This is a genomic window from Pseudomonas sp. WOUb67, assembly GCF_050058005.1.
Lineage (GTDB): Bacteria > Pseudomonadota > Gammaproteobacteria > Pseudomonadales > Pseudomonadaceae > Aquipseudomonas > Aquipseudomonas putida_R.
This window is the reverse complement of record NZ_CP170112.1, coordinates 3,481,556-3,596,115: the sequence shown is the minus strand read 5'-3', so window position 1 is coordinate 3,596,115 and position 114,560 is coordinate 3,481,556. Positions and strand designations below refer to the sequence as shown.

Annotated in this window: 100 protein-coding genes and 1 pseudogene (1 of these 101 cut by a window edge); 43 read left to right on the top strand and 58 right to left on the bottom strand. The window is 62.4% G+C overall.

The genetic code is table 11. From position 1 onward, the window contains the following. Window positions 1-157: 157 nt before the first annotated feature. From pnuC to ABOC32_RS16035, 10 genes are all read left to right on the top strand, one after another. On the top strand, window positions 158-724 hold the full coding sequence (gene pnuC / locus ABOC32_RS16080; protein WP_426807923.1) for a nicotinamide riboside transporter PnuC: 567 nt from the start codon (window positions 158-160) through the stop codon (window positions 722-724). Further along, complete coding sequence (locus ABOC32_RS16075) at window positions 721-1,290, top strand: AAA family ATPase (protein ID WP_426807922.1); 570 nt, start codon at window positions 721-723, stop codon at window positions 1,288-1,290. The genes pnuC and ABOC32_RS16075 overlap by 4 nt, the downstream gene beginning before the upstream one ends. 297 nt (window positions 1,291-1,587) lie before the next feature. Further along, a complete protein-coding gene (locus tag ABOC32_RS16070; protein WP_426807921.1) occupies window positions 1,588-2,028 on the top strand; it encodes a hypothetical protein in 441 nt (146 codons plus the stop codon). A gap of 1 nt (window position 2,029) precedes the next feature. Further along, complete coding sequence (locus ABOC32_RS16065; protein WP_426807920.1) at window positions 2,030-2,608, top strand: adhesin; 579 nt, start codon at window positions 2,030-2,032, stop codon at window positions 2,606-2,608. Window positions 2,609-2,658: 50 nt separating this feature from the next. Then, window positions 2,659-4,110: a heme utilization protein gene (locus ABOC32_RS16060; protein ID WP_426807919.1), complete on the top strand. Its 1,452-nt coding sequence runs from the start codon at window positions 2,659-2,661 to the stop codon at window positions 4,108-4,110. A 61-nt stretch (window positions 4,111-4,171) separates the two neighbouring features. Continuing rightward, window positions 4,172-4,852 carry a C39 family peptidase gene (locus tag ABOC32_RS16055; protein ID WP_426807918.1) on the top strand — a complete coding sequence of 227 codons (681 nt, stop codon included), beginning with the start codon at window positions 4,172-4,174 and terminating at the stop codon, window positions 4,850-4,852. 45 nt (window positions 4,853-4,897) lie between these two features. Then, a complete protein-coding gene (locus ABOC32_RS16050) occupies window positions 4,898-5,650 on the top strand; it encodes a hypothetical protein (protein WP_426807917.1) in 753 nt (250 codons plus the stop codon). A gap of 46 nt (window positions 5,651-5,696) precedes the next feature. Next, window positions 5,697-6,977 carry a hypothetical protein gene (locus ABOC32_RS16045; protein WP_426807916.1) on the top strand — a complete coding sequence of 427 codons (1,281 nt, stop codon included), beginning with the start codon at window positions 5,697-5,699 and terminating at the stop codon, window positions 6,975-6,977. Window positions 6,978-7,113: 136 nt separating this feature from the next. Next, a complete protein-coding gene (locus tag ABOC32_RS16040; RefSeq protein ID WP_426807915.1) occupies window positions 7,114-9,315 on the top strand; it encodes an LTA synthase family protein in 2,202 nt (733 codons plus the stop codon). A gap of 95 nt (window positions 9,316-9,410) precedes the next feature. Next, the gene (locus ABOC32_RS16035; protein ID WP_426807914.1) at window positions 9,411-10,139 is read left to right on the top strand and encodes a DUF899 domain-containing protein; all 729 of its coding nucleotides are present in this window, start codon (window positions 9,411-9,413) and stop codon (window positions 10,137-10,139) included. A gap of 145 nt (window positions 10,140-10,284) precedes the next feature. Here ABOC32_RS16035 and ureG read toward each other — a convergent pair whose 3' ends face one another. The 17 genes from ureG to ABOC32_RS15950 form a co-directional block, all read right to left on the bottom strand. Next, window positions 10,285-10,908: an urease accessory protein UreG gene (gene ureG / locus ABOC32_RS16030; protein WP_325975869.1), complete on the bottom strand. Its 624-nt coding sequence runs from the start codon at window positions 10,906-10,908 to the stop codon at window positions 10,285-10,287. Between the two features lie 11 nt (window positions 10,909-10,919). Beyond that, a complete protein-coding gene (locus ABOC32_RS16025; protein ID WP_426807913.1) occupies window positions 10,920-11,594 on the bottom strand; it encodes an urease accessory protein UreF in 675 nt (224 codons plus the stop codon). Next, window positions 11,594-12,139, bottom strand: a complete 546-nt coding sequence (locus tag ABOC32_RS16020; RefSeq protein WP_426807912.1) for a HupE/UreJ family protein — start codon at window positions 12,137-12,139, stop codon at window positions 11,594-11,596. The genes ABOC32_RS16025 and ABOC32_RS16020 overlap by 1 nt, the downstream gene beginning before the upstream one ends. A gap of 18 nt (window positions 12,140-12,157) precedes the next feature. Continuing rightward, on the bottom strand, window positions 12,158-12,655 hold the full coding sequence (ureE, locus tag ABOC32_RS16015) for an urease accessory protein UreE (RefSeq protein WP_086979837.1): 498 nt from the start codon (window positions 12,653-12,655) through the stop codon (window positions 12,158-12,160). A 10-nt stretch (window positions 12,656-12,665) separates the two neighbouring features. Beyond that, a complete protein-coding gene (ureC, locus tag ABOC32_RS16010) occupies window positions 12,666-14,369 on the bottom strand; it encodes an urease subunit alpha (protein WP_426807911.1) in 1,704 nt (567 codons plus the stop codon). Continuing rightward, window positions 14,366-14,683 carry an urease subunit beta gene (locus ABOC32_RS16005; RefSeq protein ID WP_063423948.1) on the bottom strand — a complete coding sequence of 106 codons (318 nt, stop codon included), beginning with the start codon at window positions 14,681-14,683 and terminating at the stop codon, window positions 14,366-14,368. Before ABOC32_RS16005 ends, ureC begins: the two co-directional genes overlap by 4 nt. Before the next feature lie 19 nt (window positions 14,684-14,702). Continuing rightward, on the bottom strand, window positions 14,703-15,005 hold the full coding sequence (locus ABOC32_RS16000) for an urease subunit gamma (protein ID WP_234225177.1): 303 nt from the start codon (window positions 15,003-15,005) through the stop codon (window positions 14,703-14,705). Between the two features lie 9 nt (window positions 15,006-15,014). Beyond that, on the bottom strand, window positions 15,015-15,848 hold the full coding sequence (locus tag ABOC32_RS15995) for an urease accessory protein UreD (RefSeq protein ID WP_426807910.1): 834 nt from the start codon (window positions 15,846-15,848) through the stop codon (window positions 15,015-15,017). A 278-nt stretch (window positions 15,849-16,126) separates the two neighbouring features. Next, window positions 16,127-17,041, bottom strand: a complete 915-nt coding sequence (locus ABOC32_RS15990) for a site-specific integrase (RefSeq protein ID WP_426807909.1) — start codon at window positions 17,039-17,041, stop codon at window positions 16,127-16,129. A 243-nt stretch (window positions 17,042-17,284) separates the two neighbouring features. Then, complete coding sequence (locus ABOC32_RS15985; RefSeq protein ID WP_426807908.1) at window positions 17,285-19,546, bottom strand: helicase C-terminal domain-containing protein; 2,262 nt, start codon at window positions 19,544-19,546, stop codon at window positions 17,285-17,287. Further along, window positions 19,543-21,192 (bottom strand): VRR-NUC domain-containing protein, encoded by a 1,650-nt coding sequence (locus tag ABOC32_RS15980; RefSeq protein WP_426807907.1) that lies wholly within the window; start codon window positions 21,190-21,192, stop codon window positions 19,543-19,545. Before ABOC32_RS15980 ends, ABOC32_RS15985 begins: the two co-directional genes overlap by 4 nt. A gap of 229 nt (window positions 21,193-21,421) precedes the next feature. Next, on the bottom strand, window positions 21,422-22,723 hold the full coding sequence (locus tag ABOC32_RS15975; protein ID WP_426811614.1) for an MFS transporter: 1,302 nt from the start codon (window positions 22,721-22,723) through the stop codon (window positions 21,422-21,424). 99 nt (window positions 22,724-22,822) lie between these two features. Continuing rightward, window positions 22,823-24,040: a fumarylacetoacetate hydrolase family protein gene (locus tag ABOC32_RS15970; RefSeq protein ID WP_426807906.1), complete on the bottom strand. Its 1,218-nt coding sequence runs from the start codon at window positions 24,038-24,040 to the stop codon at window positions 22,823-22,825. A gap of 20 nt (window positions 24,041-24,060) precedes the next feature. Next, complete coding sequence (locus ABOC32_RS15965) at window positions 24,061-25,119, bottom strand: Ldh family oxidoreductase (RefSeq protein ID WP_426807905.1); 1,059 nt, start codon at window positions 25,117-25,119, stop codon at window positions 24,061-24,063. 35 nt (window positions 25,120-25,154) lie between these two features. Continuing rightward, complete coding sequence (locus tag ABOC32_RS15960) at window positions 25,155-26,696, bottom strand: UxaA family hydrolase (RefSeq protein ID WP_426807904.1); 1,542 nt, start codon at window positions 26,694-26,696, stop codon at window positions 25,155-25,157. A gap of 287 nt (window positions 26,697-26,983) precedes the next feature. Then, a complete protein-coding gene (locus ABOC32_RS15955) occupies window positions 26,984-27,961 on the bottom strand; it encodes a LysR family transcriptional regulator (protein WP_426807903.1) in 978 nt (325 codons plus the stop codon). A gap of 34 nt (window positions 27,962-27,995) precedes the next feature. Beyond that, window positions 27,996-28,943, bottom strand: coding sequence for a LysR family transcriptional regulator (locus ABOC32_RS15950; protein ID WP_426807902.1), 948 nt, complete (start codon window positions 28,941-28,943; stop codon window positions 27,996-27,998). 101 nt (window positions 28,944-29,044) lie between these two features. Here ABOC32_RS15950 and ABOC32_RS15945 point away from each other — a divergent pair, with 101 nt between their 5' ends. Next, window positions 29,045-30,358: an L-fuconate dehydratase gene (locus tag ABOC32_RS15945; protein ID WP_426807901.1), complete on the top strand. Its 1,314-nt coding sequence runs from the start codon at window positions 29,045-29,047 to the stop codon at window positions 30,356-30,358. 65 nt (window positions 30,359-30,423) lie between these two features. Then, window positions 30,424-31,734, top strand: coding sequence for an MFS transporter (locus ABOC32_RS15940; RefSeq protein WP_426807900.1), 1,311 nt, complete (start codon window positions 30,424-30,426; stop codon window positions 31,732-31,734). Here the strand turns inward: ABOC32_RS15940 and ABOC32_RS15935 are convergent. The 3 genes from ABOC32_RS15935 to ABOC32_RS15925 all read right to left on the bottom strand — a co-directional run bounded on the left by ABOC32_RS15935 (window position 31,726) and on the right by ABOC32_RS15925 (window position 36,005). Continuing rightward, complete coding sequence (locus ABOC32_RS15935) at window positions 31,726-33,081, bottom strand: aminotransferase class I/II-fold pyridoxal phosphate-dependent enzyme (protein WP_426807899.1); 1,356 nt, start codon at window positions 33,079-33,081, stop codon at window positions 31,726-31,728. The genes ABOC32_RS15940 and ABOC32_RS15935 overlap by 9 nt on opposite strands. Beyond that, window positions 33,081-34,466 (bottom strand): hypothetical protein, encoded by a 1,386-nt coding sequence (locus tag ABOC32_RS15930; protein ID WP_426807898.1) that lies wholly within the window; start codon window positions 34,464-34,466, stop codon window positions 33,081-33,083. The genes ABOC32_RS15935 and ABOC32_RS15930 overlap by 1 nt, the downstream gene beginning before the upstream one ends. Before the next feature lie 516 nt (window positions 34,467-34,982). Beyond that, entirely contained in the window at window positions 34,983-36,005 is a 1,023-nt protein-coding gene (locus ABOC32_RS15925) for a zinc-dependent alcohol dehydrogenase family protein (protein ID WP_086979868.1), read from the bottom strand. A gap of 206 nt (window positions 36,006-36,211) precedes the next feature. Here ABOC32_RS15925 and ABOC32_RS15920 point away from each other — a divergent pair, with 206 nt between their 5' ends. After that, window positions 36,212-37,126 (top strand): LysR family transcriptional regulator, encoded by a 915-nt coding sequence (locus tag ABOC32_RS15920; protein WP_016500054.1) that lies wholly within the window; start codon window positions 36,212-36,214, stop codon window positions 37,124-37,126. Window positions 37,127-37,152: 26 nt separating this feature from the next. Here the strand turns inward: ABOC32_RS15920 and ABOC32_RS15915 are convergent, their stop codons facing one another. Further along, window positions 37,153-38,448: a DUF1254 domain-containing protein gene (locus tag ABOC32_RS15915; protein WP_426807897.1), complete on the bottom strand. Its 1,296-nt coding sequence runs from the start codon at window positions 38,446-38,448 to the stop codon at window positions 37,153-37,155. 51 nt (window positions 38,449-38,499) lie between these two features. After that, window positions 38,500-39,990 carry a DUF1254 domain-containing protein gene (locus ABOC32_RS15910; protein WP_426807896.1) on the bottom strand — a complete coding sequence of 497 codons (1,491 nt, stop codon included), beginning with the start codon at window positions 39,988-39,990 and terminating at the stop codon, window positions 38,500-38,502. Between the two features lie 221 nt (window positions 39,991-40,211). Here ABOC32_RS15910 and aspT point away from each other — a divergent pair, with 221 nt between their 5' ends. From aspT to ABOC32_RS15890, 4 genes are all read left to right on the top strand, one after another. After that, window positions 40,212-41,894, top strand: coding sequence for an aspartate-alanine antiporter (aspT, locus tag ABOC32_RS15905; protein ID WP_426807895.1), 1,683 nt, complete (start codon window positions 40,212-40,214; stop codon window positions 41,892-41,894). Between the two features lie 247 nt (window positions 41,895-42,141). Continuing rightward, window positions 42,142-43,398, top strand: coding sequence for an OmpP1/FadL family transporter (locus ABOC32_RS15900; RefSeq protein ID WP_426811613.1), 1,257 nt, complete (start codon window positions 42,142-42,144; stop codon window positions 43,396-43,398). A gap of 48 nt (window positions 43,399-43,446) precedes the next feature. Further along, window positions 43,447-44,115, top strand: coding sequence for a DUF3313 domain-containing protein (locus ABOC32_RS15895; protein ID WP_426807894.1), 669 nt, complete (start codon window positions 43,447-43,449; stop codon window positions 44,113-44,115). A 79-nt stretch (window positions 44,116-44,194) separates the two neighbouring features. Next, window positions 44,195-45,208 carry an AraC family transcriptional regulator ligand-binding domain-containing protein gene (locus tag ABOC32_RS15890; protein ID WP_426807893.1) on the top strand — a complete coding sequence of 338 codons (1,014 nt, stop codon included), beginning with the start codon at window positions 44,195-44,197 and terminating at the stop codon, window positions 45,206-45,208. A gap of 7 nt (window positions 45,209-45,215) precedes the next feature. Here the strand turns inward: ABOC32_RS15890 and ABOC32_RS15885 are convergent, their stop codons facing one another. The 12 genes from ABOC32_RS15885 to ABOC32_RS15830 all read right to left on the bottom strand — a co-directional run bounded on the left by ABOC32_RS15885 (window position 45,216) and on the right by ABOC32_RS15830 (window position 62,613). Further along, window positions 45,216-46,844: a mechanosensitive ion channel family protein gene (locus ABOC32_RS15885; protein ID WP_426807892.1), complete on the bottom strand. Its 1,629-nt coding sequence runs from the start codon at window positions 46,842-46,844 to the stop codon at window positions 45,216-45,218. A 43-nt stretch (window positions 46,845-46,887) separates the two neighbouring features. Beyond that, on the bottom strand, window positions 46,888-49,416 hold the full coding sequence (locus ABOC32_RS15880; RefSeq protein ID WP_426807891.1) for a fused MFS/spermidine synthase: 2,529 nt from the start codon (window positions 49,414-49,416) through the stop codon (window positions 46,888-46,890). An 80-nt stretch (window positions 49,417-49,496) separates the two neighbouring features. Continuing rightward, the gene (locus ABOC32_RS15875) at window positions 49,497-51,065 is read right to left on the bottom strand and encodes an arylsulfatase (RefSeq protein ID WP_426807890.1); all 1,569 of its coding nucleotides are present in this window, start codon (window positions 51,063-51,065) and stop codon (window positions 49,497-49,499) included. Between the two features lie 83 nt (window positions 51,066-51,148). Continuing rightward, window positions 51,149-52,159 (bottom strand): HAD family hydrolase, encoded by a 1,011-nt coding sequence (locus tag ABOC32_RS15870; RefSeq protein ID WP_426807889.1) that lies wholly within the window; start codon window positions 52,157-52,159, stop codon window positions 51,149-51,151. A gap of 43 nt (window positions 52,160-52,202) precedes the next feature. Further along, complete coding sequence (locus ABOC32_RS15865; protein ID WP_426807888.1) at window positions 52,203-53,519, bottom strand: hypothetical protein; 1,317 nt, start codon at window positions 53,517-53,519, stop codon at window positions 52,203-52,205. Next, the gene (locus tag ABOC32_RS15860; RefSeq protein WP_426807887.1) at window positions 53,516-55,114 is read right to left on the bottom strand and encodes a VWA domain-containing protein; all 1,599 of its coding nucleotides are present in this window, start codon (window positions 55,112-55,114) and stop codon (window positions 53,516-53,518) included. Before ABOC32_RS15860 ends, ABOC32_RS15865 begins: the two co-directional genes overlap by 4 nt. Continuing rightward, on the bottom strand, window positions 55,111-56,085 hold the full coding sequence (locus tag ABOC32_RS15855) for a vWA domain-containing protein (RefSeq protein ID WP_426807886.1): 975 nt from the start codon (window positions 56,083-56,085) through the stop codon (window positions 55,111-55,113). Before ABOC32_RS15855 ends, ABOC32_RS15860 begins: the two co-directional genes overlap by 4 nt. Further along, window positions 56,072-56,569: a DUF4381 domain-containing protein gene (locus tag ABOC32_RS15850; RefSeq protein WP_426807885.1), complete on the bottom strand. Its 498-nt coding sequence runs from the start codon at window positions 56,567-56,569 to the stop codon at window positions 56,072-56,074. Before ABOC32_RS15850 ends, ABOC32_RS15855 begins: the two co-directional genes overlap by 14 nt. Further along, entirely contained in the window at window positions 56,566-57,516 is a 951-nt protein-coding gene (locus tag ABOC32_RS15845) for a DUF58 domain-containing protein (protein WP_426807884.1), read from the bottom strand. The genes ABOC32_RS15850 and ABOC32_RS15845 overlap by 4 nt, the downstream gene beginning before the upstream one ends. 11 nt (window positions 57,517-57,527) lie before the next feature. Next, complete coding sequence (locus ABOC32_RS15840) at window positions 57,528-58,499, bottom strand: AAA family ATPase (protein ID WP_426807883.1); 972 nt, start codon at window positions 58,497-58,499, stop codon at window positions 57,528-57,530. 93 nt (window positions 58,500-58,592) lie between these two features. Then, entirely contained in the window at window positions 58,593-60,905 is a 2,313-nt protein-coding gene (locus ABOC32_RS15835) for a tetratricopeptide repeat protein (RefSeq protein WP_426807882.1), read from the bottom strand. 1,192 nt (window positions 60,906-62,097) lie between these two features. After that, window positions 62,098-62,613: a cupin domain-containing protein gene (locus tag ABOC32_RS15830; protein WP_426807881.1), complete on the bottom strand. Its 516-nt coding sequence runs from the start codon at window positions 62,611-62,613 to the stop codon at window positions 62,098-62,100. Window positions 62,614-62,759: 146 nt separating this feature from the next. On the opposite strand from ABOC32_RS15830, the gene ABOC32_RS15825 reads away from it, so the two are divergent. Further along, entirely contained in the window at window positions 62,760-64,547 is a 1,788-nt protein-coding gene (locus ABOC32_RS15825) for a thiamine pyrophosphate-requiring protein (RefSeq protein WP_426807880.1), read from the top strand. A 69-nt stretch (window positions 64,548-64,616) separates the two neighbouring features. Here ABOC32_RS15825 and ABOC32_RS15820 read toward each other — a convergent pair whose 3' ends face one another. Together ABOC32_RS15820 and ABOC32_RS15815 are read right to left on the bottom strand one after the other, a co-directional pair. Continuing rightward, entirely contained in the window at window positions 64,617-64,889 is a 273-nt protein-coding gene (locus tag ABOC32_RS15820) for a PepSY domain-containing protein (RefSeq protein ID WP_426807879.1), read from the bottom strand. Between the two features lie 80 nt (window positions 64,890-64,969). Next, a complete protein-coding gene (locus tag ABOC32_RS15815; protein WP_426807878.1) occupies window positions 64,970-65,203 on the bottom strand; it encodes a hypothetical protein in 234 nt (77 codons plus the stop codon). A gap of 878 nt (window positions 65,204-66,081) precedes the next feature. Here ABOC32_RS15815 and ABOC32_RS15810 point away from each other — a divergent pair. From ABOC32_RS15810 to ABOC32_RS15785, 6 genes and pseudogenes are all read left to right on the top strand, one after another. Then, the gene (locus ABOC32_RS15810; RefSeq protein ID WP_426807877.1) at window positions 66,082-66,612 is read left to right on the top strand and encodes a (2Fe-2S)-binding protein; all 531 of its coding nucleotides are present in this window, start codon (window positions 66,082-66,084) and stop codon (window positions 66,610-66,612) included. Beyond that, window positions 66,609-67,610, top strand: coding sequence for an FAD binding domain-containing protein (locus ABOC32_RS15805; RefSeq protein WP_426807876.1), 1,002 nt, complete (start codon window positions 66,609-66,611; stop codon window positions 67,608-67,610). The genes ABOC32_RS15810 and ABOC32_RS15805 overlap by 4 nt, the downstream gene beginning before the upstream one ends. Then, window positions 67,607-69,805 carry a xanthine dehydrogenase family protein molybdopterin-binding subunit gene (locus tag ABOC32_RS15800; RefSeq protein WP_426807875.1) on the top strand — a complete coding sequence of 733 codons (2,199 nt, stop codon included), beginning with the start codon at window positions 67,607-67,609 and terminating at the stop codon, window positions 69,803-69,805. The genes ABOC32_RS15805 and ABOC32_RS15800 overlap by 4 nt, the downstream gene beginning before the upstream one ends. Before the next feature lie 258 nt (window positions 69,806-70,063). Next, on the top strand, window positions 70,064-71,266 hold the full coding sequence (locus tag ABOC32_RS15795) for a zinc-dependent alcohol dehydrogenase (protein ID WP_426807874.1): 1,203 nt from the start codon (window positions 70,064-70,066) through the stop codon (window positions 71,264-71,266). 51 nt (window positions 71,267-71,317) lie between these two features. Then, window positions 71,318-71,566: pseudogene (locus ABOC32_RS15790) on the top strand (SDR family oxidoreductase); the annotation flags it as partial. A 181-nt stretch (window positions 71,567-71,747) separates the two neighbouring features. After that, entirely contained in the window at window positions 71,748-72,287 is a 540-nt protein-coding gene (locus tag ABOC32_RS15785) for a type 1 glutamine amidotransferase domain-containing protein (protein ID WP_426807873.1), read from the top strand. Window positions 72,288-72,343: 56 nt separating this feature from the next. Here the strand turns inward: ABOC32_RS15785 and ABOC32_RS15780 are convergent, their stop codons facing one another. Continuing rightward, complete coding sequence (locus ABOC32_RS15780) at window positions 72,344-72,868, bottom strand: hypothetical protein (RefSeq protein ID WP_426807872.1); 525 nt, start codon at window positions 72,866-72,868, stop codon at window positions 72,344-72,346. 196 nt (window positions 72,869-73,064) lie between these two features. Here ABOC32_RS15780 and ABOC32_RS15775 point away from each other — a divergent pair, with 196 nt between their 5' ends. Continuing rightward, window positions 73,065-73,922: an SDR family oxidoreductase gene (locus tag ABOC32_RS15775; RefSeq protein WP_426807871.1), complete on the top strand. Its 858-nt coding sequence runs from the start codon at window positions 73,065-73,067 to the stop codon at window positions 73,920-73,922. Window positions 73,923-73,952: 30 nt separating this feature from the next. Here ABOC32_RS15775 and ABOC32_RS15770 read toward each other — a convergent pair whose 3' ends face one another. Further along, complete coding sequence (locus tag ABOC32_RS15770) at window positions 73,953-74,117, bottom strand: hypothetical protein (RefSeq protein WP_426807870.1); 165 nt, start codon at window positions 74,115-74,117, stop codon at window positions 73,953-73,955. A 300-nt stretch (window positions 74,118-74,417) separates the two neighbouring features. Between ABOC32_RS15770 and ABOC32_RS15765 the strand changes: the two genes are divergently transcribed. The 4 genes from ABOC32_RS15765 to ABOC32_RS15750 all read left to right on the top strand — a co-directional run bounded on the left by ABOC32_RS15765 (window position 74,418) and on the right by ABOC32_RS15750 (window position 76,583). Continuing rightward, a complete protein-coding gene (locus ABOC32_RS15765; protein WP_426807869.1) occupies window positions 74,418-74,882 on the top strand; it encodes a hemerythrin domain-containing protein in 465 nt (154 codons plus the stop codon). Then, window positions 74,879-75,109 carry a hypothetical protein gene (locus ABOC32_RS15760; protein WP_426811672.1) on the top strand — a complete coding sequence of 77 codons (231 nt, stop codon included), beginning with the start codon at window positions 74,879-74,881 and terminating at the stop codon, window positions 75,107-75,109. The genes ABOC32_RS15765 and ABOC32_RS15760 overlap by 4 nt, the downstream gene beginning before the upstream one ends. Then, entirely contained in the window at window positions 75,003-75,230 is a 228-nt protein-coding gene (locus ABOC32_RS15755; RefSeq protein WP_426811612.1) for a hypothetical protein, read from the top strand. Before ABOC32_RS15760 ends, ABOC32_RS15755 begins: the two co-directional genes overlap by 107 nt. Window positions 75,231-75,377: 147 nt before the next feature. Next, window positions 75,378-76,583 carry a GAF domain-containing sensor histidine kinase gene (locus ABOC32_RS15750; protein ID WP_426807868.1) on the top strand — a complete coding sequence of 402 codons (1,206 nt, stop codon included), beginning with the start codon at window positions 75,378-75,380 and terminating at the stop codon, window positions 76,581-76,583. Window positions 76,584-76,629: 46 nt separating this feature from the next. Here the strand turns inward: ABOC32_RS15750 and ABOC32_RS15745 are convergent, their stop codons facing one another. Both ABOC32_RS15745 and ABOC32_RS15740 read right to left on the bottom strand, forming a co-directional pair. Further along, complete coding sequence (locus ABOC32_RS15745; protein WP_426807867.1) at window positions 76,630-77,040, bottom strand: YybH family protein; 411 nt, start codon at window positions 77,038-77,040, stop codon at window positions 76,630-76,632. A gap of 117 nt (window positions 77,041-77,157) precedes the next feature. Next, window positions 77,158-77,823: a response regulator transcription factor gene (locus ABOC32_RS15740; RefSeq protein ID WP_426807866.1), complete on the bottom strand. Its 666-nt coding sequence runs from the start codon at window positions 77,821-77,823 to the stop codon at window positions 77,158-77,160. 414 nt (window positions 77,824-78,237) lie between these two features. Between ABOC32_RS15740 and ABOC32_RS15735 the strand changes: the two genes are divergently transcribed. Next, window positions 78,238-80,619, top strand: coding sequence for an ATP-binding protein (locus ABOC32_RS15735; protein WP_426807865.1), 2,382 nt, complete (start codon window positions 78,238-78,240; stop codon window positions 80,617-80,619). A gap of 74 nt (window positions 80,620-80,693) precedes the next feature. On the opposite strand, the gene ABOC32_RS15730 is transcribed toward ABOC32_RS15735, so the two are convergent. From ABOC32_RS15730 to ABOC32_RS15685, 10 genes are all read right to left on the bottom strand, one after another. Continuing rightward, window positions 80,694-82,400 carry a carboxylesterase/lipase family protein gene (locus ABOC32_RS15730; RefSeq protein ID WP_426807864.1) on the bottom strand — a complete coding sequence of 569 codons (1,707 nt, stop codon included), beginning with the start codon at window positions 82,398-82,400 and terminating at the stop codon, window positions 80,694-80,696. Window positions 82,401-82,470: 70 nt separating this feature from the next. Then, window positions 82,471-82,734, bottom strand: a complete 264-nt coding sequence (locus ABOC32_RS15725; RefSeq protein WP_426807863.1) for a hypothetical protein — start codon at window positions 82,732-82,734, stop codon at window positions 82,471-82,473. A 362-nt stretch (window positions 82,735-83,096) separates the two neighbouring features. After that, window positions 83,097-84,440 (bottom strand): cation:proton antiporter, encoded by a 1,344-nt coding sequence (locus tag ABOC32_RS15720; RefSeq protein WP_426807862.1) that lies wholly within the window; start codon window positions 84,438-84,440, stop codon window positions 83,097-83,099. Between the two features lie 110 nt (window positions 84,441-84,550). Then, window positions 84,551-86,497: a response regulator gene (locus tag ABOC32_RS15715; RefSeq protein ID WP_426807861.1), complete on the bottom strand. Its 1,947-nt coding sequence runs from the start codon at window positions 86,495-86,497 to the stop codon at window positions 84,551-84,553. Continuing rightward, entirely contained in the window at window positions 86,487-87,359 is an 873-nt protein-coding gene (locus tag ABOC32_RS15710) for a sensor histidine kinase (protein WP_063425952.1), read from the bottom strand. Before ABOC32_RS15710 ends, ABOC32_RS15715 begins: the two co-directional genes overlap by 11 nt. Then, window positions 87,352-88,368 carry an ATP-binding protein gene (locus ABOC32_RS15705; protein ID WP_426807860.1) on the bottom strand — a complete coding sequence of 339 codons (1,017 nt, stop codon included), beginning with the start codon at window positions 88,366-88,368 and terminating at the stop codon, window positions 87,352-87,354. Before ABOC32_RS15705 ends, ABOC32_RS15710 begins: the two co-directional genes overlap by 8 nt. Beyond that, on the bottom strand, window positions 88,359-88,763 hold the full coding sequence (locus ABOC32_RS15700; RefSeq protein WP_086977270.1) for an anti-sigma regulatory factor: 405 nt from the start codon (window positions 88,761-88,763) through the stop codon (window positions 88,359-88,361). The genes ABOC32_RS15705 and ABOC32_RS15700 overlap by 10 nt, the downstream gene beginning before the upstream one ends. Further along, on the bottom strand, window positions 88,760-89,122 hold the full coding sequence (locus ABOC32_RS15695) for an STAS domain-containing protein (protein WP_043196515.1): 363 nt from the start codon (window positions 89,120-89,122) through the stop codon (window positions 88,760-88,762). Before ABOC32_RS15695 ends, ABOC32_RS15700 begins: the two co-directional genes overlap by 4 nt. A gap of 4 nt (window positions 89,123-89,126) precedes the next feature. Further along, a complete protein-coding gene (locus tag ABOC32_RS15690) occupies window positions 89,127-89,978 on the bottom strand; it encodes an STAS domain-containing protein (protein ID WP_234225251.1) in 852 nt (283 codons plus the stop codon). A gap of 282 nt (window positions 89,979-90,260) precedes the next feature. Continuing rightward, entirely contained in the window at window positions 90,261-92,447 is a 2,187-nt protein-coding gene (locus ABOC32_RS15685) for a TonB-dependent receptor (protein WP_426807859.1), read from the bottom strand. A gap of 377 nt (window positions 92,448-92,824) precedes the next feature. Between ABOC32_RS15685 and ABOC32_RS15680 the strand changes: the two genes are divergently transcribed. The 7 genes from ABOC32_RS15680 (at window position 92,825) to ABOC32_RS15650 (ending at window position 100,468) form a co-directional block, all read left to right on the top strand. Further along, window positions 92,825-93,334 (top strand): RNA polymerase sigma factor, encoded by a 510-nt coding sequence (locus ABOC32_RS15680; RefSeq protein WP_426807858.1) that lies wholly within the window; start codon window positions 92,825-92,827, stop codon window positions 93,332-93,334. An 11-nt stretch (window positions 93,335-93,345) separates the two neighbouring features. After that, the gene (locus ABOC32_RS15675; protein ID WP_426807857.1) at window positions 93,346-94,191 is read left to right on the top strand and encodes a FecR family protein; all 846 of its coding nucleotides are present in this window, start codon (window positions 93,346-93,348) and stop codon (window positions 94,189-94,191) included. Between the two features lie 76 nt (window positions 94,192-94,267). Beyond that, window positions 94,268-96,718 carry a TonB-dependent siderophore receptor gene (locus ABOC32_RS15670; RefSeq protein ID WP_426807856.1) on the top strand — a complete coding sequence of 817 codons (2,451 nt, stop codon included), beginning with the start codon at window positions 94,268-94,270 and terminating at the stop codon, window positions 96,716-96,718. A 204-nt stretch (window positions 96,719-96,922) separates the two neighbouring features. Next, window positions 96,923-97,339 carry a low affinity iron permease family protein gene (locus ABOC32_RS15665; RefSeq protein WP_426807855.1) on the top strand — a complete coding sequence of 139 codons (417 nt, stop codon included), beginning with the start codon at window positions 96,923-96,925 and terminating at the stop codon, window positions 97,337-97,339. 200 nt (window positions 97,340-97,539) lie between these two features. Next, window positions 97,540-98,313 carry an endonuclease/exonuclease/phosphatase family protein gene (locus tag ABOC32_RS15660; RefSeq protein ID WP_426807854.1) on the top strand — a complete coding sequence of 258 codons (774 nt, stop codon included), beginning with the start codon at window positions 97,540-97,542 and terminating at the stop codon, window positions 98,311-98,313. Then, window positions 98,310-99,509 carry a cardiolipin synthase ClsB gene (gene clsB / locus ABOC32_RS15655; protein ID WP_426807853.1) on the top strand — a complete coding sequence of 400 codons (1,200 nt, stop codon included), beginning with the start codon at window positions 98,310-98,312 and terminating at the stop codon, window positions 99,507-99,509. The genes ABOC32_RS15660 and clsB overlap by 4 nt, the downstream gene beginning before the upstream one ends. Continuing rightward, a complete protein-coding gene (locus ABOC32_RS15650) occupies window positions 99,509-100,468 on the top strand; it encodes a lysylphosphatidylglycerol synthase domain-containing protein (protein WP_426807852.1) in 960 nt (319 codons plus the stop codon). The genes clsB and ABOC32_RS15650 overlap by 1 nt, the downstream gene beginning before the upstream one ends. Window positions 100,469-100,540: 72 nt before the next feature. Here ABOC32_RS15650 and ABOC32_RS15645 read toward each other — a convergent pair whose 3' ends face one another. The 6 genes from ABOC32_RS15645 to ABOC32_RS15620 all read right to left on the bottom strand — a co-directional run bounded on the left by ABOC32_RS15645 (window position 100,541) and on the right by ABOC32_RS15620 (window position 107,477). Further along, window positions 100,541-101,002: a phosphotransferase system, HPr-related protein gene (locus ABOC32_RS15645; RefSeq protein ID WP_426807851.1), complete on the bottom strand. Its 462-nt coding sequence runs from the start codon at window positions 101,000-101,002 to the stop codon at window positions 100,541-100,543. A gap of 89 nt (window positions 101,003-101,091) precedes the next feature. Beyond that, window positions 101,092-101,853 (bottom strand): energy transducer TonB, encoded by a 762-nt coding sequence (locus ABOC32_RS15640; RefSeq protein WP_426807850.1) that lies wholly within the window; start codon window positions 101,851-101,853, stop codon window positions 101,092-101,094. A 2-nt stretch (window positions 101,854-101,855) separates the two neighbouring features. After that, window positions 101,856-102,299, bottom strand: coding sequence for a protein TolR (tolR, locus tag ABOC32_RS15635; protein WP_426807849.1), 444 nt, complete (start codon window positions 102,297-102,299; stop codon window positions 101,856-101,858). Window positions 102,300-102,312: 13 nt separating this feature from the next. Beyond that, window positions 102,313-103,023 (bottom strand): protein TolQ, encoded by a 711-nt coding sequence (gene tolQ, locus ABOC32_RS15630; protein ID WP_426807848.1) that lies wholly within the window; start codon window positions 103,021-103,023, stop codon window positions 102,313-102,315. 67 nt (window positions 103,024-103,090) lie between these two features. Next, a complete protein-coding gene (locus ABOC32_RS15625; RefSeq protein WP_426811611.1) occupies window positions 103,091-104,977 on the bottom strand; it encodes a phytase in 1,887 nt (628 codons plus the stop codon). Between the two features lie 34 nt (window positions 104,978-105,011). Further along, a complete protein-coding gene (locus ABOC32_RS15620; RefSeq protein WP_426807847.1) occupies window positions 105,012-107,477 on the bottom strand; it encodes a TonB-dependent receptor in 2,466 nt (821 codons plus the stop codon). A gap of 370 nt (window positions 107,478-107,847) precedes the next feature. Between ABOC32_RS15620 and ABOC32_RS15615 the strand changes: the two genes are divergently transcribed. The 3 genes from ABOC32_RS15615 to ABOC32_RS15605 all read left to right on the top strand — a co-directional run bounded on the left by ABOC32_RS15615 (window position 107,848) and on the right by ABOC32_RS15605 (window position 111,285). Continuing rightward, window positions 107,848-109,248, top strand: coding sequence for a metallophosphoesterase (locus ABOC32_RS15615; RefSeq protein WP_426807846.1), 1,401 nt, complete (start codon window positions 107,848-107,850; stop codon window positions 109,246-109,248). Window positions 109,249-109,339: 91 nt separating this feature from the next. After that, window positions 109,340-110,269 (top strand): GGDEF domain-containing protein, encoded by a 930-nt coding sequence (locus ABOC32_RS15610; RefSeq protein WP_426807845.1) that lies wholly within the window; start codon window positions 109,340-109,342, stop codon window positions 110,267-110,269. Further along, window positions 110,266-111,285: an AraC family transcriptional regulator gene (locus ABOC32_RS15605; RefSeq protein WP_234225269.1), complete on the top strand. Its 1,020-nt coding sequence runs from the start codon at window positions 110,266-110,268 to the stop codon at window positions 111,283-111,285. The genes ABOC32_RS15610 and ABOC32_RS15605 overlap by 4 nt, the downstream gene beginning before the upstream one ends. Before the next feature lie 23 nt (window positions 111,286-111,308). On the opposite strand, the gene ABOC32_RS15600 is transcribed toward ABOC32_RS15605, so the two are convergent. Both ABOC32_RS15600 and ABOC32_RS15595 read right to left on the bottom strand, forming a co-directional pair. After that, window positions 111,309-111,950: a DUF1109 domain-containing protein gene (locus tag ABOC32_RS15600; RefSeq protein ID WP_426807844.1), complete on the bottom strand. Its 642-nt coding sequence runs from the start codon at window positions 111,948-111,950 to the stop codon at window positions 111,309-111,311. Further along, complete coding sequence (locus ABOC32_RS15595) at window positions 111,937-112,524, bottom strand: sigma-70 family RNA polymerase sigma factor (protein ID WP_426807843.1); 588 nt, start codon at window positions 112,522-112,524, stop codon at window positions 111,937-111,939. The genes ABOC32_RS15600 and ABOC32_RS15595 overlap by 14 nt, the downstream gene beginning before the upstream one ends. A 184-nt stretch (window positions 112,525-112,708) precedes the next feature. Between ABOC32_RS15595 and ABOC32_RS15590 the strand changes: the two genes are divergently transcribed. The 3 genes in view from ABOC32_RS15590 to ABOC32_RS15580 are tightly spaced (at most 16 nt apart) and all read left to right on the top strand, a layout consistent with a single transcriptional unit that may run on beyond the window. Next, the gene (locus tag ABOC32_RS15590) at window positions 112,709-112,996 is read left to right on the top strand and encodes a BufA1 family periplasmic bufferin-type metallophore (protein ID WP_086977301.1); all 288 of its coding nucleotides are present in this window, start codon (window positions 112,709-112,711) and stop codon (window positions 112,994-112,996) included. 16 nt (window positions 112,997-113,012) lie between these two features. Beyond that, the gene (locus tag ABOC32_RS15585) at window positions 113,013-113,846 is read left to right on the top strand and encodes a DUF692 domain-containing protein (RefSeq protein WP_426807842.1); all 834 of its coding nucleotides are present in this window, start codon (window positions 113,013-113,015) and stop codon (window positions 113,844-113,846) included. Continuing rightward, a protein-coding gene (locus ABOC32_RS15580) for a DNA-binding domain-containing protein (RefSeq protein ID WP_426807841.1) crosses the window boundary here: on the top strand, window positions 113,843-114,560 show its 5' portion. The gene runs 38 nt beyond the window's last position; the window shows 718 of its 756 coding nt (coding positions 1-718); it begins with the start codon at window positions 113,843-113,845; the stop codon falls past the right edge of the window. Before ABOC32_RS15585 ends, ABOC32_RS15580 begins: the two co-directional genes overlap by 4 nt.

Sequence of the window (114,560 nt, the reverse complement as noted above, 5' to 3'; positions counted from 1 at the left end):
AGTAAGGCCAGCAGATCTCCATTTGCCTTACTGGCCTCTTCGCAGCACAAGGCTGCTCCTACAGGAGTTCGCCAGCAAACTTTCAAGTACCTACACCTTGCCTGTCTGACCCGCTACAATCGCGCCCTTCCCTCGATAGACTCTCCAAGGATCGCCGATGTCCGGCCTTGAACTCATCGCCGCCGTCCTCGGCGTTACCGCTGTCTGGCTTACGGTCAAGCAGAACGCCTGGTGCTGGCCGATCGGCCTGGTCATGGTGCTGATCTATGGCTGGCTGTTCTACGAGGTAAAGCTGTATTCGGGCATGTTGCTTCAACTGGCCTACGCCATCCTGCAACTGTACGGCTGGTGGCAATGGAAGCGCCCCGGCCACGCTGAAGACGCCCGCCAGGTTTCCCGCCTGCAACGCCCGGCACTGCTTGGCGGCCTGGCTGCCGGGCTGCTGCTGAGCGCGGCCCTGGGCGCGGCCATGGCCAACTGGACCGATGCCGCCCTGCCCTGGCTGGACGCCACCCTCACCGGCTTCAGCCTGGTAGCGCAACTGTGGATGGCCCAGAAGCGCCTGCAATGCTGGCCGCTGTGGGTAGTGGTAGACATCGTCTATGTAGGCCAGTACCTGCACCAGCAGCTGTACTTCACTGCAGGCTTCTTCGCCGTGCTTACCCTGATTGCCGTGCGCGGCTGGCTGGAATGGCGGCGCGACCCGGCGTTGGTGCAGCCATGAGCGCAGAACAGGCCATGAAGGTACTGGTGCTGTGCGGCCCCGAATCCAGCGGCAAGAGCTGGCTCAGTGGCGTGATCCAGGCGCATTTCGGCGGCGTGGTGGTGGGCGAGTACGTTCGCCACTTCATCGACCAGGAGTGCCGCGATACCTGCTACGCCGATATCCCCACCATCGCCCGGGGCCAATTGGCCTGGGAGGACCGGGCCCGCGAGCAGGCCCCACCGCTACTGATCCTCGACACCCACCTGCTGAGCAACATGCTCTGGAGCCACGCCTTGTTCAACGACTGCCCGCCCTGGCTGGAACAGGCATTGCTTGCAAGACGTTACGACCTGCACCTGCTGCTCAGCCCGCAAGGCGTGGACTGGGTTGCCGACGGCCAGCGCAGCCAGCCCGACCTCAACGACCGCCAGCGCTTTTTCGACGACAGCCTGGCCTGGTTGCAGCGGCATGATCAGGCGCACCAGATACTTGAGGGCAATTGGCCACAGCGCCAATTACTGGCCCTGCAGGCGGTTGCTACGCTGCTTAATATTGATACGCCAGCATGCCCGACCGAGTGTTAAGCCACTGAGACACACCGGTGGGGCAAAGCCCCCGAAATTGCGGGGCTTTCCCCCGCATCGGCGTCAGTGTCAAGCCAATGAAACACCCCTGCAAAAACCCTTCCAGTCAAAGCCACTGCTGGTTTAGCCAGCAATACCCCCGGCTACCTGTATCAACCCTGAGACAGAATACGCCGCAGATTCTCATCCCTTTGCCTTAACCCGTTGATCTGCAAACGATTCTCAAAAGCGGCACACCTTCTGCTCTGTTGTTCGCATCGCTGAACAGGGCCAGCGCTCAAAGAAGGAGTTGCCGTCGTGAGGAAAAGTGCCAAACACCTCTATCACCTCGTAATGGTGGGTTGTGTATTGGGGTCACTGAGCCTGACGGCCCAGGCGGACAACGGGATCATCATCATCAAACGCGACGTGCAGGTGCGCAACGCGACAGTCCCCCCCCTGATCCCTGACCCAAGTCCCACCACGGTCAACGCCAACCCTTCTGCCTACGTGCTCAAACAGACCAACGAGCTGAGCGATGGCGACTTCGCCAGCATCAGCAGTGGCTCCGGCATCAGCAACATGATCACCCAGCAGACCAACAACCTGGGCGGCAACCTCGGCAACCAGAACCAACTACCCAACCTGTCGAGTGGTCGGGGCACTGGGGGATCGGGCAACGGGATCTCGAACATGGTCAACTCAAGTGTTCAGCGCGGGCTCGCTCCGTTGCAGATCCTGACTGGCGGGGGCAAGTGAGATGAAGCATATGCTGCTGATTCTGGCCACCCTGTGCAGTGTGCCAGCCCTCGCCGACTCGCTTGTTCCCGTTATCAATAACGCCAATATCGACAACTCTGGCAGCCGCTATCAGGGCAACCTCTCTGTCAACCAGGCTGCAGGTGACAAGCAGCAACAGGTCAATGCGCGTGCCATCGCCGTGGGGCCTGAAGCGAACGCCAGCACGCAGATCCGCCAGCGGCTGAACACGCCGGCCGACAGCGCGATGGATGCCCGCTCGACCATTCAGGGCAACGCCTTCAGCAACGGCAGTGGCGCACTGGGCGTCAATCAGAGCGCCGGTGCCAATACCCAGCAAGCCAACGCCCTGAGCATCACCCTCAGTGCGCAACCGCAAAGCATCGACGACAGCGTCCTCATGCAACAGAACGTGGCGCTGATCAACAACTCCGGAGCAACTGACATTCCAGCCGGCTATCGCCAGGTCACCACCAGTGACCAGGCCTTCACCGGTAGCCGTGGGGTGATCCAGTTGAACCAGAGTGCCGGGGTGGGAAACCGCATGGCCAACACCTTGAGCATCCGGGTCGCGGATTGACCCAATCAGTTAAGAACAACACTTAACCTAATAAAGTACGGAGAATCACCATGAAACCCTCGATGGCAATCAAGCCTCTGGTTTTCGCAATTGCTGCGGTCATGGCTGTTGCTGTACAAGCTGGGCAAAACGATCGGCGTAATGACCACCATAACGGCCACCATAATAATGGTCAGCATACGCCTCCACCCACCAAAATCCCTGTGTATGCAACGGCCGATGCTATAGACACCCAAAGCAGCACCCGTAACACCATCACCAACCAAGGCACCATCAACGAAGCCGAGATGAGCGACTCGGGCCAAGGTTCCAGCGGTAACGTGGGTGTCAACGTGGCGGCCGGTAACGGCAACCAGCAGGACAACGCCGCTGCCATTGCCAACGCTGGCGCCGATTCGAGCCTGGACAACAGCTTCGTGTTCGGTATGGCCAACGCGACTGCAGACGTTCAGCAAACCAGCAGGAACAACCGAGTCGACAACTGGTCGACCCAGTCGTCGGCTGTGATGAGCGGCTCGGCCAGTGGGGCTGAAGGCAATATCGGCATCAACGTTGCCGGTGGTGACCTCAACCAACAGAAAAACACCATGGCAATCGCCAACTCCAATGCACCATTGGGTAATGCCACTGCCACCGCCTCTGCCAATCAGGATGGTCCTGGCCTGACCGTGAACAACGGTGCTGACCGCACCTATCGCGTCGACACGATCACCATCACCACCTCGGCAAGCGGTTCGGCATCGCGTGATGGCACGTTCAACTCGACTGACGACCGCAGCTCGTCGTCGAGCTTCAGCGTGGCTGGCTCGCAAAGCGCCAGCAACAGTGGTTCGAGCGGCTGGAACTCCAGCGGTTCGAGCAGCTCGAACGCCAGCGGCTCCAACAGTTCCAGCGCAAGTGGCTCCAACAGCTGGGGCCTGAGCGGCTCAGCCAGCGGCAGCAACAGCTCGTCGAGCAGCGCCAACCTGACGGCCTCGCTGGACGCCGCAGCCAACGCTACGCGTACCCTGACCACTGATGATGGCCGTCGCGAACGCACCCGCTCCAGCACCTTCGACGGTTCGCTCAATGCATCGCTGGATGTATCGGTCGACAAGTCGCACGAAAGTGCCTACGACTCGTCGTTCGAGAAGGCCTTCGACTCCAACTACGACAAGTCGCATCAATCGTCGTACGACAAGTCGAAAGACTCTTCCTACACCAAGTCTCACGACTCTTCGTATGAGAATGCTTCGGCGTCTGACTTCTCGAAGTCTGGCGAGAAATCGAAACAATCCTCGAACGACGTTTCGAAGAGCTACAGCGAAAGCAGCGCTTACGACTTGAGCAATACTGTGTCCTTCCAAGTGCTGACCCCGACCGGCTGGGCCAACCCTGTTACCAATACTGCAACCCTTAGCGGTTCGGTAAATGGTGGCAGCGGCAACCTGGGCGTGAACGTGGCAGCCGGTGTGGGCAACCAGCAGAGCAACTCGCTGGCCATCTCCAACACCTCGTTCTAAACGTTGCGCTTGAGGCCCCCTTCGGGGGGCCTTTCTTCAACACACCGGAAGGCACCCGATCATGCGTATTTTCGCCTTGGCGTTTTTGCTGTGCCTGGCCAGCGTGAGCGAAGCTGCACAAATGCCGCTGTCCGTCCTGCCGGGCGGCGCCGTCGTGTTCAAACCGATCCAGAGCGTGCGCGAACGCAAGTTTGCCGACCTGGTGCAACAGAAAACCGACTTCAGCTGCGGCGCCGCCGCGCTGGCCACCATCCTGCGCCAGGCCTACTGGCTGGATGTGGACGAACATCAGATCATCGAAGGCATGCTGGCCCACGCCGACCAGGACCTGGTGCGCACGCAGGGTTTCTCGATGCTCGACATGAAACGCTACGTCGAAAGCCTGGGGATGCGTGCCCGCGGTTACCGGGTGGCGCCCGACACCCTGCACAGCGTGCGTATCCCGGTCGTGGTGCTGATGGATGTGCGTGGCTACAAGCACTTCGTGGTCATGCAGAAAATCGACAAAGGCTGGGTATACGTCGGTGACCCGGTGCTGGGCCATAGGCGCTACAAAGTCGAAGACTTCCTCAAGGGCTGGAACGGCATCATTTTCGCCGTGATCGGTCAGGGTTACGACAAGAACAATATCCTGCTCGACCCGCCCCTGCCGCTGACCGCCAAGGGCCGGGTGGACAACTTCACCCCAGTGAAGGACAACGAGCTGCTGGACTTCGGCTTCATAAAAAGCGACTTCTTCTAACGACTGTTCTATTGACAAGGAGCATGATGCTCCAGGGAGCATTTCATGAAGTCTTCATTGTGGCTGGCCATCGCCTGCCTGGCTGCCAGCCTGCCAAGCCACGCCGAGCCGTTGAAACCCATCGAGCTGAAGGACCAGGAACTGGCGAACCTGCGTGGCCGCTATGTGATGCCGGGACGGATCGTAAGCTTCGGCATCGTCATGAGCAGCACCTGGCAAAACGCCAAGGGCGACGTGATCGGGGCGACGTCCACGCTGCAGGTTCAGCAAGCGACCATCAAGCCCCAGTTCTATGTGTCGATGATCGATGAAAAAGGCACAGGCACAGCTCCGAACAATGCGCCCTCTGCCGGGACGGGTGTGGTCACGGGCGGTAACGGCCTTGGCACGACCGAGGGGGTGACCCAGGTGGTCCGTGCGGCCGGTGACAATAACGCGGCCTACAACAACGTCGATATCAACGTCACCAAGGCCAACCAGGCCCCCGCCGTGCAGCAGCAAGGTCAGGTGCTGGCCGCTGGCCAGACGCTGGTCGGGGAAAACGGTGCCGGCGCGCTCAGCGTGTCTTCCAGCGGTGTAGGCGTGCAGCTCAACATCAATGCCAGCAATAACCAGGGCAGCAGTATGCAACGTCTGGCCCAAGGAGGGCTGATGCAGAACTCGACCCTGCTTGGCAACGGCAACATGGTCAAAAACGTGACATCCCTGAATGTCGTCATGCGCGAGAACGTGCCGACAGCGGCTTCGCTCAACGGTAGCCTTGACCAGCTCAAAGGTCTTCGCACTTTCGGATACTGATCTACGCTCAGTCTCATCACAAGTAGTTGGAAGGGACGGCAACTCCATGTACCGATCTTTTACGCTTCGCGCTTTTGTCTGTTTGACTACCCTGGCCCCCGCCACAGCACTCTACGCAGCCGCCGACCCCCAGGTCGAAGCGCTGAAACAGGAACTGATAGAACTCAAACGCCGCTACGAGGCCCAGCAACAGGCGCTGATGGTACTGGAGCAGCGCGTGCGCCAGGTCGAGGAGGCCCCGGCAGCGGCGCCGCCCAAACGCCTGGTCAAGTCCCCCGCCGAGGGGGTCAAAGGTGCGCAAACCGTCGCCTCAGGCGCGCCGGGCACCACAGGCAGCTCTTATGGCCAGGCGCTGACCGCCGATTCCGAGCCGGCGCAAAGCGTTTCCAACCTGTACGACGAAGCCAGCGGGTTCTTTGGCGGTGGCAAGTTCAGCTTCGAAACCGGTGTCACCTACACCCATTACGATACCCGTGCGCTGACACTCAACGGCTTCCTGGCGCTGGATTCGATCTTCCTTGGCAGTATCAACCTTGACCGGATCAAGGCCGACAACTGGACCCTGGACATGACCGCGCGCTACAACCTGGCGCAGCGCTGGCAGTTCGACATCAACGTTCCCGTGGTGTACCGCGAGTCCACTTATTCTTCCGGCGGAGCGGGAGGTGCCGGGGCCACCACGTCCGATGCAACCGTCACCCGCGACCCGGAAATCGGCGACATCAACGTTGGCGTGGCCTATAAATTCATCGACGAGGACGAGAACTGGCCTGACGCTGTTGCCACCCTGCGGGTCAAGGCGCCTACCGGCAAAGATCCGTATGGCATCAAGCTGCGCGAGGTTGACGGCAACAATAACCTGGCAGTGCCGGACAGCCTGCCGACCGGCAACGGCGTGTGGTCGATCACACCGGGCATCTCGCTGGTCAAGACCTTCGACCCGGCCGTGCTGTTCGGCAGCCTGTCCTACACGTACAACATGCAGGACTCGTTCAGCGATATCAGCCCGCAGGTCAACAGCAAGGTGCCGGGTGACGTGAAGCTTGGCGATTCCTGGCAAATTGGCGGCGGTATCGCCTTTGCCCTGAACGAAAAGATGAGCATGTCGTTCTCGGTGTCTGACCAGTTCGCCCGCAAAAGCAAGATCAAACCCGATGGCGGCGACTGGCAATCGATCTCCAACAGTGATTACAACGCCGCCAACTTCAACGTCGGCCTGACCTTCGCCGCTACCAACAACCTGACCATCGTACCCAACCTGTCCATTGGACTGACCGATGATGCGCCAGACTTTTCCTTCAGCCTGAAATTCCCCTACTACTTCTGACACTTGCCCTCGGCCGGGCCCGCTTGCGCGGGCCCGGCTTTTGGTTACCAGCCTTGTAGCAAACCGCTTTCCCTTCCCCGGCCTGTTATCATCCAGCACAGATGCATGACGATTTAATGGCAAAAGGGAAGTTTTTGTGAAGAACCTGTCAGACCACCCACGTACCCGGCTTGCCGCGTTGGCAACCCTGGTGCTGGTGATCCCACTGGGTACGCGCGCCATGCTGGGCTGGTCCAACCCGCTCGGTTACCTGTCCGACCTCGCCCTCGGCAGCCTGCTGATAGTGCTGCTGCACCGTCGGCCATGGTGGCTGGCCCTGCCCGTGCTGCTGGCCTGGGCAGCCCTGTGGGTGGCTTCCGCCGAATTGGTAAGCGCCGTGGGCCGGTTGCCCACCAGCGCCGACCTGACGTACCTGTTCGACCCGCAATTCATGGAGAATTCGACCGGTGGCGGCCTGGCCCACGCCTGGCTGCCCTTGACCATGGGTGCCGGCCTGCTGGCCTGGCTGGCCACGGCCTGGCGCAGCCGTAGCCAACGCAGCATGCCCCTGCCCCGCACGGCCTGGGCCATTCCAGTATTGCTCTTTGGTTCCCACTGGGGAAGTCAGCAGCTGGCACCTACCGACGCCGACCAGTGGCGCCAATACAACCTCACCCACCAACTGATGTCGGCCGGTGTCGGCAGCCTGGAGCGCACGGTCGAAGGCTGGATGGGCCACACGCAAACCTTCACGCCGCTGGCCAGCAGTGGCCTTACCCAATCCGACCTGCACGGGCAGCGGCTGCTGGCCGGGCCAGGCAACGCTCGCAACCTGCTGGTCATCACGGTGGAAGGCATCCCCGGCGCCTACCTGCGGCCCAACCGTCAGGCCCTGCACAGCCGCTTCGACGAAGACCTGATGCCCAAGGTCAGCCAATGGGCCGAGCGTGGCATGAACACCCCTGACTATGTGCTGCATACCCACCAGACCATCCGCGGCCTCTATGCGATGCTGTGCGGCGATTATGACAAGCTGGCCAATGGCACGCCAAAGGGCGTCGAGCTGCTGACCCAGAACGAACGCAACCAGGCCTGCCTGCCAGCGCAACTGCGCCAGGCCGGCTTTACCACCCACTACCTGCAAGGTGCCGGCCTGCGCTTCATGGCCAAGGACCGCATCATGCCGCATATCGGCTTCGACTCGGTGCATGGCCTGGAGTGGTTCCGCAACAAGAACTACCTGGACTTCCCTTGGGGCAAGGATGACCGGGCCTTCTTCGAAGGTGCCCTGGACTACGTCGGCCAGCTGCAGAAACAGGACAAGCCGTGGATGCTGACCCTGCTCACCGTGGGTACCCACCAGCCGTACTCCGCGCCAGCCGAATACCTGGAGCGCTATGACACGCCAAAACAGGCAGCGGTCGCCTACCTGGACGACGCGCTCGGGGCCTTCCTCGACAACCTCGAACGCCAGGGCGTGCTCAAGGACACCCTGGTGGTGGTGACCTCCGACGAGTCCCATGGTATCGATGGCGTGCGCCTGGCCTCGTCCTGGGGCTTCAACCTCACCCTGGCGCCGGAGCAGGCGCAGCTGCCGCATATCAAACGCGGCACCTATGGCCATATCGACCTGGCCACCTCCGTGCTCGACTACTTTGCACTGCCCATTCCCATGGCGCTTGGCGGTCGCTCGCTATACCGTGACTACGACACCGGCCGCGAGATGATTTCTTACACCAACGGCATGCTGCGCTACCACAACGGCCAGGGCGTCTTCACCGAGTGTGACTTCCAGCAACGCTGCCGACGTTACGCCAGCGAAGGTTTCATTGCCGATCAGGCCCGCTACCTGGGCCCGGGCGACAGCCTGCTCGGCCAGCAGATCGGCGCCCTGGCCGGGGTGCTCGACCAGTCACTGCTGCAAACCCCGCTCAACTTGCGTTACCAGTTTGGCGGCCCTTCGCCCATCAAGTTGCGCAAGCGCATCCACGATGACTGGGCCGACAACCTGATCGGCGCCCAGTACCTGGAAATGCCAGGGGGATCGCATACCCGGGTGCGGGTAAAGGTGCGCTCGCTGGACCCCAAACGTGTGGCCTATATCCAGCTCAAGGCCAAGCAACTGGAGCAGGACGTACAGTTGGGTTTGCCTGCTGAAGTGAAGGTCACCGCCGACAATCCAATGGAAATGGAGTTCAGCTTTGACAACCCTACCGAGCGCAAGGCGTTTTCCTTCCACCTGCTGGGCTACGGCGGCGGCAGGGTAGAAATCAGTGACTTCAGCGTGATCACCGCGCTGCCCGGCGAGGATGACGCCGCAGATGAACTGACCGAAGGGCAAATCGCCCATTCCGGCTGAGCGCCGTACCGCTCATCACCCGGCCACCGGTGCGTGTCGATTCGACCTGAGCGTGCTCGACTAATGTGTGAATCCCCCAGCGTGGAGACAGCACCATGAGCACAAGCGAAAGCAGGCACCCGGTGGTTTCCCGTAGCCAGTGGCTGGCGGCCCGCCAGCAACTGTGGCTGCATGAAAAAGCCTTTACCCACCACCGCGACGCGCTGGCAGCAGCCCGCCGCGCCCTGCCCTGGGTCAAGGTCGAGCACGACTATCAGTTTCAGGGGCCGGACGGCGAACTGAGCCTGGCCGACCTGTTTGCGGGGCGCAGCCAGTTGTTGCTTTACCATTTCATGTTCGTCGAGGGCTGGAGCGAAGGCTGCCCCGGTTGCTCGTTCCTGGCCGACCATTTTGACGGTGCCAACCTGCACCTGGCGCACCATGACGTGTCGCTGGTGGCGGTATCCCGAGCGCCGTATGCCGAGTTCCAGGCGTTCCGTCGGCGCATGGGCTGGCAGTTCCCCTGGTACTCGTCACAGGGCAGCGGTTTCAACGAGGACTTTGGCGTCAGTGTCGGCAGCGAGGGTGAACGGCAGTACAACTATGAACCGTACGAGGGCAGTGAAAGCGAACTGCCCGGCTTGAGTGCGTTCTACCGCGAAGCGGATGGCAGCGTGTACCACACCTACTCAACCTATGCCCGTGGGCTGGACATACTGGTCAACACCTACAACTTCCTCGACATTGCGCCACTGGGGCGCAACGAATGCGGAACCATGGACTGGGTGCGGCACCATGACCGCTATGAAGGGCAGCCAGAGCAGCCACACTGCTGCCATAACTGATGCAAGCCAGCACAAGGCCCTGTGGGAGCGGGTTCACCCGCGAATCAGGCGACGCGGTGTCTGGCACCGGCTTCGCCGGTGTTCGCGGGTAAACCCGCTCCCACAATGACCGTGCCATGGGCCAGCAATCATTCAACCCATCAGATCAGCCGCGCGCACCCAGCATCCCGCGCTCGACGATGAAGTCGATCACCGCCTGCAACCCCTCACCCTTCTTCAGGTTGCTGAAAGTCCACGGCCGCTGCGGGCGCATGCGCTGGGTGTCGCGCTCCATCACTTCCAAAGAAGCCCCTACATACGGCGCCAGGTCGGTCTTGTTGATGACCAGGAAGTCCGACTTGGTAATGCCAGGGCCGCCCTTGCGCGGTATCTTCTCGCCTTCGGCCACGTCGATCACATAGATGGTCAGGTCGGCAAGCTCCGGGCTGAACGTGGCACTGAGGTTGTCACCGCCGCTTTCGACGAAGATCACCTCCAGGTTGCCAAACTTGCGCGCCAGCGCCTCGACGGCCGCCAGGTTCATCGAGGCGTCTTCGCGAATCGCCGTATGCGGGCAGCCGCCGGTTTCCACGCCCACAATACGCTCCGGTTCAAGGGCGCCGGCCTCGGTGAGGATGCGCTGGTCTTCCTTGGTGTAGATGTCGTTGGTGACCACGGCGATCTGGTAGTGGTCGCGCATGGCCTTGCACAGCGCTTCCAGCAGTGCGGTCTTGCCAGAGCCGACCGGGCCGCCGACACCGACGCGCAGCGGTTGTTGATAGCTTTGCATGAAGGCAGTCCTCAGGAACGGAACAAACGGGTGTATTGGGTTTCGTGACGTGATGACGCAATGGCCAGCAATGGCAGGCCGCCACCGAGCTGGTCATCGCCCAGGGCCAGTGCCTGATCGAGGGCTGCGGGCAAGCCGGTGCTCAGCTCTCGAAGCAAGGTCTGGGCCGCCTGCTGGCCGAAAGGCACCAGCTTGACCCCGGCCATGACCGCGCCCTCCAGCCAGGCAAAGGCATAGCCAAGGGCCAGCTGGCGCAGCGGGATTGCCCAGTGCACAGCCAACCAGGCCATACCGCCCAGTTGGGTCAGTTCAAGGCTGGCGCGCCAGGCCGGGGCCTGGCCCAGTTGCCAGCCGTCAAGCAGCCGCGCAAACGCCGCGCCACGTTGCTGCTCTTCCAGGCGCAGCTCGGCGGTCTCGCGGTTGGCCAGCAGGAAGCGGCTCCAGTGGCCGAACGCCTCGGCGTTTTCGGCCTGGCAAGCGTGGTACAGGCGCGCCAGCACCGGCCAGTCGAGGCAGGCCAAGGTGTCGGCGACCTGCTCGCGCTGCCAGGCACTGAAACCGTCCGCGCCCTGTACCCAGCCCGCCTCCACCGCCCACTCCAGGCCTTGCGAGTAGGTAAAGCCGCCCACTGGCAGGCCGGGGCTGGCCAGTTGCAGCAGGCGCAGCAATGCCAGGTCGCTGTCCATCAACCGGCCAGCACCAGCGCGGCGCTGGCCAGCAAGCCACCACCAAAGGCCTTCTGCAGGCCACTGTGCCGGCGCAGCAGGCAACCGACCGCAAAGCCCGCCGCCAGCAGCAGGCCGCTGACCGCGACAAAGCCTGCGCTGAATTGCCAGAACGCACTTGGCGTGGCTTCTACGCCATGGGCCCAGCCATGGAACAGGGCGAACACCGGCATGGCCATGGCCAGCAGCAACTGGCGGCTCGGCAGCAGTACCGCCCCGGCAGCCACCAGCAGCGATAGGGCGATCAAGGTTTCCATGCCCATCACGTCGCCAAACAAGTGGCCACACACTGCCCCGCCAAACATCGCCGCCAGGGTTGCCAGGGGCAGCGTCAGGCTGCGCCCGGTCAATGCAGCGAGTACCCCGGTGCCCAGCAGCATCAGCAGGTGGTCAAGGCCGGTCAGCGGGTGCAGCAGGCCGTCCTGCAGCGGGTTGCTGTCATGGCCAGGGTGGGCGAAGGCAGGCAGGGCCAGCATCAGCAGAAACAGGGCGAACGTCTTTTTCATGGGTTGCTCCAGGGCAGTTCAGGAATGGGCAGGCAGGCGCACGAACGGGTGATCGTGGCCGTGGGCATGGCTGTGGCCGTGCGGTGCGCTCTGGTACGCCCCCGCTTCAGGCTCGAACGGTGCCTGTTCGGCTTCTACCGTCAGGCCCAGGCCACGCAGCATGTCGTCCAGCACATGGTCATGCTGGAAGCGCAACAGGCCAGGCTCGATTTGCAGGGGCACGTGGCGGTTACCCAGGTGATAGGCCGCGCGGGCCAGCAGGTGGGCATCAGCGCAGCGCACCGTCGACACGGCCTCGGGCGCCGCCAGTACGCGAATCAGCTGGCTGCCTTCGGCATCGGCTAGCAGTTCACCGCCACGCAACAGGTGGCCACGCTCGAGCATGAGCCCGGCTTCGCGCCCATCGTCCAGGGTCACCCGCAGGCGGCTCTTGATGCGGCTGTCCACGTCCAGGGTGACGGTGCCGCTTACGGCCAGCGTGCCGGGGTCGGTGATACGGCGGTTCAGGACAATCATGGGTGCTCCTTCAAAACAGGAAGTAACGCTGGGCCAGCGGCAGTTCGCTGGCGGGCTCGCAGACCAGCAATTCGCCATCGGCGCGCACCTGGTAGGTCTGCGCATCCACCTCGATCAGCGGCTGCAAGGTGTTGTGGACCATGTCGGGCTTGCGTACCCGGCGGCAACCGTTGACCACGCCAATCAGGCTGCGCAGGTTCAGCTCTTCGGCCAGGCCGCGGTCCATTGCCGCCTGGGGCAGGAAGGTCATGCGCGTGGCATGTCGCGCGGCACCGAGGGCGCCGAACATCGGCCGGTAGTGCACCGGTTGCGGCGTGGGGATGGAGCCGTTGATGTCGCCCATGGGCGCGGTGACGATCATGCCGCCTTTGATCACCAGGGCCGGCTTGACTGCGAAGAACGCCGGCGACCACAGCACCAGGTCGGCCAGCTTGCCCGGCTCTACCGAGCCCACTTCGTGGCCGATGCCGTGGGTCAGCGCCGGGTTGATGGTGTACTTGGCGATGTAACGCTTGACCCGGAAGTTGTCGCTGTAGGCCGTGTCTGGGGCCAAAGGCCCACGGCGCAGCTTCATCTGGTGGGCAACCTGCCAGGTGCGCAACACCACTTCGCCGACCCGGCCCATGGCCTGGGAGTCGGACGAGGTCATGGCAAAGGCGCCCATGTCGTGGAGGATGTCCTCGGCAGCAATGGTTTCGCGGCGGATGCGCGATTCGGCAAAGGCCACGTCCTCGGCGATGCTCGGGTCCAGGTGATGGCAGACCATGAGCATGTCCAGGTGCTCGTCCACGGTATTGACCGTGTACGGCAGGGTCGGGTTGGTCGAGGATGGCAGCACGTTGGCCTGCCCCGCGGCGCGGATGATGTCCGGCGCATGGCCACCGCCGGCACCTTCGGTGTGGAAGGTATGGATGGTGCGGTCACCGATGGCTGCCAGGGTGTCTTCGATGCAACCGGACTCGTTGAGGGTGTCGGTATGGATCGCCACCTGGATGTCCATTTCTTCGGCCACGCCCAGGCAACAGTCGATAGCCGCCGGGGTCGAGCCCCAGTCCTCATGCAGTTTGAGGCCCACAGCACCGGCTGCAATCTGTTCACGCAGCGCTTCTGGCCGCGAGGCATTGCCCTTGCCCAGCAGGCCGATGTTGATCGGCAGGCTGTCGGCAGCTTGCAGCATGCGCGCCAGGTACCAGGGGCCGGGCGTGCAGGTGGTGGCATTGGTGCCGGTGGCAGGCCCGGTGCCGCCGCCGATAAAGGTGGTGACGCCGCTGTTCAGGGCCTCATCCACCTGCTGCGGGCAGATGAAGTGGATATGCGAGTCGACACCGCCGGCGGTGACGATCTTGCCCTCGGCCGCGATCACTTCGGTGCCGGGGCCCACCGGTATGTTGACGCCCGGCTGCACATCCGGGTTGCCGGCCTTGCCGATCACCGCGATACGCCCGTGCTTGATGCCGATGTCGGCCTTGACGATACCCCAATGGTCGATGATCAGGGCGTTGGTCAGCACCAGGTCCATGGCCTCGGCGGCCAGCATCTGGCCCTGGCCCATGCCGTCGCGGATGACCTTGCCACCGCCAAACTTCACCTCTTCGCCATAGACGGTGTAGTCCTTCTCCACCTCTACCCACAACGCCGTATCAGCCAGCCGCACGCGGTCGCCCACAGTAGGCCCGAACATGTCGGCATAAGCCTGGCGGGAAATACGGCTCATACCCTGCCCTCCAGCGGGCCCATTACCTTGCCCTGGAAGCCATAGACTTCACGCTTGCCGGCGTAGGCCACCAGTTGCACGGTGCGCGCCTGGCCCGGCTCGAAACGCACGGCGGTACCAGCCGGGATATCCAGGCGAAAGCCCAGGGTTGGCGCACGGTCGAACACCAGCGCGTCGTTGACTTCGTAGAAGTGGTAGTGCGAGCCAACCTGTACCGGCCGGTCGCCGTGGTTGGCCACACTGACACTGACCGTTTCGCGGCCACTGTTCAGCTCGATATCGCCAGCGGCGACCTGGATTTCACCTGGGATCATGCGGGGCTCCTGAGCGGTTTCAGACGATAGGGTCATGCACGGTCACCAGCTTGGTGCCATCCGGGAAGGTCGCTTCGACCTGCACGTCGTGGAGCATTTCGGCAATGCCAGGCATCACCTGATCGCGGGTCAGCACCTCGCGGCCCTGGCTCATCAGCTCGGCAACGGTGCGGCCATCGCGGGCGCCTTCCAGCACGGCAGCACTGATCAGCGCCACGGCCTCCGGGTAGTTGAGCTTCAGGCCACGGGCCAGGCGCCGTTCTGCCAGCAATGCGGCGGTGAACAACAGCAGTTTGTCTTTCTCTCTCGGGGTCAGCTCCATGGCGCTCTCTCAGGTAGCCCAGATACGCGGTGGGCAGGCTGGCAGGCCAAGGACGGCCGGGCGCAGCACATGCCACAGGCGTTGCAGGGTGCGTTGCAGGTGTTGGTTGTCATGGTCAAGCACACGGATCACCAGCAACGACCCCAGCAGGGTCGCGCCGGCCGGGTTGGCCAGTTCGTCGAGCAGTGGGCGAACCTGCTCCAGCACCGCCTGGTCGGCGGGTGCCGCACAGAACGTAGCGAGCAGCGGGTGCCCGCCGAGCTTGTCCAGGCGCCCGCCTTCGATACGCAGGCGTTCATGCAGGCCGACTTCGTCGGCTAGTTCGATGTGCAAACGGCTGTCCAGAGCGCCCTGCTCGAAACGCTCGTTCATGACAGGGCGGCCCAGGCACAGGGTTTCCCAGGCCAGGAGCCGCGCCCCGGGTTCGAGGGTGAAACGGCTGTGCAGGCTGGCGCGGGCGCCGGAAAAGAAGATGCTGTCTTGCGGCAGCCATTCCAGGGTGCTGCCAGCGGCCAGCTGAAAGCGCTGGGTCAGCCGCGCGGTCGGGCCGATGCTGCGGTAGAACTTGCTGGCACCAGGCATGGTCAGCAGCGCATGGCTGCCGGGTTCCAGGTGGATATCCAGGTCAAGGCGGTCGCCGGCGACGATGCCACCCGGCGGGTGCAGGACATAGACATGGCACGGTGCTCCTTCCGGATAGAAGGGCCGCTGCACCAAAAGAGGTCCGAAATGCCGACGCGCACCAAGGCGGGTCACATCGTCGCGCCTGACAAAGCGCAACTGCAGGTGGGCGCTCCAGCCTGCATCGTCTTGTTGTTGTTCGATATGCTCCGCGAGCGACATCCTGCGGCCCCTGAAATCCGTGGCCTGCTGGCCGTTTAGAGGGTCTGGCGCGGGCAGCAGCTAGCACGCGCGGCCTGACCACTCGATCAAATTCGCAGGCTGGATATAGCAGGTTGCGGGCCAACTCCGCAGGTGAACTCAAATGAAACTTTCGCCGCGGCCGCTCTGGCATCGGGCATACGGCGGGAAGGCGCACAAAGCGGGGGCGTGGGTCGGCCCTGTTTCGGTGCCGGCAGCAGTGTAAGTGGGGCCGCAAAGCGGCCCCAAAATATCAGACCTCAATAATCGAAGCGGTCCACCGCACGCCGGCGTTCGTTGTCGTCACGCCGGTCATAGCTGGCTGTGGTCTGGATATTGGCATGGTGCGCCAGCTTCTGGGCAATCGACAGGTCATGCTCTTCGATCACCCGGGTAATGAACGCCCGGCGGAAGTCGTGCGGCATGATTTTCACCCCCACTTGCGCACCGCGCTGGCGGGCAATGTAGTAGATCGCATGCTTGGTGATACGCGCCCGGGTAATGTGGTTACCGCGGCGGATGCGGTTGAACAGGAACAGGTCGTCTTCGGCCCCTGCCGGCAGGTCCTGACGGCGCAAGTCCAGCCACGCCTGCAGCTTCTCGAACGCCCATGGCGGTGCGTACTTGATCAACTGGTGGTTGCCCTTGCCTACCACCTGCAGGCTGCGCGCCTCGAAATCGACCTGGGCCAGGTCGATGTCCACCGACTCCGACTTGCGCATCCCGGTACCGTACAGCAAGGCGATGATCGCCGCATCGCGTACCCCCTGCGGCCGCGGGTCGGACGCGCACACATCCATCAGCTCGCGAATCAGGCTGCGGCGCAGGTTGCGCCCTGGCGGCAGGCGGCTGCCAGTGACCGGTTTGACCTCGCGAATGCGCAACAACTGCTCATGGTCGATCAGGCCCTGGCGCCAGGCCTCGTTCATCACCCCGCGAATGGCGTTGACGTACAGCGACGAGCTGTTGGGCGCATAACCGTCGGCACGCAGGGCCGACACCAGGGCGATCACGTGGCCGGGCTCGAGCCGATGCCAAGGCACGTCGACGAGATTGCAGTCGACAAAGCCCAGCCGGTCGGCGGCGTCCTGAAGGATGTAGCGCATGGTTTGCTGGCTGGATGGGGCCAGGCGGGCCATGTACTGCAGCAGCGGATTTTTCGAGAGATCGGACAAAATGTGAATCCTGTAGCGAAGCGGCGGCCGGCAGCGAACCGGGCAAACCCTCAAGCAAGTCAAAACGATATACAAACAAGTCCCAATGACCGCCAAGCGCGCATGTCATCAGGACCCTGAGTGCGCCATCACCTTGATATTCAAAGGCTTTGCGACTGGCACGGGGCGTGATCTTAACCCAATTCAAGCCTACCTAACGAACCGCGGATCGCCCATGCCAAGTGCAGCGCAACGCAGGGATTGCTAGACGATGGCTGCCGGCCACCATGTCGGAAACATCTGCTGCACGCGGGGTTCGGCGAAACGTTCGTCTATCAGCACCAGCACACCACGGTCCTGGTCACCACGGATAACCCGGCCCGCCGCCTGGATCACCTTACGCACGCCCGGGTAGAGATAGGCGTAGTCAAAACCCGCACCAAACTGCCGCCCCAGCCGCTGTTTGAACTGTTCGTTGACCGGGTTGACCTGCGGCAAACCCAAGGTGGCGACAAACGCGCCAACCAACCGCGTACCCGGCAAGTCCACCCCTTCGCCGAACGCGCCACCCAATACGGCAAAACCAACGCCGCGGCCGTCGGCGACAAAACGGTCAAGAAACCCTTGGCGGGCCGCCTCGTCCATCCCCGGCTCCTGGGCCCACAGGGGAATCTGCCCATGCCGCTCGGCCAGCAGCCCGGCCACTTGCTCCAGGTATTCGAAGCTGCTGAAGAACGCCAGGTAGTTGCCCGGCATGCGCGCGTACTGTTGGGCAATCAGCTCGACAATCGGCGCCAGGGAGGCGTGGCGCTGCTGGTAACGGGTGGACACCTGGCTGGCAATCCGTACTTCCAGCTGCTCTGCGCGAAACGGCGCAGCCACTTCCAGCCAGGCGGTATCGGCCGGCATGCCCAGCAGGTCGCTGTAGAAATGCCGCGGGCTCAACGTGGCGGAAAACAGCGTCACGCTGCGCGCTGCCTGCATGCGCGGGGCCAACAGGCGCGCCGGGGTGACATTGCGCAGGCACAGGGTAGCCAGCCGACGCTTGCGCGGGCCCTGACGCTGGCTGATGTCGAACAGGAAGTGCTCGTCGAACAGCTCGGCAACCCGGCTGAACTGCAAGGCCTGGAAGAAGAACTGCAACACCTGCGGGTCCATTTGCGCAGGCGTCTGGTTGATCTGTTCCTGAATCAGCCCGATGCACTGCTGCAGGGCGCGCAGCAGGCCTTCCGGCAGTAACTCGCTGGCTTGGTAAGGCGCGCGCTGTTCTTTATAGAGGGCGTTCCACTGCCGGTTAAGGCGGTCCAGCGCACTGACCAGCCCAGGCGGTTTGCTCTGGCGCAGGGCCAGCAGTTGCCCCTGGTCAAGGCTGGCGCTATACATGCCGCGCCCACGTTCGACCAGGTTATGCGCTTCGTCCACCAGTACTGCCACGCGCCACTGGTTGAGCTGGGTGAGGCTGAACAGCAAGGCATGCGCATCGAAGTAGTAGTTGTAGTCGGCGACCAGCACGTCGACCCAGCGCGCCATCTCCTGGCCCAGGTAGTACGGGCAAACCTGATGCGCCAAGGCCACTTCGCGCAGGTTGGCACGGTCAAGCAAAGGCAGTGCTGCCGCAGCCTCGCGCGCTGCCGGCAAACGGTCGTAAAAGCCGGCAGCCAGTGGGCAGGACTCACCATGACAGGCCTTGTCCGGGTACTCACAGGCCTTGTCGCGGGCGATCAACTCCAGGGTGCGCAAGCCAGGTTGCGGCGTCGCATCGGTGATCTGGCGCATGGCATCAAGGGCCAGCGCCCGGCCCGGGGTTTTGGCGGTAAGGAAGAACAGCTTGTCCAGCTGCTGCGGCACCATGGCTTTCAGTAGCGGGAACAAGGTACCGAGGGTCTTGCCAATGCCGGTGCTGGCCTGGGCCATCAGGCAACGCCCGGAACTGACCGCCTTGTACAAGGTTTCGGCCAACTGCCGTTGGCCCTGGCGAAACTGTGGATAGGGGAAGCTCAGCGCTTGAAGGCCTTGGTCACGTTCGGCCAGGCGCCGTTGCTGGAACTGGGCCCAGCCCAGAAAGCGCTGGCACTGGGTTTCGAAGAAGGCCTGCAACTCAGCAGCCGTGTAGTGCTCACTGAACAGCGTCTGGTGATCGCTGTCCACGTCCAGGTACACCAACGCCACCTCGATGGCCGGCAATTGCCGTGCCTGGCACATCAGCCAGCCATAGACCTTGGCTTGGGCCCAGTGCAACGCGCGGTGATTGGCCGGCTGACGCGCCAGATCACCACGGTGCGTCTTGATCTCTTCCAGGCGATTGCTGGCAGGGTCATAGCCGTCGGCGCGGCCCCGCACCTTGAGGGTTTCGAACTGGCCTTCAAGGGTGATTTCCGACTCGTAGCCCGCAGCACGCCGTGCCACTACCCGCTGATGCCCTTCGATGCCCTCCTGGGCGGTGGGCGACGGCGTGAAGCGCAGGTCCAGGTCGCCGACCTTGGCGCTGAACTCGCACAAGGCACGCACCGCCACGCTGTAGCTCAAGGCGTTTCGCTCCAGCGCACATGGCACACTGCAACGGGCAGGCCGTGTTGCCTGCAGAATTCCAGCCAGCGCAGCTGGTTGTCCTGCAGGCGGTCACCGGGCCCCTTGACCTCGACCATGCGGTAACGGCCCTGCTCGGGCCAGAACTGGATCAGGTCAGGCATGCCGGCGCGGTTGCTGCGAATGTCCTGCAACAAGCGCAGGAAGCACTGTTTCAGCTGGGCAGCCGGCAAGCAAGCCAAGGCCTGTTCCAGCAGTTCCTCGCTGAGCATGGACCAGAACACGAACGGCGATTGCAGGCCCTGTTTGCCCTTGTAGCACTCGAGAATCGCCTGACGATGGCTGCCATCGTCGAGCCGCCCGAGGCAGAGATCGAACAGCGCACTGCGCCGTTGCTGGAAGTCACTGTCGTGCAAGTCTTGTGGCGCGGCCTGGAACGGGTTGAAGAATGCGCCGGGCACCGGAGCGAAGATGGCCTCCCAGCACAACAGGCCAAACAGGCTGTTGAACAGCGTGTTCTCCACGTAATGCGCCTGGCCACCTTCTTGAGCCAGGTGTTGACGCACAGCTTCTTCCACACCCAGCGCAGCGTGCTCGCGGGGCAGTTCGAGCTCGATCAGCTCCAGCGGTGTGGCACGCTGGCGCCGCTGTGGCGGGCCGCCGAGCTTGCGCGCCAGGCGTGGCAGCATTCGTTCCAGCGCCTGCACTTCCAGGGCGTTAGCCGGTGCCGCAGCCAGCTGCTGCGCCAGCGCATGGGCCTGGGGCCACTGCTCAGTGCGCTCAAGCACCCGCACCTGGCGAATGCGCGCCTGGGCATGGTTGCACTGGCCATACACCGCCATGGCCTGATCCCACTCCCCCAGGCGCTCGCACTGCTGGCCCAGGGCGAACTGCAGGCGCGCATGGCGTCGGGCCAACCACGGGTTGTCACTGTGCAGGCCCTGCAGGGTACCCAGAATCGACACGGGTTCGTCGCCCTGCTCCAGGCGCTCGGCGCACTGGTGCAAGGCCATGGCCAGATCGACTTCGGCACGTTTCTGCAGGGCTCGCGAGCCCGCGCTGAATGGCACCTGCTCGTAGCGCAGCACACCGAGGTCGGCGAGGACGAAGTCGGACCAGTCCTGGTACAGGTTGCCGAAGAACAACAGGCGCATGCGGTCGCACAGGGGTTGCAGGCGCCACTGGAAGATGCGGACCTCGCTGTCGGGAAACCATTCGGCGAGTGACCGTGCTGCCAGTTCCAGGGGTTGCAACTGCGCCAGCAAGTCCTGCTTGGCGGCGCGGGGGCGGCTCAGTTGGCTGGCGAAGCAGCGGGCCAGTTCGTCCTTGCGTAGCAAGCCGAACAGCTGCTCCAGTTGCAGTTGCTCGGGTTCCTGCACCCAGCCGAGGGCCTGCAACGGCTGCAGCGCCAGCGTGGTGTCGCCGATTTCGGCGTAGTCGAGCCGGTCGCTGCGAAACAGCTCGCCCTTGCGCATGACCATGCGCACCATCAAGGCCTGGGCTGGCGCTTGCAGTAGGTTGAATGCACGGATGAAGGCCAGTTCTTGGTCATCGAGCAGGTCCTGGTAGCGCTGTTCGACCCACAGCACTACCTGGCGGAAGTTATGCAGGTAGTAGAACGGGTCGTCGACGGAATGGGCGATCACTGGCGGAGGTCAGGTTGCGGTAACAGGCACTGTTTATACATACAGACAACTGTGCCTGACAAGAGCCATGGGTCAGTTCGATGGCGCTTTGTGTAGGAGCGGCCTTGTGTCGCGATGGGCTGCACAGCAGCCCCAGGATCTTGAGAATAACGCCGATATCGCTGGGGCCGCTTTGCGGCCCTTCCGCGACACAAGGCCGCTCCTACAGGGGTTATGTGGCATCTCAAACTTACTTGATTGCTGGAACCATCCCCTCTTCTTCGACCTTGGCACTGCCAATCGGTGACTGGAGCAAAATGAAGTACGCCACCGCCGAGCACAACGCCACCACCGCACTGATCATGAACGCCGTGGTGAACGAGCCCGAGTACTGGATGCTGAAGCCGGTAGCAATCGGAGCCACGGAGCCGGCAATGTAGCCGCCGAAGTTCTGGATCGAGCCAAACGAGGCCACGCGTGGGCTGTCGACGATGGTGTTGACGATCATCCAGGCAGTGGCGCTGGCCATGTTGATGCTGAACAGTGCCAGGCACAGCAGGATGACGCAGCCGGTCAGGCCGGTGACGAACGACAGCGGCAAGGTGAACAGCGCCGCCAGCACCAGGCCGGTGATGACGCTGAACTTGCGGCTGCCCAGCACGGTCATGCCACGCTTCACCAGCCGGTCGCAGAAGCGCCCGGCAACGATCGTACCCGCCGCACCAAAGCCATAGGCCAGCGACACGACCCAGGCAGTCTTGTACAGGTCCAGGCCGTGTTCACGCTCGAAGTAGCCCGGCAACCAGGTCAGGTGCAGCCACAGCATGTAGATCACACCCATGAAACCCAACACCGCACCCCAGGTGCTGCGGTGCTTGAACAGGTCCAGCCAGCCGGCGAAGTACGAGGCCTTTGGCGTTTGCAGCGGGGCCACAGGCGCCTTGTGTTCAGCTGGCAGCGGCTTGCCTTCGGCCGCCAGTTCCGCCAGGTAACGCGCCTTGCTCTTGTAGAACGACAGCCAGCACACCGCCAGCACCATGCCGATCACGCCGGTAATGATGAACATGCCACGCCAGCCGAAGTTGACCATGAACAACGTCAGCAACGGCGGCGCCAGGCACGGGCCGAGGCAGGTCGATGACCAGACCACGCCGGTGGGCGTGCCGCGTTCATTGGCATCGAACCACTCCGACAGGGCCTTGGCCGCCGACGGGAACATGGGCGCCTCGCCAATGCCCAGCAGCACCCGCAGGCCCATGAAGCCGGCAAAGCTGTTGACCATGCCAAACGCCGCCTGGGCCACCGACCAGCCCAGCAGCGAGGCGCCGAGGGCGACCTTGCTGCCCAGGCGGTCGATGATCATACCCATTGGCAACTGGGCAAAGGCATAGGCAATGGAAAACGCCGACAACAGGATGCCCATCTGCGACGGGCTGATCATCATGTCTTTCTGGATGGAGGTGTTGGCGATCGACAGCGCACTACGGTCCAGGTAGTTGACGATGCCGATCAACAGCAGGAACACAACGGTGATGCGCTGGTACTTCTTCATAGGGTTCATGTGTCGACCTTTATTATTATTGTTGCCGCGCTGTCAGCGCTTTGGCGATCCATCGGTGTGCCTGCGCCCCTCCCTTGCGCAGCGTGTCGCTCAAGGCTGGCGTGCGGTAGCTGCAACCTCCAGCAGGCCACGCCGGCCGAGGTTGTCGATCAGCGCACGCAGGCCAAACGCCCACTGCGGTGCCTGGTCGCTGGTGGTCACGCGGTTGCACAGGGTACCCAGTTGCGGGTTGCTGATGGTCACCACATCACCCGGCTTGTGGGTGAAGCCATTGCCCGGCTGGTCACGGTCCTGCTTGGGGGCGAACAGGGTGCCAAGGAACAACACCATGCCGTCGGGGTACTGATGGTTTTCGTTGAGGGTTTGCTGCACCAGGTCTTGCGGGTCGCGGCTGATCTGGCGCATGGAGCTGCGGCCAGACAGGATGAAACCGTCCTCGCCTTCAACGCGTAGGTCCACTTCGGCGTTGCGCACATCGTCAAGGCCGAAGCTTTCGTCGAACAGCCGCAGCAGCGGGCCCAGTGCGGTGGAGGCATTGTTGTCCTTGGCCTTGGACAGCAGCAAGGCGCTACGCCCTTCGAAGTCGCGCAGGTTGACGTCGTTGCCGAGCATGGCGCCCTTGATGCTGCCATCGCTGGATACCGCCAGCACCACTTCCGGCTCCGGGTTGTTCCAGCTGGACTTGGGGTGGATGCCGATATCGGCACCGTGGCCAACTGCCGACAATGGCTGGGCCTTGGTGAACACTTCGGCATCCGGGCCGATGCCCACCTCCAAGTATTGCGACCACAAGCCCTGCTCCACCAGCACTTTGCGCAGCGCTTCGGCCTGGGCCGAGCCGGGCACGATCTGCGACAGGTCGGCGCCGATGCGGCTGGCCAGGGTGTCACGGATGGCATCGGCCTTGGCCGGGTCGCCCTTGGCCTGCTCTTCCACCACACGTTCCAGCAAGCTGGTGGCGAAGGTCACGCCAGCGGCCTTCACCGCCTGCAAGTCGATAGGCGCCAGCAGCCATGGCTGACGCGGATCGCGCCGGGCGGGGTCGCTGTTGTCCAGCAACACCGACAGCGCCACCAGCGGTTCGGCCAGCGGCAATGCGCGCAGGTAGGCCACCGGGTCGGCCACGTCCAGCAGTGCCGAGACAGTCGCCACGTGGGTGCTGATATCGTAGACGGCGCCGGCTTTTACCAGCACCACCGCCGGCCCCTGGTCCGCCAGCCACACCCGCCCTACCCAGCTGCCGCTGTCGAACACACTGGCATCCTGGCTCAGCGGCAGCGGTTGATTAGCGTTCGATCGATCAGTCATCTGTGTACCCTTACTGTGAATCATTGGGAAAGTGCCGGCAGTTGAAGTTCGCCGGCCAGGCGATCAAGGTCGGCCAGCAGCGGTGGCGAGAGGCTCACGCCCTGCTCCAGCGCCTGGCGGCGCAGGGCAAGGCCAGCCTGCCCAGGCAAGCGCACCGGGCGCGCGGGGTCGAGCGGGCGGCTGGCGAGTACCAGTCGGCCCAGGAAGCTGGTTTCAGCGGTGAACGCTTCCAGGCCGCCGAAGAAGCGGGGGTCGATGACCACGGCAGTGGCCGAGGCGCCCCACTGCTCAGGTGCATCCTTGCGCCCATGGCCGGCCAGGCCAGACGTCAGGGCTTCGACCAGCAGCGCCAAGGCAAAGCCTTTGTGGCCGAATGCCTGGCCGCCGAGGGGCAGGATGCTGCCTTGCGGGCGGGTAAAGAAATCGCCCGGGTCGTCGCTCAGCTGCCCATCGTTACTCACCAGTACCGGGTGCGGCAGGCGGCTGCCGGCATCGCGGCATTGGCCAACCAGCCCGAGGGTGATGGTCGACATGCTCACGTCCAGCAGGATCGGCTCGCCCTGGGTCGGGATACCGGCGGCAATCGGGTTGGGGGTGTAGATCGGGTCGATGCCACCGTGGGCGCAAACCAGCCCCACCGAGGGGTCCGACGAGTAGACCATGGCCACCAGGCCCTGGTCGGTATAGGGCTTGAGATAGGCGGCCAGGCAGCCAATGTGCGAAGCACGGCGCACCACCGCAATGCCGATACCCTGCGCAGTCGCACCTTTTGCCGCGCAGTCCAGGGCACGGCTGACGCAGTAAGGCCCCAGCAGGTAATGGCCATCGAACACGCTGGCGATGCCACTGTCCGACACCTGTTCCAGTGCCTGTGCACGGGCCTTGACCTTGCCTTCCTGCATGCCACCGATGTAGCGACTGACCAGGTTCAGGCCATGGGTACGGTGCCCGAGCAGTTCACCTTCGAGCAGTACCCGGGTCACCACCTGGGCGACTTCGCTATCGGCACCGGCTTTTTCGAACAGCTGCTCGACAAAGGTGGTGAGCGCTTGCACGGTGTAATGTGTGGCTTGAGTCATTGTTGTTATCTCGTAAGCGGGACGGGGGCGGTCAATCAGGTCACTGCGCCGATCTGCCAGGGCACGAACTCGTTCTGCCCATACCCGTGCTGTTCGCTTTTGCTGCGCTCCCCGGAAGCAATGCGCAGCATCTGCTCGAAGATGTAGGCGCCACGTTCTTCGATGCTGGTGGAGCCGTCGGCTATGCCGCCGCAATTGACGTCCATGTCCTCTTCCTGGTGTTCAAACACCCGGTTGTTGGTCGCCAGCTTGATCGACGGTGCCGGGGCACAGCCGTAAGCCGAACCACGGCCCGTGGTGAAGGCGATCAGGTTGGCCCCGCCGGCCACCTGGCCGGTGGCCGAGACCGGGTCGTAGCCGGGGGTGTCCATGAACACCAGGCCCTGGGCACGCACGGCTTCGGCGTACTGGTACACATCGACCAGGTTGCTGGAACCCGCCTTCGCCACTGCGCCCAAAGACTTTTCGAGGATGGTGGTCAGGCCCCCGGCCTTGTTGCCGGCCGAAGGGTTGTTGTTCAGTTCGGCGTTCATGCGCTGGCAGTAGTCTTCCCACCAGCGGATGCGCGCCACCAGCTTTTCGCCCACCTCACGGCTGACCGCGCGGCGGGTCAGCAAGTGCTCGGCGCCGTAGATTTCCGGGGTCTCGGACAAAATCGCAGTACCTCCGGCCGCCACCAGGCGGTCCACGGCGTTGCCCAGTGCCGGGTTGGCGGTAATGCCGGAGTAGCCATCGGAGCCGCCGCATTGCAGGCCGACCACCAGGTGCCTTGCACTGACCGGTTGGCGGTGGACGTGGTTGGCCTCGGCCAGCAGGCTTTTGACCTGCTCGATGCCGGCAGCAATGGTTTTCGACGTGCCGCCGATGCCCTGGATGGTGAAGGCACGCAGTTGCGCACTGGCTTCCAGGCCCTGGGTTTCCAGCAGGCTTTCGATCTGGTTGGTTTCGCAGCCCAGGCCGATGATCAGTACGGCAGCAAAGTTGGGGTGCACGGCATACCCGGCCAGGGTGCGCCGCAGCAAGCCAAGGGCTTCGCCGCTGGGGTCTACCGCGCAGCCGGCACCGTGGGTCAGGGCGACCACGCCGTCGATATTCGGGTAGTCGGCCAGCACCTCGGGATGGATGTCGCGGCGGAAATGGTCGGCCACCGCGCGGGCGACGGTCGCCGAGCAGTTCACCGAGGTGAGAATGCCGATGTAGTTCCGGGTCGCAACCCGCCCATCGGCGCGCACGATGCCGTGAAACTGCGCTTCGCTGCCTGGCTGGCTGCGGGTATCGACACCAAAGGCATAGTCACGGGCGAAATCACCCATCTGCACGTTGTGCACATGCACGTGGTCGCCGGCATCGATGGCCTGCGAAGCAAAACCGATAATCTGCCCGTAACGGCGCAGCGGCTGGCCCTGCTCCACGCGTTCGGTTGCGAGTTTGTGGCCCGAGGGGATCGGCTGGCGCACGGTAATCGCTTCGGCATCCAGATGCAGGCCTTGCGGCAAGGCCTGGCGGGCGATAAGCACGTTGTCCAGCGGGTTGAGGCGGATGACGGCAAGGTCACCGGACTTGGCAATCAGTTGCATGGGACCTCTCAGGGCGGTGCGGCGGGCTTCTTGTTATGGCTGTTGCCACTGTAAGAAGCCTTGCGCGGCATTCCCAATGAGATGATCCGATCGAATGATAACCAGTGGTTATCGAAGGATGTTATTGGGCGGTGATCCTTGATCGGCCGAAAGCCGCTACGCAGCTGTCCAGGCCTGCATAAACACTGTGGGAGCGGGTTCACCCGCGAACACCGGCGCAGCCGGTGCCATGCCCCGCGCCGCCTGCTTCGCGGGTAAACCCGCTCCCACAGGGACCGCGTGAACCATCAGATCTTGTCCAAGGCAGTAGCTGCCGTGCCTTCCTTTTGTCGTTGCCTGGCACCCTCCAGCAAAATCTCGACAAACGCCCGGGCCGAAGCGCTCAGCGGTTCATCCTTGCGGGTGACCACGCCATACTCCAGCGCGGGTACATGCAAGGGGCTTCGCAGCTCCTTGAACTGCCCGCTGGCCAACTGCGCGGCAACCATCGAGCGCGGCAACATGGCAATCATCGGCGCCGACTGCAGCAGTTGCAGGAACATCGGCATGGAGATGGTCTCGACGCTGTCGACGGGCGTGGCGATACCGGCCACCCGGAAGGCCTGCTCCAGGCGGTTGCGGATCGGTGTGCCCACCGGGTACAGCACCCACGGCCAGTCGCCCAGCGCCGACAGGGGCGGGCTTTCCAGCTGGTTGAGCGGGTGCTCGCTGTTGACCACCAGGCTGAACGGTTCGGGCTCCAGGGGCTGAAAATCGAACAACTGGCTGAAACGCTCTTCGGTGAAGCGGCCAATCATGATGTCGAGCTTGTTCTGCTCCAGCATGGTCAGCAGGTGATCACTGGAATGCTCCACCACTTCAATCGACAGCAGCGGGCTGCGCGCCTTGATCGCGGCGATGGCCTGCGGCAGTACCAGCGCAGTGGCGGCAAAGATGCCGCCGACGCGGATAAAACCGTGCCCGCCGTTGCGCAGGCGGTTGACCTGGTCGACGAATTGCTGCGACTCGGCCAACGCACCCTGGGCATAACGCACCACGTATTCACCCAGTTCTGTGGGCGGCATGCTGCGTGGCAGGCGCTCGAACAGGGCAAAGCCGAACTGCTCTTCGAGGTCGCGCAGCATCTTGCTCAGGGCCGGCTGGCTGAGGTTCATGCGCGTGGCGGTTGCGTGCATGTTGCGGGTGCGCGCCAGGGTGTCGATCAGCACCAGGTGCTTGTAGCGGATCCAGTTGCAAAAGCTGGAATGGGTCAGGTCCGGCGACATCGGCGGCAGGCCTCAGGCAAGTGAAAAGGGAGGGTTATTGCGCCCGCAGGTAGCGCAGCAAGGTATCCAGGGCAACCGAGTTGGGCCGCGAACGCAGGGTCAGCACGCCCAGGTTGGCCATGGTCAGCGGCAGCTCTACCGGCAGGATGGCAACCATCCCATAGCGGGCATAATGCTCGGCCACGTCATTGGGTACCACCGCAATCATTTCGGAGGCTTCGAGCATGGCGGTGGTGGCCAGGATCGAGGCGGTTTCAACAATATCCAGTGACTGCACCATACCCCCGGCCTGCAGCGCACTTTCGACGCGGCGGCGCATCGGGCTGCCGATCGGGTGCAGGATCCAGGTCAGGGCCACCAGGTCACTCAACTGCAACCCGACAGCCGCCGCCAGAGGGTGCCCGGCGCGGGCAATCACGCGCATCTGCTCACCGCCTTCGAACAGTTCGATGTTCAGGTCCTGGCTGTCGCTCTGGTCTGGCAGGCGGCCCACCACCATGTCGAAGTCGCCGCGCAGCAGCGCGGGCAGCAAGGTATCGCTGGTCCCCACTTCCAGCGAGATACGCACCTTGGGGTGGTCGCGTTTGTAGGCCAGTACCGCCTTGGTCAGCACGCCCGGCACCGGGCCCATGACGCTGCCCACCCGCACCAGGCCCAGGGCCCCGCGCGCCAGTTCGGCGATTTGCGCCTGGGCATGTTCGAACTCATGCAACGCGCTCTGTGCATAGCGGATCATCACCTCACCGTACAGCGTTGCTTGCATGCCCCGCGGCAAGCGCTCGAACAAACGTACGCCAAGGCGTTCCTCAAGCTGCTGCAGCAACAGGCTGGCTGCCGGTTGCGTGGTGTGCATCGCTGCGGCGGCGCGGCGCAGGTTGCCGAACTCGCCCAGCGCATTAAGCAGCGTGATCTGGCGACTGGAGATCTTCAGTGCGCCAAGGCTGGCAGGCGCCTGGGTGGGGTCGAGTGGCAAGCGAGACATATCGAATCCGGTATCGCTGATTAAGAATTGGCGATTATGCCTGTATCGCTCGACAACCTACAGTCAGGTCTCCCAGCGCTTGAGCAGAACAAGAGTCGACCATGAGCATACGTATTACCCACCTGAGCGTTCGCGACATTCGTTTTCCCACTTCGCTGTCGCTGGATGGCTCCGACGCCATGAACAGCGCCCCCGACTATTCGGCAGCCTACGTGGTACTGCACACCGACGCCGAGGGCCTTGAAGGCCACGGCCTGACGTTCACCATTGGCCGCGGCAACGAGATCTGCGCGGCGGCAGTGCAGTCGCTGGCACCGCTGATCGTCGGCCTCAGCCTCGAAGAGATCACCGCCGACATGGGTGGTTTCTGGCACCGCTTCACCGTTAGCGATAGCCAACTGCGCTGGCTGGGCCCGGAGAAAGGCGTGATCCACCTGGCTACCGCAGCCATCGTCAACGCGGTGTGGGACCTGTGGGCCAAGCACGAAGGCAAACCGGTGTGGAAGCTTCTGGCCGACATGACGCCCGAACAACTGGTGCGCTGCCTGGACTTCAGCTACGTCACAGACGTGCTCACCCCGGAGGAAGCCATCGCCCTGCTCCGTCGCCAGGCCCCAGGCAAGGCCCAGCGTGAGGCGCAGATGCTGCGCGAAGGCTACCCCGGCTATACCACTGCGCCAGGCTGGTTGGGTTACAGCGAAGAAAAAATGCGCAAACTGGCCCGCGAGGCCGTGGAAGACGGCTGGACCCACATCAAGCAGAAGATCGGTGCCGACCTGGAAGAAGACATCCGCCGTGCCAGCATCCTGCGCGACGAAATCGGCTGGGAACGCACCCTGATGATGGATGCCAACCAGGTGTGGAGCGTGGAAGAGTCGGTCGCCAACATGCGCCGCCTGGCCGCTTTCGAACCGCTGTGGATCGAAGAGCCGACCAGCCCGGACGATATCCTCGGCCACGCCACCATTCGCCAACGCATCGCGCCGATTGGTGTCGCCACCGGTGAACATTGCCACAACCGGGTCATGTTCAAGCAGATGTTCCAGGCCGGTGCGCTGGATTTCTGCCAGTTGGACGCCGCCCGCCTGGGCGGCCTCAACGAGGTGCTGATCGTGCTGCTGATGGCCGCCAAGTACGACGTGCCGGTGTGCCCGCACGGCGGCGGCGTCGGGCTGTGCGAATATGTGCAGAACATCGCCCTGTTCGACTACATCGCCGTGTCTGCCTCGCTGCACAACCGGGTACTGGAGTACGTCGACCACCTGCATGAGCACTTCATCGACCCGGTGGTGATCCGCCGTGGGCGTTACATGCCGCCGCAACGCCCGGGCTACAGCATCGAAATGCATGCCCAGACCCTGGAGCGCTACCAGTACCCCAACGGCGCGGTGTGGCTCGACATCAACCGTTCCTGAACAACAAGCCTGGGTGTGCCCCCACAGGGGGCACACCACCAGCACTTTTCACGGGGAAAAAAACAATGACAACCCTCACCAGCGCAGCGGCTTCGGCCCCTGCCGCCACCACCGAGCAACGCCTGAATGGCCTGCTGCTGCGCAAATTGATGCCACTGCTCATCGTCGTCTACGTGATGAGCTTTCTTGACCGCACCAACATCGCCCTGGCGAAGGCCAGCATGGGCATCGACCTGGGCTTGTCGGCAGCGGCCTATGGCCTGGGTGCCGGCCTGTTCTTCCTGACCTATGCGCTGGCCGAAGTGCCCAGCAACCTGATCATGCACCGGGTGGGCGCGCGCTTCTGGATCACCCGCATCATGATCACCTGGGGCCTGCTCTCGGCGGGCATGGCCTTCGTCCAGGGAGAAACGTCGTTCTACATCATGCGCCTGCTGCTGGGGGTGGCCGAAGCGGGCCTGTTCCCCGGGGTGATGCTGTACCTGACCTACTGGTTCGACCGCGAACAGCGCGCCCGCGCCACGGGTTACTTCCTGCTGGGCGTGTGCCTGGCCAACATCCTCAGCGGCCCGCTGGGCGGTGCCCTGCTGGAAATGGACGGCGTACTGGGCTGGCATGGCTGGCAGTGGCTGTTCGTGCTCGAAGGCTTGCCTGCCGTGGCCCTGGCCTATGTGGTGTGGAAAAAGCTGCCCGATGGCCCGGCTTCGGCGCCCTGGCTGTCGGCCGCCGACGCCCAGGACATCGAACGCCGCCTGGCTGCCGAACGGGCGGCCGCGCCACAGCAGAGCAAACTGGGGCAGATGTTCCGCGACCGGCAGATCTGGCTGGCGATCGCGGTGTACTTCGTGCACCAGATCACCATCTACACGGTGATTTTCTTCCTGCCGGGCATCATCGGCACTTACGCTGCGCTATCACCCTTCCAGATAGGCCTGCTGACTGCCGTGCCGTGGATTGCAGCTGCCATCGGTGCTGCCACCTTCCCGCGCCTGGCCACCTCGCCGCGCCGTTGCCGCACCCTGCTGTTCTGCGGCCTGCTGACCATGGCGACCGGGTTGCTGCTGGCGTCGCTGGCCAACACGTTCATCGGCCTGATCGGGTTTTCACTGACCGCCCTGATGCTCTTCGTGGTGCAGTCGATCCTGTTTGTCTTCCCGTCCAGCCGGCTGAGCGGCAACGCCCTGGCGGCAGGCCTGGCGTTTGTCACCACCTGCGGCCTGTTGGGTGGCTTCGTCGGGCCGTCGGTGATGGGCCTGATCGAGCAGGCCACCGGCAGCACCCGCAACGGCTTGTGGATCATTGCCGCAATGCTGGTGCTGGCAGCGTTGCTCAGCACCCGCTTGCGCCAGGGGCAAGAGCAGGCAAAGTCAGCGTGAAACGCCGGCAGGTCGCCCGCAGCGCGGCTCCAGTGCCTGCGCCAGGCGCTCCACCGCCTGTTGCAGGTCATCTGGCTGGTCACCCAGCCAGACCAGTGCCAGGTACTGCTGGTAACGCCCCTGCAAGCTGAACTGCCCGCCCGGCAGTGCATGCAAGGCGGAACCTGCCAGCGCCGCAACGATGCAATCCCACGCCAACGGTTGGCGAAAACGCACCCACAGCATTCGCCCACCCTGGGGCATCTGCATCACCACCTGCTGACCGAACTGCAACGCCAGCGCGCGCACCAGATATTGCGTACGCCTTTGCAGTTCGGTACGCAACTGTAGCAGGTGCATCTCGATCTGCCTTTTACCCAGCATCAGGGCAAGCGCTTGCAGGCGCAGTGGCGCAAGCCGAAAGGCGCGTTCGGCAAATGCGTTGGTCAGTGCCGCGTCATGGCTCAGCACATAGGCATAAGGTGCCTCGGCCCCGACTGCGGCCTCGAATGCCCCCACCACCAACAGCGCGCGAGGGTCGACCCAGTCGCGCAGGCGCGCGCGTGGCGGCCCGCTGTAACAGTGTTCACTGTCCAGGTCGTTTTCCAGCAACCATACAGGGTGCTGGCCCAGTAGCTGACCAAGCTGCTGCTGATAGTGCGGCGACACCAGCCGCCCTTGTGGCATGCCCAGGCAAGACGGCATGACCAGCATGCACACCGGTTCGGCGCCCAGTAACCGGGCCAAGGCCCGCAGGTTCGGGTTGCCGCGGCTATCTGCAGGTACTTCCAGCACCCGCATGCCGGCACGTGCCAAAGCGTGCAACACTTGCCAGCAACAGGGCGACTGCACCAGTACCGTTCCCCCCTGCAAGGCAAGGCCCGCGAGCACTGTATCCAGCAACGCTTGTACATCGGGGGCCAGTTGAACGTCCTCGGCACGCCAGTACTGGTTGGAAGAGCGGGTATAGGACTCAGCCACGGCATTGCGCAGACGGGTGTCGCCGAGTGTTTCCCACGGTGCAACACCGCTGGCGCGCTGACGGGCCAAGCGCCGCTCGTGGCCTAGCAGCATACGCTCCAGCAAGGGTTGCACCGGCAAAGGTGACTGCGGGTGCATGGGCGCTGCCGTTGCCGTGGCAGCGACCTGAGCGTAGTAGCCGGACCTTGGCAGACACTGGACGCGGCCCTCTTCCTCCAGCAGGTTATAGGCACTCTGCACAGTCGCCAATGACACCCGCAGCCGCCGGGACAGTGCACGCAGCGACGGCAACTTGCAGGGGCCACCAGCCGAGGCCTGCTGGATCAACGCCTCCAGGTAGCGATACACCTTGCGATAGGCGAATTCGCCGGGAACCGCTTGCCCCATCAAGGCAACGCCGCTGGGCCACGGCGGCGCCCCGACGACGGCCGTGGCAGCAACCTGAGGTGCACGTCGCGGCGGGCCAGGTGGCTCTGCAAGCGCCAGGCTGTCAGCGGCATGCGCCCTTCATAAATCGCCCGCAACTGCCCCAGCGGCAGGCCACTGGTATTCACCAGCCAGTCCCTCACCGCATCGGGGCACGGCTTGCCTTGCAAGGCCCGGTGCAGGTACGGCAGCGCTACCAGCATGTCGGCATGCCGGCACTGCAGAAAACGCTCCAGCTTCTTCCCCTGCCGGGCGAACGGGCTGAACAGCAGACACACCAGTTGGGTCTGGTTGATACCGTAGGCTTTACCCAGCGGCAGCGTGTGCACATCGTGAGGCTTACTGTCGCCTGACTGGTCTGCCAGCCGCAGCGCAGGGCGAGCAGCCGGCAGCTCAAGGCTGCGTGCACGCAGCTCGTGCAATTGTGCCGGCGCGTACGGGTCGACGAATGCCGACAATGGCCAGGCATCCTCGGCCGTTTCGAGTCCACCCCCCAACATGGCATCAAGTTGCTGCCCTTCAAGCAGCTGCGGCAGCAGGTCATCCATGGCAATCACCCGCAACGAAGCCTCCTCCGTGACGGCGCCCTGTGCCGGCTTCGCCAGGCTGCCCGGCGAGCCTTCGACAACGCCCTGCAACCGGCTCAACCCGTGGGCCAGCGCCGCCAGGCACTGATGCAACACATGCGGGCCGCGCTCCCCTGCCAGGCGCAGGCTACGCCGGGCCCAGGCCAGGTAGCGGCGCCGCTGGCGCACGGGGATGGCGGTGATCAGGACGTCGTCCGGGGCCGGTGCCTGCAGTGCACAACCCACGGCATCCGCCAGTTCAAGGTGCAGGCGGCTACCCAGCAAGGCTTCGGGCCTGGCATCGACCATGTGACCGAACATAAGCATGGCATTCCTCGCCAGCAGCCAACGTTCGGGCGCTGTCGAAGGCCGACGGCTGAAGGGCACCACTTCGCGCCCTTCGATCATCTGTAACTGAACCCGCGGGTCATCCTGCATGAAGAGGGCACTGAAACCGCGCTCGTGGCCTTCGAGCGTATCACTGGCGGCCACCGGCAGGCTGACCACCAGTACCCGCAACTGAAAGGTTACCGGCGCACGCAGGGCGATGCTCAGTTGCGCCGCACGCAGCATGGCCAGCAACCGCGCACTGCGGCAATCGCCCCCTTGCAGCACCAGCACGCGGAAGGTACCGATGCACTCGAGCCCACCTGCGGCAACCAGCAATCGCTGTATCAGCAATTGCAAAGATGCCCGCTGCGCCTGTGACATTTGACTCAGCAAGCGCTCGAGCACTTGCTGGTAGATATAATGCATTGCCTGATCGTGAATAGCCGTCACGAAATCACCTCATCAACTTCATGCAGCCAACGCGTGCTGAATCTTGTGTTCAAGTTTCAATACGCCCTGTGCTTACCCGGAAGAAATTTCCTACAATCAAATTGAAGTAATGACGTAACCCATCACTGTCGCCAGACCATCGAAAAAACAGCAATACCGCGACGGCCCGTCGCTACCACACACAGCTCATCCTCAGGCATAGCCATGCTCATTCCACGCTCCTTGCGCAAACTATCATGGCGCCATTATCGGGGGATGCAGAGCGAATAGAAGATACAGATCGAGGTAAAAAAACCATTCAGCAAGGTTGCAGAGACACACTGAACCTCTAGTTGGAAGCGTTCAAGGCTGAATAGTTGGCGGAATATTTCCACACAATCACGGGCCATTGCCTTATATGTAGTCCACGTCTGATTTCAATGTAGGAATGGTCTTTTTATTAGAGCTGAAATCATTCTGCTCCACACACAAAAAACCCGGGACTCTGCCCGGGTTTGTCGGCATTGCAAACAGCTGTCAGTGTTGCGCCATGTCCAGCACCACTCGCCCACCGCACGGGCATTGGTCCATGTAACGATGTGCCTCCACCACCTGCTCAAACGGGTACACCTTGATGATCTGCGGTGTCAGCAACTGGTCAGCGGTGAACTGGTTGATGTCGCGCAAGGCACGCTGCAACGCCACCTGGTCCTGGCTGATGCCAAGTTCCGGCTTACCGGTGAAGTTACCGATGCAATGCACGTAGAACTGAATGTTCTTCTGGAAGGCTGCACAGGCCGGGAACGGCGTCTGGTTACCGCCCTGCAGGCCATACAGCACCAGGCTGCCACGCGGCGCCAGCACATCGCCCAGCAGCGACATCTGCGGCCCGCCCATGCCGTCGAGGACCATGTCCACGCCGCGGCCATCGGTGTACTTGCCAACCTGCAGCAGCAGGTCCTGCTCTTCGGTGACAATCACCTTGTCGGCACCCAGGCCCAGCAGGTACTCACGCTGCTCCGGCTCTTTGGTAGCCGCGAACACCTTCAGCCCCAAGGCCTTGCCCAATTGCACGAAGGCGGGGCCGGCACAATGGCTGGCATCGGTCACCAGCGCGGTCTGCCCGGCCTTGGCACGGGCCAGGTCAACGTAGGCAAAATAGGCGATCAGCAACGGCGTGTAATGCACGCTGGCCTCGATCGGGGTAAGCACATCCGGGTAGCGGGTAATGGCCGTACGCGGCAGCACGATCACATCACCGTACACCGGGTGGTCATTGGCACTGGTGGCCGGGAAGCTGGCGACCCGGTCGCCCACCGCAATGTCCTCGACCCCTTCACCGACCGCAGTCACCACCCCGGCCATTTCGTGGCCGATGCCCGCCGGCAGGCGTGCCTGGGACGGCGCCAGGTTCTGGCGCCAAAGCACGTCATACCAGCTGACGCCAACCGCCTCGACGCGGATCTGTACCTCGTCGGCAGCGGGTGACGGTTCGGCCTGCTCCTCGCAACGGAGCACATCGGCAGCGCCGAACTTGTGGAAACGGATCATGCGGGACATCGCATACCTCGCCTTTGTGAACCTCTAATTACCACTGACTTTATCCGGGCTTTGACGGTTAGACCATCAGTGGTCATTAATAGTCGACATGCTTGTCATCGATTGGGCACCTGACTTTCCCTGCAATTGGTCCCCCTAAACCCGTGCAGGGTAACAGCCTTTGGCCGTAAGATTCACCCCTGCCCCACTTTAGGCGAAGCGCACCGATGAATCGAAACGACCTGCGTCGTGTAGACCTCAACCTGCTGATCGTGTTCGAAACGCTGATGCATGAGCGCAGTGTGACCCGCGCCGCGGAAAAACTGTTCCTCGGCCAGCCGGCCATCAGCGCGGCCCTGTCGCGCCTGCGCAACCTGTTCGACGACCCGCTGTTCGTGCGCACCGGCCGCAGCATGGAGCCGTCGGCACGGGCCCACGAGATCTTCGCCTTGCTGTCCCCGGCGCTGGATTCGATTTCCACTGCGGTCAGCCGCGCTGCCGAATTCGACCCCGCCACCAGCAATGCGGTGTTCCGCATCGGCCTGTCGGACGACGCCGAGTTCGCCCTGCTGCCCCAACTGCTCAAACGCATCCGCGCCGAAGCGCCCGGCATCGTGCTGGTGGTGCGACGCGTCAACTACCTGCTGATGCCAACCCTGCTGGCCTCGGGGGAAATCTCGGTGGGGGTCAGCTACACCAGCGACCTGCCGGCCAACGCCAAGCGCAAGGTGCTGCGCCGCAGCATGCCAAAGCTGCTGCGCGCCGACAGCGTGCCCGGCGGTATCACCCTGGACGACTTCTGCGCGCGGCCGCATGCGCTGGTGTCGTTTGCCGGCGACCTGTCCGGCTTCATCGACGAAGCCCTGGAAGAACTTGGCCGCAAGCGCCATGTGGTGCTGGCGGTGCCGCAGTTCAACGGGCTGGGGAGCTTGCTGGCGGGGACGGACATCGTGGCTACCGTGCCGGACTACACCGCCGATGTGCTGACGGCGGCAGGTGGGTTGCGGGCCGAGGACTTGCCCATACCCGTGCGCAGTTTCGAACTGCACATGGCCTGGCGCGGGGCGCAGGACAACGACCCGGCGGAGCGGTGGTTGCGGTCGCGGATACAGATGTTCTTCGGGGATCCCGATAGCCTTTAACCAATCTCTGCACCGAAAGCCACAACTCAGTGCGAGACCACTTCCACTGGCGGGAACTTGTATCCGCCACCTTGTACCGCTTTGCTTGGGCCGTACAACCTCAAAACGATGTAGGCATCCTTTTCCGGAATCGGCAGGTAATTGGGGTTGCTCTCGTCACCCTTGGCGCTCAGCTCGAGGGTGTATTCACCCTTGTCATCCGGTTTGAGGGTGCGGTCACCGCGGCTGTGGCGGTTGATGGCGTTGTGGGCCATCAGGCGGTTGTCTGAAGCGTAGACCGTGAAAGACCAGAACTGGCTGACTTCAGGCGCCTTGAAATGCAGGGTGTAGGACTTGCCATTGGCACCATTGATCGGCTTGCCGTCGGCAGCGGTCTCGGTGCGCAGGTAGATACTTTCATCCGGTGGCAGCCCCCACTGGCCGATGTAGGTACCTTCGGCAAACAGGTCACGGGGCCCGTCACCCAACTGCTCGCGGGTGCCCAGCAGCTTGCCGGCGTCGGTCATCTTCGGCGCAAGTTCCTTGATGTGCTTCATGCCCAGCTCTTCACCCTTCTTCGCGGCCGCCAGCTGCTCCTTGGTGAATTTCTCCTTGCAGGGTTCGACGCCGACTGACGTGTACTGGTCGAGCCATTTCTTGTCGGCCTGGCCCATGTTGCCGTCGCACAGTACGAAGTTCACCCGCTGTAGCCAATTGGTCTTGGCCGGGTCGGGGTACGTGCGTTGCTTGGCTTTTGGGCCGGGTTCGCCCAGGTAGGCTGAAAGCGTACGGACGTTCCAGTCGTCCATGTAGGCAAGCGCCTTCTTCTGGTCTTCAGGCCCGGTGGACATGATCCTGCCCATCAGTTTCACCAGGTTGGACTCGACACGGATCACTTCGGTGACGCTGTCTGGCACCGTGCCCTTCCACTGGGGTGAGGCGAACATGAAGTGACCGCCCTTGGTGTCCCGCGTGCGGGAGCCGATCATGGACGTCGTGTAATGGCCCATGTCCATGGTGTGCAGTATCCAGTAACGACCTTTTTCCATGTCCGGAACGCTGACGATCACCGGTTCTGCGGCGATGTCCAGCCAGCCCATCAAGTGCAGCGTGTCATTGTTGATAGTGGGGTGGTCGACGTAGGTGTCATCGGCCAGGTGGCGGATGTTCTGGAAGCGATTGAGCGGCGTGTTGGTCTTGACTGCCGTCTCATAGAAGAACTTGTAGGCCTCGTCCATGGAGTAGCCATAGATGTAGGCGTCTTCCGCCAGTTTGTCGGGGATCTGTGCGAAGGCCGGCACAGCAAGCGAAAGCAGGGCTGCTCCAAGCACCATGGGTTTCATCAAGTCTCCTTGGGCCAGCTGACCAGCCCCTGTCGTAGAGTTTGCGAACGCTCAGGGCGTTACCCGTTCGAAGTCGGGCAACTTGAAGGTTTTGTTGTTGAACGCCTCGGTAGGGCCGTAGAACCGCATCGCCGGCAAGGGGCGCTTGCCCGAGGTGGGAATCCAGTTGGCTTCCTCGCCCTGCGGGGCCGTCGGCCCGACATAGATCGTCACGCTGCCATCGGAATTCTTCTTCATCTTGTCGACATCGAACGACGACAGCGTGGTGCGGTTGCTGTCGCTGTAGATGAACGAGAAAGTAGCGCGGTCATAGACGGTCAGCGCCCAGAACTGCTTCACCGGCATGTCCTTGGGCACATCGAGCTTGTAGAGCTGGCCGGCTTCCAGCGGTTTGCCTTCCTTGTCGGCCATCGCCATCTGGTACGACGTCGCCGGCGAGGCGCTGAGGACTTTAGGCATGTAGGTGCACCAGAAGTACTCCGCTGCCCGTTCGAGCAAGTCGATGCGATCTTCGTAGATGAACGTGAACGTGTGGTTGGCGTCAGGCTGTAACAGCGAGACGTAGTGCCGATCCGGCCAGTACACGCGCTTGGCCATCTCGGTGTCGAACCATTGCTGGAGGAAGAACCAGGCATCGATCGCGGCCTGGTGCATGGCCTTTTTGGCGGTTTCGTCCGGTGCGAAAGGTTTGCCTTTGACGATGCCCAGGGACGACAGCATGCCCATCATGACCTTGTCGTGATCGCGCACCGGCTCCACGCTCATGATCGCATGCATGTCTTCAAAGTGACGTTCATCGTAGAACGGCAGCGTCGGGTAGCGTTCATGGGCGGGGTCGATGAACTTCTGCTGCGGTGGTGATTTGGCTTCTGCCAGGTAGTACATGCGCAGGCGCTTGGCATATTCGTAGGCGTCCTTGGCTGTCTTGCCAGCGGGCGGCACCGAGCGAAACGCCAGGGCGATACGGTAGTTGGGCGAGGCCACGTGAATATAGCCCTTGGGTACTTCACCTTTGTAATCAGGTGCCGTGAACAGGTACTTGCCACCTTTGCCTTTGTCGAGCCCTGCCGGGCCTACGTCGGCGATGGTGAGTTGCCAGGCATCCACCACCTGGCCATATAGGCTGCCGTCCGCAGAGGCTGCCGGTATTTCCAGCACCACCGGGCCTTTGCGCAGGTCCGTGTAGGCCGCGATGTAAGGCGTGGTGCTGTTGGCAGTAATGGCTTCAAGTTGTGGTGTAGCCGTTGCCGAATAGGCAATGATGTCATTGTCCTTGTAGCCGAGATCCTTCTCCGCAGCACGGCGGAAGGAGTAGATGGCAATCGCCGGCATATTCCAGAGGATGGCTTCGAACGCACGCTGGTACTTGATCTGGTAATCAAAGTCCTTGACCGAAGGGCTGGCCCCCTCTGGGGGTTGTCCTCCCAAGGGCTCAGTAGCTGCCTGCACGGTGACGGCAGTACAAGCGGCAATCGCCATGGCTAGCAGGCGAGGCTTCAAACAGATAACCATCCGAGTCATCACCCCTTCTCTGGCATCCATGAACGTCTCCTTGGGCAAGAAACACATTCGGCAGCACGTGGGCCCACTGCCATGCAACATGCCAGTTCACCAAACTTGAGGCAGTGTAGATGAGGTTTCTGTACAGCTTGGGCGAACGCCAACCATGCACCATGCGCATTTGCCGACATGCATTGCTCCCCCAACGATTGCACGCATACTCATGAAGGTCTGCCGGACTGTCGTTTAGAGAGGATGCGAACATGATCGACAGGGTCCTGAGCGCGCTACGTGACAACCCTGAGATTGCCGTATTTCTCGCCATTGCCCTGGGCATCCTGCTCGGCCGCGTGAAACTGGGCAGTTTTCATCTGGGCTCGGTCGCCGGTGCGTTACTGATGGGGTTGCTGATCGGTCAGATCGGCCTGCAGGTGCCCCACGAACTGAAATCCGTGTTCTTTGCCCTGTTCATCTATGCGGTGGGTTTCAAAAGCGGGCCGGAATTCTTCGGCAGCCTCAACCGTGGCACGTTCAAGCTGGTCCTTCTTTCGCTGGTGCTTTGCGGCACCGCCCTGGCGGTGATATTGGCAATGAACGCCCTGTACGGCTTCGATGCAGGCTTTACCGCAGGCCTGGGTGCGGGTGCCCTGACGGACACGGCGATCATGGGCACGGCCAGTAGTGCCATCGCCCAGTTGCCGCTGGACGCTGCGGCCAAGGCCGCACTCAACAGCCATATGGCGGTGGCTTATGCGATCACATATGTATTCGGCACCGTCGGGCTGATCGTCTTCATCGGAAGCCTGGCGCCACGCCTGCTCGGCGTGGAATTGCGCAGCAGCGCACAGGACCTGGAGCGCGAACTGGGCATCGAGCGCAACGAAGACGCCATCAGCATCCCCTATACCCGTATTGTCGTGCGCGCCCACCGGCTCATGACCGCTCAGGCACCCGGCATGCGTATTGCCGATGTGGAGGCACTGCACCCGGCGTTAAGCATCGAACGCGTCACCCGTGCCGGGCAACACCTGGAGCGAGACCCGGCTTTGATGCTTGAACGTGGCGACATACTGGGCATATATGCCCTGCGCGATGCCGTGAGCGGCCTGCATGACTGGATAGGGCCGGAAGTGGACCATCCGCAAAGCCTGTCATTCCCCACCCGCAGCGCCGACATCGTGCTGACCAACCGCCGCCTGGCCGGGCGAACCCTGCATCAGGTCAAGGCAGCACTCACCGGTACCGAGCGCATGGGCTGCTTCCTGACCGGCATCACCCGTCAAGGCCTGCCCCTGCCCCTTTTGCCAGAAACCATTCTGCGCCGCGGCGATGTCATCAGCCTCACCGGACGCGCCAGCAGTGTCGACGCATTGGCCGCGCAGCTTGGTCGGGTCCGCCACCCCAGCTACCGCAGCGACATTGCCATCCATGCCCTGGGCCTGGTTGCCGGTTCACTGGCTGGGCTGCTGTCTACGCATATCGGCATGATCCCGGTGGAACTCGGTATCGGTGGTGGCGTGCTGCTGGCCGGGCTCCTGATCGGCTGGTACAACTCACGACATCCCGAACTCGGCGCCCTGCCACCCGCAGCGCAATGGGCGTTTTCCGAGTTCGGCCTCACCGCCTTCGGCGCAGTGGTAGGCTTGCTGGCGGGGCCTGCGGCACTGACGGCGGTAAAAGAACAAGGCCTTGCGCTGTTGCTGGCAGGCGCACTGGTAACCCTCATTCCGCCGCTGGTCACGCTCTACTTTGGCCGCTATGTGTTGCGCCTGCACCCGATGATCCTGTTTGGCGCCCTGGCCGGTGCGCAGACCGAAGCGGCATCGATGAACAAAATCATCGAGCAGTCCGGAAGCAATACCCCAGTCATCGGCTTCACCGTCTGCTATGCCGTCTCCAATGTGCTGCTCGCCGTGTGCGGGCCCATCATCATTGCCTTTGCCTGACGCCTCGGCTTGCCAGTTTAGGGGTGTCGTCTAAAGTACTCATTCACGGCGCCAGCAGCTGCTTCTCATTCAAAATGTGAAATTGTCGTGAAAAGAGAGTGCCCGGCGCCTGCCGCCTGATTTCAACATGGCTACCCTGCTTCTACTACGCCTCAACGTTCGCTGGCAGTTGCCATAACCGGTACAGCGCTTCAGTCACAAGGAGCGTCTGATGGAATCGGTGTACTTTCTGCGTCGCTCCGTCGCCATGCTTCTTTGCATGGCATGTTGGTTCGGCACCCCGGCCTGGGCCGGTGGCATTCTGATTTATGAAGCCGGCCAGGAGGGCAATGGCATGGCCAACGCAGGCTCCGCTGCACTGGCCAATGACCCCAGCGTACTGATGAGCAACCCGGCGGGCATTACCCGGCTCAAGGGCACGCAAATAAGTGCCAACGCCCAAGTCATTCTCGGCGACCTGCGTTTTTCCCGCGACAGTGGTAACCAGTTCGACGGCAACGAAGGCGGCAACGCCTTGCAATACCTGCCCGGCACCAGCTTGTTCATCAGCCATCAGCTCGACGAGCGTTCGGCCATCGGCTTCGGCATGTACGGCAACTTTGGCCTGGCGCTGGACTACGACGATGACTGGGCCGGCCGCTACTTCACCCAGGAAGCCGCAGTGATCGGCGTTTCGATGCAACCGACCTGGGCCTACAAGTTCACCGATGACCTGTCCATCGGTGTAGGGCCGCGCATCATGGTCGGCTACTACCGAACCGAAATGGCCATCAACAATAACCTGCTGGGGCTGGCCGACCGCCCCGACGGACAGCTGGAGTACAAGGACACTGACGTCGGTGTAGGCGTCAACCTGGGCCTCTTGTATCAGGTTGACTCCCGCACCCGCGTAGGCCTGGCCTACACCAGCAAGGTCAAACTCGAGTTCGAGGATAAACCGCACCTCAAGGACATCAACAACCCATTGCTCAACGTCGCCCTGCGCCGTCTCGATGTGGATTCGCTCGAGCTTGACCTCAATGTGCCGCAGACCGTGACCTTCAGTGTCGCCCAACAGCTTGACGAGCAGTGGACCCTGCTCGGCAGCCTCAACTGGCAGGACTGGAGCGACTTCGGCGATGTCGGCGTGGAGGTCGACAGCAACGCTGGCGGCACCAGCCGCACCGTTGACCGCAAATACAAGGACACCTGGCATGCCTCTGTGGGCGCACAGTACCAGGCCACACGGCAATGGCGCTGGAGCGTTGGCCTGGGGTACGACAGCTCGGCAGTGGATGACAAGGACCGTACGGTCGACAACCCCATGGGCGAGGCCTGGCGGCTGGCTGCCGGGGTCAACTACCAGGTCGACGAAGGGCTGGACCTGCACCTGGCCTACACCCTGGTGTGGCTGGGCGACATGGACGTCGAGCAGACCAAGGCACGCTCTGGCAGCACGCTGTCGGGCAGCTATGACAATAGCGCCCTGCACATCGTCGGCGGTGGCGCCACCTGGCGCTTCTGAGGCACCCGCCACTGCAGGAACCGATCATTGCAAAAAAGGAGAGGCTGCATGAACACCAAGACATTGGCTGCATCGCTGTGCCTTGCAACCCTCATGCTGCAGGGGTGCGCCAGCAAATACGTGGAATCCGACCAGTACTCGGGCTTCCTCAAAGACTACAGCGTACTCAAGGAAGGCACCTCACCATCCGGTGCACCGGTGATGCGCTGGATAAAGCCAGGGGTCGATGCCAAACGCTATACCAGCGTCTATATCGAGCCCAGCCAGCTCTACCCCAAGCCACAGCCAACCGAAAAGGTACCGCAGTCGACCCTGCAGGGCATCACCCAGTACTACGACCAGACGCTGAAGAACCACTTCTCCCAGGTCTTGCCGCTGGCTACCGGTCCTGGCCCGGGCGTGCTGGTGGTGCGCCCGGCGATTACTGCCGTGAGCGCCCAGACCAAAAGCCTGCGCCCCTATGAGGTCATCCCGATTGCATTGATTGCCGCCGGCGTCAGCACGGCCACCGGTATTCGTGACCAGGACACCAGCATCGCCACTGAAGCCGCGTTCATCGACGCGAGCAGCAACCAAGTGGTTGCCGAGGTGGTGCGCAAGGGTGCTGGAACCGAACTGGAAAACTCATCCCAGGTCATGCAGGCAAAAGATGCAAAGGCCGTACTCGATGGCTGGGCCAAGGACATGGTCAGCTCCTTCCAGGCCTTGAGGAAATAGGCCACTTCCCTTGGGCGCCGGGCGCGCCTGCACTGGAGTGTGCGGGTTGGCCACCCGACAACTGACGAGGCGCGATTCCATGGACAGCATTCGCGGTAGCGCGTTACTGCACTATGACCAGTTACTGGCCGAGCACGGTGCCGTGCAGCGGGACTTTCTGGCCCCGCTTCACATTGCTCCGGATGTAGTCGGCAACTACGGCAAGCGCATGCCCTACCTGAGCCTGGTGCAATTATTCGAAGGCAGCGCACATGCCTTGAGCCTGCCACGCTTTGGCCTTGAGCTAGCGTTGCGCCAGGGCTCGACCCTGGTCGGCCCTTTACGCCACCTGGCCAACTCCGCGCCCACTGTCGGCCACGCCCTGGTGGCCGTGATCCGTTACATGCGTCATTACAGCCCAGCCATCCACTTTCGCCTGGAGCACCGCGCAGGCCAGGCGATGCTGTATTTCGACAACGGCCTGCCGGGGTCCGACCAGACGCCGCAAATTGTCGAGAAATCAGTAATGGGCGCGCGGCTGCTGATCGGCGAGCTACGCGGCACGCCTCTGCGGCCACGGGTGGTGACCTTGCGCCATGCCGCACTGGGTGATACCTCGGGCTACACCCGCTACTTCGGTTGCCCGGTCCTCTTCGGACAGACCCACAACTGCCTGATGCTGGGCGCTGAGGTACTGCAGGAAGCCTGCGTCCATCAGGACCCCGACCTGCACGCCATTATCCGCCACTTCCTGGAAAACCAGGCCATTCCTTGCGACAGCCTGCTGGCCTCGTTGGAACGCAAGATCCAGATGCTGCTGCCCGCCCAGCGTTGCACCCTGGAGCAAGTGGCGCTGGCCTTGAACATGAATTCACGCACCTTGCAACGGCACCTGGCCGGCGACGGTATCGAATTCGAAGCTTACCTGGACGGTATCCGCCGGCGCCAGGCACAACAAATGCTGCGCAAGACCACCCTGTCCGTCGGGCAAATCGCCAATGAACTGGGCTATCGCCGTACCACCTCGTTCTGCCGGGCCCATTTGCGCTGGTTCGACATCACGCCGCTGGAGCACCGACGCCTGTACGGCGACCCGGTAATTGCTGCACTGTGAACAGTACTCAGCCCCCCTTGTCCTCGCCGCCCGGTTCCCGGGCTGGCGCAGCAAACCATTTGTCCCGAGGCACCCACTTCTCCTGCGCCGGGTCCCCCAGGTAGTGCGGCGACATGATTTGCACCCCGTACTCGTTGAACACGTCCTGGATGTTGGCGTGCAACAGGCTCAGCAACTCCGCACGCGGCCTTGGCGCGGTGGGTACTGCCTGGGCCACCAGGCGGTACTCAGGGTAGAAGTCCGAGAGCCCGGTCTGGAACACCTGTGGCTTGGGGTTTTCCAGAATGCCCTCGGTGCGGTGGGCCGCTTCCACCAACATCGCTTCAACCTGGCGCCAGGGCGTGTCATAGCCGATGGTGACCACCGTATCGACGATATACCCCTGGCCCTGCACCACGCGTGAATAGTTGCGCGTCACTGACCCGGTAATCATCGAGTTGGGCAACGTCAGGACCTCGCCCAGGCCGGTGCGGATGGTGGTGTTGAACATGCCAACTTCGGTCACCGTACCTTCGTTATCACCTACCCGCACGTATTCGCCAGCCTTCAATGTGCGCGAATAAGTCAGGATCAGCCCCGCCGCCGCCTGCCCCACCACGCTGGAGGCCCCCAGCGAAATCATCAAGCCCAGCAGCACCGAAAGCCCTTTGAAGGCATCGGTGCCAGAGCCCGGCAGGTAGGGGTATGCCATCACCAGGGCAAACAGCCAGATCGCCAGTGAGGTGAGCCGTGTGGTGGGCTGCAGGGTTTCTTCGGTCAGCCACTTCAACGTGCCCGGGCGGGCCATGCGCTCCAGCATGCGCCGGCTGAAACCACTGATGCCACGGGCAATGAAGAAGATCATGATGGCCACGGCAATGCCGGGGATGGCGTGCAGGATGCCGTCCAGCAGGTAACGCAGCAGGTCGAGCAGGTGTACGTTGAGGCTCTCACCCCATGGCCGGGTATAAGGGAATTGCGACAGCACAAAACTCAACCACTGGTAGCTGAGCAGCAGGACGATCGCCCAGTACATCAGCCGCAGCAGCCGATCGATCAGGAAGTACACGTACTGCATGTCGAACAACGGTAGTTGGCCTACCTTGATCTGCCTGGCACGTTCTCGCATCAATTGCGGCAGGCGGCCACGCAACCTGCGCCGGCCCAGGTTGGCCCCCTTGATCAGTACCACGAAAACCAGCGTGGCAATGGCGGAAAACCCCAGTGCCTTCAACAAAAAACGCAGGCTGCGCGCCTCGCCGGTTTCATCCACGACCTGGCGCAACGTGGCGGCGGCCTGCTCGGCCGCTTCCCGGGTGTCGCCACCCTCCACGCCCAGGTCCTGGGGCGCGACGATGAACGCCCGACGCCCGCCCAGCAGCACCAGATGGCTGTTGACGATCGAATCGATACGGACTTGCAGTTCGTCGGTACCGCGCAATGCCTCCTCGATAACCGCCGTGGCCCGCTGCATGCGTGCGGCCGGGGTTTCACCGAGCAAGGTGGCGTGGAAAGTGAAAATGCTGCGGTTGGCAATGCGCAATTCCGCGGGCTCAGCCGGTACGCCATCGGTCGCGCTGCCCACCGCGTCCTTGCCATGCCCCGTCAGCGGCAGCAAGGCACACAACACCAACAGCGCAGTCAAAAGACGGTTCATTGCACACTCCCTTGCCGATAGTCCTGTAGTGATAGCACAGGCTTCACCGGTCGGCGCCGGCGCCCAGGAACCAGCGATAGTACGGGTTACCGCCATCGCTGCGGGCCAGCTCCCGCGCCTCCCGCGCCCAAGCCTGGCGGTTACCGTTGTAGGCATGCAGGCTGAGGCTGTAAAAAAGCGCCAGGCTACGCCACTGGTCATGCACGGCACTGGCAAAAGCAGGGGTTGCACCTTGTAGCGGGGGGGCACTGCGCAGTGCCAGTAAAGCGGGCAGCACGCGGGTGATTTCCCGCGGGCGCACCCACGGCGCGTATTCGATGCGTGGCTGATCGTCGGTCACTGGCAATGCATCGCCGACGTAGTGCTCAAGCCCGGCGCGGTCGGTAACCCAGGTGGCCAGCAAGGCCTCAGGCGAAGCGACACCCACCTCGGCCAGCGTCTCGGCCACGGCCGCTTGCGCCAGCCGCTGGCGGATACGTGGTACGTCCAGCTGCATTGGCTGCAATGAACCAATCAGCAGCATTTCGTGGAACTCGGTGGTCCATAGCGTGGCGTGGGGGAAGACATCGATGAAGCTGCGCACCAGCGAGCGGCTGTCTTCGTCATTCTGGGTCGGCAAAGGCAGCCACTGTGCAACCAGGCCGGCGGGTTGCAAGCGGGCGGCGGCCAGCAGGTAAAAGTTGCGCGAGTACAGGTTGACCACACCGGCCGCCGAGGGTGGTGGTGGCTCCAGGGTGATCAGGTCATAACGCTCCTCACTGCGCAGCAGTTCACGACGACCATCGCGCAGGCGAATGTCCAGGCGCGGGTCTACCACCGCCGCATAATTGCCGTTGAAGCGCGGTGCTGCCTGCAAGACTTCAGGCAGCAGTTCGGCCACTACCGGGCGCTCCAGCCCCGGATAGCGCAGCATGGCCCCAGCGGTAATCCCCGTGCCAAAGCCTATCACCAATGCAGAGCGGGGCTCGCCGTTGTGGATCAGCAATGGCAGCAGGGCCTGCAAGCGCATGTAACGCAGCGACGGCATGGCGTCGCCGGTATTGGATACACCCTGGATGTAAAGACGGTTGAAGGTTTGCCCCTGGCGCCCCTGGGTAACAACTGCCACCGTGCCGCCCTTGCCTTCATGGTAGTAGGTGAGTACCCCGTTGCGTGCGCCTGGCAGCAACTCGGCCAAGCGCTGCGGCGGTGTCAACAGCACCACCAGCACGGTTGCAGGTGCCACCAGGCACACGGCCAGCGCAGCCGGGCGGCGCACACCCTGGCCCCGCCACACTGCCAGCAGGCCTACCAGCACGGCCAGCCCGGCAAGTACCCCCAAGGCACGTACCAGGCCCAATTGTGGCACCAGCACGAACCCCGTCAGCAGCACGCCGACGATGCCGCCCAAGGTGTTCAGCGCCACCACCGCGCCCACATCCCTCCCCACATGCCCGCTGTCCACCACCAAGCGCAAGGCCAGCGGGAATGCAGCCCCCAGCAATGTAGTGGGGAGCAATACCATGTACGCGGCCGCCACCGCAAAGCGCGCGCACATGCCAGCCAGTTCACTGCCGGTCAAGTACAGGGCGAACAGTTCGGCCTGCGTCTGGGCTTGCACAAGCCAGCGCCCCAGCCCGGCGAGCTGCAACAGGGCAAGCAGCCCTGCAATGGCAACCAACAGCCCAAACAACCCCCAAGGGTCGCGTATACGGTCAGCACGCCTGGCATACAGCGCACTACCGGCCAGCAGGCCGGCCAGGTAGGTGGCCAACACCACGGCAAAGGCATAGGTCCGGGTACTCATGAAGGGCACGATCGACTGGCTCCAGACCACCTCATAGCCCAGTGCCACACCACCGGCAATGCAATACAGCCCGATGGCCAGGCGTGCCTGCGGCGAGCGCGGTGCCGATGAGGTATTGGCCAGCGGCGGCAGGCCCACCTCTCGCCGGCATGACAGCCACGCACCTAATGCCGCCAGCAGGTTCAGGCTGGCTGCCGCGCAGGCGCTGCCGGTGACGCCAAGGCGCGGCAGCAGTATGAAGGCTGCCGATAGCGTGCCAGCGATCGCGCCAGCGGTATTTGCTGCATACAAGCGCCCGCCCGCCTCTGCCAACTGCCCGGTGACAGGCGCCAGCGCCCGCACCAGCACCGGCAAGGTGCCGCCCATGAGCAACGCAGGCACACCCACCAGCACAAAGGGCAGTGCCCAGGCCAGCAGGCCGGCACTGGCCTCCAGGCGGGCGAACGCCCCAGCGGCATGGGCCAGGCCAAAGGTGGCGCCGAGCCCCAGCAGCGCTACGCCAAGCTCAAGGTAAACGTACAGGCGTACCGGGCGTTGCAGGCGGTCGGCCCAGCGCCCGAACAGCAGGCCGCCCAAGGCAAGCCCGGCAAAAAAGGCACTGATACCAGTAGCGACGGCATGCACTTCCACGCCCACGACCAATGACAGCTGCTTGATCCACAGCACTTGATAGACGAGGCCGGCAGCGCCGGAAAGAAACAGCAACGTGGCAGGTAATGCGAGCAGCAGACGAGCGTGGGTACGAGGCTCACGGGAAACAGCGGAGGATGCTGCAGGTAATGCCATGAGTGAGCGCCTGTGCATGCGATTAGAGATCCAGGGGCGGGCAAGCCCGCCCCGGCGGTCATGGCACTACAGTGTAGACCTCACTGCTTGTTCATCTTTTCTTCGATTTTTTTGTCTACGTCGGCGCGGATCTGGTCGATGCTGAAGCTGGCCGGGCGCTGGCTCGGCGGGTAGTCCACAAAGGTCTGCAGGAACGCGGCGGCTTTTCGAATGCCTTCAAAGGCCAGGTAATCGTTCTTGGTCAGCCAGTCGTAATACTGGTCCGAGACGACGTCTGCGCGCTCGAACGGGTCCATGCGCAGGTTGAACATTTTCGGCACCCGCAGGCAGGTGAACGGCTCGCTCCAGACCTTGAAGCCACCCGGCGCACGTTGTTCGCAGAACACCAGTTTCCAGTCACCGAAGCGCATCGACACCAGTTCGCCATCATCGTTGAAGTAGTAGAACTCGTTACGCGCACTCTTGTCGGTCTTGCCGGTCAGGTAGTCCAGCTGGTTGTAGCCGTCCAGGTGAACCTTGAAGTTCTTGCCACCCACGTCGGCGCCTTTTAGCAAGCGGTCCTTGATGTCGGTGTCGCCCACCGCCGCCAGTAATGTAGGGAACCAGTCGAGGCCGGAGAACATCTGGGTACTGACGGTATCGGCCTTGATCTTGCCCGGCCACCGGATCATCGCAGGCACGCGATAGGCGCCTTCCCAGTTGGAATTCTTCTCGTTGCGGAACGGCGTAGACGCCGCATCCGGCCACGACCACTGGTTCGGGCCATTGTCGGTGGTATAGACGACGATGGTGTTGTCTGTGACCTTGAGGTCATCCAGGGTCTTGAGTAGCTTGCCGACATCGCCATCGTGTTCGAGCATGCCGTCGGCATACTCGTTGCCGACCATACCGCTCTGCCCTTGCATCGATTCGCGCACATGGGTAAAGGCGTGCATGCGGGTGGTGTTCATCCACACGAAAAAGGGTTTGTTGGCCTTGACCTGCTTGTCGATGAAGTTGATCGCCGCTTGCGTGGTTTCATCATCGATGGTTTCCATGCGTTTACGAGTAAGCGCACCGGTGTCCTCGATCTTGCCATCGGCGCTGGACTTGATAACCCCCCTTGGCGAAGCGGCCTTGACGAACTCCTGGTCATCCTTGGGCCAGTACGGGCGCTCAGGCTCCTCTTCGGCGTTGAGGTGATAAAGGTTGCCGAAAAACTCGTCGAAACCGTGGTTCGTCGGCAGGTACTCGTCACGGTCACCCAGGTGGTTCTTGCCAAACTGGCCGGTGGCATACCCCTGGGCCTTCAATGCCTGGGCAATCGTCACATCACGGGCTTGCAGGCCGACCGGCACACCCGGCATGCCAACCTTGGACAAACCGGTACGCAAGGCCGTCTGGCCGGTGATGAAGGTCGACCGGCCTGCGGTGCAGCTGTTCTCGGCATAATAGTCGGTGAACATCATGCCTTCTTTGGCGATACGGTCGATGTTCGGCGTCTGGTAACCCACCACACCTTTGGCATAGGCACTGATGTTGGTCTGGCCGATGTCGTCACCGAAGATGACCAGGATGTTCGGCTTGTCCGCCGCACTGGCCAACCCCGCCCCGAACGTTGCCGTTGCCGCGAGGGCGGCCGCCGACAACCATGCTCTACTGGACTTCATAGCTACGCTCTCCGTTTCACGTCACTGCTGTCGTCCACGACTGCTGGCACGGCAAAACCGTGCTGCTGCGGCTGGTTGATGAATCATTGCGGCGTTTCATAGGGGTAGACGCGGCGCCATTCACTGGCCATGTCGACCACCGTCCAGCCCTTGGCCCGCGCCTGATCCAGCGCTTTGTCCAGGCGGCCGACCGAACTTTTGCGGTCATACGCCCACTCACGGTGGGCATCGGTGTGGTGTACCAGCCCGGCAAAGCGCCGGCCCTTGCCCGCCATGGTCCACTGCAGCATCTGCAGGTCGCCGTCGGAATTGCCGAATGCGAGCAGTGGCCGCCGGCCAATGATCGAATCGATGCTCACCGGCTTGCCTGGGCCGTCGTCGTTGTGCACCACCTTGGGCAAACGCTGGATGCTCAGCCTGCCCTGTTGTTCCTGGAACGAAGCCCCCAGCGTCGTGCCGATTACCTGCTCTGGCGGGATGCCATACACCTCGTCGGCAAAGGCACGCATGAAGGCCACCTCGCCCCCCGACACGATGTAGGTCCTGAAGCCGTTGTCACGCAGGTAGCCCAGCAGTTCGAGCATCGGCTGGAACACCATCTCGGTATACGGCTTGCCGGTACGTGGGTGACGGGCGCTGGCCAGCCAGCTGCGGCTGCGGGCTATGAAGTCTTCGCTGCTCATGCCCGAATGAGTCGCCGCGACAATCTTGAGCATGCCGTCCATCCCCTGTGCTGCAAGAGCCTGGTGATCGTTTTCCAATACCGCCTTGAACGGCTGCTGATTGCGCCACTGCGGGTGCTGCGGTGCCAGGCGCCTGACCTCATCCATGGCGAACAGCACCTCGAAGTACAACGGTTGCTCGCTCCACAGCGTGCCATCGTTGTCGAACACCGCGATGCGCTCGGCCGGGGCGACGAAGTCGGGGCCACTTTGCTGGGTGACCGCGTCGACAAATGCCACGATGGCCTGGCGCGATGGCCCATCACGCCACGACGCCAACGGTTCGGCCGCCAGCAGCTGCATGGCCGGCACAAGCAACAGCACACACAACAGCGCCCGAACGGAAGCAGAGCTCACCAGGATCTTGCGCATGGCCAACCATCCTTGCTGAAGTTGCCAACCTGACCACAGCGTGTCAGGGGTTCAGTTGCTTGAGCGCGTGCTTGCCTCGAAGCTTGGCCGGTTGCGCTTTTACCTGCTGCCGCAGGCTGTGCAGCAGGCGAAGCCTGGCATCGGCGGGAGGTGGCCGATGGCGCCCGGCAGCGTAGAAATCCTGCAAAAAGGCTAGCAAAGCCCCCTCGCTTTGCCCGCCGCGAGGATGTTCACTTGACGACAACGTGCACTGGCCAGTTGCCCGGCGCAGCCACAGGTACATGGCATCCAGACGCGCCGGTTCGCGGGCGCACTGCTGACGCGCCTGACGCCAGGCATAGCCAGGTGAATCCAGCCAGGCCTGCTGGCGGCCAGCCCGCCAGCGCTTCAGGCGCAGCCAGGCGCCCTGCCCCCAGTTGCGCAGGGCCCAGGCCAGCCCGCCCAACAGCGACGCCAGCAGCACCAGCAACAGCCCATGGCCGGCAATGCTGACCTGTACGCCTTGGCCAAGTGCGCGCAAGTCTTTGCTCAAGGAGAACGGGGCCTGGTAACTGCCCTCGCCCACTTCCATGTCCAGCGCTGGCACCGATGCCGTGCGCGGTTCATTACGCGTTGTGTCCCACCACGTGACTTCGATGGCAGGCAGCCGGTAGCGGCCAGGGGCAACGGCCACATAGGTAACGCTGTCCTCGCGCTGGCCGCCCAGTATGCCGCCGCGCCCATCGCTGACGGGCGTCACGCTGGGGGTCTGCACATAGCGTTTGAGGCCATCGACCTCGGCAAAGCTGGGCGGCGGGATCAACATCGCCTGGCCCCCTCGGGCCAGGGTGTGCACGCGCCGGGTGATGCTATCCCCGGCGCGCAGGGGCGTGTGGGAGCGCTCGATGGCCTGGCTGAGTTCGAGGGCCTGCGCCACCAGACGCTGCTCGCCGTCGCCACCGATCTGCCCTTTGACGGCAAACGTCAAGGGCTGGCTTTGCACGGCCTGGGCAGCGCTGGCCTGGCCGGGATGCACACGGAAGGTCAGTGCTGGAAGCATGAACTGCTGCGCAACGCTCGGCGTGATCTGATAGCGGTAGCGCAGGCCAAAGAACGCCTTGCCATCCAGCCGCTGATTGAGGTGCTCGGCCTCACCACCCGGTGGGCTGACCACGGCACCGGCCAGCTGCAACACTGGCAGCTCCGGTGGCGCGGTAAACCAGGTGTCGACCAGCAAATCGACCTCGAGTGTGACCGTGGCCCCAACCATGACTGCCGTATCCGGCACCAAGCGAGCCTGAACCCGCACTTCAGGCTCGGCAGCGCTGGCACGGGTTGCCAAACCAGCCAGCACCAGTATCAGTACCAAAAGCCGAATCATGGCGCCTCCTTGGCAGCTTGCTGCGCGGCGGCATCCTGGATCGAGAATTTGCGCCTTAAAAACTGCGCAGGTGACGTAGTGAGGTTGTTCAGCCACAGCTGATCAGATGCTGCCTGCTGCGTCTTCTGCTGCTGTTGCTGGCCGCTGGCTGGTGTCTGGTCCTCCACCACCTTGTCGGCTTTCTCGTCGGGCGTGCCGGCTTGCTGTTGGTCCTGGTAATCCTTCAGCAACGCCTCGGCCAGCGCCAGGTTGGCCTTGGCCTCGGCAAAGTCAGGCAGCAGGCGCAGCGCCTGGCGGTACGCCGCTATTGCCTGAGGGAACTTGAACAGCCGCACATAGCTGTTGCCCTGATAGAACCAGGCCGCTGGCGTGTCCAGCTTGCCCAGACTCGCCAGCGCAACCGGGTAATCGGCGGCCTCGTAGGCGGCAACGCCCTTCCAGTAAGGGTCGCTGAAATGTGCGGCTGCCTGCGGGTAATGGCCATGCTCGAAAGCCCAACGCCCTTGCTGGTTGGCAGTGAAAAACGCATCGGCCAAGCCCCCGGCCCGGGCAGGTTCGGCGCCGCCCCCCAGCAGCACCGCCAACAAAAGGCCCGGTAGCCAGTTCACTTGCCAGCCGCGTCGCACGCTGAACAGCACCACCAGCAGCAACGGCCAGCACAGCCAGTAACCGGCATCTTTCCAGTGCACCTGGCCGGCTTCGGCACTCGCCGCCTTGAAGTGCCGCTGGGCGTGCAACTCGACCCAATCCAGGTCGTCATCGTTCAATGACAGGCTGCCCAAGGGCGCACTGGCGGCGTTGGCCAGGCCCTTTAGGCCTTGTACGTCGAACGCCCCTTGTACCGGCCGGCCTTGGCCATCCAGCCGCGGCATGCCCTGGGCATTACGCAGTACACCCGTGGCCTGGCTGCCGACCGCCAGTACCAGCACCTGCAACTGTGTGCCGGCCAGGCGCCTGGCAATGGCGTCGAACTGGCTGGCATCGGCGCCATCGGTCAGCAGCAGGAGGGTGCCAGGAGCCTTTTCTGCATCCAGCAGCTTCAACGCCTCGTCGATCACGCCCAGTACATCTTTGCCGGGCGTGTTCATCAGGTCGGTCGTCAGCGCCTGGATAAAGGTATCCAGCAAACCCGGGTCGTCCGTGGATGGCAGCACCAGGTGCGCAGTACCGGCATAGGCGATCAGGCCGGTACGCGCGCCGCCACGGCGCATGACCAGGTCGTGCAGGGTATGTCGGGCTGCTGCCAGCCGGCTGGGTGGCACGTCGTCGGCATCCATCGAGGGCGACAGGTCCACGCCAATGATCAGCGGTGCGCGGTCGTCGAGAAAGTCAGGTAGGTCCTGCTGCCAGGTCGGCCCGGCAGCAGCGATGGCACTCAGCACCAGTGTGGCACCCAGCAAGTGGACCGGGCGCAGTTGCCGCGCATGGCCCGGGGTGATCATCAGGTGCTCGATCAAGTGTGGGGCAATGATGCCCTTCAACTGATGCCGCACGTCGTGTCGGCGCAGCCACAGCAACGGCAGCGCAATAGCAGGCACAATCAGCAGCAACCACCAGGGGCGCAGGAAGTGAAAGGCTGCAAGGTCGATGGTCATGCCCGGGCCTGCGCAAGCCGTGCCCGCACCAAGGCAAGCAGTTGGCACAACAGCAGCAAGCCCGCTGCCATACCCAATGGCCAGACAAACAGGTCACGCTTGGGCTGGTGGCTGAAGGTACGTACTGTGTGCGGGGTCAGGCGGTCGAGGGTGGCATACACCTGCTGCAGCGCCTGGCGGTCATCCGCGCGGAAAAACTTCCCACCGGTGGTACGGGCGATCGCCTGCAGGGTGACCAGGTCAACCTTGGCGTCCCCGGTCGCCTGGGGGTCGCCGATACCAATGGTATGTACCACGATACCGTTGGTTTTTGCCAAGTGGGCCGCGTGGTCCGGGGTAATAGCGCTGCTGGTGTCGTTGCCATCGGTCAGCAGGATCAGCACTTTTTCGCGAGCCTGAGCGTGTTGCAGTGCTTTTATGGTCAGCCCAATGGCATCGCCCAGCGCCGTGTTTGGGCCAGCCATGCCGATACCCACTTCATCCAGTAGCAGCAACAGGCTGGCATGGTCGAGGGTCAACGGCGCCTGCGGATAGGCACCGGTACCGAATACAATCAGGCCGATGCGGTCGTCCTTGCGCCGTGCGATGAAGTCCCGCACCACGGACTTTACCGCGCTCAGTCGGTCGCTTTTGGCACCACGGGCGTCGGTGTAGTCGGTCGCCTCCATGGACTGGGAGATGTCGATGGCCAGCATCAGGTCACGAATCGGCTGCTCACGCTGGATCGGTTTTTCCACCAACACAGGCCTTGCGCAAGCGGCCACAATCAGGCACCACACCAGCAGGTTCAGCCACACATGCCCTCGCCCGCCGATGGCTTTCCCGGGCTGCTTGCCAATAGCACGGCGCATGGCCGCGAAAAACGGCACCCGCAATGCGCTGCGGCCTTCCTGGTAGGGGCCAAGCATGCGATAGGCCAACCACGCCAGCGGTAACAGCAGGAATACCCAGGGGTAGTCAAAGCGCCACATGGTGCCCCTCGATCCAGCCACGGCTGGCGCTGAACAACGCGTCCACGTGCTGCGTATCCAGCCTGCGCAAAGTCGCGTCCGGCGCATAGGCAAGCATCTGCAAGGTGTCGACAAAGCCCGATGGCAGTGGCTGGCGGGCACGCTGATCGAGAAAACATTGCCATTGCGCGCCCGCCAGGCTCGCCACGGGTGGCGCATCCGGCATCGACAACGCCACGCGTTTGAGCAACTCGGGCAGTTCGCGCAGTGCTGCAAAGCGCTGTTCGCCCGCACTCGCAGCCAAGGTATCAAGCCGGGCCAACGCTTCACGCCGGTACCGGTCGCGCCGCCAACGGCGCCAGTGCACCGCCCCCCAAAGGCAGCCCAGCAACAACAGCAGTACAGCGAGCACCAGCCAGGCCCAGGTCTGCGGCAGGTAGCTGAACGGCGGCACGCCCGGCGTCAGCTCGCGCAGCTGGTCGATGGACGGGGCGGCAGCGTTCATCGCGGCACCTGGGCCAGGCGACCCAGCTCGCGACGCAATTGGTGAAGGCTTTCTTCGGCGGTGCTGACCCGCATCAGGGGTACCTGGCTACGGCGTAGCAGTTCAGCCACCCCCTGCAAACGCCCGGCGAGGAACTCGGCCAGCGGCCGGTTGATGCGGCGCTGGCCCACCGCAAGCTCGACCTGCTCGGCGCCTTGAGTGACATTCAGCCGCCCCTTGTCGGGCACCTGCAGGGCAATCGGGTCGTACACCTGGATGGCGATCACGTCGTTGTGCAAACTTAGCCGCCGCAACAACGGCAAGGTTTCGGCCGTAGTGCCGGCGAAATCGCTGATGATGCAGACCAGGTTGTCGTGGCCCGCGCTGGCTGCGCAGTTGTGCAGCACCTTGTCCAGTTGTGCGTCGTGCTCCTGGTCTGCGGCATACGCCGACAACCGATGGTTGGCCTTGACCACTGCGCTGCACAGCGCTTCGACCCGCGCCCGGCTGCGCAGGGGCCGTACATAGTCCACCTGCTGGCCGTCGAACACCATTGCGCCCACACGGTCACCTGCGTGAAAAGCCATCCACGCACAAATGGCCGCCAGCTGCGCGGCACTGACCGACTTGAAGTAACGCTGTGAACCGAAATACATGCTCATGCGCTGGTCCACCACTATCAAGGTGGGCCGGTCACGCTCTTCGGTGAAAGTGCGCACGAACGGCTTGCCGTACCGTAACGATGCGCGCCAGTCGAGGTGGCGCAGGTCATCCCCGGGCAGGTAATGACGCAACTCTTCGAAACTCAAGCCCCGGCCACGCAAGCGCGAGGCGTGGCTGCCAGAAAGGATGCTCGACAGCGGCTGCCGCGCCACGAAACTCAACCCCCTGGCACGAGCTTCCAAAGCCATCAGTTCGGCAAGAGCGGTATACACGAAACCGTCCGGCACCACCTTGTTCGCGTCCATGGGCAAGTCCGTCAGGCGGGAATGGCCACCTTGTCCAACAGCCGGTCGATGACCTGGTCGGCCGCCACACCATCGCTGATCGCGTCATAGGACAACTGCAGACGATGGCGCAATACCGGGTGAACCACGGCACGTACGTTGTCGGGCGACACGAAGTCCTGCCCATTCAGCCAGGCGTGGGCACGCGACACGCGGTCCAGGCTGATGCCACCACGCGGGCTGGCACCAATCCTGATCCAGCGCGCAAGCTCAGCGTCATGGTTATCTGGGTGCCGTGTGGCATTGATCAGGTCGATGAGGTAACGGTCGATGGCCTGCGACACATGCACCCGCGCCACTTCGCGGCGCGCATCGAAGATCACTTGCTGGGCAAGGCGTTCAGGCTGTGCCACCTCATGGCTGGCCTGGTCTTCTGCGCGCACCAGGCGCAGCACCTGGGTTTCGTCGTCGGGGCGCGGGTAGCCCAATTGCAGCTTCATCAGGAAGCGGTCCATCTGCGCCTCAGGTAATGGGTAGGTCCCCTCCTGCTCGATCGGGTTCTGCGTCGCCAGCACCATGAACAGCCCAGGCATTGGGTAACTCTGCCCGGCTACAGTGATCTGGCGTTCCTCCATGGCCTCAAGCAAGGCGGCCTGGACCTTGGCCGGGGCGCGGTTGATCTCGTCAGCCAGGATGACATTGCCAAACAAAGGGCCGGGCTGAAAGCTGATCGTGCTGCCTTCAGCCGTCTGCTGCAGGATCTCTCCCCCGGTGATGTCCGAAGGCAACAAGTCGGGGGTGAACTGGATACGCCGCATCTGCGCGTCCAGGTGCGTGGCAAGTGCCTTGACCGTGCGGGTCTTGGCCAGGCCCGGAAGGCTTTCAAGCAATACATGACCATTGGCCAGCAAGCCCAGCAGCACATGGCGGATGGTATCTGCCTGGCCGAGGACAATTTCAGCGACCGATGCTTCCAGTGCCTGGACGTGTTCGTGGGTATTCACGGCAACGGCCCTTGGGTGGGATTGGCGGTGTGGTAAATCTAGCCGCGCACGGCAAGGCTGCAACGGCGTGTCGTGAAGAGAACACGCCAGCCCTCACGGATGGTTGCGCCAATACGGCTCGATCGCCTGCAACCGTGGGTCATCAGGCGCCGCCTCGCGCATTCGCTGTACATAGGGATAGGCCTGTTCACGCTCCCCGGCCAAGGCATGCAGGTAAATCAGCGTATACAGCAGGTCAGCATCCTCTGGCGCCTGCTGCAGGCCGCTGCGCAAGGCCTGCAGGGCTTCGTCCCGACGGTTCATGCGTGCCAGCAGCAGGCCTTGGTTGTAGCGGATGCGCGTATTGCCCGGCAATGCCACAGCCGCTTGTTCCATCCACCCGACCGCTTCTTCCGGCTTGCTGCGTTCGACCAGCAGCAAGGCAAGCATGTAAGCCAGGTTGCCTCGATCCGTTGCCGGCGCCTTGTCCAGCGCCACGCCCTCGCGCAGCAGTTTTTCGGCATCATCCAGCCGTTGCCCGCTACTGGCGAGTGTGACCAGGTTGACCCTGGCCGGGGTGAAATACGGGTCCATGCGCAGCGCCTGACGATACTGCTCCATGGCCTGCTCTGCACGACCCTGGCGCTGCAACAGCACTGCCAGGTTGAGCCGCCCCCCAGGCAAATCGGCATTACCGCGCAGGCGCTGCTCGTAATCGGCAAGCAAGGCGGTGAACGACGCACGGCTGGCTTCGGGTAGCTGCGCGGCAGGTACGTCGGCCAGCGCCCGCACGGTTTCGTCGCGTACCGCCAGGGCTGGGTCCTGTAGCAGCGCCAGCAAGGGCGCAATACGCTGCTCAGCCGGTAAACGGCCGAAGCCGGCCACTGCATAGGCCCGCACCAACGAGTCGTTGTCCTGCAACGCCCAGCGCAGGTTGCTTGCCGCCGCAGGCCCAAGGTCAGCCAACTGGTCGGCAGCCGTCGCACGAACGATGGCAGGGTTGTGCTTGTCCGCGAGCAGGTAACCCAGCCGACTGAGGCTGGTGCCTGGGTCTTCACGCACAGCATGAAACATTTGCCCATACCGGGCTGCACGCGTGGGCGTGGTGAACCAGCTGTCGATCGCACTGGCGGCCCATGCAGGTTCGCGGTCCTGATGACAGGTGGTGCAGGCATCCGGGCCCATGCCCTGCGCAGCCAGGTCAGGCCTTGGAATGCGCAGGCTGTGGTCACGACGGGGGTCGATCACCATGTAGTCCTTGCTGGGCATATGGCAGTTGACGCACTGCGCCCCGGGTGAGCCGGCGATGTGGTGATGATGTGCCGGGCTATCGTAGTCCTTGGCCTGCAGCCCAGCGAAGCGCACGGTATTGGGCTGGGTGTTGTGGCATTGCAGGCATAAACCGTTGCCTTCGATGCGCACCTTGGTGGTGTGGGGGTTGTGGCAGTCTGTGCAGCCCACCCCTGCGGCGAACATCTTGCTTTGAGCGAAGGAGCCGTACTCATAGACCTCGCCATCGATCTGCCCGTCGTCATGGTACAAACCGGTGCGCAGGGTGGCCGGCAAGCTTTGGTCCAATTGCGGACGCCCAGGCATCTGGCCAGTCCCAAGCCCCTGCCGGCGGCTGTGGCAGTACGCGCATTGCTCCACCACGCCTTTACTGCCCAGCGCCTTGAAGTCCACGACAAGGCCTTGGGAAGGCGAAGCGCCGGGGTGTTTACTGGCCCAGTCGACATGGGCCTGAGCGGGGCCGTGACAAGCCTGGCAGCCGACGGTCTTTTCCTGCCAGGTACTGGCAAAACTGTCCTTGGCATCGTCGTAATGCTTGACCAGCCGGGTCGAGTGGCAATCGGCGCACATGCCGTTCCAGTTCTGGTAACGGCCGGTCCAGTGCAGCGGGTCGCCCGGCATGAAGCGTTGCCCTGGGTACAACGAAAACCAGCGCTGGCCACCCTGCTGCGCCGGCCGGCTGTCCCAGGCAATCGTCAGCGCTTGCAAGCGCCCGCGCGACAAGGCCACCAGATACTGCTGCAACGGCGAGTAGCCGAAGGTATGCAGTACCTGGAAGTCGGCGGGCTTGCCATCCTCGCCCTCGATGTTGACGAAGTACGCTTCACCCTTACGGTAGAAATGGGCCTTGACGCCGTCCTGGTCGTAGCGCACGTCATCGAAATCGCCCAGCACATTGGCCGGGCTGGCCTCGCGCAGCGCCCAGGCATGATCGGAATGCTGCCACTGCCCGGCCTGCTCGGCATGACAGCCCTGGCAGCTGCTGGCATCGGCGTAGCCCTCGCGGTCCTTGGCCTGTACGGGCTGCCGGCCCAAGCCATCAGCCACTGCAATGATGCTGACAAGCCACGCCAGTAACAGGATGCCCAACCGGGTAGCCATCCAACCACCCTGCATCACCTGTGCACGACTTCCCATTCGTAAGCTCCACGGTCTGCTCTGTCCGCCCTGTAGCGGGCTGTTGTCATATCAGTCTCGTGTCACCGGTAATGATGGACACCGCCAGCAGGTAGATAGGCACCATGGGGCTCTCCAAGCAGTCCTGAATCTGCAGGATTCACCGTAGTACATGCCTCAGCTGTTTGCGAAGGCTTACTGCAGATACCGGGCGGCAGAGAGCATTCGTGTTGCATACTCCTGCAGCCAGCACTTTGGACGCGAGGCAAATAGTTGATCTGCAGACCGCATTTGATCCAATCCACCCCGTCTGATGCTGGTCTGCCCCCCTGCTGACGAGCTAACCAGGCAGCTTCACTTAAGTCCGAAACGCGCCCCACCGAGAGCTGTCAGAAATCGCCAATCACGATCGCGCACGTACCGGTCACCAGCCCGGTGGTGACCAGCCCTACCCCCGCCCAGTCCAGACTTGGTCGCTGTGGTGCGCGCGACTCAGGGATACAACGTGCCGCCGTGCTGGCCAACAGACCGATAGGCACGTTGATAAGGAGGATGCTGCGCCACCCTAGGCTGAACACATCGGCATGAAGCAAACCTCCACCCGGCACTTGGCCTGCGATGGCGGCCAGCCCCAGTTCGAGCACACCTCGCTGACCATTGACGAGGACCGGCACCTACGCCTGGTTGTGTATGCCAAGTTACAAAGACGAAACGCCATAGCCCCTGGAAACCATGCGCCTTCCGTCGCTCAGCAGGCACCCTCCCGCGAGCGGCAGGCCGAAAAGTAGGTGAACAACCCTGAAAGGAGTTTCACCATGACACCAAAAAAACCCTCTACGTTTGTGCTCGCACTGTGCCTGGCCTTCGCTGCACCACTTGCCTTGGCTGCCACAGACCTGAACGATCAGCGCGCCCCGGGCGTGCAACCGCACGACAATGGCCAAATGAATGGCCAAGGCGGTGCGACGGGTTCAGGCACACCAGGCGACGGCATGGGTACGGGTAACGGCGGTACTGATGACAATGGGACGGACAACACGGGCGGGGACGGTACCAGCAGTGGTTCGGGCACCGGCAGCAATGGCGCAGGTGGCAGCGGTACAGGCTCGGGCAGTGGTAACGGAGGCTCATCGGGCAGTGGATCCGGTGCAGGGTCTGGCAGCTAGCTGAAATGGCCGATGGCAATGGACCACTCGGCCTGATTGCAGCGCACTCAGCGCCAATGCGTCATCAACGCACCACGAATGCCGCTGACCGGGTCTTGTTGAGGCAGCGGTACTTTGGCGATGCGCGCAACGGCACGCGGGTGCGCTGCCCTGTCGGGCCGCTGGATGTCGTAGTCTTCCTGCCCGTGGGGATAGGCGCCGACCACCAGGAAGTCATCGCTGCACGCGATGCAGCGATGGCCCGTACCCGCTGGCAGCACCAGCACATCGCCCCGCTCCACGCTAACGCTTTGCCCTGATTCCCCGCCAAGCGTCAATCGCGCCTGCCCACAGGCAATGCCCAGCGCCTCATGAGCGTTAGGGTGAAAGTGGTGATAATCGAAGATTCCGTCACGCCACAGCGGGGTCCATTGGTGAGCCGCTAACAACGTTTCGAATGCGCTGGCATTGTCCGCCCCCGGATCAACCTTCAACCGGTAAAACAGTACGGGAAAACGGCTGTTCGGCGTGGCGCCGTCGTCTTCGAAATACAAGGCCTGCACGCTGGCATCTTGTGTATTCATGATGCGCACCCTGAAGGGTTATCGGTCCACATTCGAACCCCCGGCTGTTCCCAGGTTCCAGCCGGCAGACCGGTGCGCATACCGTTGAAACTTTCCCCGCACGTGCCAAGTCCAGACACCTATCGATGACAGAACGGGAGCAGGCAATGACCGGCACGGTAGGCGACTTTCTGGTGGAACGTTTGTATCAATGGGGCGTACGGCGCATCTTCGGTTACCCCGGCGACGGCATCAATGGGGTGTTCGGTGCACTGAGCCGGGCCAACGGCAAGATTGAATTCATCCAGGCCCGCCATGAGGAAATGGCTGCCTTCATGGCCAGCGCCCATGCCAAGTTCACCGGCGAGCTCGGTGTGTGCATGGCCACCTCTGGCCCAGGCGCCTCGCACCTGCTCACCGGCCTGTACGATGCACGCATGGACCACCAGCCGGTGCTGGCCATCGTTGGTCAACAGGCCCGGGCGGCACTGGGCGGGCATTACCAGCAGGAGCTGGACCTGCTGTCGATGTTCAAGGACGTCGCCGGTGCGTTCGTCCAGCAGGCATCGACACCGGAGCAGGTGCGCCACCTGCTTGACCGTGCGGTGCGTACGGCCGTCGGCGAACGCCGTGTGACCGCCATCATCCTGCCCAACGACCTGCAGGACCTGCCCTACAACGAACCACCCAGGGCCCACGGGACGGTGCATTCCGGCATCGGCTACAGCAAACCCAGGGTGTTGCCGTTCGACGAAGACCTGCAGCGCGCCGCCGAGGTACTCAACGCCGGGCACAAGGTGGCGATACTGGTGGGTGCCGGCGCACTGCAGGCCACAGAGCAGGTCATTGCAATTGCCGAAACACTCGGCGCCGGGGTGGCCAAAGCGTTGCTGGGCAAGGCTGTGCTGCCGGACGACCTGCCGTGGGTCACCGGGTCGATCGGCCTGCTCGGCACCGAACCCAGTTATCAGCTGATGACCGAGTGCGACACCTTGCTGATGATCGGCTCCGGCTTTCCCTATTCCGAGTTTTTGCCCAAGGAAGGCCAGGCGCGTGGCGTGCAGATCGACCTGCAACCCGACATGCTCAGCCTGCGCTACCCGATGGAGGTCAACCTGGTCGGCGACGCCAGCGAAACATTGCGCGCACTGTTGCCGTTGCTTGAGCACAAGACCGACCGGCGCTGGCGCGACAAGGTAGAGACCTGGCGTGCGCAGTGGGACAAGACCGTGGCCAAGCGCGCCCTGGTCAAGGCCGACCCGATCAACCCGCAACGCGTGGTCCATGAGCTGTCCCCTCGCCTGCCCGACCACGCCATCATCACCAGCGATTCCGGCTCCTGTGCCAACTGGTTTGCCCGCGACCTGCAGATTCGCCAGGGTATGCAGTGTTCGCTGTCCGGCGGCCTGGCTTGCATGGGCGCCGCCGTGCCCTATGCCATTGCAGCCAAGTTCGCCCACCCGCAACGGGCTGTGGTTGCCTTGGTGGGCGATGGGGCGATGCAGATGAACAACCTCGCCGAACTGATCACCGTGGCTAAATACTGGCAGCAGTGGGACAACCCGCAATGGATCTGTGCCGTGTTCAACAATGAGGACCTGAACCAGGTGACTTGGGAGCAACGGGTCATGGAGGGCGACCCCAAGTTCGAAGCTTCGCAGTCGATCCCTGACGTGCCCTACCATCTGTTCGCCATTTCCATTGGCCTGCAAGGTATCTACGTAGATCGCGAAGAGGACGTTGCCGCTGCGTGGGAGCGCGCGCTGGCTGCTGATCGGCCAGTACTGATCGAGTTCAAGACCGACCCAAATGTGCCGCCCCTGCCACCCCACATCAAGCTGGAGCAGGCGAAGAAGTTTGCCAGTACCTTGCTAAAGGGCGACCCCGATCAGGCGGGCATCATCGTGCAGACAGCCAAGCAGGTGCTCAGCTCGGTGCTGCCTGGCAAGAAGTGATAGGGACCTCGCGGCAAGCAGAAAACGATGCCCGCGCCGAAGCGCGGGCAACCCTTGGTCACAACACGGTCAGTTGTCCAGTTCATCCTTGATGATCTTGCCGTCGTGCGGATCGACCTGGAATTCGTACTGCTTGCCGTCAGCCTTCATGCCCTCACCTTCCCAGTGACCGTCGTCGGCTTCGATCTTGGTAATTTGCGTGTATCCAGCGCCTTTCAACGTGGCCTCAGCCTGATCCTTGCTGACCTTCCAGTCAGCACCGGGCGTATGAGCCCATGCGCACGAAGCCCCCATGGCACCTACCAACGCCAAGCCAGTGAACAGTCGAGTGATCGCTTTCATCGCCAACTTCCTTTTTGCTGTGAATGTGAACATGCGACCCGCGCCTCACGAGCCAGGTTCAGTCGAAGCATTGTTCAACGTCACGCTTCGGCCGCGACGGTTATCTGGGACAACCCAAGCAAATCGGCTTGAGCCATGATCTCGTCCGGCGATGAATCCGCCGCAGGCAGTACAAGGCTGTTTTCACTGTCTCCAAAGTGCAACACGATCAGGTGCATCGCGGCCTCGTGACGACCAAGCTTGTCCTGGTCCAATTCCAGCCGGTAGCTTTTTGGCTCTTCAGCCAGGCGATACACGATGTTATAAATTGTCATGCTAACCTCAAGTTTTACGGGACTTCTTGACCTGACCACCGAGACAAAAATCTGTTCCTTTACAGCCGGTGCAGGCAGTTGCTCACGCCATGGCGTGGGGCGCTGGCAGGGATCGGTCACTCGCTGGAACAGGTTCCAGATACGGTAAAGCTGGCACAGCCAAAGTCGACGGAGGGGTCCTGATGGTAGATCCGATGGTGCAACTTGACACGGAGCTTGCGTGGCTCGGTGAGATCGCCAACCAGCTTGAACGCCAGGTAGCGCCCTGCCCGGTTACCCGGCTTTTGCTGGTCGCGTGGCTAACGGAGTGGCTACGAACCCCTCAAGCACGCGCAGAGTTGAAACGGGACCAACCTCACCTTCCTCAAGCATTGAAGTCGGCATACGCAGTGTGGATTCACGCCGGTAGCCGTTAGTGATATTGCTGCCAACGGCAACCCGGTCCTGTCTCTGCCTGGCGGTCAGGGGCCATCCTCGTGAACGACGGGCGCACCGGCCTCATCGGTGATGGCCTGCGCGTGATCCTGAATGCTGCCGGGTGAATATGTCGAGCCTTGGTCAGTCCTGTCCATCGTTACGCCCTCGTAACCGAGTAATGAGCGAATGCCGGCATTACTGCGCATTCATTCGGAGGACGCAGGCGGCACGGCGGTAGTTCAGCGTGTGTGATCCATGACGCTTACCTGGCGATCCAGATGAAACGGCACGATCAACCCCAGGCATTGAACCCGGGGCCGAGGCTTTGACCGCAATGGTAATCAGCGCCGGAGCTGGTGCTGCCCTGCAGCTTGGCAAGCAGGCTGAACGTTTTTCCGGCCGGGCCGGTCGCACGACAGAGACACAGCCAACTGTGCGAACCCTGACCGTGAGGACCTTCCATGAGCGCAACCGCCCCCGTGGCTGTCGAAGAACACCGCATTGGCCTGACCATCAATGGTCAGCCCCGATCACTGCAAGTCCTTCCCTGGACAACGTTGCTCGACCTGCTGCGCGAGCAGTTGGACCTGATCGGCACCAAGAAAGGCTGTGACCACGGCCAGTGTGGGGCCTGCACGGTACTGCGTGATGGCAAGCGCATCAATGCGTGCCTTACCCTCGCCGTCATGTGCGAAGGCGCCCACCTGGTGACGATCGAAGGGCTGGCCAGCGACGGCGAACTGCACCCCCTGCAACGCGCCTTCATCCGCCATGATGCCTTTCAGTGCGGCTACTGCACCCCGGGCCAGATCTGCTCCGCAGTGGGGCTGGCGAACGAAGGCCATGCCGACACCGCACAGGCCATTCGCGAACAGATGAGCGGCAACCTGTGCCGCTGCGGTGCCTACAGCAACATCGTCGCTGCAGTGGAGGAAGCCCTGCCGTTAATGAACGACCGGCCCCAGCCCACGCAGGGAGGGCAGACCCCATGACGCCCTTCAGCTACCACAAGCCTGCATCGGTCAGCGAGGCCATCAGCCTGGCAGACCCCAGCTCGCGTTTCATTGCCGGCGGTACCAACCTCGTCGACCTGATGAAGGAAAATGTGGTTCGGCCCAAACGGCTGATCGACCTCTCCGGCCTTGGGCTGAACGGTATCCAAGCCACCACGAACGCTGGCGTGCTGATCGGCGCATTGGTAAGCAACGCCGACCTGGCCTGGCATCCGATGATCCAGCAGCACTATCCACTGCTGTCAGAAGCCATCCTGGCAGGGGCATCCCCGCAGTTGAGAAACATGGCCAGCACCGGTGGCAATCTGCTGCAACGTACCCGGTGCTACTACTTCTATGACACCGCCACCCCCTGCAACAAACGTGAACCCGGCAGCGGATGCCCCGCGCGTGATGGCCTGAACCGTATCCATGCCATTCTTGGCGCCAGCGCAGCCTGCGTCGCGACCCACCCCTCGGACATGTGCGTGGCATTGGCAGCGCTCGAAGCCGTGGTGCATGTACAAGGGCCGTCCGGTGAACGCCAGATACCCTTCGCAGATTTCCACCGCCTGCCCGAGGACACCCCCGAGCGGGACAACCAACTGGCAGTCGATGAACTGGTGACAGGCATCGAGCTGCCGCCCCCGCTGTTCGAACACCATTACCGTTATCTGAAAATACGCGACCGGGCCTCCTACGCGTTCGCGCTCGTGTCGGTCGCTGCAGCCTTGAACTTCGATGGCAAAGTGATCCAGCAGGCGCGCCTGGCGCTGGGCGGCGTTGCCCACAAACCCTGGCGGGACCCGGTTGTGGAACGCATGCTGGCCGGCCAGGTGCCTTGCGAAGCGCTCTTCACCCGCGCCGCGCAAACATTGCTGCAAGGTGCACAACCTCTGAGCCATAACGGTTTCAAGGTAACCCTCGCGCAGCGGGCAATCGTGCGTGCATTGGATGACGCGGCGCGCGGCGCCGCTGACAGAGGGCCGCGACCATGATCAACAGCACACCAGTAGTCGGTACGCCCCTGGACCGCGTGGACGGCGTGGCGAAGGTCACCGGGCAGGCGCGCTATGCAGGCGAATACCCCGAGGCGGGCCTGCTACACGGCAGCGTCGTGTCCAGTACCATCGCCCGCGGTCGGGTACTCGACATCGACAGTACGCAGGCCATGCGCGTGCCCGGGGTAATCGCCGTGCTCGACCATGGCCATCGTCCGCCTGTATCCAGTTATGACGACGACTACAGCGATGCCGACTCTGCCGAGGGCTCGCCGTTTCGGCCCTTGTTCAATGATCGAGTGCTCTACAGCGGGCAACCGTTGGCGCTGGTGATCGCCGAAACCCTCGAACTGGCCCGCTATGCAGGCTCGCTAATCAGAATCGACTATGCCGAGGAGGCCCATCAGACAGACCTCGGCGCATGCCAACAGTCGCACGCCGCCCCCGCCGAAACACCGGCGCCGCGTGGCGACTTCACCGGGCAGTTTGCCGGGGCGCCGGTGCAGGTGGATGCCACCTACCTGACAGCCAACGAGCACCACAACCCGATGGAGCCCCATGCCTCGACCGTGCACTACAAAGCCGACGGCACCCTGGAAATCCACGACAAGACCCAAGGCACGCAGAACTGCCAGGACTACCTGCACAAGGTGTTCGGCCTGCCCAAGGCAAACATCCGTGTGCGTGCGGCGTTCGTCGGCGGCGCCTTCGGCTCGGGCTTGCGCCCGCAGTACCAGTTGCCGCTGGCAGTGATGGCGGCGTTGCACCTGAAGCGCTCGGTGCGCGTCACCCTGACCCGCCAGCAGATGTTCACCTTTGGTTACCGGCCCCGCACCGAGCAACGCTTGCGCCTGGGTGCAGACGCAAACGGGCGCTTGCTGGCGATCGCTCACGATGCGCTTGGCCAGACCTCCCGCTTCGAGGACTTCACCGAGCACTTGGTGGAATGGAGCGGTATGCTTTACCAGTGCGACAACGTCGCGCTCAGCTATCGCCTGGCCTCGCTCGATGTGTACACCCCGCTGGACATGCGGGCGCCTGGGGCCGCGTCCGGGATGATTGCGCTGGAATGCGCCATGGATGAGCTCGCCTGTGCAGCGCAGATCGACCCGATAGACTTGCGCCGGCGCAATTTCGCCGCCAACAATGCCAACGAAGGCAAGCCCTACTCCAGCAAGGAACTGCTGGCGTGCTACCAGCAAGGTGCCGAACGTTTTGGCTGGCATGAGCGCACTCCCCAACCGCGCAGCATGCGCAATGGCAACCAACTGGTCGGCTGGGGGATGGCCGGCGGCGTCTGGGAAGCCATGCAGATGAAAGCCAGCGCCAAGGCGCGCATCGATGCCCGGGGCCACCTTACCGTCAGCAGTGCCACTACAGATATCGGGACTGGCACTTATACCGTCATGACTCAGATCGCCGCCGACGCAGCGGGCGTCAGGGTGCAGGATGTCACCTTCATGCTGGGTGATTCCTCACTGCCCACCGCCCCGCTTCAGGGCGGCTCGTTCACGGTGTCGTCGGTGGGCTCGGCCGTGCGCCAGGCCTGCCAGGTACTGCGCGCCAAGGTGCTGGCACATGCGCGCAAAATGCACCCCCAGGTGGCCAGCACACCCCGGCAGCAGTTCGTTTTCGCCGATGGCTACCTGCACGCGGGCAGCCATCGCCTGGCCATGGCGGACATCGTCGCCAGCGCCCCCGAAGGTGAGTTCGAAGTGCAGATCGACGCCGAGCCCGGCGCCAGGCGCCAACCGTTCTCCACCGCCACTCATTCGGCGGTATTCGTGGAAGTCCACGTCGACGAAGACCTTGGCACGATCAAGGTGGTACGCGTGGTCAGCGCCGTGGCGGCAGGACGGGTGGTCAACCCGAAAACCGCGCGCAGCCAGATCCTGGGAGGCGTGGTGTGGGGGGTGGGCATGGCCCTGCACGAAGCAGCGTTGACCGACCATCGGTTGGGCCGCATCGTCAATCACAACCTGGCGGAGTACCACATCCCGGTGAACGCAGACAGCGGGGATATCGAAGTGATCTTCGTTGAAGAGCACGACGACATTGTCAACGAACTGGGGTCCAAGGGTGTGGGCGAAATCGGCGTCGTCGGGGTGGCAGCCGCGGTGGCCAACGCGGTCTACCATGCTACGGGCAAGCGTGTGAGGGAGTTCCCGATCACACTCGACAAGGTGCTGTGATCGAGCGGGTGCCAAGCCCCTCCACCCGCTTGCCTGCTGTTAAACGGGCATCTTGGTAAAGCGTTCGTTGGTGTTTCAAGCGTGTTCAGGCTTCGGTGCGCCCGTGCAAGCAGGCCTGGGAGGATTGGGAGGATCAGGATGCGCAGTTACCGCGAACCCGCCGCTTACCGTTGAATGGGTTGGTGTGAACTTTAATGCTCCACTAGGCTTCCCCTGCATACCCGCCCAAAAATCTCAGGGCTGCAGGAGCTGACCTATATGAGAGCGCTTACCTACCACGGAGCAAACGACGTCAGGGTCGATACCGTCCCTGATCCCATCATCGAGCAAGCAGACGACATCATCCTCAGGGTCACCGCCACAGCGATCTGCGGTTCCGACCTGCATCTGTATCGAGGCAAGATTCCGCAAACCGAAGCTGGGGATATTTTTGGCCATGAGTTCATGGGTATCGTCGAGGAAACCGGGAGTGCAGTCACTAATGTCCAAATTGGCGACCGGGTAGTAATTCCCTTTGTTATTGCCTGCGGCAGTTGTTTCTTCTGCCAGCACGATCTGTTTGCCGCCTGCGAAACCACCAACACCGGGCGCGGCTCAATCATCAACAAGAAGGGCATTCCTCCAGGCGCGGCACTGTTTGGATACAGCCATCTCTATGGCGGCATCCCAGGCGGTCAAGCTGACTACGTTCGGGTTCCCAAAGCTAACGTCGGCCCGTTCATGGTCCCTACCGACCTGGCCGATGACAAGGTGCTTTTCCTGTCCGATATTCTGCCGACCGCTTGGCAGGCGGTCATCAATGCCGAGATTGGCCAGAGTTCATCGGTGGCCATCTATGGCGCCGGGCCAGTAGGGTTGCTGAGTGCCGCCTGTGCACGAATGCTCGGTGCACAGACCATCTTCATGGTCGATGACAACGATTACCGCCTGGCGTATGCCCAGAAAGCTTACGGTGTCGTCCCCATCAACTTCGAGCAGGACGACGATCCCGCTGACAGCATCATCCGTCACACGCCAGGCATGCGTGGCGTTGATGCGGTGATCGATGCGGTCGGCTTTGAAGCCAAGGGTAGCACTGCCGAAACAGTGATGACGGCACTGAAGATCGAAGGCAGCAGCGGCAAGGCGCTGCGCCAGAGCATTGCTGCAGTGCGTCGTGGCGGTGTTGTCAGTGTCCCAGGTGTGTACGCCGGCTTCATCCATGCGTTCATGCTCGGCGATGCCTTCGACAAGGGTCTTACTTTCAAGATGGGCCAGACCCATGTCCAGAAATACCTACCGGAACTGCTGGAGCACATCGAAGCAGGACGCCTGCAACCGGAACTGATCGTCACCCATCGCCTGGCACTCGAAGAAGCGGCCATGGGCTACAAGATGTTCGATCAAAAGCAGGACAACTGCCGCAAGGTCATCCTCGTGCCAGGCGCTGCGGCCGGCACCCTGGGGCCTGACAACATGTAAAGGGGACACGGTCTTCAATGGTCTCGCCACCACCTACAGGGGGGTTGCAACATGATTGATCAAGCGACAGGCATGAAACCAGGCGAACGTTACAGCGTAGAGAACGTGGAGCGCGCTCATCAATTTCCCGGTTTCTTTCTGGACGGTAAATATTACCTTGGGCCTGAACTGCTGACGGCTGTCGGCTGGCTCGAAGGCACGAAATTCATCTATGACTGCCTGGATGCGCAAGGCGAGCCTGTTTTCCCGGAGCGGTTAACAGGCACGATCGAGGGGCTGAAACTGGTGCTGATCGATGGCGATCCCGCAAGGACAAGACATCAATGCTGGTGAGCGCAGCAGCCCTCGGGCTGATTGCCGGGTTTGTCATCACCCGCTCGCAACGCAGGCAGCGCTGATGTAAGCCGCCCAGCACCGCGCTGGAACTTTACCTGGCTGTGCCGGCCCCTATCTGAGGAGTATTGGTAAAAGGAGATAAACGATGAGTGCACAACTGAACGGCAAGCGCGTGGCTTTTCTGGTGACTGATGGCTTCGAGCAGGTGGAACTGACCGGCCCGCGCGAGGCACTGGCAAACAGCGGTGCGGTAGTCGATATTCTGGGCGAAAAAGAAGGTACGGTTCGGGGCTGGAATCATGACAAGCCCGCCGACGAATTCACCGTAGACGCCACGTTCGAGGGCGCCCACCTCGACCTCTACGACGCCTTGGTGCTGCCTGGCGGCGTGCAGAACTCCGACACCATCCGCATCATTTCTGCCGCGCAGAATCTGGTAAAAAGCCATGACGCGGCGGGCAAGCCGCTGGCCGTCATCTGCCACGGTGCCTGGTTGCTGGTGTCCAGTGGCTTGGCCAAAGGCAAGCGCATGACCAGCTACAAGACGTTGCAGGACGACATCCGCAACGCGGGTGGCACGTGGGTAGATGAGCAGGTGGTGGTGGACGGCAACCTGATCACCAGCCGCCAGCCAGATGATATCCCCGCCTTCAATGAGCAGTTGATCAAGGCACTGGCAGACTGAGTCTGCTTCTTTCCAGCGCCCCCTGGTCGTATTTGACGCCGACCAGAAGGCGCTGGTCATGCCAGCTGGATATACACCGAATAGCTGCCCAGCACGATCCAGAAGCAGAGGAAGATCCAGGGCGTGCGCAGGGAAAACAGCAGTGATTTGCGGTGCCCCGCCTGAGAGGTTTCCGCCTCGCAGAACAACGGCGATTCGTCATAGGCCAGGCCCATCATCGGCTCGCTGCGCAGCAAGTGGCTTTGCTTCATCTGCCAGTGCTCGATAATCCGGAAGGCCGCACGGATGCCTGGCCAGGCATTCAACGTGCTGAGCACGCCAAGCAGCGCGAGAAAAGCCGGCACCATCAAGGTGAACATTTCGCCCCAGCTGTGGTTCAAGTTGCCCATCGAAGACACGAACGCGATGACCAGGAACGACTGGGCAGCGAGATAAGCGTCAGTGCGGTTGGCCAGGATGGTGGTCTCATACTGGATTTCGCGTCGATAGAAATCCAGCCGCTCTTTCGGCGTACCGAACATCCTCGCATTCTTTTGATCGATCTCGTGTTCCGGCGTGGTGGGCGTGATGATTCGAGGCACCTGGATACTCCTGGATATCGTATGCCTCGCCTATTACAGCGCAAGACCCGTCAGGGATAGAGCCTTCTGCTTACCGAAAATTCATTGTGAATGCCCTTGCACACCGCTCGTCGCGCAGACCGAAGATCCGCCTCAACGCTGGCTTCGTGCACGCTTCGAACGGTAATGACCGTTCCCAACTGCAGGAGCATCTACCATGAGCGACTACCCTATCCCTCCCTTCCCGTCCCAACCGCAAAGCGTGCCGGGCTCACAGCGCAAAATGGACCCGTATCCGGATTGCGGTGAGCAAACCTACACCGGCAACAACCGCCTCGAAGGCAAAATCGCCTTGATCACCGGCGCCGATAGCGGCATCGGCCGTGCAGTCGCGATTGCCTACGCTCGCGAAGGCGCTGACGTTGCCGTTGCCTACCTGAATGAGCACGAAGATGCGCAAGAAACCGCGCGCTGGGTTGAGGCTGCTGGCCGCCAATGCCTGTTGCTGCCAGGCGACCTTGCGCAGAAACAGCACTGCTACGACATTGTCGACAAGACCGTGGCCCAGTTCGGCCGTATCGATATTCTGGTCAACAACGCCGCGTTCCAGATGGCTCATGAGGGCCTGGACGAGATTGACGATGATGAATGGGTGAAGACCTTCGATACCAACATCACCGCCATTTTCCGCATCTGCCAGCGCGCGTTGCCCTCGATGCCAAAAGGCGGTTCGATCATCAACACCAGCTCGGTCAACTCCGACGACCCGTCACCCAGCCTGTTGGCGTATGCCGCCACCAAAGGGGCCATTGCCAATTTCACTGCAGGCCTTGCCCAACTGCTGGGTAAGAAAGGCATTCGGGTCAACAGCGTAGCGCCCGGCCCGATCTGGACACCGCTGATTCCTGCCACCATGCCAGATGAAGCCGTCAGAAACTTCGGTTCGGGCTACCCGATGGGACGGCCTGGGCAACCCGTGGAAGTAGCCCCGATCTACGTCTTGTTGGGCTCTGATGAAGCGAGCTATATCTCCGGATCACGGTACGGAGTAACCGGCGGGAAACCCATGCTCTGATGACATGACCGAGGCCAGCTGTTGCTGGCCTCAGTGCTTCTTCGCCCCTTCACGACGCGCTGTTTTCTGCGCGGTCGAATCATGTTCGGTGCCTGACGAGCCATCCGGTCGATGCGCATCGTTGTCGCGTTCTTCTTCACCCTGAGCTTTTGACGGTGCCTGCGGTTTATGCCCGGCGTCGGTGTGCTTTTTCATGGCCTGCCCTACCTTGTCTCTATCATTTAAATAGCGATTCGGAGCCCAGCTCCGTGTTCCCTACAGTGATGTCAACGGGGGCAAGAAAGTTCAAGGGCTGCTTCCTGGCCTGTACCTTCTGGCTCATCGAAGCTTGGCCCCCGATGGGTCAATCCGACCGCGCTGGCAAATGGCGGTCAAGGGCCAGAGCGCTAAAACAGATCGTCCCTACGCCAATCATCATCATCGTTGAACCCTGCCGTTGTCGGCCACTCAACTCCTAGGAAGCCAGTACTTATCCCCCCGTGACGAGGTGCCTCCATGAATGCTATCGATCTGCTGATTCAAGACCATAAAGTAGTCAAAAAACTGCTGGAAGAACTGTCATCGACCACGGAACGCGCCGTAAAAAAACGCGCTGAACTGCTGCACCGCATCGAGCAGGAGCTGCAAATCCACACCGCATTGGAGGAGGACATTCTGTACCCAGCGATCAAGCAAGCCGGTGGTAAAGAGGAGGCCAAGATGTATTACGAGGCCAAAGAAGAACACCGAACAGTTGACTCACTGGTACTCCCTGACCTGCTTCATACCGAAACAGGAACGCTCGAATTCGCCGGTCGAGTGAAGGTAATGAAAGAGCTGCTTGAGCATCACATCGAGGAAGAGGAAGGCGAGCTCTTCCCGACGGCGAAGAAACTTCTCGGTAAAGATCAATTGGAAGCGCTGGGACAGGCCATGGAGACCCAGAAAAAGGTGCTTAAGGGCGTGCAGCGTGCCGCTTGAATCAACTGCGCTTTGCCGGATCAGCGATCTGGCAATTGCGCCAGAAACCATCAATTGGAACAGGTGCTGATGGAGAACTGGATCGAATTGCTGGAATGGCCTGCCATGGCGGTCACAGTATTGGCAGCCTGGTGTATCGGTTCGCACCGTCCGAGACGACGCATGGTGGGCTTCTGCTGCTTCATCGCCAGCAACCTACTGTGGTCGGCGTGGGGTTGGCAGGCTGAAGCCTGGGCATTGATTGTGCTGCAGGTAGTGCTTTTCCTCATGAATCTACGGGGGTGGAGGAAAAACAAAAAAACCTCGAAAAAGGCTCAGAGGGCATCTGCTCCCCCCCAGGCGACTTGACTGAATAAGGGAAGCAGAAACCTGTGAGTGCCGACGGCAGAATCATTCATTAAAACCCCGTGACCGCGTACCCTGCGCGGGCTCATTGTCAAAAGCTGGGCCTTACGCTTTAATCCCAATTCGCCACTCTCCCAATCGGCTTTCGAGATGCCTTATCCGTCTGACCTTTCACACGACATCAGTACGATTGCCAAGATTGAGGCCGTGCCGCTTATTCTCAATATGGTGAAGCATATTACCGGTATGCGCTTTGCTGCCATTGCGCGTGTCACCGAGACCAAATGGGTGGCTTGCGCCGTCGATGACTCCATTGATTTTGGGCTCATACCTGGCGGCGAGTTGGTACTGGAAACCACTATTTGCCACGAAATTCGCCAGCACCGTCAACCCGTTATATTCGGGAATGCCACTGAGCATCCGGTCTACTCGACCCATCACACACCGCAGACCTACGGCCTGGAAAGCTACGTCTCAATTCCTATCATCAGGACAAACGGCGATTTTTTCGGAACGCTCTGCGCTATCGATGAGGTACCGGCCCATTTTGATGAAGAAGCGGTGTGCAAAACACTGTCGCTTTTCGCCCAGTTAATAGCAGTTCAACTAGACGTTCTGGCAGACCTTGAGAGCAAAACAATTGAACTGGCCGATGCCGCTGAGGCGGGTATTGTCCGGGAGCAATTCATTGCCGTACTGGGACACGACCTCCGTTCGCCACTGAGCGCGATCAGAATGAGCGCCGACCTGCTGGAGGCTAGGCTTCCCGCCGGTCGGGAACAGAAGCTTGCGACTGCAATACGGCAAAGCTCGCAGCGGATGAATAACCTGATTGAAGATGTCCTGGATTTTTCTCGAGGAAAGCTGGGGGGAGGCATTCCGGTCAAACGGACGCTGGTGGACAACCTGGGTGACATTTTTATCGCCGTCATAAATGAAATCATGACGAGTCATCCCAACGTCAAAATCCATCAGGACGTCACCATCTCCCCCGGGATTTTCTGTGATCCCGGGAGAATGGGGCAGTTGCTTTCAAACCTGTTGGGTAATGCAGTTGCACATGGGACATGTGATCACCCGATAGAGGTGATCGCAAGCCTGCAAGAAAATCATATAGTCCTGTCAGTGATGAACCATGGCCCGGAAATCCCCGAAGTTTTGTTACCGCTACTGTTCCAGCCGTTTAAACGGTCCGCAGGCGGTGGTCGCGGAGAGGGACTGGGGCTGGGTTTGTATATCGCGTCTCAGATCGTAACGGGTCACAACGGTACGCTAACAGTCACCTCGACGCCTGAAGCCGGCACGCGCTTCGTAGCGAGGTTCCCTGGCACCCTGGAGTGGGCGAAAGCGGACTAGATGCAGGTTGCCAGGGAGGCTATCAAGATCGAAACCGAGTCTCGCTTCATTGATCGAGCCGCCCTGCATTCAGAACCCCAAATGGATTATCAATATCGTAGCGCCAAATACCATCACGCCCACGGGATATAACATCGGTAGCCGTCCCCGCCATATCGATTTCCATCCCGTGCTGGGTGGTACCGCGAAGGCTCCAGTCAGAAATCTGTAGCGCCGTATCGCCAGCGACATACAAGTGGCGCCGGGTACTGTGTACGGGAAAACCAAGACTGAAGAACTTTTGCAACTCGAATGCAATAGCGTATTTACCGCGATGAACCCTGCCCGCCGCATCAACCATGATGCTGTCAACGTGAAACAGCTCCAGTGCTGTTTCGACGTCAAGCGAGGTGAAACCTTTTACTACGACGGAAAAGAAGTCCTCTGCCGTTCTCGCACCTTTGGTCTCTATAGACATGTTAATTCTCCTTTTCATAGTCACTTAAAGTTACAGAGCACACAACACCCTCACAAAGTATTTACTCTCCATGATCCTGGGCATGTAGCCCATCGGGTATGCGTAAAATCCTGCAGGCTACTCGAGTGCCTTCATGATCTTGAACAGGCCATTGTTGGAAGTTATCCCCAGCTTGCGGAACGCGGTGGTTTTCTGCGTGCTGATCGTCTTGATACTGCGGTTGAACTTTTCGGATATCTGCGTGATGGTCATGCCGTCGAGATAACAGCGGATCACTTCCTGCTCGCGCGCTGACAGTGCCGCAAGTTGCAAGGCATTGTCGCGCGTTGGTTGGGTAGGCTCGGCCTCCTCTGTTTGCTGAACGGCATCGGCTACTGTGTAAGAGACTTCTGCGCTCAGGTAGATGGCCCCAGAGGCGACCACCCGGATCGCGCTGGCAAGGCCCGACAGGTCCTCATGCTTACCGAAGAATCCGCTTGCGCCAACCCGCAGCGACAGTGACACAGTGGCCGAGTCATGGTGCGTTGACAGCATCAGTATCCGGCACGCGGGGAAGCGAGCCCGCAAGGCGCGGATCAGCGAGACGCCATCGAGCTCGTCGCGACCGAGAACGAAATCCAGCAAAAGCACATCGGCAGGAGCTGCAGACATCCCTCGTATCAGTTCGCCGCTGTTTTTATAAACCCCGACAAGCGTCATACCGGGAGCGTCGCCGAGGTGGCTGACAAGACCTTGACGAACGATGGCATGGTCGTCGAGTAATGCAACACGTATAGGGTTCATGGCTGTCGGGCGGCACTCGGCATGGAGCAGTCGGCTTGGCGCTTGAAGAACAAGAATAGTCGGTACTGGAGTGAGGGGCGATGCATTCAACCTGAAGGTCGCCCGATGATTGCTGGGATGATGCATTCAAGCAAAGTCCCGACATCGCACGCCATAGGATTGCTCCTAAAATTCATGCGCGAGGCACGGGCCGGCTTTTAGGAGTGCTCCGACATCTGGAGTGCGTTGGACAAGGCAACATTCACACAGCTAGCCAGGCCACGATAATTGGGGAGTTGTGACGGTGAGAGAAAACGCAAGATACTTCGACCATGACGCGAAAACCATCAGCACCCAGCGAGTGACGGCAGTTCGTCAGACGGGCGCAACCTGCGGTGTCGAGCGCTTCGCACTCAAGCACACGGTGACAGCACCATGAAATGGAAAGTGGCGCACTGGTCCGTGGTGTTATTGATCTGGCTACCCCCAGCACTCTCCCAACCACTGGACCTTACCGAGGAGGAGCGCGCCTGGATTGCCGGGCACCCCGTCGTGCGTGTGGCTGTCGAGCCGGACTGGAAGCCGATGCAGTATGTGGAAAACGGGCGGGTCATGGGGCTGGCATCCGAGTACATCGACTACATCGAGCACAGCACCGGCCTACGCTTTGAGCCCGTGCCCGATACAGGCGTCGGCAAAGCACGGGCAGAGAAGTTTCAGCAGGGTGAAGTGGATGTACTGCCCGGGATCATGCAGATGTTTGTGCCGCAACCCATTGCCGATGCCGCCCTTTTCACTCATGCCTATTACACGGGCGCTACGATAGTTGTCACACGCAAGGACAGTCGAGCGGTGTTCGACCTACATCGGCTGGATGGACGTGTTGTCGCGCTCAAGAAAGACACTTCATTTGAGAGCGCCATCCATAGACTCTATCCAGATGTCAAAGTCCTTGGGACGCAAACACCCGAAGAGGCGCTGATTGCAGTCATTGATGGGCGGGCCGATGCGGCAATCGACGTGGCACCTGCACTGTTGCCGTTTTTGCGTCGCAAATATGATGAACAATTGTATGTCGCCGGTGGAATATCCCGTTTGCCGATGGAGCTGTCCATGGCTGTACGGCGTGAACTGCCGATCTTGCACGGCATTATCAACAAGGCGCTGGCATCGTTGACCGCTGACCAGATCGACGAAATGGTCCAGCGCCAGCTCGAATCCGCTACCTATGGCAGGCCGTCGTTAGCCATCGTGCTCCGCTATTACAGCCTGCAAATTGCACTGGTCTTGATTGGCTTATTGTTGGTTGTCGGATTTGGCGTGCATGCCAGGCAACAGCGGCGTTTGGCAATACGTAGCGAAAAAGAGAAAACCATGTTTCTCGCTGTGCTCAGCCACGAGATTCGCTCGCCGATGAATGCCATTCTTGCCTCCATGGAGCTGCTGATGCAGCGCACTGAGCTGCCAGAGGAATATCATCGTTTACTGGCGGTGGCTTCCAGCGGTGCGGAAAACCTGCTGTATCTGTTGGACGACGTTCTGGACATTTCCAAGCTTGAAGCCGGGCGGCTACAACTTGATCTGGGCCCCGTCGATATCATGGAGCTGACCCGTTCGGTGGTAGACCTGCTGGCAATCAAGGCAAAAAATGGGGTTGAACTGCAACTGATACAAGAGCATCCCATCGAGCCCCACCTCATGCTCGACCGGTTTCGAGTAAAGCAGGTTCTGCATAACCTCATCTCGAACGCCATCAAATTCACGTCCGAAGGTGGTGTGACAATCAGTGTACGGTTAGATACCACTCCCTACTCACCGATCAAGCATCAATTGCTGATCCGTATAGTGGATACCGGTATCGGGATAGACCCCGCCTCTCTTCAGCGACTTTTCCATCCCTACGCTCAGGCCTCCGCGAACACTGCAGGCACGTTTGGCGGGACAGGCCTTGGTTTGACGATCTGCCGGCAACTGCTGGAGTTGATGGGCGGCTCGATAGACCTGGAAAGTGAACTTGGCAAAGGCACTGTCGCCTCAGTACGTGTGCCCTGCGATATCCATATTGCCCCCGCACATCTCCAGGAGCAGGCCTTGTCCAGGCAACGCTTCGATGTGGCAGCAACAGCGCATGAACTCAGGATCTTGCTGGTAGAAGACACGCCCGCCAATCAGGCTGTCCTGCAGGCCCAGCTCAAAGTACTGGGCTGCCGCTCTACGCTCGCAGCGGATGGTGAAAAGGCCTTGCTTGCGCTTGAGCAAAGCACCTATGACATGGTGTTGCTGGACTGCGATCTCCCCGGCATTTCCGGCTATGAGGTAGCCCGCCAGTGGCGAGCTGCAGAGTCGTCGCTCAGCCTTGCACCCACGCCGATCATGGCTATCTCCGCTTCTTCCGATGAGGCCCACACCACCGCCTGCTTCGAAGCTGGGATGGATGGCGTATTGAAGAAGCCCATCAAGCTAGGCAAGTTGAGAGATGCGCTTCAACTCTGGACGGACATGCCCGTCACTCACCGCGGCGCCGAGGGTACATGCGTTACCGATGGACAAGCGACTATCGCGGACCTCTGGGACGATGCCCATGCGCTGCGGGCCGCTGTTGAAATGGCGGACGTGGAAGAAGCGACACATCGGGCGCACCGTCTGTCTGGCGCCTTCGCGGTATTGGAACAATCGGATATGGCATCGTTGGCGAGCTCGATGGAGGCTCGCTTCAGGACCGGGCCATACAGCGCTGCACAGGCTGACCTGGCCCGGCTGGAACAGTTGCTCACGCACTATGCGTCATCCATGAAATCAGATAGCACTTCACCGTGAGCAGGTGATCGAAGCAGGCTGGCAATGCGTGTCTGATCGCACGCATTGCCGCGTCGAGCAGCCGATCAAATGGCCTACTGCTCACTGATGCGCAGTTGTGTTGGCGTCGCATCCAACACCAACTTGCGCGGATAATTCGCCCAGGTAGCACCGAGCGCCGAGGTGTTCGGGTTGCCGGTCTTCGCAAAGGCCGCAAGGCTTGCGATCATCGCGTTCGATAAGGCTTCCCGCCCTGTTTTGTTCGCATTGCTGTACGCAAAAGAGAAGGTGTTTGCACCAAAGGTGCCGAAGATAAACGGCAGGTCCAACCCATGTGTTGCACCGTACACCGTGTTGAATGGTGCTGGCGCCTGATTCCAGTCGAAGCGGTAATACCAGACCTTGTCCGGCTGCTGCGTGGCCAGTGAAACAAGGGGTACCGTCCCTGCGCGATCAAAGAGGTTGGTGGCAAGTGCGGCCATTGCATTCCATCCGTGTGGCAGTGCCGTCACGGGCAGATACGGAGCACTGATCAAGTCGGCTTCGGTTAGCGTGCCAGGTGCATTCGGATCGAAGTTGAACTGCATGCCAAACCGATCAAAGTCATTGGGTTTGTAACCCGAAATGCCGCTGCCGGAACTCTCGCCGAACAGCATGCCGAACAGCGTGCCTTCGTCCTTGGTAATACCGGCGAGCACAGGTACCTTCTGGTAGTGCCCCGCCGCGAGGGCGGCAATCGAGTTCACCGGCAGGACATGGCCATCCTGAATTGCCGAGCGTGCAGCGCCCAGTTGCGGGTTCGCGAGCATTACCGTGAGAAGCTTGTCGGCCGGGATGCCGCGCAGGTATGCAGCGATCTGCCCGCTCGATTGCGAGTCGAGCCAAGCTTGTGCGGACGTGGTATCCGTCGCCTTGCCGTCGGAAATGGCGATCGCCATCAATAACTTTTGCGAGTAGGCCTGCGCGTCCGTCCGAGAAGCGTTCAAGAGGCCGCCGCTCAACGGTACGGCCTTCTGAAACAGCCCGGTCGACAAGGGCGAAACAAGCAGCGACCACACATTGACGGCGCCAGCGGATTGCCCCATCAGCGTGACGTTATTGGGGTCGCCACCGAACACTGCGATGTTGTTCCTCACAAACTTCAGCGCCTGTTGTTGATCGAGCAGCGCAAAGTTGCCGGAGTCCGCCACTGTGTTACCGGTCTTGAGTTGTGGCAAGTCGAGCCAACCGAGGATTCCCAGACGGTAATTGATCGTGACAACTATTGCATTGGCTTTCTTCGCAAGCGCTTGCCCGTCGTAGACCGGATCGGCGGAATACCCGGAGACATTGCTACCGCCGTGGATGAAAAAAATCACGGGAAGCGGGCCGCTCGCCTGTGCCGGGCTCCATATATTAAGTGTCAGGCAGTCTTCTTTGCCCACCGGCTTGCCGAAACCCTCCCGCACTGCGAGGCCATAAGGTGCATCATTCGGCGCTGGGCTGAAGTACAAACCGCCTTGCGCGCACGAGTGCCCGAACGTTTGCGCGGGGCGTACGCCGCTCCACGGCGCAGGATCGACGGGCGGCATCCAGCGTAACGCGCCGACCGGCGCCTGTGCATACGGAATACCCAGCCAGGCGTAGACACCAGTGCTGGCACTATGGTCGAGACCGTTGACGATGCCAGCGCTGGTGGCTCGCTCAGTGGGCGATGGGGCTGGAGTTTGCGAAGTGGACGAAAGATCGTCGCCGCAACCAACCAGCGACAGGACCAGGGGTAGCGTGAATATCCCCACTGCTGCCCGAAAAATCGAGGCCATGAATTGTTTCCCTATTGGAATAAGTTCAGTTCATTGCTTGCGGAACCAGTCCGTATACCGGGAGCAAATTTCACGACTCGCCTGTATCAACAATACGTATACGGGTACACGCCTTGGCAATCATTTTCGGTATCGGTTGTTCCCTTGTAATCGGCGACATCTTGACAACGCAGTCTTCTTGATAAATCTTGCCGTCGATCACCACCACGGATGTAGTCCATGTACCGTCTTCGTTTAAAACCACGGTTATTTTTCCGCCCATTTCATAAGGGTCAGGACTTATCGCAGCCGGCTCTGCCGCATACGCCGCCGGAACAAAAAGAAGAAATACCACTATAAGTCTGGATATCCCCACCACCACCTCCGAGCTTTTCGATTAACCATTCGGGCCCTGGAGATGGGCCGCCCTGGACACTAAAAAGCGCGTGCAATCTGACAGCGAGGCTTACAAAAAAAAATAGGAGCACTCCTAAAAGCGCTGTAGCGGTCTAACAAAACCGGATGTTCATATTTCTTTGACTAAATTTTCACAGCGCTTCTGAGAACCTGAAGCTATCCCTACGTGTGATAGACCTTGCCCGCCTAGCAGCGGGCTTTCTTTTGCCCGCAAATTCCCGCCCACCTGGGCAAGGCCATCCTGCTGCAACCGGCTACCCGAGAGAATGATCGCCCATCTTCGGTTCGACTGAAGCATCCTCAGGACACCCGCTTCTTCCATGCTTCGTATCGGGCAAGCAACGGCTGAACGCTCAACCCGTGCAGCAGAATGCTCAACGCCACCACCGACAACACCAGGTTGGTACTCAGTACCGCGTAGCCTGGGAGCAGCCCATGGTTCAGGGCGTAGAACAGGTAGTAGAAACTGCCGATACCGCGGATGCCAAACCATCCAAGCAGCCCACGTTGCCGAATATCCACCAGCCCCCGAATGGGGAACAGGGCAATGCTGAAGGGACGAATCAGCAAGAACAACGCACCGGCGACCAGTAACGCCCGCCAGTCCCAATGTTCTATCAGCACCACCCCGAGCAAGGTCACGAGAAACACCTCCATCGCCCGCTCGATCAGGCTTCCGAAGGCCAGCATGTCCCCCAGCATGATCCCCGCTGCAACCTGAGAATCGTCCAGCCCTTTCACATCACCTGTCACGGCCAACTCCGGTGCGACATGTTGGTGGCCCACTACAGGCTGCACCAGGTGTTCAGCGGCCGGCTGTTCCGGGTTGCTGGACGTATGAACCTCCGCCTGGCGCAAGCCCAGCCCGGCAGCAAACACCGCGAGAAACCCGTAGGCCTGAATCGATTCGGCGAGCACATAGGCCAGCGCGATCAGGGCCAGTGCCAGGTAATCGTTGGGCGAGACGGTACTGTCGTCATTGCGCAGTCGCAGGAACAGCGTAAGTTTGCCCAGCCCGCGCCCCATCCAGTAGCCCAGAAGCAGGCCAGCAGTGACGGCCCATAGCATGTCCTTCATCACCCAGTCAGCAAGCCAGGCCTGCCCGCTGTTCTGTTGCAGGAACAACCCAAGGATGACAAAGGGAAAGGCCACTCCATCGTTCAGGCCCGCTTCGCCGGACAAGCTGAAACGGACAGGATCTTCGTCCTGGGCGTCGGCCACCTGCACCAGTGTTGCAAGCACTGGGTCTGTGGGTGCGAGGATCGCCCCGATCAGCACCGAAACACCCCACTCAAGGTGCAAGCCGTAATGCAGCACCAGCGCCACGCCACCGATGCAGAGCATCATCACAGGCCCTGCCAGGTAAAACGCGGCCAACCATCGGCGGTCGTACAACGGCAGGCGCAATTTCAAGCCGCTGAAGAACAGCGAAAACAGCACCGCGACCTCGGTCAGGTGCTCCATCCACTCACTGGACCTGCTGACATCCAGATGAAGAAAGCCCAGCCCCGCTCCTCCCAGCCCGATGCCCAGGGCAAGGCACACCACAGAGGATGTCACCGGCATCCAGCGTAGATAGGAGGATGAGAGCGCGAGCAGCAGCAAGACCATGCCCAGCATGGCGAACCAGACGATGAAGGTCATCTGCGCAGGTGCCCTGGTAGAGTTGTCGATCAGCTTTCGACTTTCCGTGACGCCGCGTCGTTCCACCGTGATAACCGAACACGGCGTGCGCCGAAACAGTCAGGCACCCTTCACGTCACCTGATCGAGTGCCCGGCGTACCTTGGCAAGCAGTTCGCTGATCTGGAACGGCTTGATCAGCAGGTCCATCCCACTGCCCAGAAACGCCTGGCGGTCCTGGGCCGTCTCGGCGTAACCCGTCATGAACAGTACCGGCAACCCAGGCCGGTAGGCCCGTGCCATATCGGCCAGCTCGCGCCCACCGATGCCCGGCAGGCCGACATCGGTCAACAGCAACTGAATGCCGGCATCTTCATGCAGATGATCAAGTGCCTGCTCGGTGGTTTCGGCCAGGGTGCAGCGGTACCCGGCATCGGCCAGCACTTCGGCCACGGAAAGGCGTACCGAGGCCATGTCCTCGACCACCAGCACATGTTCACCGGCCCCCTGCTGATCGGCTTGCGGCCTGCGCGGCTCGCAGGTTTCCTGCTGGTTGCTGGCAGGCAGCATCAGGATGACTTCAGTGCCCCGCCCCGGCACGCTGTGGATCACCACGTGTCCGCCCGACTGGCGCGCAAAACCGTAGATGGTCGACAGCCCCAGCCCGGTGCCTTGCCCTACCGGTTTGGTGGTGAAAAACGGGTCGAATACCTTTTGCAACAGCTCTGGCGCGATGCCACAGCCATCATCGCGTACCGTCACTGCAACATAAGGGCCGTCCTGCAGGTTGGGGTCGCCGAGTGAGAAGGTCGCCGCCGTGGTCACCCAGATATGCCCGCCTTTACTCAAGGCGTCGCGGGCATTGATCACCAGGTTGAGCACCGCGCTTTCCAGCTGGATCGGGTCCACCAGCGCGATCGTCGGTTCACGGGACAGCGCCAGTTGCAGCATGATCCGCTCACCGATGGTGCGGTTGATCAGTTCTTCCAGCGAGCGCACCCGCTCGTTGATGTCCACCGGGCGCGTGTCCAGAGGCTGCTGCCGTGCGAAGGCGAGCAGCCGGTGGGTCAGCGAGGCGGCGCTCATGGCAGAGCTCAGGGCCGCGTCGGCGTATGCAGGGACTTTTTCGATACGGTGCTCTGCCACCCGTTTGCGAATCAGCTCCAGGCTGGTGATGATGCCGGTCAACAGGTTGTTGAAGTCATGGGCGATGCCGCCTGTCAGGCTGCCCAGGGCATCCATCTTCTGCAGTTGCAGCAGCTGCGCCTCGGTCTGTTCACGCTGGGCCGTTTCCCGCGCCAACTGGGTGTTGGCGTCCTCAAGGCGCGCCAGGTGCGAGCGCTCGCGGTGGCGATGCTCGGTGACGTCTTCGACGAACACCAGGCACAACCCAGGCACCCGGTAGGGCGATAGCTGCCATTCGGTATCCCTGGGCACGCCGCCCACGTGCATGGCCAACGTGCCACGCCAGCGCTGCCCTGCAAGCAGGTGCTGACGCAGCTCGGCGATGGCGGTTTGCTGGTCATCGGCAAAGCAGTCCTGCAGCACCTCGGGGTTGCGATTGTCCTGGGTCAACTGCGCGAAGGCGTGGTTGCATTCGTGCACCTTCAGCCCGGCGTCAAGCACGGCGATCGGGGCTGAAACATTGGTGAAGATTTCCCGAAAACTGGCCTCGCTATCGCGCAAGGCCCGCTCGGTGTCGCGCACCCGTAGCAAGGTACGCAGCGTGGCCACCAGCACATCGGCGTCCACGGGGTGGACCAGGTAGGCGTCGGCGCCTGCGTCGAGCCCGGTAATGATGTCACCCGTCTGGATCGACGCCGCCGACACGTGGATCACCGGCAGCAAGGCGGTCTCGGGCCTGGCACGCAGCAGGCGGACGATATCGAAGCCGCTCATGTCCGGCAGGTTGACGTCCAGGATCAGGGCATCGAAATGCTCGCTACCGATCAAGGCCAGCCCTTCCCCACCGGTGCCTGCCTCCGTCACGGTGTATCCATGCAATGCCAGGCGGCGGCGCAGCGCATAGCGTGTGGCGACGTTGTCGTCGACGATCAGCAGGCGGATGTCAGCGTTCATCAGCGCTCTCCTGGGCCAGCGCCATAGGCAGGATGACAAAGAACGACGACCCGCTGCCGGGCGTACTTTCCACCCCCACCTCGCCGCCCAGCAGCGCCGCGAACCGCTTGCACAGCGACAGCCCCAGCCCCGTGCCACGCAGGCGCTTCTGCAGCGGCGAGTCGATCTGGGCGAAATCTTCGAACAAGCCCCCGAGCAGCTCGGGCGCAATCCCGATACCCGTATCGCTCACGGCAAAACGCACCTGGTCGCTGCCCAACAGCTGCGCCGACACACGCACCTCGCCACGGGTGGTGAATTTCAGGGCGTTGGAAATGAAGTTGCGAAGGATCTGCGCCAGCTTCTTGTCATCGGTGTACATCTTCGGCAGGCCCTGCGGCTCTTCGAAGATCAGGTCCACGCTGCCGGTGTCGACGATCGGACGGAACATGCCGCGCAAAGCCGCGAACAGGTCGAGCATATCGAACCAGGCAGGCGATATGGTAATGCGGCCAGCTTCGATCTTGGCAAGGTCGAGCAGGTCGTCGACCATGTCGCCCAGCTCTCGCGTTGCAGTACTGATGAAAGCCACCTGCAACTGCTGCTCCTTGCTCAACGGCCCGTCCACCTCGTCGGCGAGCAGGCTGGTGATGCTCAGGATCGAACCCAGCGGCGTGCGGAACTCGTGGCTCATGTAGGAAAGGAAGCGGCTTTTCAGGTCCGAGGCCTGGCGCAGTTGCTCAGCCTGGGTGTCCAGTTCGGCATACAGCGCCAGCACCCCCTGGTTGGTGTCCTCCAGTTCGGCACGCAGCGCCTGGTTTTCCGCCTGCAAGCGGGCGATGAGGTCGGCCTGCTCGACGCTGTTGCTGGATGATTCAGCCATGCACGGTCTCCAGGTCGATGACCAACACCGTCACGTCGTCCCGCCCACGGCAGAAATCGCGATGCAACACGGCAGCGATGACCGCCGGGTGGCGGTGAACAAGGCCGGGGTAGGTTTGCAGGCTCCAACGGGACTGCAGGCCGTCACTGAACATGATCAACAGATTTCCCTTCACGTGAGCGTAGTCGAACACCTGGCCCTTGCGGTATTGCCCACCGACGATGCCGGGGTGCGAGGCCAGGCCGCGGGGCCGTTCGGTGCCGACCAGGGTTGCGCCGATATTGCCGATGCCGATAAACGACAGGTGGTCACGCGTACCATCGTACTGGACGATGGCAACCGCACCGCCGCGGGTACCGGCCATGGCATGGTGCAGTTCGCCAAGCAAGTGCTCCGGCGCGCTGAAGGGCGCCAGGGTAAAGGCCTGCACACCCGCCTTGGCGGCACGTTCGGCCTCCTCGCCATGGCCAAGCCCGTCGATCAGCACGGCGCTGATACGCTGTTCGGCCAGCGTTACATGCCAGCTGTCACCGCAGGCCGGGTCATCGTGCAGCGAATGCTGGGTCACGCCGATGCGTATGTCCCTGCCCGTATGGTCCTGCCGGTAGAGGCGCGCCAGCACCACAGCGCCCTTCGCGTCCGCATGCACATCGAATACCTGCGCCAGGCGGCTGACCGCGCCCAGCCCGATGCCTTGGGTGCCGCCGGTGGAATAGCCATCGGTCAGGCAGTTCGCCAGGTCGAACCCTTGTGCACGGTCCACCGCCACCAGTTCCATACCCGGGTGGGCGCCATGCGCAAGCACGCGAAGATGCAGCTCACCACGCTCAGCGTGCTTGAGCACATTGCTGGCAAGCTCAGTGGCGACAATGGCCGCCCGGCCGGCGTCTGCGGCAGTGAAACCAAGCTGCTCGGCCAGCCTCTGGGCAACACGCCGGGCATGCCCGACCTGGCTGGCATCATCAAGGCGCAGCACCTGTGTCAAACTCGCTGCCAGGTTCAGGCCCATCGGGTGATCGTTACGCGGGTGCCTTGCCCGGGGGTGGTGTCCAGTTCGAATTCGTCTACCAGTCGGCGGGCGCCGGTCAACCCCAGGCCAAGCCCGCCGCCTGACGTCCAGCCATCGGTGAGGGCCAGTTTGACGTCGGCGATACCCGGCCCCTCGTCACGAAACACCAGGCGCAGGCCAACCCGACCGGCGTCTTCGATGACCGCCCAGTCCATGTCACCGCCGCCGCCATACACCACCGTGTTACGCGCCAGCTCACTGACCGCCGTCACCAGTTTGGTGAGGTCGACCAACCGCATGCCGCAGTCGCTGGCGATCTTGCGGGCCAGCTGACGGGCCAGCACCACGTCCTGCTCAAGGCGCACCGGCTGGCTGCCACTTTGGCGAATGCTCATGAGTGGCCTACCCGCTGGCGCAACAGGTGCATGCCGCGGTCGACATTCAGTGCAGTGCTTACCCCGGGCAGGGTCAGGCCAAGCTCCACGAGGGTGATGGCCACTGCGGGTTGCATACCGACCAGAACCGTTTCGGCATCCATGATCCGGGAAAGGCCGGAGATACTGGCAATCATGCGGCCGATGAACGAATCGACCATGTCCAGCGCGGAAATATCAATCAGCACGCCGCGGGCCGAGGTGTGGTCGATGCGGTCGGTAAGGTCGTCCTGCAGGCGCAGCGCCAGTTGGTCATGCATGTCGACCTGAATGGTTACCAGCAGGAATTCGCCCATTTGCAGAATGGGAATACGCTCCATCGCCTCACACCTTCTCGCCAGTGCTGGTACCCAGGCGCGAAAGCGCCAGCTTCAAGGCATCCGCAAGGTTGGACTTGGTGGTCAACGTGCCCAGGTCAAGGCCCAGGTGCACGATGGTCTGGGCGATTTGCGGGCGAACACCGCTGATGATGCAATCGGCGCCCATCAGGCGGATGGCCGTCACGGTCTTGAGCAGGTGCTGGGCGACCAGGGTGTCGACAGTAGGCACACCGGTGATATCGATGATGGCAATCTCGGAGCCGGTATCGACAATGCGCTGCAGTAGCGATTCCATCACTGTCTGGCTGCGTTGCGAGTCGAGTGTGCCGATCAACGGCAGGGCCAGTACACCCTCCCAGAGTTTGACCACCGGGGTGGACAGTTCAAGCAGTTCTTCCTGCTGGCGCTTGATGACGGCTTCGCGGTTTTTCTGATAGGTACGGATGGTGTGCAGGCCGAACGCGTCGAGTAATTGGGAGATTTCCCACAGTTGTTCGGCCAACAACGCGGGTTGTTCGCGGTAGTGGGCTTGTAACAGCGTAAAGAGCGGGCCTTTGAGGGCGAAGATGAAATAGGCTGTCTGGTGCGATTCCTGCCCGACCTGCGCACGGCTGGCAGACAGTTTTTCGAGGAAATGACGCGTTTCTTCCCACGCTTCTACGCCAATCTCTGTACCCGCCTCCTTGCGCAGTGCGTCGATCACCAGCTGCAGGAAGTCTCGGGTTTCCTGGCGCAAGTCGTGCTCACGCACATTGCGTGTCGCGCCGTTGGCTTCCAGGGCACTGAGCCACTGCGCCAACAACTGCGGCTGATTACCGACGATTGCTTCCAACGTGCTGTTCTGCAGTGCTGCCATGTGCGGTTCGCTCCTGAAAAAGGCCTGGCCGGCTCATCGATGTTTTTGCCAGCTTCGAAAATGACACCTACCAACGAAAATAGTTGTGGCACTGATCAATAATTGATTGCGCCATCTTCTGTGTCGCTAACTGTAGGCCAAGTTCATGGGCTGCGTGGGATGCACACCGTGTTTCCCACAGGCCCGGAAGGGGCGAGACTGGGCAGCCCTGATACTGCTGAACGCAAAAAAGCGCCAGCTCGCAGGAGCCTGGCGCTTTTCTGTGTTCAGTTGCAGGTAACGTCAGAACTTGAAGTTGGCGGTCAGCTCCGCCGAGCGCCCAGGCGCAACGGTGGCGAACAAGCCGACGTGGGAGGCATCGTAAATGGTCTCGTCCGTCAGGTTGAGCACGTTCAGTTGCAGGTCGAGGTTCTTGCTTACCTTGTAGGCAACCATTGCGTCATAGCGCCAGTAGTCGTCGATGCTGACGGTATTGGCGTCGTTCATGTAGCGCTGGTCCATGTAGTTGGCACCGCCACCCACACGCCAGCGGTCGTCGATGTCGTAGGAGGTCCACAGGCTGAAGCTGTTAGGGGCGATGAACTTGGAGCGATTGCCGTCATTGCTGCCATCGCCACCGGCTTTCACCACCTCGGCATCCAGGTAGGTGTAGCCCGCCCAGACCGCCCAGGCATCGGTGATACGCCCGGTGGCGCCCAGTTCGATACCGGTGACACGCTGGTCGCCGTCGAGCACCACCAGGCCGGTGACCGGGTCGCTGACGCGGGCGTTGGTCTTTTCAGTGCGGAACACCGCTGCAGTAAGCGACAACTGCTGGTTGAACACGTCCCACTTGGTGCCCAGCTCCAGGCTGCGCGACTTTTCCGGGTCCAGGTCGGCCTTGTTGCCGTTGAGGTTGCCGGCACCGGCACCGTCGGCACCGCCAGACTGGGTGTTCTCGCCGGACGGGTTCGACGAAGTGCCATAGGAAAGGTAGATACTCCCGTTGGGCAACGGCTTGAAGACGATGCCCAGCTGGTAGTTCCACAGTTCGCTGGACGACTCGCCGCCGCCCGCCACGCGGTTTTTCACCTGGTAGTCGTCGTAGCGCAAGCCAAGGTTCAGGTCCCATTGTTCATGCAGCGTCAAGGTATCGAACGCGTACAGCGACTTCACCTCGGTCTGGTACTTGCCGGTGACCTGACCGGTGCCGGGCAGCAGGGTCCAGCCACCGTCGTGCGGGTTGGGGTCGTACAGGTCCCCCGGGCGACCGTTGTTGCCGGCATGCTTGTCTTTTTCGGTGATGGTCTCACGGCTGAGTTCCAGGCCGGCCGAATAGCGGTGTTTGATATCTCCGGTGTGGAAGGTGCCGAACAGGTCGGTCTGGTTGATGACCGAGGTGTTGACCACGTTGCGTGGGCGGAACCCGCGCCCCACCAAACCGTTCTGCTCCTGTTCGACGTTGGCAAACACTGGGCGGCTCATCACGTAGTTCTGCATGGTGCGCCCCCCGCGCAGGGTATTGCGCAAGGTCAGCTCCTGGGTGAAATCATGCTCGACCATCAAGGTGGCGAGGTCTGCCGAAGTCTTGCGGAAATCCCGGTCGACCAAACCATAGAAGTTGTCGCGGTCGACATCCACCGGCTTGTTGTGGATCAGCGAAATCGGGTGGCCCTGATCGGGAATATCGTCAGTCTGCAGGTGGTAATAGCCGGCGGTCACCCGTGTAGGCCCCTGCAGACCCCAGGTAATGGTAGGTGCAATGCCCCAGCGCTTGACCTCGACATCATCACGGCCGGGGGTATCGGCTTCATGCTTCATGGCGTTCAGGCGCAACGCCAGGTCCTCCTCGGGCAGGTACTGATTGATGTCGAGGGTGTTGCGCCGCAACTGGTCGGTCCCCAGGGTGACGCTGCCGGCGATGAAATCTTCGGCCTTGGCTGCTTTGCTCACCAGGTTGATGGAGCCGCCGGTCGACCCCCTGCCGCTATACGCCGAACCCGGCCCCTTGACGATCTCGACCGATTCGACGTTGAAGGCCTCGTGGGAGATACGCCCAAGGTCACGCACGCCGTCGATCATTATGTCGGTACTGGCTTCGAAGCCACGGATGAACGGCCGGTCACCCAGCGGGGTACCGCCCTCACCTGCTCCCAAGGTGATCCCGGGCGTGGTACGTAGTACATCGGTCAGCGAGGTAGCGCCGCGTTCCTTGATCAAGGTTTCATTGATGATGGTGATCGACTTGGGCACTTCGCGCAAAGGGGCGGTGAACTTGGGCGAGGACATTTCATCCACTTTGAAAGTGTCGGCCTGATGCGTGCCTTTGACGTTGGTCGCATCCAGTTCGAGGATGGACGTTGCCTTGGTTTCACTGGACCCAGATGTCTCGGCCAGGCTCGTAGCCGAATATGAAGCCAGTGCCAGGCCAAGCGCCGTGCAGAGATGAGCGGATTCCACACGTCGAGTCGAGTCGAAACTGGCTGCCATTTGATTGCCATCCTGAAGAAAATGATGCGCAATCCTATTTAGGAATAATTATTGGCCAAAGTGGATTTACAAAACTTACGCCGAGTAACACAAGATTTCTAAAAGCATATAAATCAATTAAATGTTACATATATTTAGTTACAACTACCCACAGTACCGACAACCCTCATACACCCTCCCAGTAGGCGGTTTGGAATAGAGCGCCCGGGCATGCAGCCCGCAGAAAACACACCCTCAGTGCGTGCACCATAGCCCTCCTGCCAGTCGAACGCCCAAGGCACGAAGCGATTTGTGCTGGAAACCATTTATTCGCAATTCATTCTCATTTACACTCGCCCCCGCTGTCTCCAAAGCCAAGCTCCTTTCCTGGGTGCATCGTGTCGTTCGATCCCGCCAAACCCACCTTGCTGTGCGCATTGGTTCGTCACTACGACGAGCTGGTGGACTACGTACGCCGTCGCTTCGGTGACAGGGGCGCGGCGCGCGATGTGGTGCACGATGTGTGTTTGCAGCTGCTGGAGCGCACAGAGAAGGAAGACGTTCGCACTCCCCTCGCCCTTTTACGGAAAATCTCACACGACACGGCAGTGACGCGCTTTCGTAGCGAGCACCGCCGAGCCAGCTGGCTGCAGCCGGTCTCGGAACTCCCTGAAGTGGCCTGCGCGGCAGCCACACCCACGGCCAGGTATGATGCCGAGCAAGAGTTTCAACTGCTCGTAGACGCCATCGCGTCTCTTCCACCCCGCTGCCAGGCCGTTTTTGTCATGCACAAAATTCACGAAATCCCCCAGGCTGAAGTCGCCCAGCGCCTTGGCATATCCGTCAAGACAGTGGAAAAGCATCTGCGTCTGGGGCTGGCAGCTTGCAGAGCACTGCTTGGCCGTTAGGAAGCTCATTCATGACACGCCCCTCCCGTCACGAAACCGGGCAACCTCCGTTGCACGATGCCCTGGAGCGACATCGTGAAGCGTTGAAGCAGCGCTTTCCCCTGGCCCCCAAACCGAAGCCGCGCAAACCGGCAAGCGCAGTTGGCACAGCGCTGCTGGTTGCCCTGTCCATTGGCGCCTTGGCCTGGCTGAATCCGGCCTACAAGACAGAAAGCTTCGCAACCGCCATTGGTGAAAAACGCGCCGTGGTACTGGGCGATGGCAGCGAGCTTCTACTGGACAGTGGGAGCCAGGTCATTGTCAGCTGGCATTTGCGCAGCCGTAATGTCGACTTGGGTACCGGGCAAGTGCTGTTCGATGTGTCTTCAGCGGTGTACCGCCCCTTCGTGGTAACCGCAGGCTCCACCCACGTTCAGGTGCTGGGCACGCTGTTCAATGTGCGTCGGCTGGACAATGACGACGTTCGTGTGACGTTGGCCCGTGGCCGGATCGAAGTCGTCGAACAAACCGCACCGGATGCGGCGCTCGTTCTGATGCCGGGGCAGCAGGTCGACTCGGTTGACGGGCATCTCATGCCGGTAGCAAAGGTGGAGGCCAGCAAGGCGATGGCCTGGAAAGATGATCGTTTAATGTTCGAAAAGACCCCGCTGGACGAGGCAGTCGCGCTTTTGCGCCTTTATCGCAAAGCGCCCATCCACTTGAGTGACCCAAGCCTTGCCGGCGTGACTGTGACGGGCGTTTTCGACGCGCACAATGTCGACCGGCTGCTCGACCTGCTGCCGAGCATCCTGCCGGTTTCCGTGATACGCCAGGAGGACAGCAGCGTCCAGATTCAACGTAGAACGACAAAAAAATAAAGTCGGATGCAGGTAGGGTTTTTCAGTTCCCGTGGCGGCTATCCAGGAAAAGCCAACCTACAAAGGAAATTGAAACGTGCATTCTCTCCTTCGCAGCAGCCCTCTACGTCTGCCATTGCTTGCCAGCAGCCTGCTGATTGCAGTGTCGGCTCAAGGCGAGGAAAAGCTCAACCTGGACCTGCCCGCCGCCCCGCTCGACCAGACCATCAGCGCTCTGGCGCACCAGTCATCGGTACAGATCATCTACGCAGGTGACCTCGGTGCAGGCCGGGAAGCCGCAGCACTGAAAGGCCGTTTTACACCAGAAGAAGCACTCAAAAAGCTGCTCAAAGGCAGCGGCCTGCAAGTGCAGGCCAAGGACGCGCACACTTTCATCATCGTCCCGTCCACCACTGCCCAGGGTCCCGCTGCGCCCGTTTCCCAAACCAGCAGCGAGCCTGTGGAAATGGCGCAGATGGAAATCACGGCTTCACGCACCAGCAGCGACCTCGTCTCCGCGACGCGGCAGTCCACGGTCATTGATCACGAACAACTGGAAGAACTTCGCCAGGGCTCAGAGAGCCTGGCCACCGTGCTGGCAAAGGCCATCCCTGGGATGTCCGATTCAAGCCGCACCATCACCGAGTACGGTCAAACCTTGCGCGGGCGCAGTCTGTTGGTGATGGTCGACGGTGTGCCCCTCAATACCAATCGCGACTCATCGCGCAACCTGGCCAACATCGACCCGGCGTTGATCGAACGTGTCGAAGTCATACGCGGCAGCAGCGCTATTTATGGCAGCGGCGCCACTGGCGGTATCATTTCCATCACCACCCGGCCTGCCGGCGGCGAAAACCGTGCGCAAACCAGCCTGACGGCAACATCACCGCTTACCCGCTTGGGTGGTGACGGGATGGGCGGCCAGTTTCAGCAGTACTTCGCAGGCTCCCAGGGTGCGGTGGATTACTCATTCGATTTTGGCACCCGTCACATCGGGGCTTCGTACGATGCCCATGGCGATCGTATTGCACCAGAGCCAAGCCAGGGGGACCTGTTCGATTCGAACACCTACAACATTGGCGGCAAACTCGGGCTGCGTATCGACGAAAACCAGCGTATCCAGCTTGCGCTCAGCCACTATGACGCCCGCCAGGACACGGACTATGCAACCGACCCTGGTGTGGCCAAACTCCCCGCAGGCTCGGTGCCAGCCAACGCGATCAAGGGCCTGGACCTGGACGAGCAGAACCGCATCCGCAACACGCTGGTGAACCTGGAATACGAGCACCTCGATATCCTGGGCAGCAGGCTCTCTGCCCAGGTGTATTACCGCGACTACTTCACCCGTTTTACGCCATTCGATGCGCGCGCCGTTGCAACACGGGGCGGCAACGTGGACCAGATCATGCAAAACAGCGAAGTGTTCGGCAGCCGCCTGACCCTGCGTACCCCGCTTGGCAGCAGCGGCAATACCGAACTGGTCTGGGGTGGCGATTACAACCAGGAACGCAGCGATATGCCGCTGGACGTCTTCGATCCGGCGCCCTACGACGCCAGTGGTGGCCTGGTCTTCGACAAGACCGGCAGGCTCACCTACATGCCACCACTCAAGACGCGTAGCGCGGGTGCATTTGCGCAGCTGCAGCACCGCTTCGATGAGCACTGGTCGATCGACGGCGGGTTACGTTACGAGTATTCCACTGCCGAGTTCGATGACTTCGTGCCGCTGTCCGAATCGAAGGCAGCCTCCCCTGTGGCCGTGAAGGGCGGCGACATCAACTACGACGCGGTGCTGTCAAACCTTGGCATTGTCTACTCACCGGTCGCCGGCCAGGAAGTCTACGCATCGTTCAGCCAGGGGTTCCAGTTGCCTGATGTGGGCATTCAACTGCGAAATGCACGACGTGGCTTTGATCTGGGCGCCTCGAACCTGGAGCCGGTCAAAACCAACAACTACGAGCTTGGCTGGCGAGGCGCGCTGGGCGGCAACACGTTGGGCACCTTGGCCCTGTTCTACACCACCTCCAAGCTGGGTGACGTTCAAAGCTTCAATAACGGCTTGATCCTTACCCGCACCAAAGAGCGGGTCTACGGCGTTGAAGCCAGCGCGGACTGGCTTGCAGACGATGAGGTGTGGGGGGCCGGTGGCAGCGCCACCTGGATGCAGGGGCGGGAGAAGCCGGACGGCAAGGGCTGGCAAGACATGACGGGGTATCGCGTGCCGCCGTTGAAATTGACCGCATACGTGCAGTACAAGCCGACCTTGGACTGGAGCAACCGGCTGCAGGCAACGTTCTTTGACGCCAAGGATTATCGACTCGATGGCATCGACAGCTTTGGTCGTCATCAGGTCAGCACGTATACGACAGTGGACCTGGTCAGCCAGTACCGCGTCACCCCGGATGATCTGGTGAGCGTTGGCATCCAGAACCTGTTCAACCGTGACTACTATCCGCTCTACAGCCAGCTGCTACGCAATAACAACAACACCAGCCATCTGCCCGCCCCGGGCACCGTGCTGACCGCCACCTATTCGCATACGTGGTGAAATGCCCCTGACCACCGACCCCACAGCAGGCCCGGTGGTCAGGGCCATCAGGCTTGATCAATGGGGCTTCGCCCAGATCTGCCAAACGGCACAGCTAGTGACGTGGTTTCTCAGACCCGCAGCAGCCTGGACCGGTAGTGCTTACTCGACAGAGCTTTCAGCTCTCCACTGTGGTCACACGCTATAGATCACTGGAGAACAGTCATGAAATTCGCGCAATTCTGCCAATGGCTCGCCAAGCACGCCGGTAAACCGAGCACCTTCCTCATCGCTGTAGTGCTGATCGCCATGTGGGCTGCATCCGGCCCCTGGTTTCACTACAACGACACCTGGCAGCTCATCGTCAACACGTCGACGACCATCATCACCTTCCTGATGGTTTTTCTGATCCAGAACACCCAGAACCGGGACAACGACATGATCCACGTGAAGCTCGACGAACTCATCCGCGCTACAAAATCTGCGGAGCAGTCGGTGCTGGACCTTGAAGCACTCGACAGCCGCCAGATCCATCAGCTTCGCAAGGCGTATGAGGCGATGGGCAGCCGCTGTGAAACGGCCGCACAGCCGCTTGTTGAGGAGGATGGGGGCTCTGCCGCCCGGGATAACCTGCAGCGCTAGCGTGGTGTGGCACGTCGAAGCGCTTTAATCACGCTTCCACTCGTCAACCCTGCTGAACCCTGTCGCCACTGTGCGGGTCGCTAATGAAGAGTGCACGAACGTAAGGGAGCCCTCGTGAGCGAATTCTGCATTGGCATTTCCGGTTGGCGCCATGGCCCATCGCGCAACAAGCCCTACCCCAACGGGCTGGGGGCGCAGCCATGAACGGGACCCTGCCCACCCCCAACTGCATGATCGACAAAGTCACCGCCGTGCACCGCCTGACGGTGCTCACACTCAACGTTCACAAAGGCTTCACGCCGCTCAACCGCCGTTTCATCCTGCCGGAGCTGCGTGAGGCAGTGCGCGCCACCGGCGCCGATCTGGTGTTCCTGCAAGAGGTACATGGCAGCCACCAACACCATGCCGAGCGCCACTCTGCCTGGCCGCAAACCCCGCAATACGAGTTTCTCGCCGACAGCATGTGGCCGCAGTTTGCCTACGGGCGCAATGCGGCCTACCCCCATGGCGACCATGGCAACGCGCTGCTGTCCAAATTCCCGATCCGCGCCTACGACAACCTGGACGTTTCGGTCCATGGCGACGAGGAACGCGGCCTGCTGCACTGCCAGCTCGAAGTGCCGGGCCATGAACAGGTTCATGCGATCTGCGTACACCTGGGCCTGCGCGAAAACCATCGCCAGCGTCAGGTCGGCCTGCTCATGGCGTTGCTAGAGTGCCTGCCGCCGGAGGAGCCGGTTATCGTCGCCGGCGACTTCAACGACTGGCGCTTAAAAGCCGATGCGCGGCTTTCGGGGCACCTGGTCGAAGCCTTCGGCAAACCGGCGCGCAGCTTTCCGGCCCGCCTGCCGCTGCTGCGCCTGGACCGCATCTACCTGCGTAATGCGCAAACCTGCAACGCGCAGGTGTTGTCCAGCTACCCCTGGTCGCACCTCTCCGACCATGCCCCGCTGGTAGCCGAGGTGACGTTATGAAGCAGCCCTGGAGCGACGGCAACCACGTCGAACTGCTGATCAATGGCGAGCAGTACTATCCCCGCGTGTTCGAGGCCATGGCCCAGGCTCGCGAAGAAATCCTTCTGGAAACCTTCATCATCTTCGACGACAAGGTCGGCCAGGCCTTGCGCCAGTCACTGATCGAAGCCGCCCAGCGTGGCGTGCGGGTCGAGGTGGCGGTAGACGGCTACGGCACCGCGGATCTGCCCGACGATTTCATTTCGTCCATGACCGCAGCCGGCGTGCGCTTTCATGCGTTCGATCCGCAGCCACGGCTGGCGGGCATGCGCACCAACCTGTTCCGCCGCCTGCACCGCAAGATCGTGGTGATCGACGGGCAGCGCGCGTTCATCGGCGGCATCAACTACAGCGCCGACCACCTCGGCGACTTCGGTCCCCAGGCCAAGCAGGATTATGCGGTAGAGGTCGTCGGCCCCGTGGTTGCGCAAGTGCACGCCTCCTCCAGCAGGATGCTTGCACCGGTACTGGAAAGCGTCGGCCGGGTCGAGCCAACCAACGCTGCCGGCCCGGCCAGCGCCGTGCTGGTGGAGCGCGACAACGGTCGCCATCGCAACGATATCGAGGTCTGCTACCTGCAAGCCTTCCGCGGGGCCAGGCAGCGCATCGTCGTCGCCAACGCCTACTTCTTCCCCGGTTATCGCCTGCTGCGCGAACTGCGCAACGCTGCCCGGCGCGGGGTCGAGGTGACCCTGATCCTTCAGGGGCAACCGGACATGCGCTGGGTCCGCGCACTCTCGCGCCTGCTCTACAACTACCTGCTGCGCGACGACGTGCGCATCCACGAGTACTGCAAGCGCCCGCTGCACGGCAAGGTGGCATTGGTGGACGACGACTGGTCCACCGTGGGCTCGAGCAACCTGGACCCGTTGAGCCTGTCGTTCAACCTCGAAGCCAACCTGATCATCCGCGACCGCGCATTCAACCATGGCCTTTACGCCCACTTGAGCGAACTGAGCCAGGAGCATTGCAAGGCCGTGACCCTGGAGCGCGCGGTGCGTGGCTACTGGTGGCGTGCACCCTTGATCTTCCTGGGCTTCCACCTCACGCGTTATTTTCCGCGCATCGCCGGCTGGTTCCCTGCACACCGGCAACACCTGCAGTCGCTGCAAGTAGACAGCGAAATCCCCGTCGACTACCACGAGGGCCAAACCTGATGGCCAATCCACGTTGGAAGACCTGGGGCAAACGCCTTCTGACCGTGCTGTTCCTGATACTCATCCCGGTGCTGCTGTTCACCCTGGCGCGCAATCTGGACTGGAACGAAGTGCGCCAGTCGCTGCTGGCCTACCGGCCTTCAACCCTGGCCCTCGGCCTGTTGCTGGCCCTGTGCAGCTACCTGGTGTTCGCCAGCTACGACCTGCTCGCCCGTGCCTACACCGGTCACCGCCTGCCGGCCCGTCAGGTACTGCCAGTGGCATTCGTCTGTTACGCGTTCAACCTCAGTTTCACCACCTGGGTCGGTGGCGTGGCCCTGCGTTACCGCCTATATGGCAGGCTGGGGCTGGATACCGCGACCATCACCCGCATCCTCACCCTGGGCCTGTTGACCAACTGGATGGGCTACCTGCTGCTGGCCGGCACGGTGTTCGCGCTGGGCCTGGTCAAACTGCCGGAAAGCTGGGCGGTCGGTTCCGGCGGCCTGCGCCTGATCGGCATATTGATGGTGGCGGTCGCGGTGGCGTACCTGCTCGCCTGCGCCTTCGCCAAGCGGCGCACGTGGAGCCTGCGCGGCCATGACGTAACCCTGCCGAGCCTGCGCCTGGCGCTGTGCCAAGTAGCGCTGGGCGCAAGCAACTGGGCGCTGATGGCGGCACTGATCCACCTGCTGCTGCCCCCGCAGATGGCGTATCCCTCGGTGCTGGGTGTGTTGCTGATCAGTTGCGTGGCGGGCGTGGTGGCGCATATTCCCGCCGGCCTTGGCGTGCTGGAGACCGTGTTCCTTGCCCTCCTCCACGGCCAGATTGGCCAGGGCAGCCTGATCGCCGCACTGCTGGGCTATCGGACCTTGTATTACCTGATCCCGCTGCTGTTGGCGGTGGTCACCTACCTGATCCTCGAAAAGCGTGCCAAGGCTTTGCGCCAGCAGGCCGGGCTGGCGGCCGACAAACGCTGATGCACGGAGGGTGCCCATGCCGGACACCGGCATGAGCACCCTCCGTGCATCAGTAAAAGCGTTGCTCGTTAATCAAGGCTCTCTGCTGTCGTCTTCAGACGCCACATCATCGGTCCACGGTTCGCCATCCAGCGGCGCGGAGCGAGCCAGTTCGGCTTCGTCCAGGCCAATGCCGCCACCGATCTCGTTGGCCCCTACCTCGCGCAAGGTCTTGTCCGCCGGGCCATCGTCCGTTCCCGGCTCATAGGGATCACGGGCGCCGCTCTCATCGAACAAGGTATCCGGGCTCAAGTCGTCGAGGGTGACATTGTCTTCGTGCAGGCTGTCGCTGAGGGCCTCGCCCCCGGTCATGCCACTTTCAGCAACACGCCGGGGCGGGAATTCCTCGTTTACCTCGCGAGCCGGGCGCTCGTCGCCGATACGGCCCTGGCGCTCATCTCGGCGCTCGCTGAAATCCAGCTCGTGGACTGAGCCCATGCGGTCTTCGGTGTCGTCAATCTCAACCTGCGGTTTTGGGTCATCGGGTGTGGACATGAACGTTCTCCGTCTGTGGGCTTCACTCGGTCGACTCCCACCGGGGGAAAATGATTCAGAGTTTCTTGAACAAAGCCTCCCGCTGGGATTCATCGAATCTTGTAGGTAAAGGTGTTTTTGACATTGGCCACCGCCACCGCCTGCCCGTTCACCACCCGAGGCTGGTAACGGAAACGCTTCGCCGCTGCCAGCGACGGTTTGACGAACAATGGATGGCACTGGCCGACCACCTGCGGGTCGCTGACCTGACCTTGCGGCGTGACCGTGTAGGCGACCGTGCATTCCCCCTCGATATTGCGGTCCAGCGCCCGCTGCGGGTAGTCCGGGGCCTCCTTGGCGATGGGCAGGTATTGCCGGCTGGCCGCCTCAGCTGCCGCACGGGCCTGGGCAGCCGCCTCTCGCGCTTGCTGCTGACGTGCCTGCTCTTGCTGCGCCAGTTGCTGCTCGCGCCGCTCAGCCTCTTCACGTTGCTTGCGTGCCAGCTCCTGTTCCTGGCGCTGCTGTTGATCGCGCTTGTGTTGCAGCTCGCGCTTTTGCTGCTGCACACGCTTGAGTGCCAAAGCGGCCTCATCCACGACCGGTGCCTGGGCTTTTGGCGTCGGCGGCGAAGGTTGCTCGACCACGGGCTCGACCACGGGCGCAGGCGCTGGCACTGGCGGTTCAGGCACCACTACGGGTGCCGGCAAGCTCACCAGTTGGGTATGGATCACTGCCGCGGGTGCCGCTGGAAGCGCTGGCGTATGCGACAGGTTGAACAGCAGGTAGGCCAGCCCCGCATGCAAGGCGCACGCCGCGCCAAACGCCATGCCATGGTCACGCCAGCTGGCAGGGTCAAAAGTCAGGTTGCTCATGGTCACGGCGCCTCGGTGATCAGGCCCAGGCGGCTGACACCACCGCGTTGCAGCTCGGCGATGCCGGCCACCACTGCGGCGTATTCGGTGTTGCGGTCGGCGCGCAGGTACACCTGGGTCTGCGGGTCCTGGGCGACGATGGCTGCAATCTTGTCGCGCATCTGCGCGGTGTCGACGGCGCTGTCGGTCTGGCTGCTGGTGTCGACCTCGCTGCCCAGGTTCCAGTAATAGCTGCCATCGGCCTTCACCGAGAGCGTGACGATTCGCTGCTGGCCGGGTGTCGGCAGCGCCTCGGCGGCCACCTTGGGCAGCTCGATCTGCACCCCCTGTACCAGCATCGGTGCAGTGACCATGAAGATCACCAGCAGTACCAGCATCACATCGATGTACGGCACCACGTTCATTTCGGCCTTCAGGCCATGTTTGCGGACGGGTCTGGCGAGCATCGCGTGTTCCTCCTCAGGCCGCTGCCGCCAGGTTGCTGGCCTGGCCCTGCAAACGCCGTTGCAGGCGGCCTTGCAGTTCGTTGCCGAAGGCGTAGTAGCGGCTGATCAAGGTCTGGCTGCGCGCCGAGTAACGGTTATAGGCCATCACCGCCGGGATCGCCGCGAACAGGCCTATGGCGGTGGCGATCAGCGCTTCGGCAATCCCGGGGGCCACGGTCGACAGGGTCGCCTGCTGCACCTGGGACAAACCCAGGAACGAATTCATAATGCCCCACACGGTACCGAACAGGCCGATGTAGGGGCTGACCGAGCCGACCGTGGCAAGAAACGGCAAGCCCTGCTCCAGGCGCTCTTCCTGCTCGGCGATGGCCACCAGCAAGCTGCGTTCGACGCCTTCGAGCACGCTGTCGGGCTGCTGGCCAGGTTGCAGCTGCTGGAACGCCTGGTAGCCGGAGACGAAAAGCTGCTGCAGCCCGGCATCGACGTGAGGCGGTTGCGCCTTGATGCCCTGATACAGCTGGCCGACCTCGCTTTCGCGGAACTGCCTGAGAAACGCCCGGCTGTGCGCTTCGCTACGGCGCAGGCGGCTGCCACGCTGGATGATCAGGTACCAGCTGAGCAGCGAAGCCAGGGCCAGGCACAGCATGACGGCCTGGACCACCAGGCTGGCTTCGCTGACCAGGCCCCAGACGGTGGTGTGTTCGAGCGGAGTTGGGGTTTGCATGGGGGTGTCCTTTCAATGTGAGCCTTAGTCAAAGGCAATCAGGTTGCGGGGGCATGACAGGCGGCCGTTAATCCAGGCCCAAAGCTTCGGCCACTGCCGCCCACGGCACATACTTGTAGTTCTGGTTGCCTTCGGGCATGCGCTTGCGACCGTCCTGCACGACCAGCAGGCCCTTGGCCCAGGGGCCGCCGAGGTTGGCCGAGGTCACTTCAAGGCCGTCGGTCTCCGAGGCGCCATCGATACCGCGCTGTGCGTCCAGGCTTACCTGGAAGCTGCCGCGCAGCCGGTACGGTGGTTTGGCGTCGACCACCACATAGCTGTCGTTGCCCTGGCTGGAGATCACCAGATAATCGCCAGCCTTGCCGTGGTACAGCGCCAGGCCTTCGATGTCGTCCTTGACCAGCCCGCCCACGCCGATCACCTTGTCCAGACGGGTCGGGCCATCGCCACGAGCGTCCAGGGCCCAGACCGCGACGTCTTCTTCGCCGATGAACAGGCGCTGGTTGCGGTCGTCGGCCACGCAACCTTCCGACTGGGTCGGGGTGCTGAAACTGCGCACCAAGGCGCCGCCTGCCTGTCCGCTACTGCCGTCGAGGCGGTATTGAACAAAGCGGCCATCCTTGTCATTGGCGATGGCGTAGATGGCCGCATCGGCATCCTTGAACAGGCACAAACCGTAGATTTCCTTGAGCTCGGTCGGCACCTGGCCGATGTCGCTCAACTGGCCGCTGGCCGGGTCGATGGCAAACAGGTGCAGGCTGTTGCGGTCCCGGTTGCTGGCCACGGCCAGGTCGACCTGCCGTTCGCCGAGCTGGAAGCCGCTGCGCACGTCGACATTGTTCAGGCGGCCCACACGCAAGTCCTGCAGCTGCTTGCCGTGCAGGTCGTAGGCCAGCAGCCCGCCTTTCTTGTCGGTACCCAGTACCCGACTCAGTTCGGGCTGGCGCGCATTGACCCAGATCGCCGGGTCGTCCGCCGCATCGCCAAGGCTGGGCACGCCGTCGGTCTGCACCTGCGCCTTGACCTGTACCACCGCAGGCGCAATCGGCGCTGGCGTTGGCTTCCAGCCCAGCGTCGCCAGGTGCGTGCCCTGGTCGTCGGCCAGCAACAGTTCCAGGCCCTTGTCGTTCACACGGGCGCTGATCTGTTCCGGCTCTTTCAGCCCTTGCAAGCTCAGTGCGCCATCACGCAGCCATTGCCCGGCGCCGCGCTGGTACAGGTGCAAGGCATTGGCGGCCGGGTCCAGCACCATCAGGCCACCAGGCACCAGGGCCATGCCGGCGGCGGCCTTGGCCAGGCCGCCGAACGGTGCCACCAGGTCCACCGGCTCGCGCACCAGGGGGGCTTCGGCAGCAGCTTCGTAGCGCCACAGGCCGACGTTTTCTTCGTTTACATACAGGCTATGGCTTGCATCATCCGCCTGGCAGAACGCGCTCTGCGGCGGCAGGCTCAGGGCACGCACCTGGCGTGCCTCGGCCAGCGGCTGGCCATGTTCGGCGACCAGCCACTGCTCACCGATGCCCTCCTCGCCAACCAGGAACAGGAAGTCGTTGGCGGCACTGTCGCGGTACAGGCACAGGCCCTCGATGGCATAGCGGGTCCGGGGCAGGTAGCGCGGGGCGCCCCAACCACTTTGTGCATCGAAGCGGGCCAGCAACGCCTGCTGGCGCTTCTTGTCGACGGTGGCAACCAACACGCCGGTGGCATCGGTGCGGTGATCAAGGGTTTCGAAGCGGCCCGGCAACTCGCCAACTACGCGGCCCTGGCGGTCAACCAGCTGCAGCGACTTGGCGGTCAGTTGCAGGCGTTCGGCCTGCTTGAGCGCCGGGGTGGGTGCCAACCACTGGCTGGCCTCGCTGTCGATGACGCTGTGGTCGAGTGTGAGGCTCGGCGCCGCGTTGGCACCGGCGTGGGCCAGGGCAACGTACAGCCCCAGCATGGACAAAGTGAACATACGCATGAGCAGGCAATATCCCTGAAGGGTGCGGTCAGAAGTGGGTGAGCGTCAGGCCGACCTTGTAGGTCGGGCCGTATTCTTCGTACTGGGCGTTGTAGCGACGGTGGCCGCTGTACACGTAATAGGACTCGTCGGTGATGTTCTGCGCCTCGAAGGTCAGCTGCAGCTCGGGGGTCAGGAAGTAACCTGCCTTGAAGTCCACGTGCAGCTGGTCATCGGCATACTGGTCGTGGGCCTTGTCATCGATGGCACCCAGTTCCAGCAGGTAGCCCGACTTGTAGTTGGCGGCCAGGCGCATGTTGAAGCGGTCGTTTTCCCAGCCGACCATGAAGTTGCCCACCGTGTCGGACTGATTGGGCAGGTCGATGCTGCGCTTGCCGGTGGCCCCTTGCAGGGTTGCATCAGACTTGCTGAGGGTGAGGTTGGCGCCCAGCAGCAAGCCGTTCCAGGGTGCCGGCAGCCAGTCGAACTTCTGCGAGTAGGCCAGCTCCAGGCCATACAGCTTGGCGCCCCCGCCGTTCTCGAAGGTGAGCGCTTCGTCGAAGTCCACCCAGTTGCCCGTGCCCGCCAGGTCGGTGCTGTAGATGAAGTGATCGATGTCCTTGTAGAACAGGAACGCCGAGGCGGTGCCGGCGCGGCCCATGTAGTGCTCGATGCCCAGGTCGAAGTTCATCGACTCCAGCGGTTTGAGCTCGGGGTTGCCGAACGACGCATCGTTCTCATCGATGACAAAACCCGGCGCCAGCTGGCCGAAAGTCGGCCGTACCACGGTGTTGGTCCAGGCGGAGCGAATGGCCGTGGCCGGGGACAACTGGTAGCGCGCGTGCAGGCCTGGCAGCCAGTGGTCATAGCGGTTGTTGCTGTTGACGTCCTCGTACACACCGTCGCGCAGGCCAGTACCCTTCGCCTCGAACCGGGTCCCTTCGTAACGCACACCGGCAATCAGGCGCCAGTCGCCGATGTCCAGCGTGTTCATCAGGTACGCCGCGTTGATGTCCTCGCTCATGTCGAAGTCATTGATGCGCGAGGCCTCCTCATCGTAGAAGGCCGCACGGTCCAGGTTGCCGATCAGGCCCTTGATTGCACTGGCGCTGATGCCATTGCCGAAGTTGCCCAGGGCGTAGTCGACATTGCTGCCCTGATAATCGGCAAGGCTGATGTCATCGAACCCGTCATAGGCCCAGGTTTCGGTGTCGCTGGTCTTGTCGCGGCGGCTGAGCTTGCCGCCAAACTTGACCTGCGAGGCGTCGGCAAAATCGTAGTCGCGGGCAAGGTCCAGGCGGATGTTCTTTTCCTGGTCCTTGCCGTCAACCTTCTCCCACTCCACTTCGTCGAGGGTGAACCGGGCCGGGTCGTAGAAGTCGTTGCCCACGCTCAGCCGTGGCTTGCGCGTGCCGTCGAAGCCGACCTCGTCGAAATCGCCGACGAACTTGGCACCGGCAATGCCACCCGGATCGTGCTCGGTGGCCTGGCTGTAGCCGGCCTGGGCACTGAGGGTCCACTGGTCAATGATGCGCTCGCCGCCAAGTACGTAGGACTGGATTTCCTGGGTGTCCTCGCGCGATTTCAGGTCGCGCCAGCCTTCGGCCTCGCCACGCTGGCCGGAACCCTGCGGGTCGGCGAACTCCAGGCCTTGGGCGTTGCGCGTCTCGGTGTCCTTGAACTTGCTGTAGAGGGTGCGCAGGTAGTAGCTGGAGAAGTCATCCGGCTGGTAGTCGAAGTTCAGGCCCAGGCCGGTGCGCTCACGGGTAACCTGGTAGTCGCGGGCTTCGACCTCTTCCAGCCGGGCGCCGTCCTCGAAGTCCCAGTTACCGCCGGTTTCGACGTTGTCCGAGCCAAACTTGCGCTTCTGCCAGCTGAAGGCCGCAGCCACGCCGAAGTTGTTGATGCCGTCACCCAGGCTGAAGCGGTCGCTGACCGCGCCGGAGAATTTCGGGCTGTCGCGGCTGACGTTGGTGTCGTGGCTGGCTTCGCCGGTGAGGGTGTAGAACAGCCCGTCATGGTCGAACGCCGACAGGCTCTCGACTTCAATGGTGCCACCGAGGGAGTTGGCGTCCATGTCCGGGGTCAAGGTCTTGACCACCGACAGCGACTGCACCAGCTCGGCGGGCAGTACATCCAGCGCCACGGCGCGGCGGTCGCCCTCGGGGGCCGGTACCAGGGTGCCGTTGATGGTCACGCTGTTGAGGTCCGGGGCGATACCGCGCACGCTGACGAAGCGGCCCTCGCCCTGGTCGCGCTCCACCGACAGCCCGGGGATGCGCTGCAAGGCTTCGGCGGCATTGTCGTCGGGCAATTGGCCAACCCCATCGGCATGCACCACGCTCTTGATGCTGTCGGCGTTTTTCTGCTCGCGCAGCGCCTTGTCGATGCTCGCCGCCTGGCCGATCACCTCGACCCGCTCGACCGCATCTTCCGCCCAGGCTGGGGCGGTGGTAATGGCAACGGCCAGCAGGCTGACCCGGAATCCGGCGTTGCGGATGTGACGAAACGGCATTGCCACCTTGAAACCCTCGCTTGCAGTGACCCGATGAACCCGGGAATGGCTGCGAAAGCTAGAAAGTGTGTGTGGCACTTGCGTGACAGCGCTGGGCCGGGCGGCTTGAAAACGCGGCTTTCACGCCGTTTTCGGCGCAATTTGAGCTGATATGACCTGAGGCCCGCTGCGTCCCTGGCGACGCCCTGCAAACCTGTGGCGCAGCGGTGGGGCCGGCCTGGCGGCCCTGGGCCGTTGCCGACCACTTGAAATCGCGCTTTTTCCTCACGATCAGCTGAGCCAAATCGACCCCCCGCCCGGTAACAGAACCGTCATCCGCCTTTGTTTCCTTTGCGCCCATCACGCCTTCCGGGCTCATCGAGGAAACCCCATGCACCGCTCCCTGCTACTGGCCGCCCTGCTCTGCGCCGCACAGGCTCATGCCCAGGCCAATGACGCTGCTTCGATCCCGCGCTCCGCCGGCCTGCCCTACGCCGCCGGCACCCTGGCCGACCGTATCGTGCTCACCCCCGGCCAGAACGCCGCCACGCAGATGGCCATCAGTTACCGCACCGACCTGGCCCAGGCCGACGCAATGCTGGAACTCGGCCCGGCCCTCGCCGGCCCTTCGCTGGCAGCCAAGGCCAGCCCGTTGGGTGGCAGCACCCAGCGCCTGGACAGCGACAACGGCCCAGCCAACTACCACCAGGTGCGCCTGGACCACCTGCAACCAGACACCGCCTACGTCTACCGGCTCAAGGGCAGCGCGGGCTGGAGCGAATGGCACCAGTTCCGCACGGCCAAGGCCACGTTCGCGCCGTTCTCGTTCATCTACCTGGGTGACACCCAGAACGACATCCTCGCCATCGCCTCGCGCACCATTCGCCAGGCGCTGCGCAGCGTGGCGCACCCTGCCCTGGTGGTGCACGCTGGCGACCTGGTGGCATCGCGCGACGATCTTGCCCACGACGATGAATGGGGTGAGTGGAACCAGGCCGGCGGCTGGTCGTACGCCGCCATTCCGCAACTCACCGCGTTCGGCAACCACGAGTACCTGGACACCCTCAACCCCGACGGCAGCGAAAGCCGCAGCCTCAGCCCCCATGTGCCGGCGCAGTTTGCCCTGCCACGCAACGGCGCCCCCGGCGTGGCGGCCACCAGCTATTTCAGCGATTACCAGAATGTGCGCTTCGTGGTGCTGGACGGCACCTCGGCGCTCGACCTGGGCACCCTGCAAGCGCAGACCGGCTGGCTGGAGCAAACCCTGAAAAGCAGCAAGGCCCAGTGGAACATCGTGGTCATGCACCAGCCGGTCTATACCTGTGCCCGCCCCGACGATACCGAGCCGCTCAAGGCCGCCTGGCAACCGCTGCTGGAGCGCTACAAGGTCGACCTGGTACTGCAAGGCCACGACCACTGCTACAGCCGCCTGACCCACGCCGAAGGGCGCGTGGCCACGCGTGCCGCACAGCAGGCCAAACAGGCAATCGGCCCGGTGTACATGGTCTCGGTGACCGGCTCGAAGATGTACGGCCTGAACGACCGCGCCCGCCACCAGCCGGACCGCACGGCCGAAGACACCCAGCTGTACCAGACCATCGCCGTCGAGCAGAACCGCCTGCTGGTGCGCACCTATTCGGCTGACGACCAGCTGTACGACGCGTTCGATATCACCCGTGATGCCAGAGGGCGCAAGTTCCTGCAGGAACCCAAGCTGGCGCTGGCCAACGAACGGTACTGCAAGGCCAGCGTGGGGCCGGACGGGCTCCCGTGCACCGCCCGGGACAAGTGAGCGTCATCGGATTGAGATAAACGCCTTGCATGCTGCTCTGCCTGTGCCGGCGACGGTGCCCACAGGCAACAACCCACTCACAGGACACCCCATGCGCCTCAGCCCCCTGTTCAAACAGCACGCCCTGACGCTGGCCGGCCTGGTACTGGCCGCCAACGCCGGCCTGCTCGTCTACCTGGCCGCCGGCACGCTCAAAGCCTGGGCCGAGATCAACTGGATGGACGTCGCCGGCGAAGGCGGCACCTGCCTGATCCTCTGCGGCTGGCTGGTCATGCTGCTGCGCGGGCGCCCTGCTGGCCGGGTCACCCGCCTGCTTTCGCTGGGCCTGTGCTTCATCGCCTTCTCGATGTGGATGGACACCCTCGACGAATTCATCCGCCTGCGCGACGACGCGGTCTGGGACAACTGGCTGGAGACTGCGCCCATGCCGCTGGGCATGCTGCTGCTGACCCTGGGCATGTACCACCTGCAGCAAGAACAGCACGCCATCACCGCGCAAATGCGCAAGCGTGAGCAACTGTTCCGCGAACACCGCCTGTTCGACAAGCTCACCCCGCTGTCCGGTGCCCGGTACCTGCGTCAGCACCTGCAGCAGGCCATTGCCCAGGCTGCCAGCGAACAGCAGGCGCTGTCGCTGATCGTCGTCGACCTGGACGATTTCAACCAGATCAACCAGCGCTATGGCCAGGAAGAAGGCGACCTGGTGCTGCAAGTGGTCGCCCAACTGCTGCTGCTCAACCTGCGCCAGCAGGACATACTCTGCCGCCTGGCCGGCGACCGCTTCGTCGCGGCGTTGCCCAACACCGGCGAGCGCCAGGCCCAGGCCATGGCCGAGGCCCTGCGCCAGAGCATCGCCCACCTCGCCCACCACACCGGCCGGCATGGCGAACGCCTGCACCTGACAGCCACGGTGGCCAGCGTGATGGCGCTGGACGAAGACGAAGACCACCTGCTCAAACGCCTCAACTACGCCTTGGCCCAAGCCAAGAATAACCAATCCCGCCAGGTGCAACGGGCATGAACGGCTATGACGGCGACAGCCGCTTCATCACCGCCCACCACCTGCCCGCCGCGCTGATCGACCTGGCGCGTTCGCGACAGATCGATACCCATCACCTGCTACGCGGCTGCGGGCTGTTCTACGACGACGTGGTCAGCGGCAAGGCGCTGATCAGCCCACAGCAGTTCCTTCGCCTGATCGGCAATGCGCAGCGCCTGCTGGATGCCGACGACAGCAGCTTCCTCTACGGCCAGCGCCTGTGGCCCGGGCACCACGGTGCCGCCAGCCTGCTGCTGGAGCAGGCTGATCACCTGCTGCAAGCCCTGGAGCGCATCGAGCAGTACCGCGCCCTCCTGTCGCCGTTGCTCAGCCCGGTGCTGCGCCTGGATGAGCACTACCTGCACCTGTACTGGCGGGAAAGCTGCGCCATCGACGAGCAGCGCCGCTTCCTGCTGGAATCCAGCATGACCGCAGTGGTCGCCCTCGCGCGCCGCCAGCAACAGGAGCACCTGCCCTGGCGTTTCCAGTTCCGCCATGCCGAACCGGCCTACGTCGAACAGTACTGGGTGCACCTGGGCGATTCCCTGGCCTTCGACTGCCCATCCACGGTGATGAGCCTGCCCCGGGAATACCTGCTGCGCGCCTGGCCGGGTGCCGGGTCGACCGCCCAGCACGTGGCACGCCAGGCCTGCGATGCACAGCTGGCGGCCTGGGGCTGGCGGGCGAGCTTTCTCGACCTGGTCTACGAGCACCTGCTCGGGCTGATTCGCCAGCCGCTGAACCTGGAACGGGTGGCCGCGGCCTTCGCCACCAGCCCCGCTTCGTTCAAGCGCCGCCTGGCCCGTCATGGTTCCAACTTCCAGGAGCAACTGGACCAGGTGCGCTGCGACCAGGCGCTGTACCTGTACCAGGTCAAGGGCTACAGCAACGACGCGGTTGCGCAGTACCTGGGCTTCAGCGACAGCACCAACTTCCGCCGTTCGTTCAAGCGCTGGACGGGGCGTGTGCCGAGTGAACTGGAAGCCTTGTGGGGCTGATGCTCAGGACTGTAGTGCCGGAATCACCAGCGCAAAAACCGCGGCCCTAGCGCCGCCCCCACAGCGGTCGGCACCAGCAACCCCAGTACGTACCACAGCCCCCAGAACGGCACAGCCATTTCCGGGCAATGCAGGCAATAAGCCAGAGTGGCCGTGGCCCCCGCAAGCAAGCCACCCGCAGCCCCGGCCTGCCGCAGGCGGGTGGGTGCCAGGCCGCGTATCGCCCAGAACACCGCAATGAAGGTGGGTACCGAGAGCAAGGTGATGTTCAGCGGGCAGGTGCGCCAGGTGCGCCCGAACAGCAGGTCCGCCCGGGCGTCCACCGGCGCGCCCATCAGGCTGATCGCCGCGCCCAGCCAGACGAGCAGCAGCGGCAGCCCCAAAAGGCCCCACAGCAGCCCCCCCTTCACACCCGGTCTGGCCAGCCGCTGAGTCAGCCACAGCGCCAGCAGCGCCAGGCTGCCGGGCAGGGCCAGCTTGGCCCAGAACAGCGGGGTGTGCGCCACCTGCGCCAGGTCGCCACGCACGCCGAAAATGGCCACCGTCAGCAGTACTGCGCCCAGCCCGCCGCCCAGCAGCGCCAGCAGCAAGCGCCGGCCCAGCGCGTGACAGTCCACCGGCCCTTCCCCGGCCGCCAGCAGGGCAATCAAGTCATCGGTCTTCATCGTCACCCTTGCCTCCAATCAGCTTGGCCAGTGCCTTCAGGCCCCGGTGGATGCCCACTTTTACCGCCGAACTGGAAAGACCGGTCATGCGCGCGGTCTCTTCCACCGACAACCCCTCCAGTTTGACATGGACGATGGGCAGCCGCTGGCGCGCCGGCAACTGCTCCAGGAGCTTGCCCAAGTCGCGTGTCGCCTGGGCCACTTCCTCCTCGCCGGGCGCGAACAGGTCGCTGTCATAGCTCAGTTCGTCGTGCAACGCGCCGTGGCGAGCGTAGCTGCGGTAGTGATCCGCCAGCTTGTAGCGGGCAATGGCCTGTACCCAGGCCGTCAACGGTTGCTGCGCCTGGTAGGTATGGCGGGCGTTGTGCACTGCCAACAACACCTCTTGCAGCATGTCTTCGACATCCGCGGGGCGTTGCCCCAGGCGCCGCAGCAAAAAGCCTCGCACATGCGTCGCCAGCGCTGCCAAAAATGCTCGATAGGCCGCTGCATCGCCCGCCAGCCCTTGTAGCAGCAATGCCTGCAACTGGGCCTCGCGCGCGCTTAGGGCCTGCTGAGAAGTAGTTCGTAGCATCGGCCACCCGGGTTACACCCAACGTGAAAGTTTTCCATTCGACGCGTGCCGCCTTCATACGGTAGGCGACTGGCACACCGCCGGAAAAAATTTTTCCAGCTGCTGTAACCCGTTCAACCCTTGCTGCGAACTACTCCATGAGCCGCCGGTAACCACCACGGCCCCCACTTCCCGGAGACGCATCATGAAAACCCTCGCCCTCGCCACTGCCGCACTCGCCCTGGCTTCGCTGGCCGGTGTTGCCATGGCCGCTGACGCGACCAACCCAACCACCACTGGCGCCGCCATGGAAAAATGCTACGGCGTCGCCATGGCTGGCAAGAACGACTGCAAGGCCGGCGCCGGTACCAGCTGCGCCGGTAGCGCCAAGATGGACTATGACGGCATGCACTGGAAGAACGTGCCCGCAGGCACCTGCACGTCCATCAAGACGCCCAATGGCATGGGCTCGCTGACCCCGCTCAAGTCCTGAGCGCAGGCCGCCGATCATGAACGGGACTTGCTGTTTAGGCGCCGGCCTTGGGCTGAAGGCTGAGCACTATGCCGACGTTTGGGCATGCCGGGCCAACGGGCTGTGGTTTGAAGTGCACCCGGAAAACTACATGCTCGGCGGCCCACGCATGGCCTGGCTACAACGCATTGCCGAACACCATCCGCTGTCGCTGCACGGTGTCGCGCTGTCGCTGGCAGCGGACACCGCGCCAGATGAAACGCACCTGCGCCGCCTGCGGGCGCTGATCGACCAGGTGCAGCCGGCGCTGGTATCGGAACACCTGGCATGGTCGAGCTGGCGCGGGCAATACCTCCCCGACCTGCTGCCTTTTCCCCGCAGCGACGAAGCCCTGGCCCGCATCAGCGACAACGTGCAGCGCACCCAGGAGGCGCTGGGGCGCAGCATTTCGCTGGAAAACCCCAGCCACTACCTGCCCATGGAGGGGCATGACTGGGACGAAATCGACTTTTTAGCCGAACTGGCGCGGCGCACGGGGTGCGGCCTGTTGCTGGACGTCAACAACGTGCACGTCAGTGCCCACAACCTCGGGTTCGACGCCGCAGCGTACCTGGCTCGATTCCCGGCCCAGGCCATCAGCGAAATCCACCTGGCCGGCCACAGCCACGACGCCCAGGCCAGCCTGCTGATCGATTCCCATGACGCCGCCATCGCCGCGCCGGTCTGGGCCCTGTACCAGCAGTTGCTCACCCGCATCGGCCCGCGCCCGACCCTGATCGAGCGTGACGGCAACCTGCCCGCGTTCACCGAGTTGCTGGCCGAACGCGACACCGCCCAGGCACTGCTCGATAGCGCAGGAGCACGACCATGACGCTTTCCCTTGGCCAGTTTCAGACCGCCTTCGTCGACGCGCTGTATCACCGCCCTGCCACGCAACTCGCCGCGCTGACCGGGCACGCTGCCTTTGCGGTGTACCGCAACACCGTGCTCGCGGGTTGCGTCGATGCCCTGCGCGCAAACTTCCCCAGTGTCGAAGCGCTCACCGGCCCGGCCTGGATGCAGGACGCCGCTACCGCCTATGCGCAACGCACGCCCCCCGACGACCCGCGGCTGATCCGCTATGGCGCGGCCTTCGCCGACTTTCTCGAACAGATGCAGGCCCAGCACGGCCTGCCGTACCTGGCCGACGTCGCACGCCTGGATTTCGCCTGGTGCGAGGCGTTCAGCGCCCCTCGCGAGCCTTGCCTCGCGCTTGCCGACCTGGCCGGCATGACGGCCACCGACCTGGCCAACAGTTACCTGGCCCCACGCAGCAGCGTGCGTTGGCGCTGGTTCGCACGGCACCCGGCGTTCAGCCTGTGGCAGCACAGCCGCGAAGGCCTGGCGTGGCCGCATGACCAGCCCTGGGTCGCCGAAGGTGCTTTGTTCAGCGGCACCGCCGACGGTGTCGCCCAGCAAGCGCTAGAGGTCGGCGGCTGCGCCTTTCTCGATGCCTGCGCCCAAGGTTTGCCTTTGGAGCAGGCTTCACAGGTTGCACTCGCGCGCCAACCCGACCTGGACTTCACCGACCTGCTCGGCCGGTTGC

Excerpts from the sequence above, each read along its gene's own strand:
- ABOC32_RS15870 (WP_426807889.1), bottom strand. The coding sequence starts at position 52,159 with ATGCGCAAGATCCTGGTGAGCTCTGCTTCCGTTCGGGCGCTGTTGTGT.
- ABOC32_RS15710 (WP_063425952.1), bottom strand. The coding sequence starts at position 87,359 with ATGGCTGAATCATCCAGCAACAGCGTCGAGCAGGCCGACCTCATCGCC.
- ABOC32_RS15970 (WP_426807906.1), bottom strand. The coding sequence starts at position 24,040 with ATGACTGATCGATCGAACGCTAATCAACCGCTGCCGCTGAGCCAGGAT.
- ABOC32_RS15705 (WP_426807860.1), bottom strand. The coding sequence starts at position 88,368 with ATGGGCCTGAACCTGGCAGCGAGTTTGACACAGGTGCTGCGCCTTGAT.
- aspT (WP_426807895.1), top strand. The coding sequence starts at position 40,212 with ATGATCGACAGGGTCCTGAGCGCGCTACGTGACAACCCTGAGATTGCC.
- ABOC32_RS15815 (WP_426807878.1), bottom strand. The coding sequence starts at position 65,203 with ATGACAATTTATAACATCGTGTATCGCCTGGCTGAAGAGCCAAAAAGC.
- ABOC32_RS15845 (WP_426807884.1), bottom strand. The coding sequence starts at position 57,516 with ATGGACGCGAACAAGGTGGTGCCGGACGGTTTCGTGTATACCGCTCTT.
- ABOC32_RS15885 (WP_426807892.1), bottom strand. The coding sequence starts at position 46,844 with ATGAACCGTCTTTTGACTGCGCTGTTGGTGTTGTGTGCCTTGCTGCCG.
- ABOC32_RS16065 (WP_426807920.1), top strand. The coding sequence starts at position 2,030 with ATGAAGCATATGCTGCTGATTCTGGCCACCCTGTGCAGTGTGCCAGCC.
- ABOC32_RS15730 (WP_426807864.1), bottom strand. The coding sequence starts at position 82,400 with ATGGCCTCGATTTTTCGGGCAGCAGTGGGGATATTCACGCTACCCCTG.
- ABOC32_RS15950 (WP_426807902.1), bottom strand. The coding sequence starts at position 28,943 with ATGTCTCGCTTGCCACTCGACCCCACCCAGGCGCCTGCCAGCCTTGGC.
- ABOC32_RS15925 (WP_086979868.1), bottom strand. The coding sequence starts at position 36,005 with ATGTCCCGCATGATCCGTTTCCACAAGTTCGGCGCTGCCGATGTGCTC.
- ABOC32_RS15880 (WP_426807891.1), bottom strand. The coding sequence starts at position 49,416 with ATGGCATTACCTGCAGCATCCTCCGCTGTTTCCCGTGAGCCTCGTACC.
- tolQ (WP_426807848.1), bottom strand. The coding sequence starts at position 103,023 with ATGCAAACCCCAACTCCGCTCGAACACACCACCGTCTGGGGCCTGGTC.
- ABOC32_RS16005 (WP_063423948.1), bottom strand. The coding sequence starts at position 14,683 with ATGATCCCAGGTGAAATCCAGGTCGCCGCTGGCGATATCGAGCTGAAC.
- ABOC32_RS15820 (WP_426807879.1), bottom strand. The coding sequence starts at position 64,889 with ATGAAAGCGATCACTCGACTGTTCACTGGCTTGGCGTTGGTAGGTGCC.
- ABOC32_RS15965 (WP_426807905.1), bottom strand. The coding sequence starts at position 25,119 with ATGACTCAAGCCACACATTACACCGTGCAAGCGCTCACCACCTTTGTC.
- ABOC32_RS15745 (WP_426807867.1), bottom strand. The coding sequence starts at position 77,040 with ATGTCTATAGAGACCAAAGGTGCGAGAACGGCAGAGGACTTCTTTTCC.
- ABOC32_RS16000 (WP_234225177.1), bottom strand. The coding sequence starts at position 15,005 with ATGGAGCTGACCCCGAGAGAGAAAGACAAACTGCTGTTGTTCACCGCC.
- ABOC32_RS15895 (WP_426807894.1), top strand. The coding sequence starts at position 43,447 with ATGAACACCAAGACATTGGCTGCATCGCTGTGCCTTGCAACCCTCATG.
- ABOC32_RS15615 (WP_426807846.1), top strand. The coding sequence starts at position 107,848 with ATGCACCGCTCCCTGCTACTGGCCGCCCTGCTCTGCGCCGCACAGGCT.
- ABOC32_RS15590 (WP_086977301.1), top strand. The coding sequence starts at position 112,709 with ATGAAAACCCTCGCCCTCGCCACTGCCGCACTCGCCCTGGCTTCGCTG.
- ABOC32_RS15795 (WP_426807874.1), top strand. The coding sequence starts at position 70,064 with ATGAGAGCGCTTACCTACCACGGAGCAAACGACGTCAGGGTCGATACC.
- ABOC32_RS15660 (WP_426807854.1), top strand. The coding sequence starts at position 97,540 with ATGAACGGGACCCTGCCCACCCCCAACTGCATGATCGACAAAGTCACC.
- ABOC32_RS15620 (WP_426807847.1), bottom strand. The coding sequence starts at position 107,477 with ATGCCGTTTCGTCACATCCGCAACGCCGGATTCCGGGTCAGCCTGCTG.
- ABOC32_RS15605 (WP_234225269.1), top strand. The coding sequence starts at position 110,266 with ATGAACGGCTATGACGGCGACAGCCGCTTCATCACCGCCCACCACCTG.
- clsB (WP_426807853.1), top strand. The coding sequence starts at position 98,310 with ATGAAGCAGCCCTGGAGCGACGGCAACCACGTCGAACTGCTGATCAAT.
- ABOC32_RS15850 (WP_426807885.1), bottom strand. The coding sequence starts at position 56,569 with ATGAACGCTGCCGCCCCGTCCATCGACCAGCTGCGCGAGCTGACGCCG.
- ABOC32_RS15855 (WP_426807886.1), bottom strand. The coding sequence starts at position 56,085 with ATGTGGCGCTTTGACTACCCCTGGGTATTCCTGCTGTTACCGCTGGCG.
- ureE (WP_086979837.1), bottom strand. The coding sequence starts at position 12,655 with ATGATTGTCCTGAACCGCCGTATCACCGACCCCGGCACGCTGGCCGTA.
- ABOC32_RS15765 (WP_426807869.1), top strand. The coding sequence starts at position 74,418 with ATGAATGCTATCGATCTGCTGATTCAAGACCATAAAGTAGTCAAAAAA.
- ABOC32_RS15610 (WP_426807845.1), top strand. The coding sequence starts at position 109,340 with ATGCGCCTCAGCCCCCTGTTCAAACAGCACGCCCTGACGCTGGCCGGC.
- ABOC32_RS15960 (WP_426807904.1), bottom strand. The coding sequence starts at position 26,696 with ATGCAACTGATTGCCAAGTCCGGTGACCTTGCCGTCATCCGCCTCAAC.
- ABOC32_RS15600 (WP_426807844.1), bottom strand. The coding sequence starts at position 111,950 with ATGAAGACCGATGACTTGATTGCCCTGCTGGCGGCCGGGGAAGGGCCG.
- ABOC32_RS15785 (WP_426807873.1), top strand. The coding sequence starts at position 71,748 with ATGAGTGCACAACTGAACGGCAAGCGCGTGGCTTTTCTGGTGACTGAT.
- ABOC32_RS16025 (WP_426807913.1), bottom strand. The coding sequence starts at position 11,594 with ATGGACAGCGACCTGGCATTGCTGCGCCTGCTGCAACTGGCCAGCCCC.
- ABOC32_RS15900 (WP_426811613.1), top strand. The coding sequence starts at position 42,142 with ATGCTTCTTTGCATGGCATGTTGGTTCGGCACCCCGGCCTGGGCCGGT.
- ABOC32_RS15940 (WP_426807900.1), top strand. The coding sequence starts at position 30,424 with ATGACAACCCTCACCAGCGCAGCGGCTTCGGCCCCTGCCGCCACCACC.
- tolR (WP_426807849.1), bottom strand. The coding sequence starts at position 102,299 with ATGCTCGCCAGACCCGTCCGCAAACATGGCCTGAAGGCCGAAATGAAC.
- ABOC32_RS15875 (WP_426807890.1), bottom strand. The coding sequence starts at position 51,065 with ATGAAGTCCAGTAGAGCATGGTTGTCGGCGGCCGCCCTCGCGGCAACG.
- ABOC32_RS15665 (WP_426807855.1), top strand. The coding sequence starts at position 96,923 with ATGAAATTCGCGCAATTCTGCCAATGGCTCGCCAAGCACGCCGGTAAA.
- ABOC32_RS16035 (WP_426807914.1), top strand. The coding sequence starts at position 9,411 with ATGAGCACAAGCGAAAGCAGGCACCCGGTGGTTTCCCGTAGCCAGTGG.
- ABOC32_RS15770 (WP_426807870.1), bottom strand. The coding sequence starts at position 74,117 with ATGAAAAAGCACACCGACGCCGGGCATAAACCGCAGGCACCGTCAAAA.
- ABOC32_RS15890 (WP_426807893.1), top strand. The coding sequence starts at position 44,195 with ATGGACAGCATTCGCGGTAGCGCGTTACTGCACTATGACCAGTTACTG.
- ABOC32_RS15825 (WP_426807880.1), top strand. The coding sequence starts at position 62,760 with ATGACCGGCACGGTAGGCGACTTTCTGGTGGAACGTTTGTATCAATGG.
- ABOC32_RS15640 (WP_426807850.1), bottom strand. The coding sequence starts at position 101,853 with ATGAGCAACCTGACTTTTGACCCTGCCAGCTGGCGTGACCATGGCATG.
- ABOC32_RS15835 (WP_426807882.1), bottom strand. The coding sequence starts at position 60,905 with ATGGGAAGTCGTGCACAGGTGATGCAGGGTGGTTGGATGGCTACCCGG.
- ABOC32_RS15810 (WP_426807877.1), top strand. The coding sequence starts at position 66,082 with ATGAGCGCAACCGCCCCCGTGGCTGTCGAAGAACACCGCATTGGCCTG.
- ABOC32_RS15685 (WP_426807859.1), bottom strand. The coding sequence starts at position 92,447 with ATGGCAGCCAGTTTCGACTCGACTCGACGTGTGGAATCCGCTCATCTC.
- ABOC32_RS15700 (WP_086977270.1), bottom strand. The coding sequence starts at position 88,763 with ATGAGCATTCGCCAAAGTGGCAGCCAGCCGGTGCGCCTTGAGCAGGAC.
- ABOC32_RS15750 (WP_426807868.1), top strand. The coding sequence starts at position 75,378 with ATGCCTTATCCGTCTGACCTTTCACACGACATCAGTACGATTGCCAAG.
- ABOC32_RS15695 (WP_043196515.1), bottom strand. The coding sequence starts at position 89,122 with ATGGAGCGTATTCCCATTCTGCAAATGGGCGAATTCCTGCTGGTAACC.
- ABOC32_RS15800 (WP_426807875.1), top strand. The coding sequence starts at position 67,607 with ATGATCAACAGCACACCAGTAGTCGGTACGCCCCTGGACCGCGTGGAC.
- ABOC32_RS15935 (WP_426807899.1), bottom strand. The coding sequence starts at position 33,081 with ATGGGGCAAGCGGTTCCCGGCGAATTCGCCTATCGCAAGGTGTATCGC.
- ABOC32_RS15720 (WP_426807862.1), bottom strand. The coding sequence starts at position 84,440 with ATGACCTTCATCGTCTGGTTCGCCATGCTGGGCATGGTCTTGCTGCTG.
- ABOC32_RS16060 (WP_426807919.1), top strand. The coding sequence starts at position 2,659 with ATGAAACCCTCGATGGCAATCAAGCCTCTGGTTTTCGCAATTGCTGCG.
- ABOC32_RS15830 (WP_426807881.1), bottom strand. The coding sequence starts at position 62,613 with ATGAATACACAAGATGCCAGCGTGCAGGCCTTGTATTTCGAAGACGAC.
- ABOC32_RS15650 (WP_426807852.1), top strand. The coding sequence starts at position 99,509 with ATGGCCAATCCACGTTGGAAGACCTGGGGCAAACGCCTTCTGACCGTG.
- ABOC32_RS15690 (WP_234225251.1), bottom strand. The coding sequence starts at position 89,978 with ATGGCAGCACTGCAGAACAGCACGTTGGAAGCAATCGTCGGTAATCAG.
- pnuC (WP_426807923.1), top strand. The coding sequence starts at position 158 with ATGTCCGGCCTTGAACTCATCGCCGCCGTCCTCGGCGTTACCGCTGTC.
- ABOC32_RS15920 (WP_016500054.1), top strand. The coding sequence starts at position 36,212 with ATGAATCGAAACGACCTGCGTCGTGTAGACCTCAACCTGCTGATCGTG.
- ureG (WP_325975869.1), bottom strand. The coding sequence starts at position 10,908 with ATGCAAAGCTATCAACAACCGCTGCGCGTCGGTGTCGGCGGCCCGGTC.
- ABOC32_RS15775 (WP_426807871.1), top strand. The coding sequence starts at position 73,065 with ATGAGCGACTACCCTATCCCTCCCTTCCCGTCCCAACCGCAAAGCGTG.
- ABOC32_RS15865 (WP_426807888.1), bottom strand. The coding sequence starts at position 53,519 with ATGATTCGGCTTTTGGTACTGATACTGGTGCTGGCTGGTTTGGCAACC.
- ABOC32_RS15625 (WP_426811611.1), bottom strand. The coding sequence starts at position 104,977 with ATGTTCACTTTGTCCATGCTGGGGCTGTACGTTGCCCTGGCCCACGCC.
- ABOC32_RS15675 (WP_426807857.1), top strand. The coding sequence starts at position 93,346 with ATGACACGCCCCTCCCGTCACGAAACCGGGCAACCTCCGTTGCACGAT.
- ABOC32_RS15915 (WP_426807897.1), bottom strand. The coding sequence starts at position 38,448 with ATGAAACCCATGGTGCTTGGAGCAGCCCTGCTTTCGCTTGCTGTGCCG.
- ABOC32_RS16020 (WP_426807912.1), bottom strand. The coding sequence starts at position 12,139 with ATGAAAAAGACGTTCGCCCTGTTTCTGCTGATGCTGGCCCTGCCTGCC.
- ABOC32_RS15645 (WP_426807851.1), bottom strand. The coding sequence starts at position 101,002 with ATGTCCACACCCGATGACCCAAAACCGCAGGTTGAGATTGACGACACC.
- ABOC32_RS16050 (WP_426807917.1), top strand. The coding sequence starts at position 4,898 with ATGAAGTCTTCATTGTGGCTGGCCATCGCCTGCCTGGCTGCCAGCCTG.
- ureC (WP_426807911.1), bottom strand. The coding sequence starts at position 14,369 with ATGAGCCGTATTTCCCGCCAGGCTTATGCCGACATGTTCGGGCCTACT.
- ABOC32_RS15735 (WP_426807865.1), top strand. The coding sequence starts at position 78,238 with ATGAAATGGAAAGTGGCGCACTGGTCCGTGGTGTTATTGATCTGGCTA.
- ABOC32_RS16055 (WP_426807918.1), top strand. The coding sequence starts at position 4,172 with ATGCGTATTTTCGCCTTGGCGTTTTTGCTGTGCCTGGCCAGCGTGAGC.
- ABOC32_RS16045 (WP_426807916.1), top strand. The coding sequence starts at position 5,697 with ATGTACCGATCTTTTACGCTTCGCGCTTTTGTCTGTTTGACTACCCTG.
- ABOC32_RS15910 (WP_426807896.1), bottom strand. The coding sequence starts at position 39,990 with ATGGATGCCAGAGAAGGGGTGATGACTCGGATGGTTATCTGTTTGAAG.
- ABOC32_RS15805 (WP_426807876.1), top strand. The coding sequence starts at position 66,609 with ATGACGCCCTTCAGCTACCACAAGCCTGCATCGGTCAGCGAGGCCATC.
- ABOC32_RS16075 (WP_426807922.1), top strand. The coding sequence starts at position 721 with ATGAGCGCAGAACAGGCCATGAAGGTACTGGTGCTGTGCGGCCCCGAA.
- ABOC32_RS15740 (WP_426807866.1), bottom strand. The coding sequence starts at position 77,823 with ATGAACCCTATACGTGTTGCATTACTCGACGACCATGCCATCGTTCGT.
- ABOC32_RS15715 (WP_426807861.1), bottom strand. The coding sequence starts at position 86,497 with ATGAACGCTGACATCCGCCTGCTGATCGTCGACGACAACGTCGCCACA.
- ABOC32_RS15585 (WP_426807842.1), top strand. The coding sequence starts at position 113,013 with ATGAACGGGACTTGCTGTTTAGGCGCCGGCCTTGGGCTGAAGGCTGAG.
- ABOC32_RS15955 (WP_426807903.1), bottom strand. The coding sequence starts at position 27,961 with ATGTCGCCGGACCTGACCCATTCCAGCTTTTGCAACTGGATCCGCTAC.
- ABOC32_RS15595 (WP_426807843.1), bottom strand. The coding sequence starts at position 112,524 with ATGCTACGAACTACTTCTCAGCAGGCCCTAAGCGCGCGCGAGGCCCAG.
- ABOC32_RS15860 (WP_426807887.1), bottom strand. The coding sequence starts at position 55,114 with ATGACCATCGACCTTGCAGCCTTTCACTTCCTGCGCCCCTGGTGGTTG.
- ABOC32_RS15995 (WP_426807910.1), bottom strand. The coding sequence starts at position 15,848 with ATGTCGCTCGCGGAGCATATCGAACAACAACAAGACGATGCAGGCTGG.
- ABOC32_RS15975 (WP_426811614.1), bottom strand. The coding sequence starts at position 22,723 with ATGAAGAAGTACCAGCGCATCACCGTTGTGTTCCTGCTGTTGATCGGC.
- ABOC32_RS15945 (WP_426807901.1), top strand. The coding sequence starts at position 29,045 with ATGAGCATACGTATTACCCACCTGAGCGTTCGCGACATTCGTTTTCCC.